Source organism: Kitasatospora sp. NPDC096204, from assembly GCF_044763205.1.
In the GTDB taxonomy this organism is placed as follows: Bacteria; Actinomycetota; Actinomycetes; order Streptomycetales; family Streptomycetaceae; genus Kitasatospora.
On sequence record NZ_JBIWFT010000025.1, the window covers coordinates 1 to 115,343 of the forward strand.

The following is a 115,343-nucleotide window of genomic DNA, read 5'->3' on the forward strand; positions in this document are numbered from 1 at the left end:
TCTCCGACGTGAAACGGTCACCGGTCAACTGCATACCGTCACCGGAATCACCGGCGAAACGAATGATCACCCGATCGAGTCTGCGGATCGGCTTGGGCCCGCTCGAAGCAGCGGCCGAGGCCTGCTGCACGGTGCCAGTCATGCTGTTCTCCAGACGTAGCGGATGGGGGTCGGACGGATCCGACGGGTGCCCCGGCCCGGCGGTCGGGCCTCGGGGCTGGTTCGACCGGCCCTGGACCGGTCGGGAGGCGCCCCGGGGGTGTAGGCGCCTCCCGACCGGGTCGGGGGCCGCGGGCCGCTCCGGAGCGGCCGCGCGGGGTCAGTTGGCCTTCGCCTGCTCGTCCTTGCGGCCGCTCAGCAGCAGCGCGATGAGCACGAGCAGCACCAGGCAGATGCCACCGAGCACCCACAGGACGGTGTGGAAGGCGCCGTCGTAGGCGTTGACCAGGAGGTCGGTGAAGCTGCCGCGCTGCGCCTCGGCCACCTGGCCGGCCGGACCGGAGATATTGCCGCTCGCGACGGTCCCGGCGACGGTGGTCGCGTCACCGGCGCCGGCGTAGCTGGCGATGCTGTCCTGGGTCTTGCCGCTGATGACGGTGGCGAGCAGCGAGCCGTAGATCGCCACGGCGATGGCCTCGCTGCCGAGGCGCATGGTGTTGAGGAAACCGGCGGCCATACCGGCGCGCTCCGGGGCGACGAGCTCCAGGGCCTTGCCGTCGACGAGGCCGGCGGCGAGGGCGTAGCCGGCGCCCACGATCAGCATCGGCAGGGCGACCAGGCCGAGGTTGACGTCGGGCTTGTAGAGCTCGAGGCCGACGGCGCCGACCACCAGGAAGACCAGGCTCAGGTAGATGACGCCCATCGCGGAGACGCCCTTGGCGACGAGCTTGGCGGCCACCAGCGGGAGGATCAGCATCGGGACGGTGAGCATCAGCATGATCGCACCGGCCGTGCCGCTGGAGTAGCCACCGGCGGCGGTGAGGTAGCTGGGCAGGTAGGTCAGCATGGTGACGAAGCCGAAGGAGCCGGCCACCGGCACCAGGCAGAGCGCCATGAAGCGGCGGTTGGTGACGATGCTCAGGTCGAGCATCGGGTGCGACTTGCGCTTCTCCACCGCGGCGAAGACCGCGAGGGCGACGATCGTGCCGGCGAACAGGCCGAGCACGCCCGGGCTGGCCCAGCCCCACTGCGAACCCTGCGCGATGCCGGTGGTGAGCAGCAGCATGGCGAGGATGAACAGGGCGGAGCCGACGACGTCGATGCGCGCACCCTCGGTGCGGGTCTCCGGGACGGCGCGGCTCATGGTCGGGACGGCGAGCAGGACCAGGGCCAGCACGATCACGTGCACGGCGAAGACCCAGCGCCAGCCGGCGTTCTCGATCAGCGCGCCGGACAGCGACGGGCCGAAGGAGACGCCGATGCCGGCGACGGTGCCGAAGAGCGCGAAGGCCCGGCCGCGGGCGGGGCCCTCGAAGACGGTGGAGAGCATCGCCGCACCGCAGGAGAAGATCGCGGCGCCGCCGATGCCGGCCAGGGCGCGGGCGGCGTCCAGCAGGATCACGTTGCCGGCGAAGACGCTGACCAGCGAGGCGACCGCGTAGATCGTGGCGCCGAGGGCGAAGGCGCGGACGCGGCCGATGATGTCGGCGATGGAACCCCAGGCGAGGGTGAAGCAGGCGAACGCCACGTTGAAGGCGTTGACGACCCACTGGAGGGGCACCAGGTTGGCGTCCAGGTCGGAGCCGATGTACGGCAGCGCCACACCGGTACCGGAGATGGACGTGGGGACGACGAAGACGGCCAGAAGGACGGCGACCAGGATCAGCGTCTGCCGCTGGCGCCCTGACGCCTGGGATCCGGCGTCTTCCCCGACGAGGGGGGATTCGGTCTGTGCAGCCATGGTTGGGGAAGCTCCCGTTCCGGAGGGCTCCGAACCTTAGGTTCGGTTCTTATAGAACCTAAGGCTTGCACGGAGCGGAGGTATGATGCAAGTCAAACCTGGCCTACGAGTTGAGGCCACGAGCGACAGGGAGGCGGAGGAGAATGGTCGACGCGGAGGGTCACCCGAGCCGGGACGAGATGGAGCTTCCGACAATCCTGAACGCTCTGTCAGATCCCTTGCGGTACAAGGTCGTCCAGGAGTTCGTGGGGTTGCCGGACGGCACCGAGCGAACCTGTCTGTCCTTCGACCTCGGGGTCTCGAAGTCCACGCTCAGTCACCACTTCCGGATCCTGCGCGAGTCCGGGCTGGTCCTGCAGATCAACCGGGGCAACAGCAGGAAGGCGCACCTGCGACGGGAGGACCTGGAGTCGCGATTCCCCGGGCTGCTGGACCTGATCAGCCAAAACCCGCCACCCGGGCCAGGTCCGGAGCACGACGCCGGCGACGACTCGGGCGCCGCAGCACCATCGCGGTCACGATCAGGCCGTCGCGGGCGAGCCAGCGGCCCGTCAGGAGGGTCGAGCGGGAGTCCCGACCGGTCGGCCCCGGAAGCCTGACCCGGGCCCGGAAGGTGCCGTCCCGGGGGTCGACCGTGATCAGCACGCCGTCGAAGCCCAGCGGCCCGACCAGCGGGAAGAACGCCTTGTAGACGGACTCCTTGGCGCTGAACAGCAGCCGGTCCCAGCTGACTTCGGGCCGCCGCTCGAACAGGGTGCCGACCCACGCCCGCTCCGCGGCGAGCGACAGCAGCGGCAGCGAGTCGCTGTTGCTCAGCCGCTGGTTCGGCTCCGCGTCGACGCCGATCCCCAGGATGTCCAGGGAGGGGGCGACGGCCGCGGCGTGGTAGCCGGGGGTGTGGGTCATGCTGCCGGTGAGCCCGCTCGGCCAGAGCGGCTCGCCGGAGCGGCCCCGCAGGATCGGGGCCGGCGGCAGCCCGAGCCGGACCATCGCCTGCCGGGCGCAGTCACGGCTCGTGGTGAACCCGGCCCGCCGGGCGGTGGCCATCGGGGCGGCCCACCTCTCCTCCTCGGGGAAGAGGGCCGCCTCCTGGGAGGTGTCGAACGATTCGGCGCCGACGACCGGCCCCGGCAGCAGTTCCTCGATCACGGGATGTCACGTCCTTCCTGGCCGGGTCTCATGCGACGCCTCGAAGGATCTCGGTGCGCAGCCGCTGGACGTCCCCGGAGGGTTCGACGCCCAGCTCGCGGTTGAGCAGGGTGCGCAGCGACTGGTAGGCCCCGAGCGCCTCGACCCGGCGGCCGGAGGCGTGCAGGGCGCGGATCAGCTGGGCGTGCCGCCACTCGTTGAACGGCTGGGCCGCGACCAGCAGCCGCAGCTCCTCGACGACGTCCCGGTGGCGTCCGCGGTCGAGGTCCGCCTCCAGCCGCTGCTCGATCGCCCGCTCGCGCAACCCGCCCAGTTCCGAGGCGAGTTGCTCGATCACGGCACCGTGCCGCACGTCGGCGAGCACCGGGCCGCGCCACAGCGCCAGCGCCTGGCCGAAGGTCTCGGCGGCCGCGTCCACCCGGCCGGCGTCCAGCATCTTGGACCCGTAGGCGCAGCGCAGCCGGAACTCCGTGGCGTCGACGTGCTCCTCGGATATCTCCAGCCGGTAGCCGTACGGCTGGCTGGCGATCTGCGGCTTGCATTCCTCCGCGACCGGGACGGCCGCGAACCACTTCCGCAGGTGGTAAATGTGGGTGCGGACGGTCATGACGGCGGTGGCGGGCTGATTCTCCCCCCACAGTTCATGCGCCATCACGTCGATGTTCACGTCCTCGTTCGCCCGCAGTGCGAGTAGGGCCAGTACTTTTCGCAGTTTGGGTCCCCGAAGTGCGAAGACCCGGTCGGTGAAACGGAATTCCAGTGTGCCCAGCACATCGACACGCATGACGTCCGACATGTATCCCCCGTGGTTCCCGCATGATGGCGGGATCTCGTCTGGCCCCCCGGCCGACGCTTCAAGAAAATATCGGTCCCGCACCGGGGGACTCAATGGATCTGCTCCTCAGGTGCCACCCCGGGTACGTCCAAAGGAACATGCCGGGTGACACACGTGACACACCCGGGCCCCGCCTGCCAGCAGACGGGGCCCGGGTGCGTCCTCGCGGGAGGGCTTCCCCGCGGCTACCAGCGCACCGGCAGCCCGATCGGACGGCGCAGCAGCGCGCCCTCGTCCCAGACCAGGTCGGCCGGGTCGCCGTCCAGCGTCATGGTCGGGAACTCGCGCACCACACGGCCGAGGATCTCGGCGATCTCCAGGCGGGCCAGCGCCGCGCCGAGGCAGTGGTGCATGCCGTAGCCGAACTGCAGGTGGCGCTTGCCCTTCCGGTCCGGGTCGATGACCAGCGGGTTCTCGAACACCTCGGGGTCGCGGTTGCCGAGGAAGGCGTCCGCGTAGACGAGGTCACCGGCGTGGATGGTTCCCTCGGAGGTCACCACCTCCCGGTGGGCGACCCGCGGGAAGGTGGACATCCGGCCCAGCGGGACCAGCCGGATGATCTCCTCGACCAGCTGCGGCATGACCTCGGGATCGGCGACGGCCCGCTGCCACAGGCTCGGCGCGCTGAGCAGCACGTGGGCGGCCTTGGCCAGGACCGAGAGCACGTTCTGGTCCACCGACACCACGGCGGTGAAGATGATGCCGACGAGCTCCCTGTCCTCCAGCGGCGGCTCGGTCTCGTCGCGGCCCTGGATGAACTTCTCGATCAGGCCGCCCGGGACGTAGGGGCGCTTGCCGGCGACCATGTCGGCGACGTAGTTGTACGCGGTGAAGAAGTCCTCCACCAGCTGCGGCACGTCGTCGTGCAGCGCCATCTGGATGGTGCGGGAGTGCGGGCGGAAGTACTCCACGTCCTCCACCGGGATGCCGAGGAAGTGGCAGGTCAGCTCGATCGGCACCCGGTCCAGGACGGCCGTGTACAGGTCGGGCCGCTCCTGGGCGCGCAGCTCGGCGAAGCTGCGGGTGATCGCCTCGTCCAGGTACGGGCGCAGCTTGGCGACCGCGTTGGCGCTGTAGTCCGCGGTGACGAACCGGCGCAGCCGGGAGTGGTCCTGGCCGTCCAGGTTGATCAGCATCTCGGGCGGCAGGGTGGTGGGGAAGAAGGTCGGGCCGCCCTCGACGTTGGTCTCGGTCCGGCCGTAGGTCGGGTCGGTCAGCGCCTTGTGCACGTCCGTGTAGCGGGTGAGGTGCACGGCCTTGTGGCCGCTGGGCAGCGCGATCTGCGGCAGGCCGCCGGCCGAGCGCTCGGGCACCTGCGTGTACAGCGGCGTCGGGTCCAGGCCCGGGATGTCCGCGACCGAGACGGACGCGTCGACTGAGGTGGTCATGGTGGTGGCTCCTCCGGGGTGTCCGGCCGGGCTGGCTCAGAGCAGGTCGGTCAGACCGGCGAGGCCGGTCGCGGCGTGCAGGTCGGCGAGGGTCTGCTCGTCGTTCTGGTAGAGCACCGTCTTCCAGCCCTGGGCGCGGGCGGCGGCGAGGTTCTCCTCGACGTCGTCGATGAGCAGGCACTCGACGGGGGACACGTCGGCGGTCTTGGCGGCGATCTCGAAGATCTCCGGGTCGGGCTTGCGGTGGCCGACCTCGGAGGAGTCGATCAGGACGTCGACCTCGCCGACCGGGGCGATGATCGCCTTCCAGTACGGGCCCCACTCGGTGACGTTGTTGGACAGGACGCCGACGCGCACGCCGTTGTCCTGGATGTACCGGTACGCCCGGACCATGACCGGATTGGCCTTGATGCCGTCGAACCACTGCCGGCCGAAGGTCTCCAGCTCGGCCCGGGACAGGTCGATGCCGGGGTTCTGCTCGGCCAGCACCCGGGCCAGCCGGCGGCCCCACTCGGGCTCGCTGATCACGCCGACCTCGACGGGCGCCATGGTGGGCAGGCCCATCTCGTCGGCGACGCCCTTGATCGCGGCCTTGAGCTGGCGGGGGCTGATGCCGGTCTTGACCTCGTACGCCTCGTAGATGCGCTCCAGCGGCGGGGACAGGACGCCGCCGAAGTCGAACCAGACCATGGACAGGTGGGACATGGTGATGCCTTCCGAAAGGAGGTGGTGTGAACGGGTCAGGCGAGCGTGACGGAGACGGATGCCACGGCCTGCTCGCCCTGCACCGCCCGCAACAGGTAGGAGGTGGCGCCGCGGTCCGGATCCGGCGCGGCGGTGAGCCGAACGGTCTGGTCCAGTTCGGCGAAGCGGTCGAACGAGCCGTCCAGTCGCAGCACCCGGCCGGCGCCCTCCGCGCCGTCGGCCAGGAGCAGCGCGCACTGGCGGGCGGCCTCGCTGAAGACCATCGCCGGGACGTGGTCGTACGGGTGGTCGTACATGCTGCGGTTGCGGAAGGTGCGCGGGCTGAGCACCGCGGCCAGCCCGCCGTCCTCGCGGCGGACGTCGTCGAGGACGGCGTTCACCGGGTCGAGGCGGCGCACCGCGGCCGGGTCGACCGGCTCGCCGATCGGGTCGGCGGACAGGCCGAAGGCGGTCGGCACCTCGCTGCCGCGCTGCATGTAGCGCAGGTTGTGGTACTGGTCGGTCGCGGTCGAGCGGACGTCCATGGTGAGGTGCCCGAGCGGCTTGCCGTCCAGGCTGAGGTCCATCGCGAACTCCAGCCGGCGCAGCCGGCCGCCGCGCTCGTGCCGGCCGGTGACGTCGCCGTCGATGGCCAGCTCGCCCGGGCGGGTTCCGCACGCCAGCGCGTCCGGGTCGGTGACCTCCAGGGTCCAGGCGGTCACCATGAAGGTGGTGGCGGCCGGGACGCCCTGGTGGAGGTGGGCCGCGGCGGTGACGGACTGCCGGCACGCCTCCAGCACGAGCAGCACGTCGTGGTGGTCGAGACGGCCCGGGTGGTCCCTGAAGTACCCGTGGGACAGCGGCAGTTGGGCGGCGGCCTGGAACCGCCGGTCGTCCACCGCACGCGATCCGGTCAGGAACACCTCGGAGAGCGACCAGCGGTGCACCAGGCTGCGGGGGACGGTCTGCTCGTACGCCAGCGGGGCCGGGGCCTCCTCGGTCCGGTCCGAGGGGGCGAGCAGAGACGTGCTTTCCATGAGAGTTCTCCAGATCGGTGCGGTGGACATGCGCGGACGGGAGTTCAGCGCGGGTCGGGCCGGGCGATCACCGCGGCGCCGACGGACCCGTCGGGGCCGACCGCGGTGAGCACGGCCGCCCGCTCCCCCGGTGCGGCCTGCCCCGCCTGCCAGCGACCCAGGACGGCCGCCAGCTGCAGGGCGACGGAGGCCCCGTACGTCTCGCCGAGCGCGGTGTCGGTGCGGACGGTCCGCTCCGCCGGGACGGCGCCGAGGGCCTCGCGCAGGGCGCGCCGCTCGACCGCGGACCAGCCGCGCCGGGCCGCCGCGCCGGGCGCCACGGCCACCGGCTCGTCGGCCGGCAGTCCGCTGCGCCGCAGCGCGCGGCGCACCACGGCGGCGAGCCGGGCGGCCACGCCGAGCGGGCCGTCGACGACCGGGTCGGCGTGGCCGCTCTCGCAGGCCAGCAGCTGCCCGAGAACGCTGCGGCCCTCGCCCCGCGTCCCCTCGCGCTCCAGCACGAAGACCCCGCAGCCCTCGCCGAGGGCCGACTCCGGGCGCAGCGCGCCGCTCTGCAGCCAGGACCAGGCGGCGGCCGTGGACAGCTCCTCGACGCCGCCCGCGAGCAGCCGGTCCGCGTGGCCGTTGACCAGCGCGGTCCGGGCGTAGCGCAGGGCGTGCAGGGCGGCCAGCGGGCCGCCGGAGACGGTCGCGTTGACCCCGGTGAACCCGAGCCGGATCGCGGTCTTGCCGGCCGCCGAGTTCATCAGCGTGCCGGGGAAGGCCGACGGGTTGACCAGGTACGGGCGCTCCTGCACGAAGGTGTCGCGGAAGAACACCTCCTGGGCGCCGGAGCTGCCCACGGTGGTGCCGAGCACGATGCCGGTACGGGCCGTCGACCCGGCGACGGTCCCGTCCGTGGCGAGCGTGCAGGCCGCCATGACCAGCTGGTCGGTGCGGGACAGCCGGGACAGCCCCTTGCGGCCGAGGACGGCCTGCGGGTCGAAGTCCACCACCGGCCGCACAGCCAGCTCCGGCCAGTCCTCCCCGGGCGCGCCGGCCGCCGGCTCCGGCCGGGCCAGCGCGGCGGCGATCGGGGCCGTCCCGTGGCCGGCGGCGCTGAACACGCCGTGGCCGAGGATGTCGATCGGCAGGACGGACGGCTCGGTGTGCTCCCGCTCGTCGGCCGGGCGGGCGGACGGCGCCGCTTCGAGCAGAGTGGTTCCGGTCATGCCTCGACCTTCCCTAGCAGGAGGACCGCGTTGTTGCCGCCGAAGGCGAAACCGTGGTTCTGCACGACGCGGGGGGCGGCGGCCCGGGCGGTGCCGGGGACGACGTCCACCTCGCCGAGTTCGGGGTCCACCGTGCGCAGCGTCGCGCTCGGCGGCAGGAACCCCTCGTGCAGGGCGGCGCAGGACACCAGCGCGCCGAAGGCCGCGGCCGCGCCCATGGTGTGCCCGAGCATCGACTTGACGGAGCTGATCGGGGGCAGGGCCTCCCCGAACACCTCGCGCACGGCGCTCACCTCGGTGACGTCGTTGGCCCGGGTTCCGGTGCCGTGCGCGCAGATGTAGTCGACGTCCCCCGGCTCGACCCCGGCGTTGGCGTGCGCGATCCGCACGCACTCGGCGATGGTCGCGGCGTTGGGGTTGGTCATGTGCTTGGCGTCGCAGGTCATGCCGTAGCCGAGCACCTCGGCGTAGATCCGCGCGCCGCGGCGCAGCGCCTCGTCGAGGGGCTCCAGGACGAGCGCCGCGCCGCCCTCGGCGGTGACGATGCCGTCGCGGTGCTCGTCGAAGGGACGTGGCACGGTCTCGGCGAGCGCGCCGAGCGCGTGGAAGCCCGCGTGGGTGGCCCGGTTGGAGGCGTCCGCGCCGCCGCAGACGGCGAAGTCGGCCTCGCCGGAGCGGATCAGGTCGTAGGCGTAGCCGATGGCGTAGTTGCCGGCGGCGCACGCCGTGCCGAAGGTGAGCGACTCGCCGGTGAGGCCCAGCTCGGCGGAGACCGCGCCGGCGATGTTGCCCGGCTCGGTGCGGGCGATCTGCTCCGGCCGCAGGGCGGCGGGCCCGTCGGCGACCCAGGCGGCCACCGCGTGCTCGACCGCCTGGGACTCGCCGTTGGTGGTGCCGAAGCAGCTGACGCCCCCGTCCGGGAGCCCGGCCGCGGTGTCCAGGCCGGCGTCCTCGACGGCCATCCTCCCTGCGGCGGCGGCGAGTTGGCCGCTGCGCCCCCAGCGCTCGGGGGCGGTGCGGTGCAGGTGCCGCGACGGGTCGAAGCCGCGGACCTCACCGGCCAGGGTGTGCTCGAAGCCGGTCGGGTCGAACTGCTCGATCGGCCCGATCCCACTGCGGCCGTGCCGGATGCCCTCGATCAGTTCCCCGGCCCCGAGCCCGAGGCCGCTGACGGCCCCGAGCCCGGTGACGACGACCCGCCGGGACGTCCTGCTACGCACCTACGGCCTCGGCCACGTAGTGCTTGGCGACGAGCTCGTAGGCCTCGGGCAGGGTGTCCAGCTCGGACAGGTCGTCCTTGGGGATCTTGATGTGCAGGTCACGCTCGAACCGCGAGATGATCTCGATCACCAGGAGCGAGTCGGCCTCGAGGTCGTCGACGAAGCTCTGCTCGTCGGTGAGGTCGGCAATGTCCGCTTCGAGCACCTCGGCGACGATTTCGCGGATCTTCTCCCGAATTTCGCCCGGAAGCTGGCTGCTGCCCATATTCCTCTTCCCCTCAATTGGTCACGTCCGACCCTCCGGAGATCTTTCCCGGCAGGTCGGCGAGTTCCCCGCAATTCGAATCCAGCAACCGGGGGGGCGGCAACCCGTCGATAGTTGCAGGCGGCCATGTGTCTAAGGTGGCATGACCCAAATCGACACATTCGGGCCGTTCGACCGGACGTCGGCACCGTTTTTTTAACCCGCTTCTATCTGCCCGCCGCAGACTCGGCCGGGAAGTACCCGCAGAGCGAATTCCGGAAGGAGGTCGGGGATGAGGCTGGCGGAACCGGTGACCATCACCGCCGCGGCACTGTGGCTCCCCGAGGAACGCGACCGCGTCGAGTGCGCGGTCCAGGAGGGCCGGCTGACGCCCCGGCACGCCCGGGACCTCGGTCACGAGGACGTCCCCGCCGCCGTCGAGGAGACGGCACCCGACATGGCGGTCGCCGCCGCCCGCAAGGCCATGGACGCGGTCGGTGTCGCGCCCAAGGAACTCGACCTGACCTTCCACGCGAGCATGTACTACCAGGGGCACGACCTGTGGTCGCCCGCCCACTACATCGCGCACCGGATCGGCGCCGACCGGGCCCTGCCCATCGGCATCCAGCAGGTGTGCAACGGTGGGAGCACCGCCATCCAGCTCGCGTCGACCTACCTGACCTCGGCCGGCGGCGGGGACACCCCCCGACGTGCCCTGGTCACCACCGCCGACCGCTTCACCGCGCCCGGCTTCGACCGCTGGGCCAGCGACTACGGTGTGGCCTACGGTGACGGCGGCACCGCGGTCGTGCTGAGCGGCCCCGGCGCGGAGGCCGACGACGGGCTGCTGCTGCGCTCCACGGCGAGCACCGCCGCCGCCGAGCTGGAGGCGATGCACCGGGGCGTCGACCCCTTCGCACCGGTCTCGCGCGGCGTGCGCGACCGGGTCGACATGCGGATCACCAAGCGCGCCTACCTGCGCGAACACGGCAACGAGCGGTTCGTCGAGGTCAACCGGCGCAGCATCCGCATGATCATCGCCGACGCCCTGGACGGCGCCGGCATGCACCCGGGCGACCCCCGGCTGCGCTACGCGGTCCTGCCCCGCTTCGGCCGCAAGACCCTCCAGGACTCCTGGCTCACCATCCTCGCCGAGGAGACCTCCGCCGAGCCGCTGGACTTCGGCCGCGCCACCGGCCACCTGGGCGCGGGCGACGCCGTGGCCGGCCTCGCGGACCTGCTGGAGGCGGACGTGCTCGCCCCCGGCGAGGCCGCCCTGGTGTTCAGCGCGGGCGCCGGCTTCACCTGGTCCTGCCTGCTGGTCCAGGCCCCGGAGCGCTGACCGCGCCAGTGCGCCGCACGCCCGCCGCCGGCTCGGCGGGCCGCACCGAACGACCACCTCACGAAAGGCGACCCACGAACCATGTCTCGATCAGTCTTCATCACCGGGGCCAACCGCGGCATCGGTCTGGCGGTGGCCCGCGCGATGGCGGCGGACGGCGACCGGGTCGCGGTCGGCCACCGGGGCGGCGACGTCCCGGAGGGCTTCCTCGGGGTGCGCTGCGAGGTCACCGACCAGACCTCGGTGGAGGAGGCGCTGGAGACCGTCGCCCGCGAGCAGGGCCCGGTCGAGGTGCTGGTCGCCAACGCCGGCATCACCCGGGACACCCTGCTGCTGCGGATGGACGACAAGGCCTTCGACGAGGTACTGGACGTCAACCTGCGGGGCGTGTTCCGCACGGTGCGGGCCGCGGCCTCGACCATGCTCGCCGAGCGGCGCGGCCGGATCGTGCTGCTCTCCTCCGCGCTCGGCTTCCTCGGCTCCCCCGGCCAGACCAACTACGCGGCCACCAAGACCGCGCTGCTGGGCTTCGCCCGGTCGCTGGCCTGGGAGTTGGGGTCGCGGGGCATCACCGTCAACCTGGTCGCCCCGGGCATCATCGAGACCGACATGACCAAGTCGCTGTCCGACCGCCGGATGCGCGACACCATGAAGATGACCCCGCTCGGCCGCCCCGGCACCGACCGCGAGGTGGCCGCCGCCGTGCGCTTCCTCGCCAGCGAGGAGGCCAGCTACATCACCGGCGCGGTCCTCCCGGTCGGCGGCGGCATCGGCATGGGCATCTGACGCCACGGCGTCGGCCCGCCCTCTCGTTCTCCCGGTCCGGGCACCGACCGGGTCAGGCACCCGCCTGCCCGGTGTCGATGCCCCCGCTCCGCCCGGACCGGGCAATTCTTCATGCGACCAGCCCCACCGGTCGGCTCCCTGGAACCGGCCGCCCCCACACGGCACAAGGGAGTCGGAACCGATGGACCAGCCGCCCGCCGCCGGACAAGCCCCCGACCAGGCGCCGGACGTCCCCGTCGCGGTGATCGGCCTGGCCTGCCGGCTCCCCGGGGCGTCCTCCCCCGAGGCGTACTGGCGGCTGCTGAGCGAGGGCCGCAGCGCCGTCGGCCCGACCCCGCCCGAGCGCTGGGACGCCGAGGCCTGGTACGGCGACGGCGACCTCGACGCCCCCGGGCGGGCGGACCTGCGGCACGGCGGCTTCCTGGACTGGCCCACCGTCACCGGCTTCGACGCGGAGTTCTTCGGCATCGGCCCGCGCGAGGCCGCCGCGACGGACCCGCAGCAGCGCCTGATGCTGGAACTCGGCTGGGAGGCGCTGGAGAACGCCCGGCTGCTGCCCGAGCGGCTGGCCGGCAGCGCGACCGGCGTCTTCGTCGGCGCGATCTGGGACGACTACGCGGCCCTGCTGCACCGCGACGGCGCCGGCGCCACCACCCGGCACTGGGCGGCGGGCCTGCAGCGCGGGGTGATCGCCAACCGGCTCTCCCACGCCCTGCGACTGGCCGGGCCGAGCCTGGTGGTGGACACCGCCCAGTCCTCCTCCCTGGTCGCCGTGCACCTGGCCTGCGAGAGCCTGCGCCGCGGCGAGAGCACGCTCGCCCTGGCCGGCGGGGTGAACCTGGACCTCGCGGTGGAGAACGCGGTCACCGCCGCCAAGCTCGGCGGCCTCTCCCCGGACGGCCGCTGCTTCACCTTCGACGCCCGCGCCAACGGCTACGTCCGCGGCGAGGGCGGCGGCCTGGTCGTGCTCCAGCGCCTCGACGACGCGCTCGCCCAGGGCTCGCCCGTCCTGTGCGTGATCCGGGGCAGCGCGGTGAACAACGACGGCGGCGGCTCCGGCAGCCTGACCGCGCCCGACGCGCGGGCCCAGGAGGCCGTGATCCGGCGGGCCTACCGCCGCTCCGGCATCGACCCGGCCGACGTCCAGTACGTGGAGCTGCACGGCACCGGCACCCGGGCGGGCGACCCGGTGGAGGCGGCCGCCCTGGGCGCCGTCGTGGGCCGCGCGCGCCGGGCGGCCCCCGACGGCGGGGCCCGCGGCCCGCTGCGGGTGGGGTCGGTCAAGACCAACCTCGGCCACCTCGAGGGCGCGGCCGGCATCGCCGGCTTCCTCAAGGTCGCCCTGAGCATCCGGCACGGACTCGTCCCGCCGAGCCTCAACTACCGCACGCCCAACCCGGACATCCCGCTGGACGAGCTGAACCTCGCGGTGCACACCGAGCTGTCGCCCTGGCCGCGGCAGGGCGGCCGACACGTCGCCGGGGTCAGCTCGTTCGGGCTCGGCGGCACCAACTGCCACGTGGTGGTGACCGGCCCGCCGGACGCCCTGACCGGAGGGGCCGACCAGCCGGACACCCGGACGGCCGGGTCCGACCGACCGCCGGCCGGACCCGCCGCCGTACCGTGGCCGCTGTCCGCCCGCGGCGGCGCCGCGCTGCGCGCCCAGGCCGCCCGCCTCGCCGACTTCCTGACGGAGCATCAGGACATCGAGCCGGCCGAGGTCGGCCTCGCCCTGGCCACCACCCGCTCGGTGTTCGAGCACCGCGCGGTGGTGGTCGGCACCGACCGCGCGGAGCTGCTCGCCGGTCTCACCGCCCTGGCCGAGGACCGGCCCGCCCGCAACACCGTGGCGCCCACCGCCCCGGCCGTGCACGGCCGCACCGTGCTGGTCTTCCCCGGCCAGGGCTCCCAGTGGGCGGCCATGGGAAGGGAGTTGCTCGCGGACAGCGAGGTCTTCGCCGAGCGGATCGCCGCCTGCGAGGAGGCGCTCGCCGAGTTCGTCGACTGGTCGCTCAGCGCGGTGCTGCGCGGCGAGCCCGGGGCGCCGTCACTGGAGCGGGTGGACGTCGTACAGCCCGCCCTGTGGGCGGTCATGGTCTCGCTCGCCGCGGTGTGGCGGGCCCACGGCGTGACGCCGGACGCCGTGGTCGGCCACTCGCAGGGCGAGATCGCCGCCGCCCACGTCGCCGGGGTGCTGTCGCTGCGGGACGCGGCCAAGGTCGTCGCCCTGCGGGCGCAGGCGCTCACCCGGCTCGCCGGGACCGGCGCGATGGCCTCCGTGCCGCTGCCCGTCGCCGAGGTCGCCGAGCGGATCGCGCCCTGGCGCGACCGGGTCTCGGTGGCCGCCGTCAACGGCCCCTCCGCCACCGTGCTCGCCGGCGACGGCGCCGTCCTCGACCAGCTGCTCGCCGCCTACCAGGCGGAGGACGTCCGGGCCCGGCGGATCGACGTCGACTACGCCTCGCACTCCCCCCGCGTCGAGGCCGTCCGGGACGACCTGCTCGCCGCGCTCGCCGACATCACCCCGCTCCCGGCCGCCGCGGACATCGCCTTCTACTCGACCGTCACGGCCGGCCCGGTCGCCGACACCACCGCGCTGGACGCCGACTACTGGTACCGGAACCTGCGCGGCACCGTCTGGTTCGAGGAGACCGTCCGCGCCCTGCTCGCCGACGGGCACCGCCTGTTCGTGGAGTCCAGCCCGCACCCCGTCCTCGCCGTCGGCGTCCAGGAGGCCGCCGAGGCGTGGACCACCCCGCAGGACCCGGCCGCCGTCGTCGGCACGCTCCGGCGTGAGGACGGCGGCCTGACCAGGCTGCTCGGCTCGCTCGCCCAGGCCCAGGTCGCCGGCGCCGCCGTGGACTGGACGCCGTTCTTCGGCGCCGCCCGGCCGGTCGAGCTGCCCACCTACGCCTTCCAGCGCACGCCGTACTGGCTTCCCGGGACCGCCGCTCCCGCCCCGTCGGCAACCGCCCCCGCCGCCGAGGCCCCCCGCCCCGGGGGCGCCCCGGCCGACCGGTCCGGGACGGCGCGGCCGCTGGCCGACCGGCTGGCCGCACTGCCGGAGTCCGAGCGGGAGGCCCCGCTGCTCGCCCTGGTGCGGGAGCAGGCCGCGGCCGTCCTCGGCCACGAGTCCGGCGGCTCGGTCGACCCGGTCCGGGCCTTCAAGGAGTCGGGCTTCGACTCGATCGCCGCCGTCGAACTGCGCAACCGGCTGAACGCGGCGACCGGGCTGCGGCTGCCGACCACCGCCGTCTTCGCCCACCCCACCCCCCGGGCGCTGGCCGCCCACCTGCTGACCGGGCTGCTCGGCACCCCCGCCGCCGGGCCGTCCGAGCCCGTCGCCCCGCCCGCCGCCGACACCGACGACCCGGTGGTGATCGTCGGCATGGCCTGCCGCTTCCCCGGCGGGGCGAACGCCCCGGAGGAACTGTGGCGGCTGGTCGCCGACGGACGGGACGCCGTCAGCGGCTTCCCCGACAACCGGGGCTGGGACCTCGACGCGCTCCACCATCCCGACCCGGGGCACTCCGGCACCTCCTACACCCGGCACGGCGGCTTCCTGTACGACGCCGACCGCTTCGACGCCGGGTTCTTCGGCCTGTCCCCGCGCGAGGCCCTGGCCACCGACCCGCAGCAGCGGCTGCTGCTGGAGGTCGCCTGGGAGGCCTTCGAGCGGGCCGGGATCGACCCGGCGCCGCTGCGCGGCAGCCGGACCGGCGTCTTCACCGGGCTGATGGCCTCCGACTACGGGCCGCGCCTCCACGAGGGCGAGGACGGCACCGACGGCTACCTGCTCACCGGCAGCGCGGGCAGTGTGGCCTCCGGCCGGCTCGCCTACGTGCTCGGGCTGGAGGGCCCGGCCGTCAGCGTCGACACCGCGTGTTCGTCCTCGCTGGTGGCGCTGCACCTGGCCGCCCAGTCGCTGCGCTCGGGCGAGAGCGACCTCGCCCTCGCCGGCGGCGTGACGGTGATGTCCACACCGGGCACCTTCGTCGAGTTCTCGCGCCAGCGCGGGCTGTCCGAGGACGGGCGCTGCAAGCCGTTCGCCGCGGCGGCGGACGGCACCGGCTGGGGCGAGGGCGCCGGCGTCCTGCTGCTGGAACGCCTCTCCGACGCACGGCGCAACGGGCACCGGGTGCTGGCCGTGGTGCGTGGCAGCGCCGTCAACCAGGACGGCGCCAGCAACGGCCTCACCGCCCCCAACGGCCCCGCCCAGGAACGCGTCCTGCGCCAGGCCCTCACCAACGCCGGACTCACCACCACCGACATCGACGCCATCGAAGCCCACGGCACCGGCACCACCCTCGGCGACCCGATCGAGGCCGAAGCCATCCACGCCGTCTACGGCCCCCACCGCACCCCCCGACAGCCGCTCCACCTCGGCTCCGTCAAGTCCAACCTCGGCCACACCCAGGCCGCCGCCGGCGTCGCCGGCGTCATCAAGATGGTCATGGCCATGCGCCACGGCACCCTGCCCCGCACCCTCCACATCGACCAACCCACCCCCCACGTCGACTGGTCCTCCGGCACCGTCGCCCTCCTCACCGAGAACACCCCCTGGCCCGCCGCCGGCCACCCCCGCCGAGCCGGCGTCTCCTCCTTCGGCATCAGCGGCACCAACGCCCACGTCATCCTGGAGGAGCCGGACGAGGCGCGGAACGAGGAGCCGGTCGAGAGGCCGGTCGAGGCGCCGTCCGCCGTACCGGCGCCCGCCGACGGCCCGCTGCCGCTGGTGCTGTCCGCGAAGACCCCCGAGGCACTGCGTGAGCAGGCCCTGCGGCTCACCCGGCACCTGAACGCCGACCCCGAGGCCCACCCGGCCGACGTGGCGTACACCCTGGCCACCACCCGCTCCGCCTTCGAGCACCGCGCGGTGGTCCTCGGTGCCGACCGGGCGGAGCTGCTCGCCGGGCTCGCCGCCGTGGCCGCGGGCCGCACCGGCGTGACGGCCCCCACCGAGGGCACCGCCGGCCTCGTGGCGGCCGCCGCCGAGGACTTCGTCCAGGGGCTGGCCGTGGACTGGGCGGTGCTGTTCGCGGACTCCGGCGCCCGGGTGGTCGAGCTGCCCACCTACCCGTTCCGCCGGGACCGGTACTGGTGGCAGCCCGCCGCACGCCCGGACTCCGGCGCCGCCCCCGACGAGGCGGAGCAGCGGTTCTGGGCCGCGGTGGAGCAGGGCGACGCCGAGGCCGTCGCCACCGAGCTCGACCTCGGTTCCGCGCCGGACGCCCCCGCCGCCGAGGCGCTGTCCGCGGCGCTGCCGGTGCTGTCCCGCTGGCACGGGCGCCGACGCGCGCGGGCCGCGCTGGACGCCCTGCGCTACCGGGTCCGCTGGCACCGGGCCGCCCCGGCCGCGGACGCCACCCCCGGCGGACGCTGGCTGCTGGCCGTCCCGGCGGGAGCCGGGCGGAGCGGTCCGTGGACGGAGGCGGCCGTACGGGCGCTGACCGTCCGGGGCGCCGAGGTCCGGCAGGTCGCCGTCGACCCGGCCGCGGACCGGACCGGCGTCGCCGAGCGGCTGCGCGCCGCACTGGACGGGTTCCGCCCGACCGGAGTGCTGTCCCTGCTCGCCCTGGCCGAAGGATCGCCGGCCGACCACCCGTCCGTACCCGCCGGTCTGGCCGCCTCGCTCGCGCTGACCCAGGCCCTCGGCGAGCTGGAGCAGGCCGCCCCGGTCTGGTACGCCACCAGCGGCGCCGTGGGCACCGGGGACGGGGACCGGGTGCGCGACCCGGAGCAGGCCCAACTGTGGGGCCTGGGGCGGATCGTCGCCCTGGAGCACCCCGAGCGCTGGGGCGGCCTGGTCGACCTGCCCGCCGAGGCCGACGACGCGTCCGCGGCCCACCTGGCCGAGCTGCTGACCGGCGACGGCGTGGAGGACCAGCTCGCGGTCCGGCCGCTCGGGGTGTTCACCCGCCGCCTCGAACGCTCCCCCGCCCCGCCGCACGCCCACCGCACCTGGCGCACCCGGGGCACCGCCCTGGTCACCGGCGGCACCGGGGCGCTCGGCGCGCTGGTCGCCCGGCGGCTGGCGCGGGCCGGCGCCGAACACCTGCTGCTGGTCAGCCGCCGCGGCGAACAGGCTCCCGGCGCCGAGGAGTTGCGGGCCGAACTGGTCGCGCTCGGTGCCCGCGTCACGTTCGCCGCCTGCGACGCGGCCGACCGGGACGCGCTCGCCGCCGTCCTCGCCGCGCTGCCGGACGACCTCCCGCTGACCACCGTGGTGCACGCCGCCGGACAGCTCGACGACGCCCTGATCGACGCCCTCACCCCCGAACGGCTGGACCGGGCGCTGCGCGCCAAGGCCACCGCCGCGCGGAACCTGGACGAGCTGACCCGGGGCGCCGACCTGTCCGCCTTCGTGCTCTTCTCCTCCGTGGCCGCCACCTGGGGCCTGCCCGGGCAGGGCGGCTACGCCCCCGGCAACGCCTTCCTCGACGCCCTCGCGGAGCACCGCCGCGCCCAGGGCCTGCCGGCCACCTCCATCGCCTGGGGGCCGTGGGCCGGTGCCGGGATGGCGACCGGCACCGCCGTCGCGGACCAGCTCCACCGCCTCGGCCTGCCCGGTCTCGCCCCCGAGCAGGGCCTCGCCGCGCTGGAGGGGGCGCTCGCCGCCGACGACGACTGCGTGACCGTGGCCCGGGTCGACTGGGACGCCCTCGTCCCCGCCGTCACGCTCACCCGTCCGCGCCCGCTGTTCGACACCGTCCCCGAGGCCCGCTCGGCGGCCGCCGGTTCGCCCGCCCCCGGCCCGGACGGCGAGGGGCCGGCCCGCCGGCTGGCCGGACTCGATCCGCTGCGGCGCGCGGAGGCGGTGTCGGAGGTCGTGCGCGGGGCCGTCGCGACCGTCCTCGGCTACGCCTCCGCCGAGCAGGTCAGGGAGCACCGGGTCTTCTCCGAGCTGGGGCTCACCTCGCTGACGGCCGTGGAACTGCGCAACCGGCTGAACGCCGCGACCGGACTGCGGCTGTCCCCCACCCTGGTGTACGACCACCCCACCCCGCGCGCGGTGGCCGAGGTCGTCCTCGCCGAACTCACCGGCGACGACGCCCGGCCGGCCCCCGCCCCCGCGGCGCGGGCCGCCGAGGACGACGAGCCGATCGCGATCGTCGGCATGGCCTGCCGCTACCCCGGCGGCGTGACCTCCCCCGACGGCCTGTGGGACCTCGTCCTCTCCGGCACCGACGCGATCGGCGACCTGCCCGACGACCGCGGCTGGGACGTCGGGCGGCTGTTCCACCCGGAGCCTGGACGGCCCGGCACCTCGTACAGCCGGCACGGCGGATTCCTCTACGACGCGGGCGAGTTCGACGCCGCGTTCTTCGGGATCAGCCCGCGCGAGGCACTCGCGATGGACCCGCAGCAGCGGCTGCTGCTGGAGACCGGCTGGGAGGCCGTCGAACGGGCCGGCATCGACCCGGCCACCCTGCGCGGCAGCGACACCGGGGTCTACGTCGGCGCCTCCAACGGCGAGTACGGCCCGCGTCTGGCGGAGCCGGCCGGCACCGCCGACGGCTACGTGCTGACCGGCAGCGCCGCGAGCGTGGTCTCCGGCCGGCTCGCCTACGCGCTGGGGCTGGAGGGCCCGGCCGTCAGCATCGACACCGCCTGCTCCACCTCCCTGGTGGCGCTGCACCTGGCCGCCCGGTCGCTGCGCTCGGGCGAGTGCTCGCTGGCGCTGGCCGGCGGGGTGACGGTGATGTCGAGCCCCGGCGTCTTCGTCGAGTTCTCCCGCCAGCGCGGGCTCGCCCCCGACGGCCGCTGCAAGCCCTTCGCCGCCTCGGCGGACGGCACCGGCTGGGGCGAGGGCGCCGGCGTCCTGGTCCTGGAGCGGCTCTCCGACGCCCGCGCCAACGGCCACCCCGTCCTCGCCGTGGTCCGCGGCAGCGCCGTCAACCAGGACGGTGCCAGCAACGGCCTCACCGCCCCCAACGGCCCCGCCCAGGAACGGGTGATCCGCCAGGCCCTCGCCAACGCCGGACTCACCCCCGCCGACGTCGACGCCATCGAGGCGCACGGCACCGGCACCACCCTCGGCGACCCGATCGAGGCCCGGGCCCTGCTGGCGACCTACGGGCGGCACCGCCCGGCGGACCGCCCGGTCCGGCTCGGTTCGGTGAAGTCCAACATCGGCCACCCGCAGGCCGCCGCCGGCGTCGCCGGGGTGATCAAGATGGTCATGGCGATGCGCCACGGCGTCCTGCCCCGCACCCTCCACGTGGACGAGCCGACCCCGCACGTCGACTGGTCCGCCGGCACGGTGACGCTGCTCACCGAGAACACCCCCTGGACCACCGGCGACGACCCGCGCCGGGCCGCCGTCTCCTCCTTCGGCATCAGCGGCACCAACGCCCACGTCATCCTGGAACAGCCCCGGCCCGAACCCGAACCCGCCCCGGCGGCCGCCGGCCGCCCCGAGGTCCTCCCGTGGGTGCTCTCCGGGCGGACGCCCGGCGCGCTGCGGGCCCGGGCCGAGCAGCTGCTCGCCCTGGCCGCCGGGCAGCCCGCACCCGACCCGGCGGCCGTGGCCCGCGCCCTGGCCACCACCCGGTCGGCCTTCGAGCACCGCGCCGTCGTGGTCGGCCGGGACCGCGAGGAGCTGCTCGCCGGGCTCGCCGCCGTCGCGGCCGGCAGCGAGGGCGTGGTGGCCCCCGGCGGGCAGGTCCCGGCCGCCGCCGAGGACTTCGCCCAGGGGCTCGACGTGGACTGGACGGCCGTCCTCGGCGCCGCCGACCGCCCCGCGGTCGAGCTGCCCACCTACCCCTTCCAGCGCACCCGGTACTGGCTGGACGCCCCCGCCGCCCCGGCCGGGGTCGCGTCGCACGCGACCGGTCAGCGGCCGGTGGACCATCCGCTGCTGTCCTCGGTGCTGCACCTCGCGGGAACCGACGAGTACGTCCTCACCGGCCGGCTGGCCGAGGGCGCACAGCCCTGGCTCGGGGACCACCGGGTGGCCGGCGCCGTCCTGCTGCCCGGCACCGCCTTCGTCGAACTCGCGCTCCGCGCCGGCGAGCAGGTCGGCTGCGCGTCGGTCGACGAACTCGGCCTCACCGCGCCGCTGCTGCCCCCGCCGGCCGGCGGCGTCGCCCTCCAGGTGGCGGTGGGCGCGGCCGACGAAGCGGGCCGCCGGAGCATCCGGATCTTCTCCCGCGCCGAACACGCCGGCGCGGGCCTGCCGTGGACGCGGCACGCCGCGGGGCTGCTCGCCCCGCATCCCGAGCGGCCCGCCGACCGGGCCGAGGAGTGGCCGCCGCCCGGCGCCACGGCGATCGACACCGCCGACCTGTACGAGCGACTGGCCGGCCGGGGCTACGGCTACGGCCCGGCGTTCCGGAACCTGGTCCGGGCCTGGCGCAGCGGCGAGGACGTCCTCGCCGAGGTGGCCCTGACCGGCGCCGAACAGGCCGAGGCCGAGCGGTACACGGTGCACCCGGCCCTGTTCGACGCGGCCCTGCACACCATCGGCCTGGTCGCGGACGCCGAGGCTCCGGCCGTGCTGCCGTTCGCCTGGCAACAGGTGTCGGCGCCGATCCGCGGCGCGGCCGCCCTGCGGGTGCGCCTCAGCCTCGCCGGGCCGGGCGAGGCCACGCTCACCGCCCACGACGCGGACGGGCGCCCGGTGGCCTCCGTCGGGGCCGTCGTGCTGCGCCCGGCACCGGCGGACCTGACGGCCGGGCGGCCGGAGGCCGGGGAGAGCGGGCTCTACCGGCTCGACTGGCCCGCCGCACCCGCCCCGGTGGCACCGGCCCCGACCGGACGGCCGGCGGTGCTCGGCGCGGACGACCTGCTGCCGGGTGAGCCGGCGCCGCGCTGGGCCGACCTCACCGCGCTGCGCGCCGCGCTCGACGCCGGCGAGCCGGTGCCGGACCTGGTGTTCACCGCCGTCCGCCCGGCGGACGCCGCCGACCCGGACTCCACCGCCGACCGGGCCCTGGCGACGACGGCGCGGGCGCTGGCCCTGGTCCAGGAGTGGCTGGCCGAGGAGCGGTTGGCCCCGGCACGGCTGGTCCTGGTGACCCGCTCCGCCGTGGCCGTGGCCGGCGGCGAGACGCCCGACCCCGCCGAGGCCGCCGTCTGGGGGCTGCTGCGCTCCGCGCAGACCGAGCACCCCGGTCGCCTGGTCCTCGCCGACCTCGACGACACCCCCGCCTCCGCCCGCGCGCTGTCGCTCGCGGCGGCCGGCGAGGAGCCCCAACTGGCCCTGCGCGCGGGCACCGTACGGCTGCCCCGGCTGGCCCGGGTGGACGTCCCCGCGCTGCGGTCGCCGCGTCCGCTCGACCCGGACGCCACGGTGCTGATCACCGGCGGGACCGGGCTGCTCGGCCGGCTCGTCGCCCGCCACCTGGTCTCCGAGCACGGCGCGCGGCACCTGCTGTTGGCCAGTCGCAGCGGTGAACAGTCCCCCGGTGTGCGGGAGTTGGCGGCCGAGCTGGCCGAGCTGGGGGCCCGGGCCACGGTGGCCGGCTGCGACCTCGCCGACCGCGCGCAGGTGGCGGCCCTGCTGGCGGGCGTACCCGCCGAGCACCCGCTGACGGCCGTGGTGCACGCCGCCGGAGTCCTGGACGACGGCGCGATCGGCTCGCTGACCGCCGAGCGGCTGGCGGGCGTCCTGCGCCCGAAGGCCCATGCCGCCTTCCACCTGCACGAGTTGACGCAGGGCCTGGACCTCTCGGCCTTCGTGCTGTTCTCCTCGGCCGCCGGGCTGCTCGGCTCGGCCGGCCAGGGCAACTACGCCGCCGCCAACGCCTTCCTGGACGCCCTCGCCGTCCACCGCCGGGGCCTCGGCCTGCCCGCGACCTCGCTGGCCTGGGGGCTGTGGGCGGAGCGCAGCGGGCTGACCGCCGGACTCGACGAGGCCGACCTGTCCCGCCTCGCCCGGGTGGGCGTACGGCCGTTGAGCACCGCGCACGGGCTGGCCCTGCTGGACGCCGCGCTGGCCGCCGACGAGCCGTTCCTCGCACCGGCGCGCCTCGACCCCGCCGCCCCGGCGGCAGGCGCCGGGGGCGCTCCCGGAACGGCCCCGCTCGCGCCGCTGCTGCGCGCCCTGGTCCGTCCGGAGCCGGTCCACCGCCCCGCCCCGGCGCCCGCCCCGGTGCCCGCCCCGGCGCCCGCCCCGGTGCCCGCCCCGACGGCCGGGCTGTCCGCCCGGGTGCGCACCCTGGACGAGACGGAGCGGCTGCGCGAACTGGCCGCCGCGGTACGGGCCGAGGCCGCGGCCGTCCTCGGGCTCGACGCCCTGGACGAGTCCCAGGACGGCCGGGCCTTCGCCCAGCTGGGCATGGACTCCCTGACCGCGCTCGAACTGCGCAACCGGCTGGGCGCGCTGACCGGTCTGACGCTCCCCGCCGGGCTGGTCTTCGACCGCCCCACCCCGCAGGAGCTGGCGGGCTACCTGGCGTCCCGGCTGCTGGGCGCCGAGGAGGCCGCGCCGGTCCCGGCGCGCGCGGCGGCGCCCACCGCCGAGGAGCCGATCGCGATCGTCGCGATGGCCTGCCGCTACCCCGGGGGCGTCACCACCCCCGAGGCCCTGTGGGCGCTGGTCGCGAACGGCGTCAACGCCGTCGGCGAGCTGCCCGGGGACCGCGGCTGGGACCTCGCCGGGCTGTACGACCCGGACCCGGGCAAGCCGGGCAAGAGCTACGCGCGCCACGGGGCGTTCCTGCGCGACGCCACCGCGTTCGACGCCGCGTTCTTCGGGATCAACCCGCGCGAGGCGCTCGCCATGGACCCGCAGCAGCGGCTGCTGCTGGAGACCGGCTGGGAGGCCGTCGAACGGGCCGGCATCGACCCGACCGGCCTGCGCGGCAGCCGGACCGGCGTCTTCGCGGGCGTGATGTACCACGACTACGGCTCGTGGGCGCGCCGGGTGCCCGCGGAGGTCGAGGGCTACCTCGGCTCCGGGACGGCCGGCAGTGTGGCCTCCGGCCGGGTGGCGTACGCGCTGGGGCTGGAGGGCCCGGCCGTCTCCGTCGACACCGCCTGCTCGTCCTCGCTGGTGGCGCTGCACCTGGCCGCCCAGTCGCTGCGCTCGGGCGAGAGCGACCTCGCCCTCGCCGGCGGGGTGACGGTGATGTCGACGCCCACGCCGTTCGTCGAGTTCTCCCGCCAGCGCGGGCTTGCCCCCGACGGGCGGTGCAAGCCGTTCGCCGCGGCGGCGGACGGCACCGGCTGGGGCGAGGGCGCCGGCGTCCTGCTGCTGGAACGCCTCTCCGACGCACGGCGCAACGGGCACCCCGTCCTCGCCCTGCTGCGCGGCAGCGCCGTCAACCAGGACGGCGCCAGCAACGGCCTCACCGCCCCCAACGGCCCCGCCCAGGAACGCGTCCTGCGCCAGGCCCTCACCAACGCCGGCCTCACCACCACCGACATCGACGCCATCGAGGCCCACGGCACCGGCACCACCCTCGGCGACCCGATCGAGGCCGAAGCCATCCACGCCGTCTACGGCCCCCACCGCACCCCCCGACAGCCGCTCCACCTCGGCTCCGTCAAGTCCAACCTCGGCCACACCCAGGCCGCCGCCGGCGTCGCCGGCGTCATCAAGATGGTCATGGCCATGCGCCACGGCACCCTGCCCCGCACCCTCCACATCGACCGACCCACCCCCCACGTCGACTGGTCCTCCGGCACCGTCGCCCTCCTCACCGAGAACACCCCCTGGCCCGCCGCCGGCCACCCCCGCCGAGCCGGCGTCTCCTCCTTCGGCATCAGCGGCACCAACGCCCACGTCATCCTGGAACAGGCCCCGGTGGAGCGGGCCGCGGCCCGGGCCGCCACGCCGCCGCGCCGCACCGACGGCGCGGCCGTGCCGTGGCTGCTGTCCGCCCGCAGCGCCGAGGGGCTGCGCGCCCAGGCCGTCCGGCTGCGCGAACGCCTCGACGAACGGCCGGACCTGCGCCCGATCGACCTCGGCTACTCGCTGGCCACCGGACGGACGGCCTTCGAGCACCGGGCCGCGCTGGTGTCCACGACCCGTACGGACTTCCTGGAGCGACTGGACGAACTGATCGCCGGCCCGGTGCCGCCCGGGCGGCCCACCGGCGGGCGGCTGGCCTTCCTGTTCGCCGGCCAGGGCAGCCAGCGGCTCGGCATGGGCCGCGGCCTCCACATGCGTCACCCGGTGTTCGCCGCGGCCTTCGACGAGGTCTGCGCCGAGCTGGACCGGCACCTGCCGCGCCCGCTGCGGGAGGTGCTCGACGCCGCGCCGGACTCCGAGGCGGCCGGGCTGCTGGACCGTACCGAGTACACCCAGCCCGCCCTGTTCGCGGTCGAGGTGGCGCTGTTCCGGCTGCTGGAGTCCTGGGGCGTACGGCCGGACGTGCTGGCCGGCCACTCCGTGGGGGAACTCGCCGCCGTACACGTCGCCGGAGTGCTGGACCTGGCCGACGCGGCCACGCTGGTGACCGCCCGGGCGCGGCTGATGCAGGCCCTTCCGCCGGGCGGGGCGATGGTGGCGGTGGCCGCCGCCGAGGCCGAGGTGTCGCCGCTGCTGACCGAGGGCGCGGCCCTCGCCGCCGTCAACGGGCCGTCCGCCGTGGTCCTCTCCGGCCGGACGGACGCGGTGCTGGCGATCGCCGAGCAGCTGGGCGGGCGCGGCCGGCGGACCACGAGGCTGCGGGTCAGCCACGCCTTCCACTCCCCCGCCATGGACCCGATGCTGGACGAACTCCGCGCGGTCGCCGCTTCACTGACGTATCGTCAGGCCGGGATCCCGATCGTCTCCACGGTGACCGGGCGCCCGGCTACGGCGCAGGAGCTCGGCTCGCCGGACTACTGGGCCGAGCAGGTCCGCCGGCCCGTCCGGTTCCACGACGCCGTACGGCAGCTGACCGAGGACGGCGTGACCACCCTGCTGGACGTCGGCCCGGACGGCTCGCTCGCCACCCTCGCCGCCGGTGACGAGGCCGGCCGGACGGTCGCCGCACTGCGCCGCGACCGGCCCGAACCGGACGCGCTGGCCGACGCGCTGGGCCGACTGCACGTACGCGGCACGGCCGTCGACTGGGCGGCGTACTTCGCCGGCTCCGGCGCGCGGCGGGTCGACCTGCCGACGTACGCCTTCCAGCCGGAGCACTACTGGCTGCCCGCCTCGCCCGACCCGGACCCGGACGGCCCCGGCCCGGCGAGCGCCGGCCTCGACACCTCCGGCCACCCGCTGCTCGGCGCGTTCGTCGAACTGCCCGACAGCGACGAGCTGCTGTGCACCGGACGGCTCTCCCGCGCCACCCACCCCTGGCTGGCCGACCACGCCGTACGCGGCGAGGTCCTGCTGCCCGGCGCCGCCTTCGTGGAACTCGCGCTGGAGGCGGGCGCCCACCTGGGCTGCGACCGACTGGCCGAACTCACCCTGCGCAGCCCGCTGGTGCTGCCCGAACGGGACCAGGACGGCGTGCGACTGCGCATCCGGATCGCCGAGCCCACCGCCGACGGGCGCCGCCCGCTGTCGGTGTACGCCCGCCCCGACCGGGCCGCCCGGGGCGCGCACTGGACCCTGCACGCCACCGGCGTCCTGGCCGAGGGGACACCCCCCGGAGCGTCCCTGGCCGAGTGGCCGCCGCCCGGCGCCGTCCCCGTCGAGGTCGACGGCCTGTACGAGCGGATGGCAGCCACCGGGGTGGGGTACGGCCCGGCCTTCCGGGGTCTGGGCGCGGCCTGGATCCACGACGGCCGGGTCCTCGCCGAGGTGGCGCTGCCCGAGCGGGCCGGCGCCGGGGCCGGCCGGTACGGCCTGCACCCCGCCCTGCTCGACGCCGCCCTGCACGCCGCCGCCCTCCTCGGCCCGGACGCGGACGCGGACGCGCCCGCCGCCGTACCGCGGCTGCCGTTCACCTGGTCCGAGGTGGCGCTGCACGCCACCGGCGCGGACCGGCTGCGGGTGCGGATCACCGTCGACGGCGACACCCTGGCGCTCGACCTCGCGGACGCCACCGGGGCGCCCGTCGCGACCGTCGGCTCGCTGCTGCTGCGCCCCGCCGGCCCCGGCGCCGCCGCCGACCGCCCGCTGTACGAGCTGCGCTGGCGCCCCGCGCCCGCCGACCCGGTGCCCGCCGAGGAGAGCTGGGCCGCGATCGGCCCGGACGCCCCGGCCGGGCCTCCCGGCACCAGGACCGTCCGGTACGCCGACGTCGACGCGCTGTTCGCCGCCGTCGAGCACGGCACCCCGGCGCCGGACGCGGTGTCCGTCCGGGCGGCCGCCGGCACCGGCGGCAGCGTTCCGGAGCGCACCCGGACGGCGGTCAACCACACCACCGCCCTGCTCCGCTGCTGGACCTCCGACCAGCGCCTGGACGCCACCCGGCTGGTCCTGGCGACCCGCGACGCGGTGGCCGCCACGCCCGAGGACCCGGCGGTCGATCCGGCCGCGGCCGCGGTGTGGGGCCTGGTGCGGTCCGTCCAGAGCGAGCACCCCGGCCGGGTCGTGCTGGTCGACACCCGCCTCGGCGCCGACGCGGCGCTGCCCGCGGCCGTCGGCTCCGGCGAGCCCCAGTTCGCGGTGCGCGCCGGCGCCGCCCTGGTGCCCCGGCTCACCGCGGCGCCCGGCCCGTCCGGCCCGCCCGCCGCGCCGGTGTTCGGGCCCGAGGGCACCGTGCTGGTCACCGGCGGCACCGGCGGCCTGGGCGCGCTGCTCGCCCGGCACCTGGTCACCGGGCACGGCGTCCGCTCCCTGCTGCTGGTCGGCCGGCGCGGCCCGGACACGCCCGGAGCCGACCGGCTGGCCGCCGAACTCGGCGAACTGGGCGCCCAGGTGCGGATCGCCGCCTGCGACGTGTCCGACCGCACCGCCCTCGCGCGGCTCCTCGACACCCTGCCCGCCGACCGGCCGCTCGCCGCCGTGGTGCACTGCGCCGGGGCGCTCGACGACGGCGTGCTCGAATCGCTCACGCCCGGGAGCCTCGACCGGGTGCTGCGCCCCAAGGCCGACGCGGCCTGGCACCTGCACGAGCTGACCAGGGAGCTGAAGCCCGCCGCGTTCGTGCTGTACTCCTCCGTCGCCGGCACGCTCGGTTCCGCCGGGCAGGGCAACTACGCGGCCGCCAACGCCTTCCTGGACGGCCTCGCCGAGCACCGCCGCGCCCTCGGACTGCCCGCCACCGCGCTCGCCTGGGGCTGGTGGGGTGGCGGGGCGGGCATGGCCGGCGCCTTCGACGAGGCCGACCGGGCCCGGCTGGCAAGGGCGGGCATCGCCGCCCTGGAACCGCCGGAGGCACTGGCCCTGTTCGACGCCGCGCTCGGCCTGGGCGCGGCGGCGCTCGCCCCGGTCCGGCTCGACCCCGCCGTGCTGCGGGCCCGCGCCGACCAGGGCGTGCTCTCCCCGGTCCTGAAGGAGCTGGCCGCCGGCGGCGCCCGCCCGGTCCACCACCGCCGCGCCGCCGCCCGCCCGGCGCCCGCCCCCGCGTGGCGGGAGCGGCTGCGGGACACGGCAGCGGGGCAGCGCGAGCACCTGCTGGGCGACCTGGTGCGCCGTGAGGTCGCCAAGGTCCTCGGCGGGCCCTCGCACGCCGCCGTGGCGGCCCACGACCGGCTGCTCGACCTGGGCTTCGACTCCCTCACGGCGGTGGAACTGCGCAACCGGATCGGCGAGTTGTGCGGCCTCCAGCTGCCGACCACGCTGGTCTTCGACCATCCCACCCCCGCACGCCTGGCCGCCCACCTGCTGGAGCGGCTCGACGACGGTCCGGCCGGGACCGCGGCCCCCGCTGCCCCGGCAGCCGAACAGGCGGCGGAACACCCGGCGGCGCCCGACCCCGCCCTCGCCGGTCTCGGCCGGGACGAACTGCTCGCCTTCATCGACGAGAACCTCAGAAGGCCCTGACCACCGCCCACGACCACCCCCGGGCCGGCACGCCCGACCCGTTTCCCGCGACATGACGACGAGTGAGGTTCCGATGGCCGACGACGAGAAGGACGAGAAGCTCGTCGACTACCTCCGATGGATGGCCGGCGACCTGCAGCAGACCCGCCGGCGCCTGGACGAGATCGAGGAGGCGGCCCACGAGCCGATCGCCGTCGTGGCGATGAGCTGCAGACTGCCGGGCGGCGTCCACTCGCCCGAGGAGCTGTGGCGGCTGGTGGCCGACGGCACCGACGCCGTCTCCGGCTTCCCCACCGACCGGGGCTGGGACCTCGACGCGCTCTACCACCCGGACCCGGACCACGCCGGTACCTCCACCACCCGGCACGGCGGATTCGTCGACGGCTACGCCGACTTCGACCCCGCCTTCTTCGGGATCAGCCCGCGCGAGGCCCTGGCCATGGACCCGCAGCAGCGCCTGCTGCTGGAGGTCGCCTGGGAGGCCTTCGAGCGGGCCGGGCTGCCCGCCGAGCGGCTGCGCGGCAGCCGGACCGGCGTCTTCGCCGGGGTGATGTACAACGACTACGGCAGCCGCGTGCGCCGGCCGGACGAGGACACCGAGGGGTACCTCGGCACCGGCAGCGCGGGCAGCGTCGCCTCCGGCCGGATCGCGTACACCTTCGGCCTGGAGGGCCCGGCGGTGACCGTCGACACCGCCTGCTCCTCCTCCCTGGTCGCCCTGCACCTGGCCGCCCAGGCGCTGCGCCAGGGCGACTGCGACCTCGCCCTGGCCGGCGGGGTGTCGCTGATGGCGACGCCGGCCACCTTCGTCGGCTTCAGCCGCCAGCGCGGCCTGGCACCGGACGGCCGCTGCAAGGCCTTCGGCGCGGACGCGGACGGTACCGGCTGGTCGGAGGGCGCCGCGCTGCTGCTGCTCGAACGGCTGTCCGTCGCCCGTGCCAACGGCCACCCCGTGCTCGCCCTGGTCCGCGGCAGCGCCGTCAACCAGGACGGCGCCAGCGGCGCGCTGACCGCGCCCAACGGGCCCGCCCAGCAGCGCGTCATCCGCCAGGCGCTGGACAACGCCCGGCTGCGGCCCGCCCAGATCGACGTCATCGAGGCGCACGGCACCGGCACCACCCTCGGCGACCCGATCGAGGCCCAGGCGCTGCAGGAGGTGTTCCGGGAGGGCCGGGCCGCCGACCGGCCGCTCTGGCTGGGCTCGCTCAAGTCCAACCTCGGCCACACCCAGGCCGCGGCGGGCGTCGCCGGGGTGATCAAGACGGTGATGGCGATGCGCCACGGCGTCCTGCCGCGCACCCTGCACGCCGACCGGCCGTCGCCGCACGTGGACTGGTCCGACGGCCCGCTGGAACTGCTCACCGAGGCCCGCCCGTGGACGGACACCGGCGAGCCGCGCCGGGCGGGCGTCTCCGCCTTCGGCATCAGCGGCACCAACGCGCACGTGCTGCTCGAACAGGCCCCGGACGTCCCGGCCGAGGAGGCCGACTCCGAGCGGCCGCCCGCACCGGCCGCCGAACCCTCCGGCCTCCCGCCGCTGTGGCTGCTGTCCGCCCGGAGCGCCGAGGCCCTGCCCGCCCAGGCCGAGCGGCTGGCCGCCCACCTGCGCGCCGAGCCGGGGCTGGACCCCGGCAGCGTCGGCTGGTCGCTGCTGCGCACCCGGACGGCCTTCCCCCACCGGGCCGCCGTGACCGGCCGGGACCGCGCCGAACTCCTCGCCGGACTGGACGCGTTGGCGACCGGCACGGCCCCGGGCGCGCCCGCCGCCAGGGTCGCCCGGTCGCTCGCCGGCTCCGGCCGGGCCGCCCTGGTCTTCCCCGGCGCCGGCAGCCAGTGGGCCGGCATGGCCGCCGAACTGCTCGACTCCTCCCCCGTGTTCGCCCGCCGCCTGGCGGAGTGCGCCGAGGCGCTTCGCCCGCACGTGGACTGGTCGCTGACCGACGTCCTGCGCGGCGCACCGGGCGCGCCGCGGCCGGAGCGCACCGACGTCGCCCAACCCGCGCTCTGGGCGGTGACGGTGTCGCTGGCCGCGCTCTGGGAGTCCTGCGGCGTCGAGGTGTCCGGGGTGCTGGGCCACTCCCAGGGCGAGATCGCGGCCGCCGCCGTCAGCGGCGCGCTGTCGCTGCCGGACGCGGCCCGGGTGGTGGCGCTGCGCGCCCGGGCCCTGGTGTCGCTCGGCCGGCTCGACGGCGGGATGCTCGCGGTGTCCGCCACGCCCGACCGGATCCGCGAGCAACTCGCCGAATGGCGGGGCGCGTTGACCGTCGCGGCGGTCAACGGCCCGCGCTCGGTGGTGGTCGCGGGACCGAACCGGGCGGTCGAGGAGCTGCGGGCACGCTGCGAGGCGGAGGGCGTCTGGGCCCGGCGGATCCCGTTGGACTACGCCTCGCACACCCCCCAGGTGGAGTCCGTCCGGGAGGAACTGACCTCCCTGCTCGGTACAGTGACGGCACGTCAGCCAAGGATCCCGATGTACTCGCCGGCCACCGGCGGGCTGCTCGAACCGTACGCCCAGGACGCCGGGTTCTGGTACCGCAGCCTGCGGCAGCCGGTGGAGTTCGAGCGGGCCACCCGCGCCATGCTGGCGGACGGCTTCGACCTGTTCATCGAGTGCGGTCCGCACCCCGTGCTCACCCAGGCTCTGCAGGAGACCGTCGAGGAGGCCGGCACCGAGGCCGTCGTCGTCGGCTCGCTGCACCGCGACCACGGAAACCCGGACCGGTTCGCCGACGCGGTCGCCGAGGCGGTCGCGGGCGGCGCCCGGCTGGACGCCGACCGCTACTTCGGCCCGGCCCGGAGCGTCGGCCTGCCCACCTACGCCTTCCGGCGCAGCCGCTACTGGCTGGCCGCCGACGAGCCCACCCCGGCCGCCGAGCCCACCCCGGCCGCCGAGCCGTCCGGTGCCCCGGCGCCCGGCGGGCCCGGGACGGCCTGGCGGCTCGCCGTCACCGAGCCCGGCGACCTCGCCACCCTCGCCCCGGTGCCGTCCCCCGAGGCGGACCGCCCGCTCGGACCGGGCGAGGTCAGGGTCGCCGTCCGCGCCGTCGGCCTGCACTTCGGGGACGTCCTGGTCGGCCTCGGCCTGGCCCTGCACGGCGACACCGGCGGCGGGCTGGGACTGGAGGCGGCGGGCGTGGTCCTGGAGGTCGGCGCCGAGGTCGGCGGGCTCGCCCCGGGCGACCGGGTGATGGGCCTGTTCCCGGACGGAGCGGCCGGCCCGGTCGCGGTCACCGACCACCGGCTGTCCTGCGCCCTCCCGGCCGGCTGGACCTTCGAGCAGGGCGCCGCCGCGCCGCTCGCCCACCTGACCGCGCACCACGCCCTGGTCGGTCTCGCCGGGCTCCGGTCCGGCGAGACCGTCCTGGTGCACGCCGCGAGCGGCGGCGCCGGGCTGGCCGCCGTCCACCTGGCCCGCCACCTGGGGGCGAACGTCCTCGCCACCGACCTTCCCGAGCACCGGGAGGCGCTGCTGGCGCTGGGCCTGCCCCAGGAGCTCCTGGCCTCGTCGGCCGATCCCGGCTTCGCGCCGGAGCTGCTCGCCGCCACCGGCGGACGCGGCGCCGACGTCGTGCTGAACTGCCTCGCCGGGGAGTCCACCGACGCCTCGCTGCGGCTGCTGCCGCACGGCGGCCGCTTCGTGGAGACCGGACGCACCGACCGGCGCGACGCCGGGCGGGTCGCCGCCGACCACCCGGGCGTGCGGTACCTGGTCGCCGACCTCGCGGACGCCGGTCCGGACCGCCTGCGGGCCGTCCTCGGCGAGCTGGCCGCGCTGTTCGCGGACGGCACGCTGCCCCCGCCGGCCGTCCCCGCCTGGGACGTCCGGCGCGCCGCCGAGGCGTTCGAACACCTGGGCCGGGCCCGGCACGCGGGCCAGGCGGTGCTGACGCTGCGGTCCTCCACGCGGCCCGACCGCCCCGGCCCCGCCCCGGCCCCCGGGACCGCGCTGGGGGCCCTGGAACCGGCCGCCCGCCGGGAGTTCCTGCTCGACCTCGTCCGCACCGAGATCGCCGCCGTGCTCGGCCACGCCGACGCCCGGGCGATCGGCACCGACCAGCGCTTCCAGGAGCTCGGGCTCGACTCGCTCACCGCCGTCCAGCTGCGCAACCGGCTCGGCGCGGCGACCGGCCTGCGGCTCACCGCGACCCTGGTGTTCGACCACCCCACCCCCCGGGCCGTCGTCGACCACGTCCTCGCCCTCACCGGCGCACGGGACGACGAGGACGCCGACACCCCGCGCAGGCCAGCCGACGACCCCGCCGAACCGCTCGCGATCGTCGCGATGGCCTGCCGCTTCCCCGGCGACGTCCGCTCCCCGGAACAGCTCTGGGAGGTCCTGGACACCGGGGCGGACGTCATCGGCGACTTCCCCACCGACCGCGGCTGGGACTTCACCGGCCTCTACCACCCCGACCCCGACCGGCCCGGCACCACCTACGCCCGCCAGGGCGGCTTCATCGACACCGTCGCCGACTTCGACGCGGCCTTCTTCGGGATCTCCCCGCGCGAGGCCCTCGCCATGGACCCGCAGCAGCGCCTGCTCCTTGAGACCTCCTGGGAGGCGTTCGAACGCGGCGGCATCGACCCGGTGGCGACGGCCGCCGAAGGCCCGGTCGGCGTCTTCGTCGGCACCAACGGCCAGGACTACCCCCGGGTGCTGGCCACCGGCAAGGACGACCTGGAGGGGTACATCGGGACGGGCAACACCGCCAGCGTGCTGTCCGGCCGGCTGGCGTACGCCTTCGGGTTCGGCGGGCCGGCGGTCACCGTCGACACCGCCTGCTCGTCCTCCCTGGTGGCACTGCACTGGGCCGGCCAGGCCCTGCGGCGCGGCGACTGCGACCTGGCGCTGGTGGGCGGCGTCACCCTGATGACCAGTCCGCTGCTGTTCACCGAGTTCAACCGGCAGCGGGTGCTCTCGCCGAGCGGCCGGTGCCGCTCCTTCTCCGCCGACGCGGACGGCACCAGCTGGAGCGAGGGCGTGGCCGTCCTGGTGGTGGAGCGGTTGTCCGACGCCCGGCGCAAGGGCCACCGGGTGCTCGCCGTGGTGCGCGGCTCCGCCATCAACTCCGACGGCGCCAGCAACGGCCTCACCGCGCCCAACGGCCCGGCCCAGGAGCGGGTGATCCGCCGCGCCCTCGCCGACGCCGGGCTGACCCCCGACGACGTGGACGCGGTGGAGGCGCACGGCACCGGCACCCGGCTCGGCGACCCGATCGAGGCCCAGGCGCTGCTCGCCACGTACGGCGCGCGGCGGGCCGCCGACCGGCCGCTGCTGCTGGGCTCGCTGAAGTCCAACCTCGGCCACACCCAGGCCGCTTCGGGCCTCGCGGGCATCATCAAGCTGGTCGAGGCGCTGCGGCACGAGCGGCTGCCGAAGACCCTGCACCTGACCGAGCCGACCCCGCACGTCGACTGGTCGAGCGGGGCGGTGCGGCTGCTCGACGAGGCCCGGGCGTGGCCGCGCACCGGGCGCCCCCGGCGCGGCGGGGTGTCCTCCTTCGGGATCAGCGGCACCAACGCGCACGTCGTCATCGAGGAGCCGCCGGCCGTCGAGCCGCAGACCCCGCCCGCCGCCCCGGACGACCGGGTGGTGCCCTGGACGCTGTCCGCCCGGAGCCCCGAGGCGCTGCGCGGCCAGGCGCTGCGGCTGGCCGAGCACCTGGCGGCCCACCCGGACGCCCGGCCGCTGGACGTGGCCTGGTCGCTCGCCACCACCCGCGCCGCCCTGCGTCACCGCGCCGTCGTCCTGGCCGAGGACGGTCCGCGGGCGCTGGCCGCGCTCACCGCGCTGCACGAGGGCCGGGACGCCGCCGGGGTGGTGCACGGGCAGGCCGGGGAGGGGCGCCGGACGGCGTTCCTGTTCTCCGGGCAGGGCAGCCAGGCCGCCGGCATGGGGCGCGAACTGCACCGCGGGTACCCGGTCTTCGCCGACGCCTTCGACGCCGCGTGCGCCGCCCTCGAACCGCACCTGGACGCCGGGGCCGAGCGCCCGCTGCGCGAGGTCGTCCTCGCCGGGCCCGGGGACGCGCGGGCCGAGGAGCTGATCGACCGGACGGAGTACGCCCAGCCGGCACTGTTCGCCTTCGAGGTGGCGCTGTTCCGGCTGCTGGAGTCCTGGGGCGTCGTCCCGGACCTGCTGGCCGGGCACTCGGTCGGGGAGCTCGCGGCCGCGCACGTGGCGGGCGTCCTCTCGCTCGCCGACGCGGCCGAACTGGTCGCCGCGCGGGGCCGGTTGATGCAGGCGCTGCCGGACGGCGGCGCGATGGCCGCGGTCGAGGCGGCGCCGGCCGAACTCGCCGACCTGCTCGCCGGCCGGGCGGGCGCGGTCGCGGTCGCGGCGGTCAACGGTCCGCGGGCGAGCGTCCTGTCCGGCGAGCGCGCGGCGGTGGCCGAGGTGGTCGACGAGCTGCGCGGACGCGGGCGCCGGGTGTCCTGGCTGCGGGTCAGCCACGCCTTCCACTCCCCGCTGATGGACCCGATGCTCGCCGGGTTCGAGCGGGTCGCGCGGAAGCTGACGTACCACGCCCCGCGCATCGCGCTGGTCTCCGCCCTCACCGGGCGACCGGTGACCGCCGAGGAACCGGCCGCGGCCGAGCACTGGGTCCGCCACGTCCGGGACGCGGTGCTCTTCCACGACGCCGTACGCGGCCTGGCCGGGGCGGGCGCCGAACTGTTCGTCGAGGTGGGGCCGCAGGGCGCGCTCAGCTCGATGGCCGCCGACAGCCTGGCCGGGCAGGGCGTCGTCGTCGCGGCGCAGCGCCGCAACCGGCCGCCGGAGGCCGCGCTGCTGCTCGCCGCCGCCGAACTGCACGTCCAGGGCGTCCCGGTGGACTGGCGGGCGGTGTTCGCCGGGCGCGGAGCGCGCGCCGTGGAGCTGCCCACCTACGCCTTCCAGCGCAGCCGCTACTGGCCGCAGCGCGGCTTCGCCTCCCGGCGCGGTCCGGGCGGCGGCGGGCACCCGGTGCTCGACGCCCTGGTGCCGCTGGGCGACAGCGACCGCCTGGTGGGCACCGGCCGGCTCTCCCCGGAGAGCGCGCCCTGGCTCGCCGAGCACCGGCTGTTCGACGCCACCGTCGTGCCCGGCACCCTGTACGTCGAGCTGGCCGCGCAGGCCGCCGAGGCCGCGGGCTGCGCCCAGGTGCGGGAGCTGACCCTGCACGCGCCGCTCGTCCTCGGGCCGGAGGAGGAGGCCGAACTCCAGCTGCTGGTCGAGGAGTCCGACCCCTCCGACAGCGCCGGCGGCCGCGCCCTGCGGCTCTACGCGCGCCCGCACGACACCACCGGCGCGGCGTCGTGGACCCTGCACGCGAGCGGCGTCCTGGCCGCCGACGACCCGGCCCCGGCGGGCCACGACCTGCGCGTCTGGCCGCCCGCCGGAGCCGAGCCCGTCCCGGTGGACGGCCTCTACCAGGCCTTCGCCGCCCAGGGGGTGGCGTACGGCCCGCTGTTCCGGGGCGTGCGCGCCGCCTGGCGCGACGGCGACACGCTGTTCGCCGAGGCGGCGCTGCCGGACGGCGCCGACCCGCAGGCCTTCGCCCTGCACCCCGCGCTGTGGGACGCCGCCCAGCACCCGGCCGCGATGGACGGCCTGGGCTCCGACGCGGGGGCGGCGGTGCCGTTCTCCTGGTCGGGCGTGCGGGTGCACTCCACCGGCGCCGGCCGGCTGCGGGTGCGGATCGCGCCGGCCGGGCCTGGGGCCGTCACCATGGCGATCGCCGACGACCGGGGCGAGCCGGTGGTGGACGTCGAACGGCTGGCCGCCCGGCGGGCGGACGCGCGGGACCTCGACGCCCGACAGGCCGAGGCGGCGGGGGCGCTGTACCGGATCGACTGGGTGCCGGGCGAATCCGGCGCGGCGGAGCCGGTCACGCTCCGCTGGCTCGGTGACGGCCCCGCGCCGGCGCCGCTCGCCGCGCTCCCCGTCACCGGGGACGCCGAGGTCACCCTCGTCCCGGTCACGGCCGACGCGGCCGCCGGCCCGGCCGCCACCCTGGCGGCGGTGGAGCGGGCGCTCGCCGTGGTCCGCTCCTGGCTGGCCGACGGCGGTTCCGCCCGGGGCCGGCTGGCCCTGCTCACCCGGAACGCCGCCGACTGCGTCCCGGCCGGGGCGCCGGCCGCACCGCCGCGGCCCGTCGATCCCGCGCAGTCCGCCGTCTGGGGTCTGGCCCGCGCCGCCCAGGCGGAGTACCCCGACCGGATCGTGCTGGCGGACCTCGACGGCGAGGACGCCTCCTGGCACGCCCTGCCCGCCGCCCTCGCCGGCGGCGAGTCCCAACTGGCCCTGCGGGACGGCACCTTGCTGCTTCCCCGGCTCGCCAGGACGGACGCCCACAGCGAGCCCGCCGGGCTGGATCCGGAGGGCACCGTGCTGATCACCGGCGGCACCGGCTCACTCGGCGCGCTCCTCGCCCGCCACCTGGTCACCACCCACGGCGTGCGCCACCTCCTGCTCACCAGCCGCAGCGGCCCCACCGCCCCCGGCGCCGAACAACTCGCCACCGACCTACGCGCCACCGGCGCCCACGTCACCATCACCGCCTGCGACACCGCCGACCGCGAAGCCCTCACCACCCTCCTCGACACCATCCCCACCGACCACCCCCTCACCGCCGTCATCCACGCCGCCGGCGTCCTCGACGACGCCACCCTCACCACCCTCACCCCCCGACACCTCCACCACACCCTCCGCCCCAAGGCCGACGGCGCCTGGCACCTCCACCAACTCACCAGGCACCACGACCTCACCGCCTTCGTCCTCTTCTCCTCCGCATCGGGGGTCCTCGGCTCCGCCGGACAGGGCGCCTACGCCGCCGCCAACGGCTTCCTGGACGGCCTCGCCCAGCACCGGGCCGCCACCGGACTGCCCGCCGTCTCCCTCGCCTGGGGACTGTGGGACCAGACCGACGACGGCATGGCGGGCGGCCTGACCGAGGCCGAACGCGCCCGCATCGTCCGCTCCGGGTTCGGGGCGATCGCCTCCGCCACCGGACTGGCACTGTTCGACGCCGCCCTCGGCCGGCCCGAACCCCTGCTCGTCCCGGCCCGGTTCGACCTGCCGCTGCTCCGGACCCGCGGCGGTGACCCGGACTTCCCGCCGGTCCTGCGCGGCCTGGTGCGCCCCACCCGCGCCCGGACCGCCCCCTCCGGCACCCCCGCCCGGCAGGACGCCGCCTCGCTCGCCGAGCGGCTGCTCCCGCTGGACGACGCCGAGCGGGAGAGCCTGCTGCTCGACCTCGTGCTCACCCAGACCGCGACGGTGCTCGGCCACAGCTCACCCCGCGCCGTCGCCCCGGACCGGCCGTTCACCGAGTCCGGGCTGGACTCGCTCGCCGCCGTGGAGATCCGCGGCCGGCTCGACGCCGCGACCGGCGTGCGCCTGCCCGCCACCGCGGTCTTCGACCATCCGACGCCCGCCGGGCTCGCCGCGCACCTCAGGGACGTCCTCGTCCCCGCCGCACCGAGCCCCGCCGACGCCGCCCTCGCGGACCTCGACCGGCTGCGCGAGTCCGTCCCGGACCTCGCCGGGGACCCGGAGAACGCCGAGCAGGTCCGGTTGCGGCTCAAGGCCCTGCTCACGGCCCTGGAGCAGGCCGCCGCCGACCGGGACGCCACCGAACCCGGCGGGGACCCGGACGGCGACGGGGACGACCTCGACGCCGCCGGCATCGACGAACTGCTCGCCATCATCGACGACGAACTGGGGGACGCCTGATGACGGGCACCGACGAGAAGGTCCTGGACTCGCTCAAGCGGCTCACCGCCGAGCTGCGGCAGACCCGCAGGCGGCTGCGCGAGAACGAGGAGGCGGCCCACGAGCCCATCGCCGTCATCGGCATGGCCTGCCGATACCCGGGCGGTGTCCGCACACCCGAGGAGCTCTGGCAGCTTGTCGCCGGGGGCCGGGACGGCGTCTCCGCCTTCCCCACCGACCGCGACTGGGACCTCGACGCCCTGCGCGGACCGGACGACGCGGCCGGCACCAGCACCGCGCACGCGGGCGGATTCCTCTACGACGTCGCCGACTTCGACCCCGCGCCGTTCGGCATCAGCCCGCGCGAGGCGACCGCGATGGACCCGCAGCAGCGGCTGCTGCTGGAGACCTCCTGGGAGGCCTTCGAGCGCGCCGGCATCGACCCGGTCACCCTGCGCGGCAGCCGCACCGGCGTCTACGCCGGGATCATGTACCACGACTACGCGGCGCGGCTCCGCGAGCTGCCCGAGGACGTCATGGGCTACCTCGGCACCGGCACCTCGGGCAGCATCGCCTCCGGCCGGATCGCGTACACCTTCGGCCTGGAGGGCCCGGCGGTCACCATCGACACCGCCTGCTCCTCCTCCCTGGTCGCCCTGCACCTGGCCACCCAGGCCCTGCGCGGCGGCGAGTGCACGCTCGCGCTGGCCGGCGGCGCCACCGTGATGGCCTCACCCCTGCCGTTCGTCGACTTCAGCCGCCAGGAGGGCCTGTCCTCGGACGGCCGCTGCAAGTCCTTCGCCGCCGCGGCCGACGGCACCGGCTGGGCCGAGGGCGTCGGCATGCTCCTGCTGGAGAAGCTCTCCGACGCCCGCCGCAACGGCCACCGCGTGCTCGCCGTGGTGCGCGGCACCGCCGTCAACCAGGACGGCGCCAGCAACGGCCTCACCGCCCCCAACGGCCCGTCCCAGCAGCGGGTGATCCGGCAGGCGCTCGCCGACGCCGGCCTCGCCCCCTCCGACGTCGACGCGGTCGAGGCGCACGGCACCGGCACCCGGCTCGGCGACCCGATCGAGGCCCAGGCCCTGCTCGCCGTCTACGGCCAGGGCCGTCCCGCCGACCGCCCGCTGCGGCTCGGCTCGCTCAAGTCCAACCTCGGCCACACCCAGGCCGCCGCCGGCGTCGGCGGGATCATGAAGATGGTCCTCGCCCTGCACCACGGCGAACTCCCCCGCACCCTGCACGTCGACGAACCCACCCCGCACGTCGACTGGTCCGCGGGCGCCGTGGAACTGCTCACCGAGCCGCAGCCGTGGCCCCGCCGGGAGACGCCGCGCCGCGCCGGGATCTCCTCCTTCGGGTTCAGCGGTACCAACGCGCACGCCGTCATCGAGGAGCCGCCCGCGCCCGCCGACGGCCTCCCCGTGGACGGCCTCCCCACCGCCGACGGCACCGCCGCCGACACCGCCGCCGACAGCACCGCGACCGCCACGCCCGCCGCGCTGTGGACGCTGAGCGCCGCCACCGAACCCGCGCTGCGCGCCCAGGCCGGCCGACTCGCCGCCCACCTGCGCCGCGGTCCCGCGCCGGACCCGGCCGACGTCGGCCACGCCCTGCTCACCACCCGCACCGCGCTGGAGCACCGTGCCGTCCTGGTCGGCCGCGACCGGGAGTCCCTGCTGCCCGAGCTGGACGCCTTCGCCGCCGGACGTCCCACCGCCGGCGTGCTGCACGAGCGCGCCGGCACCGGCGGCCTGGCCGTCATGTTCACCGGCGGAGGAAGCCAACGACCGGGCATGGGCCGGGAGTTGCACGCCGCCTTCCCGGCCTTCGCGGACGCCTTCGACGCCGTCTGCGCCGAGCTGGACCGGCACCTGCCGTCTCCCCTGCGCCCGGCGGTCTTCGGTTCCGCGGCCGGCGGCACCCCGCCGCTCACCGGCCAGGCGTACGCCCAGCCCGCCCTGTTCGCCGTCGAGGTGGCGCTGTTCCGGCTGTTCGCCTCCTGGGGTGTACGGCCCGACCACGTCCTCGGCCACTCGGGCGGCGAACTCGCGGCCGCCCACGTCGCGGGCGTCCTCGACCTGCCGGACGCGGCCGCCCTGGTCGCCGCCCGCGGCCGGCTCACCCAGGCGCTGGCCCTGGGCGGGGCGATGGTCGCGGTCGCCGCCGCCGAGGCGGAGGTCCGCCCGCTGCTGACCGCCGGCGCCGAGATCGCCGCGATCAACAGCCCGGACGCGGTGGTCCTCTCCGGCGACGAACAGCCCGTCCTCGCACTCGCCGCGCACTTCGCCGGCCTCGGCCGCAAGACCCGCAGGCTGAACGTCAGTTACGCCTCCCACTCGGCCCGGGTGGACCCGATGCTCGCCGAGTTCCGGCAGATCGCCGCCGGACTGGAGCTGCGGCCGCCCCGGATCAGCTTCGTCTCCACCGTCACGGGCGAACCCGCCGGGGACGAACTCGGGACCGCCGAGTACTGGGTGCGCAACGCGCGCCAGGCCGTCCGGTTCGCCGACGCCGTCCGGTACCTGGAGGCCCAGGGCACCCGCACCTTCCTCGAACTCGGCCCGGAGGCCGCCCTCACACCCATGGCCGAGGCCTGCTTCACCGGGGCCGGCTCCGCCGCCGTCGCCGCCCAGCGCGCGGACCGCGACCAGGCCGCCGAGGCCGCCACCGCCCTCGGCCGCCTGCACGCGCGCGGCACCGCCGTCGACCGGGCGGCCTACCATGCGAGCAGCGGCCACGGGAGCAGCGGCGCCCGCCGGGTCGAGCTGCCGACCTACGCCTTCCAGCGGGAGCGGCACTGGCTGGAGGCCCCGGCCGGGAGCCGGCTCGACGTCACCCCGGCCGGGCTCGGCTTCCCCGACCACCCGCTGCTCGGTGCCAGCATCGTCGTCGCCGACTCCGAGGAGTTCCTGTTCACCGGACGGCTGGACCTGCGGACCCAGCCGTGGCTGGCCGACCACCGCGTCGGCGACGCCGTCCTGCTGCCCGGCACCGCCTTCGTCGAACTCGCCCTGCGGGCCGGCGAACAGGCGGACTGCGACCACCTCGACGAACTCACCCTCACCGCGCCGCTGGTCGTCCCGGCGCAGGGCGCGGTGACCCTGCAGATCCGCCTCGGCGCGCCCGACGGCACCGGCCGCCGGGCGGTCGAGGTGTACGCCCGCGAGGAGGACGCCCTGCCCGGGCAGCCCTGGACCAGGCACGCCTCCGGGTCACTGTCGGCCGGCTCCCCGTCCGGCAGGCCCCCGCTCACCGCCTGGCCCCCGGCCGGCGCCGAAGCCCTCGACCCGGACGGCCTGTACGAGCGCCTCGCCGCCGAGGGCCTGCACTACGGCCCGGCCTTCCAGGGGCTGCGGGCCGCCTGGCGGGGCGCGGGGGAGCTGTTCGCCGAGGTCGCCCTGGACGCCGAACAGGACGGCGCGGCCGGCGCGTTCGGGCTGCACCCCGCCCTCCTCGACGCCGCGCTGCACGCCCTGGGCCTCGGCGCGCTCCCCGGCGCCCCCGAGAGCGCGAGCCTGCCGTTCGACTGGCACGGCGTCGCCCTGCACGGCGCCGGCGCCACCGCCCTGCGGGTCCGGATCGCCCCCGCCGGGCCGGGCGCGGTCGCCCTGGAGGCCACCGACACCGCCGGCCGCCCCGTCCTCACCGTGGAGTCGCTGCTGCTGCGGCCCGCCGGCCGGCTCGCCGGCACCGGCGGCGCCGCGCGCGAGCCGCTGCTCCACCTGGTCTGGACCGATCCGCGGGCTCCGCACGCCCTCGCGGCGCCGGGCCGCACCGGACTGCTCACCGACGCCCTCGGCTCCACCGCGCCGCCGCCCGACACCCTGGTGCTCCCGCTCCTCGACGCCCCGACCACGGCCCGGCCCGACCGCGCGGCCGCCGAGTCCACCGCCCGGACCCTCGGCCTCGTCCAGGCCTGGCTCGCCGACGACCGGTTCGCCGACACCCGTCTCGCCGTCATCACCAGTGGCGCCGTGGCCGTCGGTCCTGACGAGGACGTCCGCGACCTGCCGCGCGCCGCCGACCGGGGCCTGCTGCGCTCCGCCCAGTCGGAGCACCCGGGCCGGATCGTCCTCGTGGACACCGACGCACCGGACGACTGGCCCGCGGACCTCCCCCGGGCGCTCGGCCCGGAGGAGCCGAGCGTCGCCCTGCGCCGGGGCCGCCTGCTGATCCCCCGGCTGGCCCCCGCCCCCGCCGCCGACCGGCCCGCCCCCGGGCTGGATCCGGAGGGCACCGTGCTGATCACCGGCGGCACCGGCTCACTCGGCGCGCTCCTCGCCCGCCACCTGGTCACCACCCACGGCGTGCGCCACCTCCTGCTCACCAGCCGCAGCGGCCCCACCGCCCCCGGCGCCGAACAACTCGCCACCGACCTACGCGCCACCGGCGCCCACGTCACCATCACCGCCTGCGACACCGCCGACCGCGAAGCCCTCACCACCCTCCTCGACACCATCCCCACCGACCACCCCCTCACCGCCGTCATCCACGCCGCCGGCGTCCTCGACGACGCCACCCTCACCACCCTCACCCCCCGACACCTCCACCACACCCTCCGCCCCAAGGCCGACGGCGCCTGGCACCTCCACCAACTCACCAGGCACCACGACCTCACCGCCTTCGTCCTCTTCTCCTCCGCCGCCGGCCTCCTCGGCGCCCCCGGGCAGGCCAACTACGCCGCCGCCAACGGCTTCCTGGACGCCCTCGCCCAGCACCGGGCCGCCACCGGACTGCCCGCCGTCTCCCTCGCCTGGGGACTGTGGGAGGGCGACTCCGGCATGGCCACGGGCGTCGACGACGCCTCCCGGCGCCGGCTCGCCGCCCTCGGCATGCGGCCGATCCCCACCGCCGAGGGCCTGGCCCTGTTCGACGCCGCCCTCGCCGGCACCGAGCCGCTGGCCGCGCCGCTCCACCTCGACCCGCAGGGACTCGACGCCGACACGGCGCCGGCGCTGCTGCGCGCCCTGGCCCGGCCCCGGCGCCGGCGCCGGGCGGCCGCCACGGCGCGCCCCGTCCACACCGGCCTCGCCCAGCGGCTCGCCACCCTGCCCGCGGCCGAGCGGCTGCGCGAACTGACCGACCTGGTCCGCGCCGAGACCGCCGCCGTCCTCGGCTACCGGAACCCGCAGGACGTCCCCGGCGACCGCGCGTTCTCCGAACTCGGCTTCGACTCGCTCGCCGCCGTCGACCTGCGCAACCGCCTCGGCGCCGCCACCGACCTCCGGCTGCCGGCCACCACGGTGTTCGACCACCCCACCCCCGGCGCCCTCGCCGTACGGCTGCGGGACCTGCTCCTCGGCACCGCCGACCGGGCCGCCCCCGAGCCCGCCGCCGGCGCCGCCGCCCGGCACGACGACGAGCCGATCGCGATCGTCGGCATGGCCTGCCGCTACCCCGGCGCAGTAGCCTCCCCCGAGGAGCTGTGGGAACTCGTCCTGGCCGGCCGGGACGCCACCGGTGACATGCCCCGCGACCGCGGCTGGGACATCGACGGGCTCTACCACCCCGAGCCCGGCCGACGCGGCTCCTTCTACACCCGCCGCGGCGGCTTCCTGGCCGACGCCGCCGGGTTCGACGCCGGTTTCTTCGGCATCAGCCCGCGCGAGGCCCTCGCCATGGACCCGCAGCAGCGGCTGCTGCTCGAGGTCTCCTGGGAGGTCTTCGAGCGCGCCGGTCTGGACCCGCTGGCGATGCGCGGCAGCGACACCGGGGTCTTCACCGGCGTGATGTACCACGACTACGGCTCCTGGGCGCAGCGCACCCCCGAGGACGTCGAGGGCTACCTCGGCGCCGGGACGGCCGGCAGCGTCGCCTCCGGCCGGGTCGCCTACACGCTGGGCCTCGAGGGGCCCGCGGTGACCGTGGACACCGCCTGCTCCTCCTCCCTGGTCGCCCTGCACCTGGCCACCCAGGCCCTGCGCGGCGGCGAGTGCTCGCTCGCGCTGGCCGGCGGGGCCACCGTGATGGCGACCCCAGGACCGTTCGTCGAGTTCAGCCGCCAGCGCGGCCTCGCCCCGGACGGGCGGTGCAAGTCCTTCGCCGCCGGCGCCGACGGCACCGGCTGGGCCGAGGGCGTCGCCGTGCTGCTGGTCGAGCGGCTCTCCGACGCCCGCCGCAACGGCCACCCGGTGCTCGCCGTGGTGCGCGGCACCGCCGTCAACCAGGACGGCGCCAGCAACGGCCTCACCGCCCCCAGCGGCCCCGCCCAGCAGCGGGTGATCCGCCGGGCGCTCGCCGTCGCCGGGCTGACGGCGGGCCAGGTCGACGCGGTCGAGGCACACGGCACCGGCACCGTCCTTGGCGACCCGATCGAGGCCCAGGCGCTGCTCGACACCTACGGCCGCGAGCACACCGCCCAGCGGCCGCTGTGGCTCGGCTCGCTCAAGTCCAACCTCGGCCACACCCAGGCCGCGGCCGGGGTCGGCGGCGTGATCAAGATGGTCCAGGCGATGCGGCACGGCATCCTGCCCCGCACCCTGCACGTCGACGAACCCACCCCGCACGTCGACTGGTCCGACGGCGGGATGCGGCTGCTGACCGAACCGACCGCCTGGCCCGCCACCGGAGAGCCCCGCCGGGCCGGGGTCTCCTCCTTCGGCATCAGCGGCACCAACGCCCACGCCGTCCTGGAGCAGGCCCCGGACGACACCGCGGCCGCCGAGCCGGCCCCCGCGCCGGCCGCCGCCCCCGCGTCCGCGTCCGCGCCGTGGCTGCTGTCCGGCCGCACCCCGCAGGCCCTGCTCGGCCAGGCCGGGCGGCTGCTGGAGCACCTCCGTACGCACCCCGACATCCCCGACGCCGACCTCGCCCTCAGCCTGGCCACCACCCGGGCCGCCCTGCCGCACCGCGCGGCCGTCCTCGGCGCCGACCGGGACACCCGCCTGGCGGCCCTGGCGCGACTCGCCGACGACGGCGCCGCGCCCGGCACCCCGACCGGGCGGGCGGACGGCGGCCGGGTGGCCTTCCTGTTCAGCGGCCAGGGCAGCCAGCGCCCCGCCATGGGCCGTGAACTCGCCGCCGCCGACGCCGGGTTCGCCGCCATCCTGGACGAGGTCTGCGCGGTCTTCGACCCGCTGCTCGACCGGCCGCTGCGCGAGGTCCTCGCCGCCGAGCCCGGCACCGCGGCCGCCGGCCTCCTGGACCGGACGCAGTACACCCAGCCGGCCCTGTTCGCCGTCCAGGTGGCCCTGCTGCGCCGCCTCGCCGCCTGGGGCGTGCGGCCGGACGTGCTGTCCGGCCACTCCATCGGCGAACTCGCGGCCGCCCACGCGGCGGGCGTCCTCGACCTGCCGGACGCGGCCGCCCTGGTCGCGGCCCGCGGCCGGCTGATGCAGGCGCTGCCGGACGGCGGGGCGATGGCCGCGGTCGACGCCCCGGAGGAGGAGGTCCTGCCGCTGCTCACCGACCGGATCGCGCTCGCCGCCGTCAACGGCCCGTCCTCGGTGGTGCTGTCCGGCGACGCCGACGCGCTGGAGGAACTGCTCGCCCGGCTGGCCGCCGCCGGCCACCGCACCCGGCGACTGCGGGTGAGCCACGCCTTCCACTCCCCGCGGATGGACGGCACGCTCGACGGGTTCCGGCGGGTCGCCGAGGGGCTCACCTTCCGGGAGCCCGCGCTGCCCGTCGTCTCCACGGTGACCGGCCGGAGCGCCACCGCCGCCGAACTGTGCTCGCCCGGGTACTGGGTGCGCCAACTCCGGGAGCCGGTCCGGTTCCGGGACGCCGTCCGCCGTCTGGAGGCCGACGGTGTGACCACCTTCGTCGAACTCGGCCCCGGCGCCACGCTCACCGCCCTGGTCCGGGACTGCCTGACCGACCGGGAGCGCGCCTCCGTCCCGCTGCTGCGCCCCGGCACGCCGGAGCCGCGGGCGCTCACCACGGCCGTCGCCGAACTGCACGTACGGGGCGTCGCCGTCGACTGGGCGGCCTTCCACGCCGGTTCGGGCGCCCGCCCGGTGCCGCTGCCGACCTACGCCTTCCAGCGCCTGCGGTACTGGCTGCCGGCCGGCCCGGCGCAGGGCGACGACCGGCACCACCCGCTGCTCTCCGCCGCCATCGCCGCCCCCGGCCTCGACGGCACGGTGTTCACCGGCACGCTGGACGCCCGCGTCCTGCCGTGGCTGGCCGAGCACCGGATCGGCGGCACGGCGGTCCTGCCCGGCGCCGCCTTCGTCGAGCTGGCCCTGCACGCGGGCGGCGAACTCGGCTGCCCGGCCGTCGAGGAGCTGGTGGTCCAGGCCCCGCTTCCGGTGCCGGACCACGCCGCGGTGCCGCTGCGGCTCTCCGTCCGGCCGCCGGACGAGACCGGCCGACGCGCCTTCGGCCTCTTCGCCCGCACCGTCGACGACGCCGCCGACGACGACGGCGACGGCTACGGCTACGGCTACGGCGACGGGGCCACCGAGGACCGGTGGGTCCGGCACGCCACCGGCACCCTGGCCCCCGCCGGCCCGCCGGCCCCGGCCGACCGGGACGCCCCCTGGCCGCCCGCCGGCGCGGAGCCCGTCGACCTCGCCGACCTGTACCGGCGCCCCGCCGAGGCCGGCCTGTCGTACGGTCCGAGCTTCCAGGGCCTGCGCGCCGCCTGGCGCCGCGGCGAGGAGCTCTACGCCGAGGTCGCGCTGCCCGACGACGCCTCCGGCCCGTACGCCCTCCACCCGGCCCTGCACGACGCGGCCCTGCACGCCCTCGGCCTGCCCCGGGACGGCGCGGCCGCACCGGCCGTGCTGCCCTTCTCCTGGCGCGGCGTCCGGCTGCACCACACCGGCGCACGGTCGCTGCGGGTCCGGCTGACCCCGGACGGCGACACCGTGGCCGTGGAACTGGGCGACCCGACCGGCGCCCCGGTCGCCTCGGTCGAGGCCCTGACCCTCCGTCCGGTCTCCGTCCCGCGCGCCGCCCCCGACAGCGCTCTGCGGCGCCTCGTCTGGGAGCCGCTCACCGCCGTCCCCGGCGCCCCGGAGCCGAGCGCCTGGACGGTCCTCGGCTCGGCCGACACCCCGCCCGGGGCCTACCGGCGCGCCCCCGACCTGGACTCCGTGCCCGACGACGCCGAGGGCGTCGTGCTGGTCCCGTTCCTCGACGCGCACCGGCCCGACGACCCGGCCCCGGTGTCCCGGGCGCTGGATCTGGTCCGGGCCTGGCTGTCCGGCTCCCGGTGGAAGAACTCCCGGCTGGTCGTGCTCACCCGACGCGCCGTCGCCGCCGCTCCCGCCGAGGACGTCCCCGACCTCGCCCACGCCCCGCTCTGGGGCCTGCTGCGCTCGGCCGCCTCCGAACACCCGGGCCGCTTCGCCCTGGTGGACGTGGACGGCACCGAGGCGTCCTGGCAGGCGCTGCCGGCGGCCGTCGCCGCCGAGGCCGCCCAGGTGGCGATCCGGGACGGCGCGCCACGCACCCCCCGGCTCACGCCCCTCGACCCGCCCGCCGCCGTCGACGGCCCCGCCGACGCCGGCGCCCCGGGGTTCGCCCCCGACGGCACCGTGCTGATCACCGGGGCGGCCGGCGCCCTCGGCGGACTGGTCGCCCGGCACCTGGCCGCCGCCCACGGCGTACGGCACCTGCTGCTCCTCGGCCGCCGCGCCGACGACCCCCGGCTGGCCGCCCTCGCCACGGAGCTGGAGCGGACCGGCGCCTCGGTCACCGTCGCCGGCTGCGACGTCGGCGACCGCGCCGACCTGGCGCGCGCGCTCGCCGCCGTCCCGGCCGGGCACCCGCTCACCGCGGTCGTCCACTGCGCGGGCGTCCTGGACGACAGCGTGGTCACCTCCCTCACCCCGGACCGGCTCGTCCGCACCCTGCACGCCAAGGCCCGGTCCGCCTGGCACCTGCACGACCTGACGCTGGGCGACGACCTCGCCGCCTTCGTCCTGTTCTCCTCCGCCGCCGGCGTGCTCGGCGCCCCCGGCCAGGCCAACTACGCCGCCGCCAACACCTTCCTGGACGCCCTCGCCCACCACCGGCGCCACCTCGGGCTGCCCGCCCACTCCCTCGCCTGGGGCCCCTGGGACCAGGACGGCGGCATGGCGGGCGCCGGGGAACTGGAGCGCCTCAGCCGGGGCGGCGTCGAGGCCTTCACCCCCGCGCAGGGCCTCGCCCTGTTCGACACCGCCCTCACCGGCGCGGCCGCGGACCCGCTCCTCGTCCCGCTGCGCACCGACCCCGCGCACCGCCGCCCCGACACCGGCTCCGGACGCCCGCGGCACCCCCGCGGCGTCCCGGCCCCGGCGAGGGCGGCGGACCTGCCGACCATGGTGCGCACCGAGGTCGCGACCGTCCTGGGCTTCCCGTCCCCCGAGGTCGTCGACGAGCACAGCACGCTGCCCGAACTCGGCCTCGACTCGCTCACCGCCGTCGAACTGCGCAACCGCCTCGACGCGGCCACCGGCCTGCGCCTGGCCGCCACCGTGGCCTTCGACCATCCCACCCTCCCGGCCCTGGTCGAGCACCTGCGCGGCCGGCTGGCCACCCGTACCGCCGAGGCCCCCGCCCCGGCCGCCCCCGACGCCACCGCCGCCCTCGCCGCCCTCTTCCACCAGGCCCGCGGCGCCGGCCACACCCTGGAGGGGATCGGCCTCCTGCGCACGGCGTCCCGTTTCCTGCCCGCCTTCCGCACCCCCGCCGAGCTGCCCGTCCCACCCCGGCCCGTCCGGCTGGCGGCCGGCCAGGCCGGCCCCGCGCTGGTCTGCCTGCCCGCCGTCGTCGCCCACTCGGGGCCGCACCAGTTCGCCCGGTTCGCCGGGGCCCTGCGCGGCCTGCGCGAGGTGGTGGCGCTGCCGCAGCCCGGGTTCCTGCCCGGCGAACCGCTGCCGGCGGACCTCGACGCGCTCGTCGCCGCCCAGGCCGAGGCGGTCCTGCGGTACGCCGACGGCGCCCCGGTCGCGCTGCTCGGCTACTCCTCCGGCGGCTGGGTCGCCCACGCGGTGGCGGCCCGGCTCGAAGCGTCCGGCCACGGGCCGCGAGCCCTCGTCCTGCTCGACACCTATCTGCAGGGCGACACCGACGACGCCCTCGCCACCGCCTTCACCGACGGTCTGTTCGCCCGCCGTGAGGAGGCCGACCCGACCGCCGACCCGCACTCCCTGACCGCCATGGGCGCCTACTTCCGGGTGTTCGAGAACTGGACCCCCGGCCCCGTCGCCGCCCCCACCCTCTTCCTGCGCGCCACCGACGCCCTGCCCGGCACCACGCCCCCGGCGACCTCCTGGGCCGGCGCCGCCACCGTGCGGGAGACCCCCGGCGACCACTTCTCGCTCCTCGAGGAGCAGGCCGCCCCCACCGCCCGTGCCGTACACAGCTGGCTCACCCGCCCGCTGACCGACGAACAGGAGCCGACCCCATGACCGACGTGACCCCCGAGCTGGTCGAGAAGGCCTACCTCGCACTGATCTCCTGCGACCGCGCCGAGGCCGCCCAGTACTGGTCGGAGGACGTCCGCTTCTCCGTCCCCGGCCGCCACCTCCAGGCCGGCTGGCACGTCGGTCTGGACGCCCTCCTGTCCTTCCGCCGCGCCCTCACCGCGGCCGCCGGCGGCAACTTCGAGGTGGAGCTGGTCACTTCGATGATCAGCGGCAACGAGAACATGGACGTCGTCCGGGTCCACGCCGTCCGCCCCGGGGCCCCGGAGGGCAGCACCTCGCCCTACGACGTCCTCGACGCCCGCGGCGTCCAGGTCTTCCGCTGGGAGGACGGACTGATCGTCGAGGGCCACGCCGGCTTCTTCGGCGACGGCGCCACCAACTACGACCAGTGGTGGTCCCCCCTCGACGGCGCCGGCGAGCGCCGCTACGTCTGACCTGCCGTTCCGGCGTCCCACCGGCGACGGGCCCGGCCGCGACTCCCCCACGAGTGCGACCGGGCCCAGGCCGGCCATCGGGCCTGGGCGCGACTCCCCCCACGGAGCAGCGGCCGGGCCCTCGTTCCGCTCAACCAGCGACACGCAGCGTACATGCCATCTCTACCCAACGCTACATCGCCGTCGACTCTCCTCCCCGGCCGAGGTCGTCGACCGGGCCTCCGCGGGGTTCACCCCGCCCGCCGTGACGTCACGCGCCACGGCGCGGGCGGCGCTCACAGCGGCAGCGGCCGGTGACAGGCCGCGGTCCGTCCGGGCGCCACCTCGCGCAGCGGCGGCACCTCGCTCGCGCACCGGCCGTCGGCGAGCGGGCAGCGGGTGCGGAAGCGGCAGCCTGACGGCGGGTCGAGCGGGGACGGCGGATCGGCCGGGAGCAGCCCGGTGTCGCCGAGCGGGCGCCCGGGCTCGGGGACGGCGGCGAGCAGGGCGGCGGTGTAGGGGTGGGCGGGGGCGGCGAGCACGGCCTCGGTGGGGCCCTGTTCGCAGACCCGGCCGAGGTGGAGCACCGCGACGTCGTCGCTGACGGCGCGGACGACACCGAGGTCGTGCGAGATGAACAGGCTCGCCAGGCCGCGCTCCTCGGTGAGCCGGCGCAGCAGGTTGAGCACCGTGGCCTGGGCGGAGACGTCGAGGGCGGAGACGGCCTCGTCGGCGATCAGCACCCGCGGTCCGGCGGCGAGCGCGCGGGCGATGGCGACCCGCTGGGCCTGGCCGCCGGAGAGCTGGGCGGGCCGGCGGTCGCCGAACAGCGCGGTCGGCAGGCCGACGGCCTCCAGCTGCCGCTCGACCACCGCCGCGCGGTCGAGCGACGGGTCCGGGTGGGCGTCCAGCGGTTCGGCGACGAGGTCGCGCACCGTGCGGCGCGGGTTCAGCGAGGAGACCGGGTCCTGGAACACCATCTGCAGCCGGGGGCGCAGCGCCCGCAGCGCGCGCGGGGCGAGCGCGGCGAGGTCGGTGCCGTCGAAGGTGACGGTGCCGGTGGTGGGCGGGGGCAGCCGCAGCAGGGCCTTGGCGATGCTGCTCTTGCCGGAGCCGGACTCGCCGACCAGGGCGAGGGTGCGGCGCTCGCGCAGTTCCACGTTGACGCCGCTGACGGCGTGCAGCGGGCCGGAGCGGGTGCGGTGGACCACGGACAGCCCGGTGGCCCGCAGCACGACGGGGGCGTCCGGTTCGAGGGCGGCGGGGGTCATGCGGCGGTCTCCTCGGCCTTCGCCGGCAGCGCGGCCGACGGCGTGAGCGGGACGTGGCAGGCGGCCGTGTGCCCGGCCCCGGCCCGGTGGAGCGGCGGCGCGTCCGTCGAGCAGAGCGCCTCGGCGCGCTCGCAGCGCGGTGCGAACGGGCAGCCGGGGCTGGGCAGGGAGAGGTCCGGCGGGGAGCCGGCCACGGCGGGCAGGGTGCGGCGCAGCGGCCCGGTGACCCGCGGCACCGAGCGCAGCAGCGCGGCGGTGTACGGGTGGGCGGGGTGCTCGGTGACGGCCTCGGTGGGGCCGGTCTCGACGATCCGTCCGCCGTACATGACGGCGATGCGGCGGGCGCGGCCGTAGAGCAGGCCGATGTCGTGGGTGATCAGCAGGGTGGCGAGGCCGCGGGTCTCGCGGTGCCGGTCGAGCAGGTCGAGCACGGTGCGCTGGACGGTGACGTCGAGGGCGGTGGTGGGTTCGTCGGCGAGCAGCAGGGCGGGTTCGCCCGCCAGGGCGGCGGCGATGCCGACCCGCTGGCGCAGGCCGCCGGACAGCTCGTGCGGGTAGGCGCGGGCCCGCCGGGCGGGGTCGGGGACGTCGACGGCGGCGAGCAGCCCGGCGGCGGTGCGCAGCCGTTCCCGGCGGCGGAGCCGGCGCCGGTTGGTGATCGACTCGGTGACCTGGTCGGCGATCCGCACGACCGGGTTGAGCGAGGTCATCGGGTCCTGGTGGACCATGGCGACGCCGGTGCCGAGCAGTTCGGTGCGCCGGGCGGCGGTGGCGGTGAGCAGGTCCTCGCCGTTCAGCCGGACCTCGCCGGTGGCGGTGGCCCGGGTGGTGCGCGGGTGGACGCCGAGCACGGTGCGGGCGAGGACCGACTTGCCGGAGCCGGACTCACCGACGACGCCGAGGCACTCGCCCGCGTCGATGGTGAGGTCGATGCCGTGCAGCACGTGCAGGGTCCGGCCGTCGGGGGTGTGCAGGGTGGTGTCGAGCGAGCGGACCTACAGAACCGGGGTGGTCATCCTCGCCCTCCCTTCGAACGGAGCTTCTCGCCCAGGTAGTTGAGGGCGAGGACGGTCAGGCAGAGCACCGCCGCGGGGGCGAGCGAGATCCACGGGGCGCTGCCGAGGCTGGTGCGGCCCTCGGCGATGACGCCGCCCCAGGAGGGCTCCGGCGGGCGCAGCCCGAAGCCGAGGAAGCTGAGCGAGCCCTCGGCGACGATGGCGACGGTGGTGGCGGTGAACGCGAAGGTGAGCGCGGCCGGCGCGACGTGCGGGACCACCTCGCGGCGCAGGATGCGCGCCGGCGCGGTGCCGATCATGCGGGCGGCCTGGACGAAGCCGCGTTCGCCGAGCGACAGCACGACGGCGCGCACCACCCGGGTGAAGGCGGGCACGGTGAACAGGCCGATCAGCGCGCCGATCACCGGCAGACTCGGCCCGCGCAGCGAGACCGCGATCATCACCAGGATCAGGCTGGGCACGGACATCAGCAGGTCGGTGACGAAGCCGATCAGCTTGTCCACCGGCCCGCGGAACCAGCCGGCCGCGATGCCGAGCGCCCCGCCGCCGAACAGGCCGACGGTGACGGTCAGTGCGGCGACGGCGAAGGAGGCCCGGGCGCCGGCCACGGTCCGCTGGAGGACGTCGCGCCCGGCGGCGTCGGTGCCCAGCCAGTGCCCGGGGCCGGGGGCGGCGGAGGGGTGGGCGAAGTCGCCGTGCAGCGGGTCGAAGCCGGGCAGCAGGGGCAGCACCAGGGCGGCGAGCGCGACGGCGGCCAGCCAGCCGCCGGCCAGCACCCCGGCGGACGGGCGGCGGCGGCGCGCAGCCGCCCCGCGCGGCGCCGCCGAAGGCGCGGGATCGGGAGCGGTGGCAGGGGCGGGAGCAGTGGCGGTGGCGGGAGCAGTGGCGGTGGCGGGAGCAGTGGCGGTGGCGGTGGCGGGGGCGGTCTCAGCGGCGCTCATCGGCGATCCTCGGGTCGATCGTGCGGTACAGCAGGTCCACGACGAAGGTGGCCGCCACCACGCCGACGGCGCTGACCACCACCACCGCCTGCACCACGGGGAAGTCGCGGCCGTTGATCGCCCCGGCCGCGAGGCTGCCGACGCCGGGCACCGCGAACAGCGACTCGACGAGCACCGAGCCGCCGAGCGAGGTGCCGACGCCGATCCCGACCAGGGTGACCAGCGGCAGCGAGGACGGTCTGAGCGCCCGGCGCAGCAGCAGCCGTACGGTGCCCATGCCGCGGCCGCGGGCGGCGGCGACGTACGTCTGGTCGAGGGTGTCGAGCAGTTGGCCGCGCAGGGTGCGGGTGAAGACGGCGGCCTCGGTGAGCCCGAGGGTGAGCGCGGGCAGCACCAGGTGGCGCAGGTTCTCCAGCGGGTCCTCGGTGATCGGGGTCCAGCCGGTGGCGGGCAGGATCCGCAACTGGACGGCGGTGAGCCAGATCAGCAGCAGGCCGAGGACGAAGCCGGGCACGGCGAGCCAGACGAACGCGCCGGCGGTGGCGGCCCGGTCGAGGACGCCGCCCGGCCGCCAGGCCGACCGGAGCGCGACCGGCAGGGCCAGGCCGAGCGCCACCAGCTGGGCGGCGACGAAGAGTTCGAGGGTGACCGGGATCCGGTTCGCGAGTTCGGTGGTGACGGCGGCACCGGTGGAGAGCGAGTGGCCGAGGTCGCCGTGCAGGGCGTCGCCGAGCCGGCGCCAGGTGGCGGCGAGCACGTCCTCGTCCAGGCCGAGCCCGGCCTCGTACGCGGCGACCTGCTCCGGGGTGGCGGTGGGGCCGAGTGCGGCGACGGCCGGGGAGCCGGGCATCAGGTGGGGCAGGGCGAGCGCCGCGACGGTGACCAGCAGGAGTACGGCGGCCGCTCGTCCGAGCCGTCCGGCGAGGCGCAGTGGGCGGGCTGTCACTTCGTCACCCACATGTCGGAAGGTTCTTGGTGCGCTTCATGGTTCCTCGGGTTCCTCGGCTCGGGGGTGCGGGGTCGGCGATCGGCGGCGCCGGATCGCGACGGCCACACGATCTCGAAGTGGCAGTACTGCCAAAAGGCAGTCATGCAAACTCCTCGTGGCCGGCCGCCGAAGACTTGGCGCTCGCCCCCGACGACCCCGGCAACCGACACCCCGTCTCAAGGAATGAGATGAGCGGAGTTTTATACCCGTCGCGCATAATTCTTCACCGAAGCGCCATCGCGGCACCATGAACGGTGACTCGGCGTGCACGGCCCACTGGGGAACGACGCCGTATCCGCGAATGACGAACCCCCGGGATCAGCCCGAATAGGCACCACGGCCACCTCCCCCGTTCGCGTTTCGCACCGATATTCGCGGTTACGACTCCCGGCACTCACAGTGAGGCAACTGGAACCGATTCTTCCCATTCCACGGCGGGATGCCACACATTTCCGCCGGTGGCGCTATCGGCGCACCGGTCGACGAATTGTGGCAACGGTCACGTTTCGTCATCTCGACCGCATCAGGAAGCCGTCAGGGCCGCACCGGACAACGCACCCGAACCCGCCCTGAAATCACCAGGTCAGCATGCCGGGACGGCGCGCCGGGCGCCTCCTCGGCATTCCGTCGACACCCACCGGCCGACACGTTGTCGGGCAGCCGAGATCGTTGATGCGTGTGCAATGGACGCCCTGTAGCGTGGATCCGGATGAGGCGTCCACGAAGCGGAATACACCCGAGGACAGCCCGCGCCCGGCGGCAGATCGATGCCGGCGACCGGATGAACAGCAAGGGGGAAAAGATGATCGATCACGACCTCAGGAACCTGCCCCGGCCGAGACACCTCTCCGCAGCTCAGGCGGCCACCGCGACCGGGGCGAGGGCCGGGGTCCTGCGGGAGGGCCGCGACGTCTACGTACCGGGACGCTTCGACTCCGTCGAGAACGAACACATATCACCTCCCGAGCGGGGCCTCTCCTTACGCACCGTCGAACTGGCCAACCTGGGGATCAGGCGCGCCCTCGTCCACCAGCAGGTCGAGGCGGCCCTCGCGGCGGAGGAGGACCGCGGCGACCCGTACGGCATGTGGCCGGCGATCATGACGCTCCTCTACACCGGCGACATCGTCACCGCGCACGCCGAGTGCCGTCGACTGGCCGAGGACGCCCGCTGGTCCGGCTCACCGCGGCACCAGGAGGTACTGACCCTGCTGCGCGCACGGATCAGCCTGCTCCAGGGTCACGGCGTCGAGGCGGCCGGCCTGCTCACCGCGCAGCTGGCCCGCGGGCTCTCGCCGCACCTCGGCGCGCTCGCCGTCGCCTGGCTCATCGAGGCGCACGTCCTGTCCGGCGAACTGGGGCACGCGCACCAGGTGCTGCGGGCGCACGGCCTGGCCGGCCCGCTCGACACCAGCCGCCCTGACCTCGTCCACACCCTGGCCGCGCGCGGCGCACTGCAGCAGGCGGCCGGCCAGTTCCAGCACAGCCTGCGGGACTTCATGGCGTGCGGACGCCTGCTCGCCGAGCACCGGGTCGCCAACCCCGCTGTCATTCCCTGGCGTTCGAGGGCCTCGTCAGCCGCGCTCGCGACCCAGCAGCGCGACCTCGCGCTCGCGCTGGCCGAGGAGGAACTGGCCGTGGCCCGCACCTGGGGCTCGCCGCGCTGTATCGGCCTGGCGCTGCACGCCGTCGCCGTCGCCCGCCGGGACGACACCTCGGTGGCGCTCCTGGAAGAGGCCGTGGTACTGCTCCATCTCGCCTACGCCTGGGGTGAGTTGATCCAGGTCCTGGACGACCTCGGGACCCTGCAGATCGACCGCGAGAACCAGTCCGCGGGCCGCCGCCACCTGGAGGCCGCCCTCATGGTGGCCCGGGAGAGCGGCAACCGGCGCCGGCAGCGCAGCCTGCGGTCCGCCCTGGAGCGCCTGGACGCCCCCAGTCTCACCAGCCAGGAACTGCACATCGGCCAGCTGGCGAGCGCCGGTTACAGCAACCGGCAGATCGCCGAGACCCTCTTCCTGGCGATCCGCACCGTCGAGTTCCACCTGTCGAGCGTCTACCGCAAACTCGCCATTTCCGGCCGGAGCGAACTGCACTCCGCACTCCACACCCAGCGCCTTTCCTCCTTCCGCGCCGACCACTACTCCTCCGCCGTGTAACCCTTCCGTTCACACGCCGCTCACCCGTGGTTCGGGTGAGCGGCGTTTCGCGTTTCCGGGCTCCGCACTCCGGCCGCGGTTCGCTTCGCGGAACCCGGCGCCGCGCCCGCCGCCCCGGTGCGACGCCACCGCCGGCCCCGCCACGGCCGCGCCCGCCGAACCGCGCGGCCACCGCCGATCCGCGTGGCCACACCCGCCGGCGCGCCGGGAGAGCCGCATCTCGGGGGTTCCTACAAAGGGTCCTACGGGTGACCCGCAAGGGACCCTGTGGGTCGCCCGTAGGCTTGCCCGTGGAGCCTTGTAGCGCGGCAGCCGATCATGCGAATGTCGAGTGGTTGGACATTCAACCCGCGAGTCCGGACAGGCGGGTCGAGAATCCCTCCCCGCCGCCGAGGAAGTAGGCGCTTCATGCTCCAGCAGAACACCACCAAGCGCATCGGATACTGGCTTCTGCATTTGCACCGGCTCTTCGACGAAGCCACCGCGAAGGCCCTCGCCGGAGAGGATCTGAACCGGCGCCAGTGGCAGGTTCTGCACGCGATCAGTATCGGCGTGCGGACCGTAGCGGACATCGACGCGGCATTCTCCCCGTTCCTGGCCGTGGACCGTTCCGACTCCTACCGGCCGGTGGTCGACGGATTCGTGGACCGCGGCTGGGTGCTCCGTCAGGGCGACACGGTGACGCTCACCGAATCCGGCATCGCGGCGCACCAGCGGGCCGAGGTCCTGGTGAACGGCCACGCGGCCCGCTCGCTCGCCGGAATCTCCGAAGCCGAATTCCTCGCCGCCAATGACGTACTGGCTCGCATAGCCGCCAACATCGAGAACAAGTAGGGATTTTCCGACATCCGCCACCCCCGGGATCGGCTCCCCGGACGCTCTGGAGATTCACATGGACGCTTCAGTCATTGTCGTCGGCGCCGGGCCGGCCGGGCTCATGCTGGCCGGAGAACTGCGTCTGGCGGGCGTCGACACGATCGTGCTCGACCGGCTGCCGGAACGGACCGGCGAGTCACGCGGGATCGGCTTCACCATCCGCACGATGGAGGTGTTCGACCAGCGCGGCCTGCTGCCCCGGTTCGGCGGGATCCAGACGAGCGAGGAGGGGCACTTCGGCGGCCTCCCGCTCGACCTGGCGGCCCTGAACGCCGCCCACGCGTCGGCGCGCGCCGTCCCCCAGTCCGCCACCGAGTCCGTACTGGAGTCCTGGGCACGGGAGTTGGGCGCCGACATCCGGCGCGGCACGGAGGTCACCGGCCTCGCCGAGGACGGCGAGGGCGTGACCGTGATCCTCCGCGACTCGGCCCGTGCGCTGCGGGCCCGCTACGTGGTGGGCTGCGACGGCGGTCGCAGCACCGTCCGCAAGCTCGCCGGATTCGACTTCCCCGGCACGCCCGCGACCACCGAGCTGTTCCTCGCCGACCTCAAGGGCGTGGACCTGGAGCCCCGGATGACCGGGCAGCCCACCGACGGCGGCCTGGTGATGGTGGCCAAGCTGCCCGGCGGCATCCACCGGATCATCGTCGGAGAGCGCGGCACCCCTCCGCAACGCCGTTCGGGGCCGCCGGAGTTCGGCGAGGTCGCCGACGTGTGGAAGCGGCTCACCGGCATCGACCTCACCGGTGCCGAGCCGGTCTGGGTGAGCTCGTTCAGCGATGCCGCCCGGCAGGCCACCGAGTACCGGCGCGGCCGGGTGCTGCTCGCCGGGGACGCCGCGCACGTCCACCTCCCCGCGGGCGGCCAGGGCATGAACACCTCCGTCCAGGACTCGGTCAACCTGGGCTGGAAGCTCGCCGCGGTGGTGCGGGGCACGGCGCCCGAGGCGCTGCTCGACACCTACCACGAGGAGCGGCACGAGGTCGGCCGCCGGCTGCTGGCCAACACCCGGGCGCAGAGCCTGCTGATCCTCGGCGGCGAGGAGGTCTCGCCCGTACGGGAGATGCTCGGCGAACTCCTCGTCCACCCCGAGGTGGTCCGCCATCTCGCGGCGCGGGTCAGCGGCCTCGACATCCGCTACGACGTCGGGGGCGGGCGCAGTCCGCTGCTCGGCGCGCGTCTGCCGCACCTCGACCTGACCCGGGAGCGCGGGCGCACCACGAGCACCGCGCTCCTGCGCACCGGGCGGGGCCTGCTGCTGGACCTCGACGACAACGCGACGCTGCGCGGGCGGGCCGACGCCTGGCGGGACCGGATCGACATCGTGACGGCGACCCCGGTCGGCGTACCCGACGGCAGTGACCTGAAGGGGACTTCGGCGGTGCTCGTGCGCCCGGACGGACACGTCGCCTGGGCCGCTCCCGGCAGCCACCACGACCTACCGATGGCCCTGAACCGCTGGTTCGGGCCCGCTCGACAAGCAAGGGAGTAGGGAAAACCATGCACAGCACTCTGATCGTGGCCAGGATGGCCCCCTCCTCGGCCCAGGACGTCGCCCGGCTCTTCGGCGCCTTCGACCACACCGACATGCCCGACCGGATGGGCACCCGCCGCCGTCAGCTCTTCTCCTACCGGGGCCTGTACTTCCACCTCCAGGACTTCGACGACGACAACGGCGCGAGCCGCATCGAGGAGGCCAAGACCGATCCGCTGTTCACCACGATCAGCGACCGCCTCAAGCCGTACATCGAGGCGTACGACCCGGCGACCTGGCGTTCCCCCGCGGACGCCATGGCCCGCCGCTTCTACGAATGGAGCGCGTGATGGGCGACGTCCACGGCCGGCGGGTCGTGATCACCGGTGTCGGGGTGACCGCGCCGGGCGGTCAGGGCACCAAGGGCTTCTGGAAGCTGCTCACCGACGGTCGCACGGCGACGCGCCGCATCTCGTTCTTCGACCCGTCGCCGTTCCGTTCGCAGGTGGCCGCCGAGGTCGACTTCGACGCGGAGCTGTCCGGACTCACCCCCCAGGAGATCCGGCGCATGGACCGGGCCGCGCAGTTCGCGGTGGTCACGGCGCGCGAGGCGGTCGCCGACAGCGGCCTGGAGTTCGAGGCGCTCGCCCCGCACCGCACCGGAGTGACGATCGGCAGCGCGGTCGGCGCCACGATGGGCCTCGACCAGGAGTACCGGACCGTCAGCGACGGCGGCCGCCTCGAACTGGTCGACCAAGCCTACGCCGTACCGCACCTCTACAACTACATGGTGCCCAGCTCCTTCGCGACGGAGGTCGCCTGGGCGGTGGGCGCCGAGGGCCCGAGCACGGTCGTCTCCACCGGCTGCACCTCCGGTCTCGACGCGGTGGGATACGCCGCCGACGTCATCAGGGAGGGCTCCGCGGACGTGATGATCGCGGGCGCCGCCGACGCGCCCATCTCGCCCATCACGGTGGCCTGCTTCGACGCGATCAAGGCGACCACGCCGCGCAACGACGATCCGCGGCACGCCTCGCGCCCCTTCGACAACAGCCGCAACGGCTTCGTCCTGGGTGAGGGCTCGGCGGTCTTCGTCCTGGAGGAGTTGGAGAGCGCCCGCAGGCGCGGCGCGCGGATCTACGCCGAGGTCGCCGGCTTCGCGACCAGGTCGAACGCCTTCCACATGACAGGGCTGCGCCCCGACGGCAAGGAGATGGCCGAGGCGATCCGGGTCGCGCTCGACGAGGCGCGGCTCGCCCCGCAGGACATCGACTACATCAACGCGCACGGCTCCGGCACCAAGCAGAACGACCGGCACGAGACGGCCGCGTTCAAGCGCAGCCTCGGCGACCACGCCTACCGCACGCCGGTCAGCTCCATCAAGTCGATGGTGGGGCACTCGCTCGGCGCGATCGGCTCGATCGAGGTGGCCGCCTCGGTCCTCGCCATGGCCCACGACGTCGTGCCCCCGACCGCGAACCTCCACAACCCCGACCCGGAGTGCGACTTGGACTACGTACCGCTGACGGCCCGGGAGTGGAAGACCGACGCGGTGCTCTCCGTCGGCAGTGGGTTCGGCGGCTTCCAGAGCGCGATCGTGCTCGCCGCCCCCGACCGGGCGGGCGCCCGATGAGCTCGCGCACGGTGGTCACGGGACTCGGCGTCGTCGCGCCCACCGGCCTCGGCCTGGCGGACTACTGGGCGGCGACGCTCGCCGGACGGGGCGCGATCGGCCGGGTCACCCGGTTCGACCCGACGCCGTACGACTCCCGGCTCGCGGGCGAGATCCACGGCTTCGACGCCAGGGAACACCTTCCCGGCAGGCTGCTCCCCCAGACGGACCGGATGACGCGCCTCGCCCTGGTCGGCGCCGACTGGGCGTTCGCGGACGCGGGCGTCGTCCCGTCCGAGCTGCCCGACTACGACGTCGGCGTCATCACGGCGAGCCACTCCGGCGGCTTCGAGTTCGGGCAGAACGAGCTGCGCGCGCTGTGGAGCAAGGGCGGCCAGTACGTCAGCGCCTACCAGTCGTTCGCCTGGTTCTACGCGGTCAACAGCGGCCAGATCTCCATCCGCGGCGGACTGCGCGGCCCGAGCAGCGTGGTGGTCAGCGACCAGGCCGGTGGCCTCGACGCGGTGGCGCAGGCCCGCCGGCAGATCCGCAAGGGCACCCGCATGGTGATCTCCGGGGCGGTCGACGCCTCCATCTGCCCGTGGGGCTGGGTGGCCCAGCTGACCAGCGGGCGCCTGACCACCAGCGACGACCCGGACCGCGCCTACCTGCCCTTCGACGACCGGGCCTCGGGCCACGTGCCGGGCGAGGGCGGCGCCCTGCTCGTCCTGGAGAACGCCGAGCACGCCCTGGAACGCGGCGCCCCTCAGGTGTACGGGGAGATCGCCGGGCACGCCTCCACCGTCGACCCGCGGCCCGGCAGCGACCGCGCGCCGACCCTGCAGCGCGCCATGGAACTCGCCCTGGCCGACGCCGGCCTGGCGCCGGACGACATCGACGTGGTGTTCGCCGACGCGGCGGCCGTGCCCGACCTGGACCGGGCCGAGGCGGAGGCGATCACCAAGGTGTTCGGGGTGCGCGCCGTACCGGTGACCGCGCCGAAGACGATGACGGGCCGCCTGTACTCGGGCGCGGCACCGCTGGACCTGGCGGCCGCGTTCCTGTCGATGCGCGACGGCGTGATCCCGCCGACCACCGGCTCCACCCTCTCCCCGGACTACGACATCGACCTGGTCACCGGCGCCCCCCGCCCCCACGCGGTGCGCGCCGCCCTCGTCCTCGCCCGCGGCCAGGGCGGATTCAACTCCGCGATGGTCGTGCGGGCCGCCCACCTCTGACGGAAGGAACCCCCGTGTCCACCACCGATTTCACCCTCACCGAGCTCAAGCGGATCCTCCTGGAGGCCGCCGGCGCCGACGCGGAGGCCGACCTGGACGGGGACATCCTCGACACCGAGTTCGCCGACCTCGGCTACGAGTCGCTCGCCCTCCTGGAGACCGCCGGACGCATCGAGCGCGAGTACGGGATCAGCCTCGACGAGGACGCCTTCGGCGAGGCCCGCACCCCGCGCGCCCTGATCGACCTCGTCACCGCCCACCTGCCCGCCGCCCACGCCGCCTGACCGGGAGCCGAACATGACCGACACCACCGCACGCAGGGTCGCCCTGGTCACCGGCGCGACCAGCGGGATCGGCCTGGCCTCGGCCCGGCTGCTCGCCGAGCAGGGGCACCGGGTGTTCCTGTGCGCCCGCGACGAGAAGGCCGTCGCCGAGACCGTCGGGACCCTGCGGGAGGAGGGCCTCGACGTGGACGGCACCACCGGCGACGTGCGCTCCAAGGAGCAGGTGGCCGACGTGGTGCGGGCCGCGGTCGCCCGCTTCGGGCCGATCGACGTCCTGGTGAACAACGCGGGCCGCTCGGGCGGCGGGGTGACCGCCGACCTGGCCGACGAGCTGTGGGAGGACGTCATCGCGACCAACCTCACCAGCGTGTTCCTGGTGACCCGCGAGGTCCTCAACGCCGGCGGGATGCGCGCCAAGGAGCGCGGCCGCATCATCAACATCGCCTCCACCGCCGGCAAGCAGGGCGTGGTGCTCGGCGCCCCCTACTCGGCGTCCAAGCACGGCGTGGTCGGCTTCACCAAGGCCCTCGGCAACGAGCTCGCGCCGACCGGCGTCACGGTGAACGCGGTGTGCCCCGGCTACGTGGAGACCCCCATGGCGCAGCGGGTCCGCCAGGGTTACGCGGACGCGTACGGCACCACCGAGGACGCGATCCTGGAGAAGTTCCAGTCGAAGATCCCGCTCGGCCGGTACTCGACGCCCGAGGAGGTCGCGGGCCTGGTCGGCTACCTCGCCTCCGACCTGGCGGGTTCCATCACCGCCCAGGCGCTGAACGTGTGCGGCGGCCTCGGCAACTTCTGATCCCGCCCGACCCGACTGAGGAGCACCCATCATGACGACCCGTGAGGTCGAGCACGAGATCACCGTCGCGGCGACGGCGAAGGAGGTCTACCGGCTGCTCGCCGAGGTCGAGAACTGGCCGCGCCTGTTCCCGCCGAACGTGTACGTCGAGTACCTGGAGCGGGAGGGCGACCGGGAGCGGATACGGATCTGGGCCACCGCCAACGGCGAGGCCAAGAACTGGACCTCACGCCGCGACCTCGACCCGGAGGCACTGCGCATCACCTTCCGGCAGGAGGTGTCGTCCCCGCCGATCGCCGAGATGAGCGGCACCTGGGTCATCGAGCCGCTGGGCCCGGAGGAGACCCGGCTGCGGCTGCTGCACTCCTACCGGGCCGTCGACGACGACCCCGAGTCGCTCGCCTGGATCGACGAGGCGGTCGACAGCAACAGCCGCGCCGAGCTGCCCTCGCTCAAGGCCGGGCTCGAAGAGGCCGCGCGGACCGCGGAGTTGACGCTGTCGTTCACGGACTCGGTGCGGGTCGAGGGGTCCGCGAAGGACCTGTACGACTTCGTCAACGAGGCCGACCGGTGGGTCGAGCGCCTGCCGCACGTCGGCACCGTCAAGCTCACCGAGGACACCCCCGGCCTACAGGTCCTGCGGATGGACACCGTCGCCAAGGACGGCTCCACCCACACCACCGAGTCGGTGCGGGTGTGCTTCCCGCACCGGCGGATCGCGTACAAGCAGACCACGCTGCCCGCGCTCATGACGCTGCACACCGGGACCTGGCAGTTCGAGGAGGGCGACGACGGGGTCGTCACGGCCTCCTCGCAGCACACCGTGGTCGTCAACGCGGAGAACATCACCAGGATCCTGGGCCCGGACGCGGACGTCGAGCAGGCCAGGAAGTTCCTGCGCGACGCGCTCGGCACCAACAGCCGGGCCACCCTGGAGCACGCCAAGCGGTACGCGGAAGCGCGGCGCTGACCCATGCCGTCCACCTCGACTCCCCCGACGGACACCGATGTCGTGATCGTCGGCGCGGGGCCCGTCGGGCTGCTGCTCGCCGGGGACCTGCGCACGCACGGCGTGCGCACCACCGTCCTGGAACGGCTCGGCGCGCCGATGACCGAGTCGCGGGCGTCCACGCTGCACGCCCGCACCATGACGCTGTTCGAGGAGCGCGGCATCCTCGAACGGCTCGGTGAGCTGCCGGACGGCGGCCCCGGCCACTTCGGGGGCATGCGGCTCGACCTGACCGCCGCCGACCCCGGCCACCGGTACGCCGGCCAGTGGAAGTGCCCGCAGACCCGCATCGAGTCGGTCCTCCAGGAGCGTGCCGTGGAGCTCGGGGCGCGGCTGCGGCGCGGGCTGCGCGTGGTGTCCCTGGCCGACCGGGACGGGCACGTCCTGGTCGAGGCCGTCGGGGAGGACGGCGAGCGCGTCCGCGTCACCGGCGCGTTCGTGGTGGGGTGCGACGGAGGCGACAGCACGGTACGGCGGCTCGCCGGCTTCGAGTTCGCGGGCCACGCCGCGACCCGCGAGATGCTGCGGGCCGACGTGGCGGGCATCGACGTGCCGGCCCGGCGCTTCGAGCGGCACCCCAACGGCCTCGCCGTGGCGCACCGTTGGCCGGACGGCAGCACCCGGGTGATGGTCCACGTCTTCGGCACGGACCCGAAGGAGCGCACCGGGCCGCCCACGTTCGACGAGGTCGTCACCGCGTGGGCGGAGGTCACCGGTGAGGACATCGGCCACGGCACGCCCCGGTGGCTGAACGCGTTCGACAACACCAGCCGGCAGGCGACCCGGTACCGCAGGGGCCGGGTCCTGCTCGCGGGCGACGCCGCCCACGTGCAGATGCCCGTCGGCGGGCAGGCGCTCAACCTGGGCCTGCAGGACGCCGCCGAACTCGGCGGGCGCCTCGCGGAGCGGGTCGGGTCGGAGGACCGCGACGACCTGCTCGACGGCTACGACCTCGTGCGCAGGCCCGTCGGCACGCACACCCTCGACAACATCCGGGCGCAGTCCCTGCTGCTCCTCGGCGGGCCCGAAGTGGAGCACCTGCGGGACGTGTTCGGCGAACTCCTCGGCCTGGCCCGGGTCCGCCGCCACCTGGCCCGCATGATCAGCGGCCTCGGCCACCCCCACACCCCCACGGCACCGCACACCTCCCCCCTCGCGGGCGCCCCACACGCCCCGACCGCACCGACCGCATCGACCGACAGGAGTTCCACGATGGGCAGGCTCACCGACAAGACGGCGCTGGTCACCGGTTCCAGCCGGGGCATCGGCCGCGCCATCGCACAGCGCCTCGCCCGGGAGGGCGCCCTCGTCATCGTGCACTACGCCTCCGACCGGGCCTCCGCCGACGAGACCGTGGAGCTGATCGAGCGGGACGGCGGCCGCGCCTTCCCGGTCCGCGCGCCGCTCGGCGTCCCCGGCGACGTGCACGAGCTGTTCCTCGGCGTGGAGCGGGGCCTGAAGGAGCGGACCGGGGAGACCAGGCTCGACATCCTGGTCAACAACGCGGGCGCCACCACTCCGGCCGGGCTCGCCCCCGAGGACGTCACCGCCGAGGAGTTCGACCGGCTCTTCGCCGTGAACGCGAAGGCCCCGTTCTTCATCGTGCAGCGGGCGCTCCCGCTGCTCGCCGACGGCGGCCGCGTCATCAACATCTCGTCGGGGCTCACCCGTTTCGCCAGCCCCGACCAGGTGGCGTACGCCATGACGAAGGGCGCCGTCGAGCAGCTCTCGCTGCACTTCGCCCGGCACCTCGCCCCGCGCGGCATCACCGTGAACAGCGTGGCGCCCGGCATCACCAACAACGGCAGCGCGGTCTTCGACATCCCCGAGGCCGTGGAGCAGATGGCCCAGCTGTCCGCGTTCAAGCGGGTCGGCGAAGCGGGGGACGTCGCGGACGTCGTGACGTTCCTGGCCACCGACGAGGCCCGCTGGATCACCGGGTCCTTCGTCGACGCGAGCGGCGGCACCCTGCTCGGCTGACCCGACCGGAGCCGACCCGACCGGACCACCAGGAGCGACGATGACCACCGCGCAGGCACCCGTGACCACCGCCGGCGACCGGCTCGGCGAACTCAGGGAAATCAAGGAACTGGCGCGACTCGGAGCCGACCCGAAGGCCACCGAGCGCCAACACGCCAAGGGCAAGCTCACCGCGTACGAACGCATCGACCTGCTGCTCGACCCGGGCAGCTTCACCGAGGTGGAGCAGCTGCGGCGGCACCGGGCGACCGGCTTCGGCCTGGAGGCGAAGCGCCCCCACACCGACGGCGTGGTCACGGGCTGGGGCACCGTCGAGGGCCGGACGGTCTTCGTGTACGCGCACGACTTCCGGATCTTCGGCGGCGCGCTCGGCGAGGCGCACGCCCAGAAGATCCAGAAGATCATGGACATGGCCATCGCGGCCGGCGCCCCGCTGGTCTCGCTGAACGACGGAGCGGGCGCCCGCATCCAGGAGGGCGTCTCGGCGCTCGCCGGGTACGGCGGCATCTTCCAGCGCAACACCCGCGCCTCCGGGGTCATCCCGCAGATCAGCGTGATGCTCGGGCCCTGCGCCGGCGGCGCGGCCTACTCGCCCGCGCTCACCGACTTCGTGTTCGCGGTCCGCGGCATCTCGCAGATGTTCATCACGGGCCCGGACGTGGTGCGTTCGGTGACGGGCGAGCAGGTCACCCAGGACGGGCTCGGCGGCGCCGACGTGCACGGCGGCGTGTCGGGCGTCGCGCACTTCGTGCACGACGACGAGGAGAGCTGCCTCGCGGACGTACGCCTCCTGCTGTCGATGCTGCCGTCCAACAACCGGGAACTGCCGCCCGCGGCACCGAACGGCGACCCGGCCGACCGTCGCGTGGACCGCCTGCTCGACCTGGTGCCCGCCGACGGCAACCGGTCGTACGACATCCGCGACGTGATCACCGAGATCGTCGACGACGACGAGGTGCTGGAGGTGCACGCCCAGTGGGGCGCCAACCTCGTGTGCGCCCTGGCCCGGCTCGACGGCCAGGTGATCGGCGTCGTCGCGAGCCAGCCGTCCTCGCTGGCCGGCGTCCTGGACATCAAGGCCAGCGAGAAGGGCGCGCGGTTCGTGCAGTTCTGCGACGCCTTCAACATCCCGCTGCTCACCCTCGTCGACGTGCCGGGCTTCCTGCCCGGCGTCGACCAGGAGCACGAGGGCATCATCCGGCGCGGCGCGAAGCTCCTCTACGCCTACTGCAACGCGACCGTCCCCCGGGTCTCGGTGATCCTGCGCAAGGCCTACGGCGGCGCGTACATCGTGATGGACTCCCGCTCCATCGGCGCCGACCTGTCCTACGCCTGGCCCACCAACGAGATCGCGGTGATGGGCGCGGAGGCCGCAGCCGACGTCGTCTTCCGCCGCGAGATCGCCGCGGCCCAGGACCCGGCCGCCACCCGCGAACAGAAGATCAAGGAGTACCGGCGGGAACTCGTCCACCCCTACTACGCGGCCGAACGCGGCCTGGTCGACGACGTCATCCACCCCGGCGACACCCGCTCCGTCCTGATCCGCGCGTTCGCGATGCTGCGCCGCAAGGACGTCGACCTGCCGCAGCGCAAGCACGGCAACCCCCCGCAGTGAACGGCCCGCCGGCCGGCTCCGACGGGTCCTCGTTCCTGCGCGTGGAGCGGGGCGTCCCGGACCCGATCGAGCTGGGCGCCCTCGTCACCGTCCTGTACGCCCGGCTGGCCGCGGCTCAGGAGGAGCCGCAGGACTCCGGGCACCCGTCGGCGCGCTGGCGCCGCCTCGAACGCGCACCCGGCTTCCGGGGCCCGAGGACCTGGCGGCACGGCCCCAGTTGAGCACCGCACCCCCCAAGACACGGAGACCAGAGCATGGATGTCGGACTTCTCTTCGACCTGCGCAACCCCGACCAGTGGCACCGGCCCTGGGCCGACCACTACGCCCGCTCCCTCGAGTTCTGCGAGGAGGCCGACCGGCGCGGCGCGGACGGCCTCTGGTTCACCGAGCACCACCTCTTCGAGGACGGCTACCTGCCCTCGCCCCTGACGTTCGCCGCGGCCGCCGCCGCCCGCACCCGCAACGCCCGCATCGGCACCGCGGTCGTGCTCCCCAACCTCCACAAGCCCGCCCGGCTCGCCGAGGACGCCGCGGTCGTCGACCTGATCAGCGGCGGCCGGCTGGAGATCGGCTTCGGCGCCGGCTACCGGGTGCCCGAGTACGACCTGTTCGACGCCGACTTCAAGAGCCGCTTCACCCAGGTCGAACGCAACATCGCCGAGGTCAGGCGGCTCTGGGAGGAGGGCGGCATCACCCCGGGACCGCTCCAGTCGCCGGTCCCGCTGTGGGGCGGCTTCTACGGTCCGCGCGGCGCCCGCATCGCGGGCCGGCTCGGCATCGGCCTCCTGCACATCTCGCACGCGTCGTACGGGCACTACCGCGAGGGCCTGATCGAGGGCGGCCACGACCCCGAGCTCGCCCGGGTCTCCGACCTGCTCCCCGTGATGCTCGCCGACGACCCCGAAGCGGCCTGGCCCCGCGTCGCACCGCACCTCGCCCACCAGATGAACACCTACCGGCAGGGCTCGGTGGAGGGCACGGACCACCCCAGGCCGCCGCTGCTCGGCGCCGACGACTTCCCGGAGGCCCCGAAGGCCGACGGCTCCTGGTCGACCCTGGAGATCCTCACGCCCGAGGACGCCGCGGCCCGCATCCTCGAACGGACCAAGGGCCTCCCGGTGAAGCACCTGATCTTCTGGGCGAGCATCGCCGGGATGCCGGACGACCTCGTCGTGCGCAACATCGAGTTGGTCAGCGAGCGCCTGCCCGCGCTGCTCGCCGAGGCCGCCGGGGCCGACGCCGCCGGGGCCGCCGGGGCCGCCGCCGGATCCCGCCCGGGCGAGGTGCCCGCAGGTGACTGAGGCGCCCGCCGCGCAGACCCTCTCCGCGCCGGCCCGCCAGGGCGGCTGGCGGCTCCTGTTCATCCTGTCGGGCAACATGGTCCTCGACGCCATCGAGGTCTCCGTGGTCCTCGTCGCCCTGCCCTGGATCGGCGCCGACCGCGGCCTGTCGGTGTGGACGGTGCAGTGGCTGATGGGCGGCTTCGCCGCCGGATTCGCCGCGATGCTGCTCCTCGGCCCCCGCGCCACCGCCCGGTGGGGCCTGCGCCGCTGCTACCTCGTGGCGATGCTGGTGTTCGCCGCGGCCTCGGTGGCGGGCGGCCTGGCCGACTCGACCGCCCTCCTGATCGCCTCACGCGTCCTCAAGGGCGGCTGCGCCGCGCTCACCGCGCCCGCCGGGCTGGCCCTGATCACCACCACGGTCCCCGACGGCCCGCCACAGCGGCGGGCCGTGTCGGTGTACTCCCTGTTCGGCGCGGCCGGGTTCACCCTCGGCCTGCTGCTCTCCGGGGTGCTCACCGCGGCGAGCTGGCGCTGGACGTTCCTGTTCCCCGCGCCGCTCGCCCTCGTGCTCCTGGTGTGGGGCCTGCGGGTGATCCCGGACACCGGACGCCGGACGCCGCCGCGCCTGACGGCGGAACTCGCCCGCAACGGCTCGCTGGTCCGCGCGGCACTCGGCGCGGCCACCCTCAACGGCACCTACGCGGCCCTGCTCCTCCTGGTCACCTTCCAGGCGCACGACCGCTTCGGGTGGCAGCCCTGGCAGGTGGCGCTGGCGCTGCTCCCCGCCTGCGTGCCGCTCGCGGTGTCCGTGCCGTTCGCCGGCCGCCTGGTCGCCCGCTTCGGTACCCGGCGGCAGATCGCCGCCGGGGCGGCGGCCGCGTTCGCGGGCCAGCTGCTCCTGCTGCTGCGCCCCGAACCCGCCTCGTACGCCGGCGGTCTGCTGCCGACGCTCCTCCTCGTCGGCGCCGCCATGGCCCTGTCCTTCGCGTCCCTGAACATGCAGGCCACCCAGGACGTCGAACCGGGCCTGCGCGCGGCGGCGGTGCCGCTGTTCCAGACGGGCGTGCAGCTCGGCGGCGTCCTGATGCTGCCGCTGACCGCCGCCCTGCTCACCCACTTCGGCGGCCACCGGCCGGCGCTCCTGGCCGTCGCGCTCGCCGGTGCGGCCGGGGTCGGCATCGCGGTCTCCGGAACGCGCTCCGGCCTGCCGGGCGTCGACCGCGTCGGCCCCGGGCCGCGCACGGAGAGGAACTCGTCATGACCGCTTCCCTGGAGATCACCGTCGAGGAGGACAGCTGCGTGGCCTCAGGGCAGTGCGTGATGACCGTGCCGGAGGTCTTCGACCAGCGTGACGAGGACGGTGTCGTCGTCCTGCTCGACGCCCGGCCGCCCGCCGCGGCCCATGACGGGGTGCGCGCGGCGGCGGCCCTCTGCCCGGCCGCCGCCATCCGTGTGGCGCAGGGGCCGCGGCCGCGCGGCTGACCCCCGACCGCGCCGCCGCGAACAGCGGTGGGCCGCCCTCCGACCAGGAGGGCGGCTCACCGGCGTGTGGCCTTCCGCCCGGGGCGTCCCCGGGCGGAAGGCCACGCGGTCACCACTCGACGGGCAGGCTCTTGACCCCGTACACCAGCGACTCCGTGCGGTACTCGATCTTCTCGAACGGGACGGCGAGCCGCAGGCCGGGGAAGCGGCGGAACAGCGCGGGCAGCGCGATGCCGAGTTCGAGACGGGCGAGTTGCTGGCCGACGCACTGGTGCCGGCCGTAGCCGAAGGCCAGGTGCGGCACCGGCTTGCGGCGCAGGTCGAGCTCGTCCGCGGGCGAGGGCAGGTCGGCGCCGTGGTTGGCCATCAGCGTGGAGACGACGACGTACTCGCCGGCGCGTACCTCCTGGCCGTTGACCGACAGGTCGGTGCTCGCCCTCCTGACCAGCGGGGGCGCCACCGCGAGGAACCGCAGCAGCTCCTCGACGGCGCCACCGGACAGCTCGTCCTCGTCGCGCAGGACCGCCAACTGCTCCGGGTGCGACAACAGGGCGAGGACGCTGAGCCCGATCATGCCGGAGAGGGTCCCGTGTCCGGCCACGAGGACGTCCAGGCCCATGCCGATCAGTTCGTCGTTGCTGAGCTCCGCACCGTGCTTGCGCACCAGGTCCCCGAGGATGTTGTCGCCCGGATCCCACCGGTGTGCGGCGACCAGTTGGGCCATGTAGTCGATCATGGCCGCAAAGTTCTCCTGCTGGACCTCCAAGGTGGTGTCGACGCTGCTCGCGATCGAACTGCGCTCCAGGATGCCCGCCCGGTCCTCGAGCGGTGCCCCCAGCAGCTCGCAGATCACGATCAGCGGCAGCGGTTCGGCGAAGGTCCTGATCAGGTCGGCGCCAGGACCGGCCTCCTCCACCGCGTCGAGGTGCTTCTCCACGATCTGCCCGATCACGCCGCTGAGCGCCCGGATCCGCTTCATGGTGAAGGCACCGGCCTGCATCCGGCGGTACCGGGTGTGCTCGTCCCCGTCGTAGTTGAGCAGGACGCCCGGCTGGTTCATCACCGAGCGCGGGCCGGTCCAGTGCGGGTCGAAGGCGAACCCGACCTCGTGGCGGGCGTCGGACAGCACCGTACGGGCGTCGTCCTCCCGGGTGATGAGGACGGCTCCGACCTCGCCGAGCTGGGAGTTCGGCACCGGGACCCGGTGCAGCGACGGGTCCTGGTGCAGTTCCACCAGAGCGGGCCCGGGCCGGAACGGACACTCGGCCTGACGGTGGTTGTGGGGCATCGACACCGGTTCGGTCATGGCGTTCATTTCCTTCCTGACGGCACGAGGGCGGTTCAGCGCGGAGCGGCCACCGGCTGCGGGCGGTTCGTCACGAGGCGCTCGCCTTCTCGCGCAGGAGTTCACGGGTGATGCCGTCGAGCCGCGCCGCGGCGGCCTTGTCGAACGCCGGGCGCAGGAGGCTGAGGGGCGTGCCCTCCACGAAGGCGCTCAGCGGCTCCCGCGGCGGGGCGTCGATGATCTCCAGGATCGGCGGGACGGTGAACTCGACCGGCTGCGCGGCCCGCTTCATCTGGTCGATGTGCGCCGCGGTGGCGGCGTCGAACTCGCCCGCGAAGCCGGTGCGCGTCCCCCCGGGGAACAGCAGCACGTACCGGGCGCGGCGCGCGCTCCCGCCCTCGGCGAACGAGACGCCGAGGAGGTCGTTGAGCCGGCCGCCCTGGAACATGGCCGACCAGCCGTCGTAGCCCCGTTCGAAGCCGAGGTCGTTCCAGTGGACGCCCGGCGCCCCCACGCCGGGACCGGCGATGTTCATCACGACCGGCGTCTCGGCCTTGTTCATCAGGTCGGCCAGGCCGTACCCGAGCAGGTACCGGCTGAGGTAGTACAGCGCGAAGTTGTGCTCGATCCCCTCGGAGGTCACCATCCGGTGGCTGCGGAAGAACCGCGCGCACAGCACGAGGACGTCCACCACCTCGAACCGCTCCTCGATCTCCGCGATGACGCGCCGGTTCTCGCTGACGAGGCTGAGGTCGGCCTCGATGAAGAAGGCCCGGTCGGCCGCGCCCAGCTTCTGCGCCGTGTCGAGGTACTTCTTCCCCTTCACCGGGTCCGGAGCGATGACGACCACCTGGTCGCCCCGACCGAGATAGGTGTTCGCGAGCGCCTGCCCGATACCGGAAGTGCCCCCCGTGACAACAATGGTCTTCACCGTGATCCTCCTCGGAACACTGGGTCGTGAGATTCTGCGCAGCAGAAGAGCTCCCGCCCGCGGGCAGACTTCACCCCGGGACGGATTGCGAAAAGAGAGAAATCGAGAAAGAGAGAAATCGGGAAAAGGGGTCGGCGAAAGGAGATCAGCCGACCGCGGCGCCGGTCTCCGCCCGGACCACGTCACCGGCGAACTCGACGGCCGCCTCCGCGGCGCCGGTGGAACCCAGGGTCGACCCGTTCACGTAGACACCGTCGATGATCAGCATGATCCGGTCGCCGAGCCGCTCCGGGTTCGCGGCCGCGGTTCTGCGCGCGAGGTCCCGCAGTTGCTCGCGCACGCGCCGGAAGTGCTTCACGGAGACCTGGTGCGCCGGGTGGTCCGGGTCGGGGAACTCCGCCTGGGTGTTGCGCAGCGGACAGCCCCTGGCGTTCGGCGCCATGGACCGGACCGCCCGGACCAACTCGACAAGCCGCTCCTCCGGTGACTCCACCGCGGCGCACACACCGGTCACGAGCCGGTCCCAGTCCTCGGCCGACCGCTCGAGGTAGGCCACCACCAGCTGGTCCTTGCCGGAGAACTCCCGGTAGAGCAACTGCTTCCCGCAGCCGGCCTCGTCGATGATCTGCTGCATGCCGACCGCGTGCACGCCCCGCTGGTCGAAGAGCTGGGCAGCGGCGTCCAGGATGCGCTCGCGGGTACCGGCAGCAGGTTTCCGGGCCATGGGCCGAGGCTAGCAGACCATTCGGTCCCGTCCCGGCTGAACACCGGTCGTCACGACCGCACTTGCGGCGCACCGCGTCCGCCGTGCGCGGGCCCCGGGCCCCGGGCCGCGCCACCCGCGCGGCCCGGGACGACGGAGCCTCACCTGCGCCGCGCACGCACATGGGACATCGGTGTCAGCACCCGCCCGCGCTCGTCCACCCGGATCGCGTCCGGGCCCGGCCTGGCACCGGTGTCCGGGGCGTCCGCCGTGCCCAGCTTGGCCAGGATCTCGCGGGTGAAGGTGGTGGCGAAGACGGCTTCGGCGATGTCCTCGATCTCCCAGTGCGGGCCGAGGTTCGCGTGCAGGTTGGCCTCGCTGACCAGGGCCTCCTCCGTGATCGGCGTCCCCGACGGCATGGACTCCGCGAAGCAGAACAGGTGCAGCGTGGCACCCGGCCGGCACACCCGGTGGAGCGCGGCGGCGTACGCCGAGCGCTGCTCGTCGTTCAGGCAGTGGTAGAGGCCGCTGTCCAGCGCGGTGTCGAAGTCGCTTCCGACACCGTCCAGTTCGGTGGCGTCCGAGGTCAGGAACCGCACCCGCGCGCCATGGGCCGCGGCCCGCCGCGCCGCCTCCTCGATCGCGCTGGGCGAACCGTCCACGCCGGTCACCTCGTACCCCTGGTCCGCCAGCAGGATGGCGTTCTCGCCCAGTCCGCAGCCCACGTCGAGCACCCTGCCGCTGAAGCCTCCCGCGCGCGCCAGGTCCACCACGGCCCGCTGGGGCTCGCCGATGTCCCAGGGGATCAGCACCTCACCGGGGGCGACGCCGTCGAAGGACGCGCGCCCCGCGTACAACGCCTCGTATTCCTTGTCGTCCTGGGAGAAAGTCCGCTGCGTGGTCATGCCGGTCCCCTTGTCGCTCGCAAGCTCGTCAACCAACACTCGGTGGATCTGGTGCGCCCCGGACGGGGCGAGTCGCGTTCCTACTGGACGTTGTTCACTTCCTGCGCCGACGCGGCCACCGGGGCCGCCTCGGCCTTCGCTCCCGCCTCGTCCTTCGCTCCGGCCGCGGCCGCCGCCGTGGGGCGCATCCGGGACGCGACGACGAGCGTGAGGACGACGACCACGGCCATGGCCAGGAAGACGTCGGAGTAGGCCGAGCCGTGGTGGCCGGAGAAGAGGGGGTTGATGGCGTCGCTGCCGCTCTGCTGCCTCGCGGACACCAGCACACCGAACACGGCCGGGCCGGTACCGGCCCCGAGGAACTGGGCGCCCTGGAGGATCCCGAGGCCGACACCGACCTGCTCGGGCGGCAGTTCGCTCGCCGCGGCGCCGATGATGGTGGTCATCACGAACATGAAGCCGATGCTCAGCCCGAGGATCCCGATGCCGGCGAAGACCACCGAGGAGCCGCCGGTGAAGGACGAGAGGAACAGCGAGAACAGCCCGATGAGGCAGAGCCCGAAGACCACCAGGACCCGCGCGTTGACGCGGCCGGCCAGGCGGCCGATCCACGGCGAGAGGAGCGCGGTCACGACGCCGGCCGGAATCATGACCAACGCGCCCTTGCCCGGGGTGAGTTCGTTGACCTCCACGAGCAGCAGCGGGACGAACACCAGGCCGCCGAGGTTGACGACCATCGCCAGGAACGCGACGAGGATGCCGGTCCGGTAGACGCGGTTGGTGAACAGCGCCGGCGGGACGAACGGATGGTCGACCCGGACGGTGCGCACCCCGAAGACCACCAGCGCCACGACGGCGACCAGGAGGCTGCCCCAGGCCAGCGGGTCGGTGAAGCCGGAGACCTGCGCCCGGGTCATGCCGAACAGCACGAGACCGGCTCCGAGGCCGAGCAGGAGGCCGCCGGGGAGGTCGAGCCGGCCCGAGCCCTGCGGAGTCTCGTCCGGGAGCACCCGCAGGGCCGGGACGAGCAGCAGCAGCGAGACCCCGAGCATGATCCAGAACAGCGCGGGCCAGCCGAGCGCGTCCCCGATGCCGCCGCCCAGCGCCGGTCCGGCGGCGGTGCCGACACCCGCACCGGCGGAGACGACGCCGATCCCGACACTGCGCCGCTCCGGCGGCAGCAGCGTCGTGACGGCGATGATCGAGAGCACGGGGATCGCGGCCGCGCCGATGCCCGTCACGATCCGCCCGGCCACGAGCACGGCCAGGTTCGGGGAGAGCGCGCAGATCAGGCTGCCGAGGGCGTAGGTGAGCAGGGCGAACGCGAAGAGCCGGCGCAGGCTCACCCGGTCCGAGATGCGGCCGTACAGGGGGATCCCGACGGAGAACATCAGCAGGAAGCCGGTGACGACCCAGGCGAGTTCCGCCTCGGAGGCGCCGAACTCGGACCCGATCGTCGGAAGCATCAGGTTGACCATGTCGCTGGCCGTGACCGTGGCGAGGATCGCCGGCATCAGGACGGCGAGTAAGCCCATCCCCGAGCCGGTCCGCTCGGTCGTTGTCGACGTGGAAGTCATTCCAGGCCCTTCGGGTGACTTTCCGCCACCATGGTAGTTACAGTTAGGGCAAAAGGACGGCGGAGGCACTGCCTCCGCCATCGGTCAGCTGGTGACGCGTTGCGCGAGCTCCCGCTCACTGGCCAGCACTTGCCGGACGAGGTGGGCGATCGTCGTCCGCCCGAGCCGTTCCTTCATGGCCCGCTCCGCGTCCTGGAACTCCGCCTCGAGCAGCTTCTGCATGTTCCGCCCCACCTCGCACTCGGCGCTCGGCGGATGCGGGTGCCGCGAAAGGATCGGCCCCGCCTCCACCGCGGTGTACGCGTCGTAGAGCGTGATCTCGCGGGCGTGCTTGGCGAGCGACCAGCCGCCGTTGCGCCCCTCGGTGGACCAGACCAGGCCGGCGTCCCGCAGACTGCCGAGGATCCGCCGCACCAGGACCGGATTGCTGGCCAGGCTCTCCGCGATCTCCACGGAGGTCAGCGAGTGGTCCCAGCGTCCCAGCATGGTGAGTGCGTGGATCGCTACCGCGCTCCTGCTGCTGATGCTCACCGTGATGACCCCTTCGCGACGGTCGCCTCGCCGATCCAACTGCAACCACGCTAGTAGCGGTTTGATCCACGTGTCAATCCACCGCGCGCGTGCGACCTCACCAGGGCCAGCGCCACTCCTTGTTCTGCGGAACCACCCAGTAGTGCTCCAGTTCGACGCGCTCGAACAGCCATCGCCCGTCCTCGAACACATAGGTGTCGGAGAACCGGCCGACGCTCTGGTGCACCAGGTCCGCCTGGTCGAACCGGACGTGCTCCACGAAGAAGCAGGCGCCGGACGCCCGGTCGTCTCCCTCGACCTCCACCTGGTGGGCCTGGTTGAAGTTCCGCAGGGCCACCTCGGAGGCGCCCTGGAGCTCGACCATCTTCGGCAGCAGCGCGCTGTAGTACTCCTGGATCGCCGCACGCCCGCGGGCGTCGCCGAAGCTCCCGTAGGCCAGGTGCGCGTCCTTCGCGAACAGGGCGCCGAGGCCCTCCCAGTCCTGCGAGTTGAGGCAGTGGTGGAAGGCGTTGCGCAGCTTGGTGAGCTCACGGATCGCCTCCAGCTCCCGCACTCTGGCCGACAGTTCGTCGATCCGTGCCACCAGGTCAACCTCGTCCGCCATCGTGCATCCTCCCGAACGCCTCGGATCCCGTTCCGCCTCACGCCGGAACCGGACCGACAGTCGCAGCCACACCACACGGGTCACAAGGCCCGCACGCCTTTCCTGTGGTCGGCCCGCAATCCTCGAACTCCCCCGCGCGACTAGGGTCGAACTGCAGGAACGCCGGCGACACCCGACGGGAGACACCGTGAAGCAGTCGAAGCGCATAGCCCTGATCAGTGGCGCGGGCCGCAACATCGGCGCCGCGACGGCCAAGGAGCTGGCCGGCCGCGGCTACCACGTGATCGTGAACTACCGGAGCGACGCCGAGGCGGCGGCCGAGGTGGTCACGGAGATCGAGTCGCGCGGCGGCACGGCCGAGGCGGCGCAGGCCGACGTCTGCGACGCCGACCAGGTCGGCGCCCTCGTCGAGCGGGTACGGGCCGACCACGGGCGCATCGACCTGCTGATCTGCAACGCCAACACCGTGACACCGCCCTTCGCGTCCTTCGCCGAGCTGAGCTGGGACGCCTTCGCCGCGAAGGTCAACGGGGAGCTCGCCGGCTCCTTCTTCCTCACCCAGCACACCCTCGCCGTCATGCGCGAACAGCGGTCGGGCCGGATCGTCTACATCTCCAGCACGGCCTCGGACACCATCGGCATGGCCCTGCCCCACTCCGTCGCCAAGGCGGCGCTGAACACCTTCAGCCGCCACATCGCCGGCATCGCCGCCGAGCACGGGGTGACCGTGAACACCGTCTCCCTCGGCGCCGTGCACACCGACGCCACGGCGGAGTTCAGCGAGGAGTTCTGGAAGTACACGACCGACCGCTCGGTGGCGGCGCGCCCGGTGGAGCCGGCGGACGCCGCGCGCGCCGTGGCCCTCGTCGCCGACGACGGCTTCGCCTTCACCTCCGGCCAGGTGATCCGGGTCGACGGCGGCTTCGAGGTCCTCGACCAGCAGCTGCACCCGCTGGCGCACAGCTTCCGCTGACGGCGCCCCCGTAGGGCCGGGCGCCGGCGGCCGGCCCTACGGGACGCCCGGTGCGATGCGGGCGCCCGGCGCGACGCGAGCGCCCGCTGGTCTACTCGAAGTGCCGCACCATCGGGTTGAGTTGACGGTCCAGGACCTCGAAGCCGCCGTCCACCCGCAGCACCTGGCCCACCGACCCGCTGAAGTCCTCGTCGGCGAGCATCGCGATGCTGCGGGCCGCCTCGTCGGCCTCGAGCAGCCGGCCGGACGCCGACCGGCTCTCCATGAACGCGCGGAGCTCGCCCGTCATGACACCCGCGGTGGCGTCGGTCCGCACCGCGCCGAAGGCGACGGTGTTGACGACGACCCCGTACTGGGCGGCGACGCCCGCGACGTGCCGGCTGAAGGTGTTGAGCGCGGCCTTGGCCGTGGAGTGGGCCGCGACGGTGCCGATCGAGTCCGCCGCGGTGCTCGAGACGTAGACGATCCGACCCCTGCGCTCCTCCACCATGGCGCCCAGCACGGCCTGGGTGAGGAAGTACGCTCCCGCCAACTCCCCGGTCACCTTCCCGATGAAGTGGTCCCAGGAGAGCGTGAGCAGGGGCTCGAACGGCGGGTTCACCGTGTTGGCGTTGCAGACCAGGGCGTCGAGGCGGCCCCGGTCGGCGCGGATGCGGTCGAGCATCCCGGACACCTGCCCGGGGTCGCAGACATCGGCCTGCAGCGCCTGGGCCGATCCGCCCCCGACCTCGATCGAACGCACCACCTCCGCTGCGGCGTCGGCGTTCTGACGGTAGTTCACGACCACGTGGTAGCCGCGCCTTCCCATCTCCCGCGCGGTAGCCGCTCCGATCCCGCGGCTCGCACCGCTGATCAGCACCACCCGCTGTGACTGCTCCACGTTTCCTCCCTGGTCCTGGGCGTTAGGGGTCTGCCCGTCAGGCGACCTTGGCCCCGGACCGGCCGCACTGTCTCTACGGGTCTCCACCAGATTCCGCGGGGTTCGACGCCTTGCCGCTTGTTTACCTTTTGACAGAAGCTTCGTATCGTGACATCATCCCCAGAGCGGGACGTGGACCGATCGGTCCAGTATCAATAGAGATTCACCGCGCGGAGCTTTCAGAGCCGGGGGCCGCTCTCGGCGAGAGGGTTCACCCAAGGGCGGGGCGACGGCCTCGCGTCACTTTCCGACCGACCCCACCGTCAAATCCCCTGCCGGCACCGGGGGCACGGCCCAGGTCGTGACCCTCCCCGTTCCGCCGAGCAGTTCCCAGCCCGACCTCCACCGACGGCCATCAATGGCGATGCCGCAGATCCCGAGGTCAGCCGCGGGCGGCCGGCCCGACGCGCCCCAGTCCGCGTCATGTTGTGAAGTGGCACCATTCGTCAGCTATGGGGGTGGCAGAAAATTGGCCGGAGACGATAGGAATTGCCTCACCACAAAGATCGGCACCAGAACCGATGAGGCCCCCGAGTTCCCGACGGCCAGGAACGTGGCGAATACCTACGTACCGGGAATCCCCCTCACCGAGAACCGCGCACTCCTGCCGCCCGACGAGTTGAGTCTCGCCCTGAGCACCATCGAGTTCGCGAATCGCGGAGTCGACCGCGTGATGGTCAACGAGCAGGCCAAATGGCTGCTCGACACGGCGGAACCGCACCGGAACCCGCACCGCACCTGGCTCGCGATCCTGGCCCTGCTCTACGCCGGAGACCTCGAATCCGCCGACGCGCAGTGCAGGCGGCTCCGGGACGATCCCGCGTGGACGGGCTCGGCCCCGCGCCGCGAACTGCTCACGCTGCTGCGGGCACGGAGCAGCCTGCTCGCGGGGAAGGCCTGCCAGGCCGCGGACATGCTCCAGACCATGCTCGATCACGGCACGTCGACGCAGTCGGCCTGCCTCGCGATCGCCTGGCTGATCGAGGCGCTGGTCCACCTCGGCGAACTCGACCGGGCGCACCAGGTACTGCTCGACAGCAAGCTGGCCGGCCCGCTCGACCCCGACCTGCCGGACCGCGCCCACGTCCTGGCCGCCCGCGGGGCTCTCCACCTGGCCGGCGGGCAGTTCCGGCACGCCATCGACGACTACATGGCCTGCGGCTGGGTCCTCGACACCTGCTTCGTCGTCAACCCCGCGGTGATCCCCTGGCGTTCGAGGGCCGTGTTCGGGGCGCTGGGCATCCGCCGGTACGACCTGGCACTCGCCCTCGCCGAGGAGGAGCTCATCGCGGCGAGGAAGTGGGGATCGCCGCGCGGCATCGGCATCGCCCTGCACGCCGTGGGCGTGGCACGCCGGGACGACACCTCCGTCGCCGCGCTCGAGGAGGCCGTGGCACTGCTCGCCCAGGGCCACGCGCGCACCGAGTTCATGCAGGCCCTCTACGACCTCGGCATGATGCAGATCCGGCGCCAGGACGTGTCAGCGGGCCGCAGGCGGCTCGTCGAGGCGGCCATGGTCGCGTACGAGTGCCGCAACGCCTTCTGGCAGAAACGCATCCGCTTCGCCCTGGAACGCCTCCAGGCCCCCGCCAACACCTCGAAGCTCACCCGCCAGGAGGAGAAGATCGCCTACCTGGCCCGCGCCGGACACAGCAACCGGCACATCGCCCAGATGACCTGCCTGACCGTCCGAACCGTCGAGTTCCACCTCTCCAGCGTGTACCGCAAACTCTCCATCTCCGGCCGCCGGGAACTCGTCACCGCACTGATCTCCGTCCCGTCCTGACACCCCACCCCACCGATCGCCGCCCACCGCCCCGCCCCCCGGAGGGGCGGTGGGCCACGGCGTCCCGCCCGTCCGCGCCGCCGGGGAGAGCGCGAGGTCGGCCACGGGGACGGAACTACGACGCAATACGAACTCCGCACCCTCCACCGCCAGTTCGGCGTTTACGCTGAAGTACCCGTACCGCGGGGCCGTCTCGGTGACGGCCCCGCGGTCCAGGTGCTTCGCTTCGTCCCAGGTGCTCCACCACGACGACTCCGGCCCGGGGACGGAGAAGGAAAGGCTGATCACAGGGGCTCTCCTCCGCTGGTCCTGCGGAGAAGGGCCCCCCATCGCCGAGGAGGCCACATGCCCGACCCCCAGCGCAGCCGCTCCGCTCCCGCCGCCCGACGGCCCCGGATCCTCCGGGGCACCGTCGCGGCCGGCCTCGCCCTCACGGCCTGCCTGACCGCGACCGCCGCCGCGACCCCGCCCGCGGCAGCCACGGAAGGCCTCGCCCGGGGGCTCGACCGCTACTACGGGCAGCACCTCGACTGGCACGGCTGCGTCCTGGGCCCGGACGACCAGGACGGTGCCGCACTCGAACAGGCCGGCGCCCGCTGCACGGACGTCACCGTGCCGCTCGACTACGCGAACCCCGGCGGACGCACCGTCACGCTGGCGCTCTCCCGGATCAAGGCCACCGACACCCGCCACCGGATCGGCGCGCTGCTGCTCAACGACGGCGGCCCCGGCGGCCCGACGCTCGGCGCACCGCCCCGGGTGCACGCCGCCCTCAAGGAGACCGCCGACCGCTTCGACATCGTCGGGCTGGACCCGCGCTTCGTCGGCCGCAGCGCGCAGATCGACTGCGGCTGGCCGGTCGGCTTCAGCGTCCAGTCCTCCGGGACCGGCCGGGCGGGCTTCGAGCGCCAGGTCACCCTCCAGCGGGACCTCGCGGCCAAGTGCCGCTCGGCGGCCGGCGATCTGCTGCCGTACGCGAGCACCCGCGACACGGCCCGGGACCTGGACGTGGTCCGGGGCGCGCTCGGCGAGCGGAGGATCTCCTACCTCGGCCTGTCCTACGGCACGTACCTCGGCACGGTGTACACCCAGATGTTCCCCGGCCGCGTCGACCGGATGGTCCTGGACAGCGCGCTGGACCCGCGCAACGCCGGACCCGCACTGCTCCCGAGCCAACTGCCCGGGCTCGAGCACGCGTTCGCCGACTGGGCGGACTGGGCGGCGGCCCGCCACGGCACGTACGGGCTCGGCCGCACCCGCGAGGAGGTGACCGCCGGGATCCTGCACACCGTGGAGGCGGCCGCGAACCACCCGCTCGTCCTCGGCACCGGCGCCGACGCCTTCGAACTCGACGACTCCAAGGTGCCGATGCTGCTCTTCGCCGGGCTCCAGGGCGACTCCGCCCCGGAACGGGCCTCCCTCGCCGAGCAGGTGGCGATGCTCGCCGAGGCCGCGGCGGGCCGGCCGGTCACCCCGACACCGGACACCATCGGCCTGCTGCGATTCCTGTTCAGCCCGCAGGGGTCACCGGCCGGCAGCGCCATGCAGGCCATCGCGTGCGCGGACGGCCCCGCCTCCCACGACCCCGGACACTACTGGCGCGCGATCGAGCGCAGCCGCGCCGAGCACCCGCTCTTCGGCCCGCTGCTCGACAACATCAGCCCCTGCGCCTTCTGGGACCGCCCGCGCGAGCAGCCCACCCAGGTGCGCCGCGACGCCCCGGCGCTGATCCTCTCCGCCACCGGCGATCCCCGCGCCCCCTACCTCGGCGGCGTCGCCCTGCACGAGATGCTGCCCAGCTCGCGCCTGCTGACCCTCCAGGGCGCCGACCAGCACCAGCTGTACGGGATCTACGGCAACGCCTGCGTGGACGACACGGTCAACGCCTACCTGGCCGGCGGACGCCTGCCGGACACCGACCCGACCTGCACCCGCCAGTAGCCGCCAGTAGCCGACTGCCCCGGTGCGGGCCCGCGGACGCGGGGCGGCCGATGTCCTGTCATGGGAGAGGAGTGCGAGCACTCCTCTCCCGCCGGGGCCGATCGGCGCCCCCGACCAGGAGTACGGTCCTGGCCGGGGGCGCCCCCCGGAGTCTGGTCCCGGGTGCGGTTTCGTCCTGGGTGCGGACGAACTCCCCTGCCCCCGAATGGTCCTCTTGATCAAGGCCGGGAATCACCGGCGCCATGCATCGGAGGGGTCCTTTCGTGTACGAGCACGCACCGCACAGCCGCTTCCCGCTCTCCCGCCGGGGCCGCCGGCACCGGGCGATGGCGGTCGTGACCGCCGTGGCCGCCGGGGTCATGACGGCCGGGGCGCTGGCACCGACCGCGGCGTTCGCGGGCGGCAGGCCGGACACCGTCCAGTCGGGCCTGAACGCGCTGGTGAAGGACGACGGCATGCCCGCCGCGCTGGCCTCCGTCAAGGGCCGCGACGGCCGCACCCGCAACTACACCGCCGGCGTCGGCGACCTCGCCACCCGGGCCAAGGTCCCCGTGGACGGGCAGATCCGGATCGGCAGCAACACCAAGCCCTTCACCGCCGTCGTGGTGCTCCAGCTCGTCGCCGAAGGAAAGGTGGGCCTGGACTCCCCCGTCGAGACCTACCTGCCGGGTCTGCTGCGCGGCGACGGCATCGACGGGCGCGACATCACCGTCCGTCAGCTGCTCCAGCACACCAGCGGCCTGCCCGAATACGTGAACAAGGACTCGATCCTCGCCGATCCGAAGCGGTACTACGAACCGCGTGAACTGCTCGACCTGGCCCTCGCCCAGAAGGCTCACTTCGCCCCGGGCACCCGCTGGGAGTACAACAACACCAACTACCTGCTGGCGGGCCTGATCATCCAGAAGGTCACCGGGCGGCCGCTCGGCGAGGAGATCAACCGGCGCATCGTCGACCGCATCGGCCTGCGCCACACCTACTTCCCCACCCCGGGGGACACGAGCGTCCACGAGGCCCACCCCAAGGGTTACAACCAGGACGCCGACGGCTCGCTCCGCGACTTCACCGAACTGGACCCGTCCTGGGGCTGGGCGGCGGGCGCCGTCGTCTCCACCAACAGCGATCTCAACTCGTTCTTCGCCGCGCTGCTCGGCGGTCGCCTCCTCCCGGCGGCCCAGCTCGCCGAGATGCGCACCACCGTCCCCGCCGACGGGGTGGGTCCGGGCATCCGCTACGGACTGGGCCTGATGAGCCTGCCGCTTTCGTGCGGTGGCGTGTACTGGGGCCACGGCGGGACCATTCCGGGCTACGAGACCGCCGGGGGCGCCACCGATGACGGCCGCGCCGTCAGCATCGCGGTGACCATGATCCCGGGTGAGGTGGCCAAGCAGCACGTGGGGGCCACGGTGGACTCCGCCCTGTGCCGCTGATCCTCCCCGATCCGGCCTGAGCGTCCGCACCGGTACGACCGGCGGGTTCTGCGCGCGCCTGCGCGCAGAACCCGCACACCCCGCCAATTCCCCACTCCAGCAGAGGAGTTCCTCCGTGAACGAGCACGTCCAGCACAACCGGGCCGACCGACTCCGCCGTGGCCGGCGCGGGCTGGCGGTGGCCGTGGCCTCCGTGGCCGCCGGCATCGTCGCGGCCTCGGCGCTGGCTCCGACCGCGGCGTTCGCGGGCGGCAGGCCGGACACCGTCCAGTCGAGCCTGAACGCACTGGTGAAGGACGACGGCCTGCCCGCCGCGCTGGCCTCCGTCAAGGGCCGCGACGGCCGCACCCGCAACTACACCGCCGGCGTCGGCGACCTCGCCACCGGGGCCAAGGTCCCCGTGGACGGGCAGATACGCGCGGGCAGCAACACCAAGACCTTCACCGCCGTCGTCGTCCTCCAGCTCGTCGCCGAAGGAAAGGTGGGCCTGGACTCCCCCGTCGAGACCTACCTCCCCGGCCTGCTGCGCGGCGACGGCATCGACGGGCGCGACATCACCGTCCGTCAGCTGCTCCAGCACACCAGCGGCCTGCCCGACTACATGGAAACCCCCGCACTCCCGGACTTCCCCACGATCCAGTACCGCTACTTCGAGCCCCGCGACCTCCTCGACAGCGCCCTCGCCCAGAAGGCCCGCTTCCCCGCGGGTACCAGCTGGGAGTACAGCAACACCAACTACATCGTCGCCGGACTCCTCGTCCAGAAGGTCACCGGGCGGCCCGTCGGCGAGGAGATCACCAAGCGCGTCATCGACCGCATCGGCCTGCGCCACACCTACTTCCCCACCCCCGGGGACATGGGCATCCACGAGGCCCACCCGCACGGCTACTACCGCAGCTCGCCGGACGCGCCTCCGACCGACTACACCGAGATGGACTCCTCGCCGGCCTGGGCGGCGGGGGCGATCGTCTCCACCAACACCGACCTCAACTCGTTCTACGCCGCGCTCCTCGGCGGCCGGCTCCTGCCCGCGGCGCAGCTCGCCGAGATGCGCACCACCGTTCCCGCCGAGCTCCTGGGCCCGGGGGTCCGCTACGGGCTGGGCCTGCAGAGCAAGCCGCTCTCCTGTGGCGGCCTCTCCTGGGGCCACGGCGGGACCACCGCGGGATACCGCTCCCGCAACGGGGTCACCGACGACGGTCGCGCCGCCGCCATCACGGTCACCGCCATCCCGAACGGGGTCGGCGCGCAGCACATGGCGGACGCCCTGGACGCGGCCCTCTGCCGCTGACCCACCCTCGGCGCGTACAGGGCGCCGGACACCGGACGGACGGCCTCGCGGCTTCCCTGGACGGGAGCCGCGGGGCCGTCCGCGAGGTACCGCTGCCCGACCCGGCCCGCTTCAGCCCGCCGGGTTCGCGCTCCGGGCCTCCACCAGGCCCGACTCGTAAGCCGCGATCACCGCCTGGGCGCGGTCGCGGACACTCAGCTTGGCGAAGATGCTGGTGATGTGGTTCTTGACCGTGGAGACGCTGATGCCCATCGCCGACGCGATCTCGGCGTTGTCGAGGCCGGTGGCGAGCAGGTGCCACACCTCGATCTCACGGGGTGTCAGTTCGCCCAGGTCGGACACCGGCACCGGCGATGGCGACCGCCGCGGGCGGGGCGCGGTGACGTACGTGGAGATCAACCGGGTGAGCAGGCGCGGCGCCACCGCCGCCTCCCCGGTGTGCACGGTGCGCACGGCCGCCGAGAGCTCCTCCGGGGAGACGTCCTTGGGCAGGAACCCGGAGGCGCCGGCGCGCAGGGCAGCCACCACGTACTCGTCCATGTCGAAGGTGCTCAGCGCCAGGACCCGGCATGCGGGCAGCTCCCGCGCGATCCGCTCGGTCGCCTGGACCCCGTCGAGAACCGGCATCCGGATGTCCATCACCACGACGTGCGGCCGGTGCCGGTGCGCGAGGTCGACCGCCTGCTGCCCGTCGTCCGCCTCGGCCACCACCTCGAACGCCGGGTCCGGTGCCAGGATCAGCGCCAGGCCCCGCCGCACCAGCGGCTGGTCGTCCGCGATCAGCACCCTGATCCGCTCCGGGGTTCCCGTCATCCGAGCCGTTCCTCTCCGTCGGCCGGCGCCACCGGCAGGCTGGCCACCACCCGGAAGCCACCACCGTCGACGCCGCCGGCCACCATGCTGCCGCCCTGCAGCGCGACGCGTTCGCGCATGCCGATCAGACCGTACCCGGTGCGGCCCGCCCTCGGCCCGGCCGCACCGCCCGCCCCCGCCGGGGCTCCCACCAGGGTGTCGGCCGGCGCGGCGGCACCGTTGTCGGACACCTCGACGGTGACCCGGTCCGGGTGGTACGTCAGCCGGACCCGCGCCTGGGCCCGGCCGGCGTGCTTGCGGGTGTTGGTGAGGGACTCCTGGACGATCCGGAAGACCGCCAGGCCGGTGCTCGGCGGCAGCGGACGCTCCTCCCCCAGGACGGCGAACTCCGTGGGCAGACCGGCCCTGCGGGACTCCTCGACGAGCCCTCCGAGGTCCCCGACACCGGGCTGCGGCGCGGACGGCACCCCGTCTGCCTCCTCCAGCGCGTCGCCGGCCCGGAGCACGTCGAGCAGTTGGCGCATCTCGCGCAGCGCCATCCGCCCGGAGCCCTCCAGCGTGACCAGGGCGTCGCGCACCACCTCGGTGTCACCCCCGAGGTTCGCTCTGGCGCCGCCGGCCATCAGCTGCATGGTGGTGATGTGGTGGGCCACGATGTCGTGCAACTCCCGTGCGATGCGCCGCCGTTCCTGCGCCACCGCGCGGTCGGCCAGCAGCCTGCGCCTGACCTCCACCTCGTGCTGCCAACGCTTCAGCACCTCGGCCGCGACGATGAGCAGCGCCGCGGAGAACACGTTGGTCGCCACGTCCCCCACCGGAGGGGGCAGCGGGTACCCCCGGCCCAGCAGTGGCACGGCGGCCGCCACCAGGGCGGCCGGCACCGCCACCGCGATGCCGCAGGAGCTGGCCACGGTGAACAGCGCGACGCACAGCGTGCCGTTGAAGTGGTGCGGCACCGGCCCGCTCAGGTTCAGTGCCAGGCCGAGGACCAGCACACCCGCCAGTGACGTCAGCGGGTAGCGGCGCCTGGTGAGCAGCGGCACGGCCGCCAGGACGAGCAGGACCAGCGCGGGCAGGGCGATCGGCCGGCTTCCGTCCGGACCGCCGAGCCCGTAGCCGAGGAGGTCCAGGGCGGCCGCCCCGACGGCCAGCAGCGCGTCACTGGCCGTCCAGGGCAGGCCGTCGGCTCTCGGCGACGGCGGCAGGGGCCGGTGCTGCGTCGACATGCTGGTGCTGGTCCTCTCTGTGGCCGGTCTGTGGCCGGTCGGCGCCGGTTCACCGACCGTCGTTCGTGCGCCGTACGTCGTCGTCCGTGCGCCGCGAGCCGTCGTCCGTGAGCCATGTGCCGTTCCCGCAACGGCCTGCGGCCCCCGGGGGAAAGCGTCCGGGGCCCATTCTCGCAGCGGCTCCCGGCCCCGGGCAGGCACCCCGGACCGATCCCCGACCAGGCCCCTGGTCCTGGTCAGGGCCGGGTACCGGGCCCAGGTCCTGACGGCGTTCTCCTCCCCCGCTCGGACGAGAACGCCCGGTACGCCGTGATGGTCTGGAGACGTGCCGGAACCCCCCGGCGACAGCACCGCAGCCGGAGGAAAACGTGATCCGCGCCCTGACCGGATTCTCCACCAGGAATCCGTGGAAGGTGATCGCCGTATGGGCGGTCCTGGGAATACTCCTGACCATCCTGAGCCAGACCTTGATCTACCGGGTGACCCAGACGCAGACGGCCGACTTCCTGCCGAAGAGCTACGACTCGGCCGCCGCCATGCAGATCGCCCACGACCGCTTCGGGACGAAGCCCGACGCCAACCCGGTGACCGTCCTGGTCGCGCGGACCGACGGCCGGGCGCTGACCCCCGCGGACCACGAGCAGATCGACGCCGGGGCGAAGCGGCTGGGCCGCTTGAAGGTCACCATGCCCAAGCCCAAGGACGCGGCGCCCCTCCAGCGGGACTACTCGCAGGTCCCCGAGGTCGGTCCGGCCATGACGGCACCCGACGGAACCTTCCGGCTGCTCTCCGCCAACCTCACCGGCAACCCCGCCGACCCGGGCCTGGAGAACACCTTCCGGGCGTTCCGGGACAACGCCCGGGCGGAGTTCGCCGCCCAGGGCCTGCGAACCGGCTTCACCGGCGCACTCGCCGAGCAGGTCGACTCCGCCGACGACGGTAAGACCCTCGCGACCATCGCCTCCGCCTGCGCCGTCGCCCTGATCGTGCTGCTCCACGTCCTCGTGTTCCGCAGCGTCCTGGCCGCCCTGCTGCCGCTGGTCGCGGTGGCCCTCGTCAGCGGCGTGGCCGGCGGCGCGGTCGTGGGCACCGCGCTGCTCACCGGCATCAAGCTCGACCCCTCCGTACCGAGCCTCATCGGCGTGGTGCTCCTGGGCATCGGCATCGACTACTTCCTGTTCCTGATGTTCCGCTTCCGCGAGCAGCTGCGGGCCCGACCCGATCGTCACCACCGCTCCACCGCCGCCGAGGTCGGTCAGAAGGTCGGCACCGCGGTCACCTCGGCCGCGCTGACCATCGTCGCCGCCTTCGCCACCCTCGGGGTCGCCGGCTTCGGCCAGTTCCGGGTGCTCGGCCCGGCCGTCGCGGTCTCGGTCCTGGTCATGCTGCTGGCCAGCCTCACCCTGATGCCGGCCGTGCTCGCGGCCTGCGGACGCAAGCTCTTCTGGCCCTCACGCGCCCTCGACGCCGAACCCCGCGACGGCACCGCAGGCCGGTTCGCCGACCTGGTGGCCCGCCGGCCGCTGGCCATGGTCATCGCCTCGATCGCCCTCCTGGGCGCCCTGGGCGGCGGGCTGGCCGGGATCAGGATGGACTACGGCCTGGGCGGCGGCCCGCGCACCGCGTCCCAGAGCACCGCCCTCGAAATCTCCCGCGCCCTGCCCGCCGGCGTGGCGGACCCGACCAGCGTCTACGTCGAGACCAAGAACGCCGGCCCGCTCTCCCCCGGCGCACTCGACGGCCTGGCCCAGCAGCTCACCGGGGTCGCCGGCGTCGGCCAGGTGGCCAAGCCGGTCCTGAACGAGAGCCGGCAGGCCGCGCGGATCGACCTGTTCCTCACCGAGGACCCGCAGTCCCGGCAGGCCCGCGACCTCGTCTCCGGCCCGATCCGCGCAGCCGTCGCCCGGAGCACACCCGCCGACCTGACCGCGCACGTCGGCGGCACCCCGGCCGTCTTCGCCGACGTCTCCACCGCCGTCGACCGCGACCTTCGACTGGTCTTCCCGGTCGCGGCGGCACTGATCGGGGTGATCCTCCTCCTGCTGCTGCGCAGCCTGCTCGCGCCGGTGGTCCTGATGCTCTCCGTCGGCCTCGGCTTTGCGGCCACCCTCGGCGCGGCCGCCCTGCTGTTCCAGCACGCGATGGACAAGCCGGGCGTCAACTTCACGCTGCCCCTGGTCCTGTTCCTGTTCGTGGTCGCGCTCGGCACCGACTACAACATCCTGATCAGCGACCGGATCCGGGAGGAGATGGAACGCCCCGGGCCGCCCCGGGCCGCAGTCGCCCGCGCCCTCCGGCACACCGCCCCGGCCATCGCGACGGCGGGCGTCGTCCTGGCCGGCTCCTTCGCCTCCCTCGCGGTGAGCCCGCAACCCTCCACCCAGCAGATCGGCTTCGCCACCGGGCTCGGCATCCTGCTCTCCGCGTTCCTGCTGTCCATCGTGCTGGTGCCCGCCCTGGCCGCGCTCCTCGGCCGCGGCCTGTGGTGGCCCCTGCGCCCCGGACGCACGACCACCCGACCCACCCCCCAGCACCGCACGCACACACCGCACTCGTCCCACTGGCCCACGCCGCCGTACCAGGACACCCACCCGTACCCGTACCCGCCACAGGAGGAACAGGACACAGACTCCTCCTGGGCCCGACGGAGCCATCACTCCTAGGGACTGTGTGATGTTGTGATCAGTCGGTCATCCGTAGGAGGTCGTCGATCCAGATCATCGCGGCACGGAGGTGGAGGCCGGCGAGGTAGCTGTCAGGTGTCTTGTCGCAGCGGGTGGCGATGCCTCTCCATGCCTTCAGCTTGTCGATCAGGCGTCCGACGGTCTCGCCAAGCGCTTCGCTGAGCCGCTGCTCGAAGCGACGGACCTGGGCGGCGGGGCACGCCGCGCGGGCGTCGCCGGTCGCGAGGTCGGCCTTGAGGAAGGCGCGGCTGACGGCCGGACCGTGGCCGCCGGGGGTGGTGGCCGGCTCAGCGCCTTGTGGATCTGGGCGAGGAGGTCGCGGTAGCGGCAGAGGAAGGCGCGGGTCGCCGCCCGCGCGGCGGGCGATGGCGGGGACGCCGATCTCGGTGCCGTTCTTCGCGGCGTCGGCGAGGGCGGCCAGAACGCGCCGGCGGCGTCGGCCGGTGCGGTCACGGGCGTTGCGGGCGTTGCGGGCGGCCAGGAACAGCTTCACGAACTCGGGTCGACGGCTCTCCGCTCCCCGGCCCTTCGCCGGGGATGACTCGTAGCCATGCGGAGGTCCGGTCCATCCCCCACTCTGGAACGGAGGGGGTGACGGAGGGAGTCATGGGATGCAGATCGTTGTGGACCTCACACGCTGCCAGGGCTATGCGCAGTGCGTGTTCCTCGCGCCGGAGGTGTTCCAGCTGCACGGGGAGGAGGGTCTGCTGTACGCCCCGGCCGTTCCCGACGACCAGCTGGAGCGCGTGCGCCAGGCCGCGGCGGCGTGCCCGGTCCAGGCCATCGTCCTCGGCAAGGAGGTGAGCCCCGATGGCCGCTGACCTTCGAAAAGGCCGGATCGTCATCGTCGGCGCGTCGCTGGCCGGGTTGCGGGCCGCCGAGGCGCTGCGCGAGGAGGGCTTCACCGGCTCGCTGACCGTGGTCGGGGACGAGCCCCATCCGCCCTACGACCGGCCGCCGCTGTCCAAGCAGGTCCTGCTCGGCAAGGTCGCGGCGGACTCCACCGCTCTGCCGATGCGCCGGGACCCGGACGCCGACTGGCGGCTCGGGGTCCGTGCCACCGGCCTGGACCCTCTCGGGAAGCGGGTGGTGCTGGCCGACGGCGATTCGCTGCCGTTCGACCGGCTGCTGATCGCCACCGGCACCCGGGCCAGGCCCTGGCCCAACGCGGCGGAGGCCGCCCTGGACGGAGTGTTCACGCTGCGTACCCGCGAGGACGCCGCCGGGCTGGCCGAGCGGCTGGCCGCGGGCCCGCGGCGGGTGCTGGTGATCGGCGGGGGCTTCACCGGTTCGGAGATCGCCTCGGCCTGCCGGGAACGTGGTCTCGACGTCACGGTCACCGAACGTGGCCCCGCCCCCCTGGTGGGCGCGCTCGGCGGCACCTTGTCCAAGCTCGCGGCCGCCATGCAGCGCAACCACGGGGTGGACCTGCGCTGCGGGGTGACCGTCACCGCCCTGCGGGGCGACGGGAACGGCCGGTTCACCGGTGCGGACCTGTCCGACGGCAGCCGCGTGGAGGCGGACGTGTGCGTGGCGGCCCTGGGGGCGGTCCGCAACGTCGAATGGCTGGCGGACTCCGGACTGGCGGCGGGCCCGCGCGGGATCGCCTGCGACGCCGGGTGCCGGGCCTTCGACATGTACGGCATCGTCACCGACGACGTCTTCGTGGCCGGTGACGTCTCCCGCTTCCCCCACCCACTGTTCGGCTACCAGATGCTCTCCCTGGAACACTGGGGCAACGCGGTCGCGCAGGCCGAAGTCGCCGCCCACAACATGGTCAATCCCGGCCCTCTGCGCCGCCCGCACCTTGCCCTCCCTACGTTCTGGTCGAGCCAGTTCGGGCTCAACATCAAGTCCGTGGGCGTGCCCACCTTCTCCGACCACGTGGTCATCGCCCAGGGCACGCTGGAGGAGCGTCGCCTGGCGATGGTCTACGGCTACCAGGGCCGGGTCACCGCCGCGGTCACCGTCGACATGGCCAAGTCACTCGACTACTACACGCACCTGATCGAGACCGCCGCCCCCTTCCCACCCGCGCCCGGCGCGTCCGACCGCCCGCTCGCGGCCGAGATCCCGCTCCCCTCCGACGTGCCGGATCCGAAGGGGCTCTCCCACGGCCCAACCGTCGCGCTCACCGGCCACCTGCCCGCCCGCCGACTGACCGTGGTCCAGCCCAGCTGACCCACACCCCGCCCAAGCACGAGGAGCCCCACCCCATGGCCGCCGCCGACACCCTCCTGGAACGGATCACCGACTACGCCAACCGCCCCGACCCCTACCCGCTCTACACGGAACTGCGCGAAGCCGGTCCCGTCGTGCGGCAGGCGGACGGCAGCTACCTGGTCGGCACCTACCACGAGATCACCGCGCTCCTCCACGACCCACGCATCAGCGCCGATCCCCGCAGCCTCGCCACCCCGCCCGAGGGGGCGCCGAAGCCCCCGTTCCTACGACTCGACGACCCCGAGCACCACAGACTGCGCAGCCTGGCCATGCGGCCGTTCGGCCCGCCGCACAGCGCCGGCCGCATCGACGCCATGCGCGGCCAGATCACCGAAATCACCGAAGAGCTGCTCCGGAACCTCCAGGACCACACCGCGATCGACATCGTCGACGACTTCGCCTACCCGCTGCCCGTCACCGTCATCTGCCGACTGCTCGGCGTCCCCCAGGAAGACGAACCACAGTTCCGGCAATGGTCCGACGCGATCGTCGCCTCCGCCGACCTCAGACCCGACGAGGAGTCCTCCGCCGAGCGGGACCGGGCCGGTGAGCAGGCGCTGATCGAGCTGGGCCAGTACCTGGTGAACCTCGCCGAACAACGCCGCAACGATCCCACCGGCGACATGCTCTCCACCTACATCAACGAACCCGACCCGGCCATGCGGCTCACCCGCGAGGAACTCGCGCAAACCGCCGTCCTGCTCCTCATCGCCGGACACGAAACCACCGTCAACCTCATCACCAACGGAGTCCTCACCCTGCTGCGCCACCCCGACCAACTGGACCGGCTGCGCCGCGAACCCGAACTGCTACCGGCCGCGGTGGAGGAGCTGCTGCGCTACGAGCCCCCGGTGCACATGCGGCAACGCATCCCCCTCGCCGACGTGGACATCGCCGGCACCACCCTCCCCAAGGGCACCTCCGTCGTGCTCGCGCTGGCCTCCGGCAACCGCGACCCCCAGCAGTTCCACGATCCCGACCGGTTCGACCCCACCCGCCCGGACAACCAGCACCTCGGCTTCGGCGGCGGCGTCCACCTGTGCTACGGCGCACCACTCGCCCGTATCGAAGCCCAGGCCGCGCTCGGCGCACTGATCCCCCGCCTCACCAGCGCAACCCTGCTCCAGGACCCGCCCCCCTACCGGCACGCCGCCATGCTCCGCGGCCCCCGCCACCTCCCCATCCGACTCTGACCGTGACGTTGCCTGCGACCTGCTCCGGCCCGCGCAAAGTCTCCCCAACACTGCGGGCGCCGGAGAAATTCGGGCAGAATATTTGACCTGCCACCTTTTGGACGCGAACACGCCAAGCAGGAGGCGTCTCACCCAGGGCGGCGGCCGAGGACCTCAGACCCAAGCGTGTCGTGGGCACGGTGCCGCACGGCCGCTGTTCGAACCGGGAGTCCCACCGGGTCGTAGCCGTTGAACCATGCCCACAGCTTCCACCTGGCCTACGCCGGCGCGACCACGACCACAGCCACGGCCACGGCCTCATGGCTGACCGCGAGGCGGCTGCGTCGGCGTCGTGGCCGGAGGAGATCGAGCGTCGGCAGCAACCCGGCAGCTTCAACGCCGACCACATCCGGTGCCCGGCGAGCAGGCCGCCCCAACCGGCCGCGACCGCCCGTCGGGTGATGTTGCGGGCCATCGCGCCGAAGACGATCGCGTGGAACGGAGCCACGGCGCGCCGGCGGCAGAGCGTTTCGCCGGCGCCGTCAGGGGCCACGGAGAGCTCCAGCCAGGCCCCGTGCGGGGCGCAGAATACCTCCCCGACCGACACAGAAAAATCTGTGCTCGCTGGAGTAGACATTGCCGCGCACCGTGGTTAGTGTTTCTCTCGTAGACAAGGTCAAGCGATACCCGCCAGACACGAACTGGCGGGCAGCAGGACAGAAGTTCGCAGGTCGGCACGGTTGCAGGGTCCTGAAGCCAGGGATGGTGCAGTAGGCGACAGGGCCGGTGGCCGGGCCAGGTGGCCCGCAGGCATCAGGGGCCGCCACCGAGTGGTACCGGCAGTCGCAGTACGCGGTATCCCAGTGAAGGCGCCAGGCTGCCGGCGCGCGTGCTGGGAGTCCGGCAGTGGGGTTCCAGGCCGAGCGGTTGAGCAGGACGGGCAACGGGGCTGGCTGCCGGAACCGGCGGACCTCAAGGACCGCCACAGCAGTACCGGGTAGTCGTTGCTACCACGCAGTTCGCAGTAATCGGTCAGTACAGAGGATGGACGGAGGGGACAGAGCGCCATCAGGATCGCCCGGCCCGTGAAGCATCACCCGGGCGGATTCCGCAGACCCCAAGGCAAGGACGGTGGTTTCCGGTCACGCATACGCGATCCCCGCACGCCCCCTCCCCCGGGGCGAGGCGGACACAAGGAAGCCGGCCACAGAGCCGGCAGATGGTGTAAAACCCTTCGGGGCCCCGGGAGCCGCAACGGCCCCGGGGCCCCTCAGCGCGTCCACCGACGCAATCAAACCGACACAATCAAGAAGAGGTGCAGTGACCACGGCAACCATCCGACCGCACACCCCCGACTCCCTCGACGACGACGACTACCCCGCCTACACCATGGGCCGCGCCGCCGAGATGACCGGCACCACCCCCGGCTTCCTGCGCTCCCTCGGCGATCAGGGCCTCATCACACCATTGCGCTCGGCGGGCGGACACCGCCGCTACTCCCGCTACCAGCTACGGATCGCCATGCGCGCCCGCGACCTCGTCGACCAGGGCACCGCCATCGACGCCGCCTGCCGCATCATCATCCTCGAAGACCAACTCGAAGAAGCCCTGCGCATCAACGAACAACTGCGCCACTCCCAGGCCGGCCAGGAACCCCCCGCCGACACCTGACCCGCCCACCAGGGCAACGAGACCGGCCCCGCGGCGGGCGACAGCCGCGCACCGCCGACCGCCCCCGAGACGAATCCCCCGCTCCGGTGCACCGGCCGACCGTTCTCCACCGCCCCGGCCGCCCGGTACCCGCCCCACCGGTCAGGGCCCCGCTGCACCGCTCGGCGTCGACCGGGTGCTGCGTGTGAGTTCCACCCTTGCGGAAGCCGGTTCCGGGCAGCGGGATTCCAGGGTCGTGTAAGGCCGCACCAACCTGCGCATCCACCGCCCGGAGGGCCTCCCCGGCGGGACATGGAGCCGAAAGCACCTGTGAGGGGTGCTGCGAGCGGAGCGGGCGATGGTCCGCGTCGGCACCGACGGGACGGTCCTAGAAGCTGAGCAGGCCGATGGCGTGGCCGTCATGGTCCACCACCGGCCACGCGTCCAGGTGCCGGGCGCGCATGGCGGCGGCCGCCGCGTCTGCGGGCATGTCAGCGGTGGCATACGGGGCGCGGTCGAGGACGATGTCGCGCACCGGGGTCCGCTCGGTGTACCAGGAGCGGGCCTGGAACGGCGCGAGGTGCAGGCGTGTCAGCAGCCCCGCACAGCGGCCGTCGTCGTCGCGGACCAGGAGGTGGTCGGCGCCGGAACTCTGCAGGATGTCCATCGCCATGTCGACCATGACGTCGTCGCTGACCTGCAGCTCAGGGCATTTCATGAGGTCGCCGACCGTGGCGGCGGTCTCGGTACGTTCGAGGATGATGGTCATGGGCAGACTCCTTCGCGTATCCACCGCCGGGACCGGCGGTAGGCAGAACGCTGATGGTGGGACGGCCGGCGAGTGCGCCGGAGCGGGCCGAGGCCGCTTGCCGCTTGGTGAGTGGTGGGGCCGGGACTGCGGATCAGTCCCGGCCCCACATACGTGCTAAGCGGCGAGGGCGACGCGCCGCGGTGCCCGGCGGCGGCCGGAGGAGCCCTTGTCGTCCCGGCTCGTGGCGGTTGCGCGGGTGTCGACTCCCGCGTGGGCGGGGCGGCCGCGGCGGCCGCGGCTCGTGGACGCGCTGCGGCGGGGGCGTTCGATGACGGGGTCGGGTACCACGGTGGGGATGCCGGTGGGCACGCGGGCGCCGGTGATACGGGCCAGGTCGTCGTCGCCGGCGCTGACGCGGGTGGTGACGGGGGTGATGGCGGCCGTTGTCATCATGCGGGTCATCGCGCGGCGCTGGTTGGGCAGCACCAGGGTGACGACGGTTCCGGACTCGCCGGCCCGGGCGGTGCGGCCGCCCCGGTGGAGGTAGTCCTTGTGGTCGCCCGGCGGGTCGAGGTTGACGACCAGGTCGAGGCCGTCGACGTGGATGCCCCGGGCGGCGACGTTGGTCGCGATCAACGCGGTCACCTGGCCGGTGCGGAACTGCTCCAGGGTGCGGGTGCGCTGCGGCTGGGACTTGCCGCCGTGCAGGGCCGCGGCCTTCACCCCGTTCGCCAGCAGCTCCTCCACCAAGCGGTCCGCGCCGTGCTTGGTGTCGATGAACATGATCACCCTGCCGTCGCGGGAAGCGATGTGCGCGATCGTGGCGGCCTTGTCGTAGTTCTGCACGTGCAGCACGTGGTGTTCCATGGTGCTGACCGCCCCGGCGGACGGGTCCACCGAGTGGGTGACCGGGTCCTTGAGGAACCGCCGCACCAGGCGGTCGACGTTGCGGTCCAGGGTGGCGGAGAACAGCATGGTCTGGCCGCCTTCGGCGACCTGCTCGAGCAGCTCGGTGACCTGCGGCAGGAAGCCCATGTCGGCCATCTGGTCGGCCTCGTCGAGGACCGTGATGCCGACCCGGTCCAGCTGGCAGTCACCGCGCTGGATCAGGTCTTTCAGCCGGCCGGGGGTGGCCACCACGACCTCCGCCCCGCGGTTCAGCAGCCATGCCTGGCGGCTCATCGACGTCCCGCCGACCACGGTCGCCATCCGCAGCTGTACGGCGCGGGCGTAGGGGGTGAGGGCCTCGGTTACCTGCTGCGCGAGCTCGCGGGTGGGAACCAGCACCAGCGCCAGCGGACGGCGCGGCTCGGCCTTCTGTCCGGCGGTGCGGGCCAGCACGGCGAGGCCGAACGCGATGGTCTTGCCGGAGCCCGTGCGCCCGCGGCCCAGCACGTCACGGCCGGCCAGCGAGTTCGGCAAGGTGGCGGCCTGGATCGGGAACGGAGAGGTGACGCCCTGGCGGGTCAGGGTGGCGAGCAGCGCCTTCGGCATGTCCAGCGCGTCGAAGGACTCGACGGCCGGCAGCGCCGGGGTGGTGCTCACCGGCATCGCGAACTCGCCCTGTGCGGAGGAGCCCTGCCGGGCACTGCGACCGGCGGAGCTCCGGCCACCGGCAGGCCGGTCGCCGTAGAAGGAGCTGCCGCCGGAGCGGGACCCGTAGGCGCCGGAGCGGGAGCCTGCGGCGGAACGGGAGCTGGAGCTCTGGTAGGAGGAGCGACTGGAGCGGTTCATGCGGGAAACCTTCCTCGGGGCGGCACGTCACGAGGAAGGCTCCGCAGCGCGGGGGCGCCGGGCGGAGCTCGCAAGGAACGGGCCAGAAGTGTGACGGGCGGGGCGTGGACGGTAGAACCGTGCGGCACGTCACCTGCGGTCGGCGCTCACCGCGAAGGGGCGGGAGCACGAACCTCGAACCGTGAAGTCTCACGGCAGGGCGCCGATCCGGACGCGGCGCTGGGCGTCTCGCGTGGGGATGGCCGCCGGTGGCGGAGCCAGGGGCCTGAACGGCCGGAGATATGCGTCGTGACGCAAGGCCGAGGGGCCCGCACCGAGCGTGTACGCGGTGCGGGCCCCTCGCTGCCAGGCGGGGTGCCGTGGCAGAAAAACTACAGCGGGCGAATGTTCTCGGCCTGCGGGCCCTTCTGGCCCTGCGTGACGTCGAACTCGACCTTCTGGCCCTCGAGCAGCTCACGGAAGCCGTTGGCGTTGATGTTCGAGTAGTGGGCGAAGACGTCGGGGCCGCCACCCTCCTGCTCGATGAAGCCGAAGCCCTTTTCCGCGTTGAACCACTTCACAGTGCCATTAGCCATAAAGAAATCTCCTTCAAGGGGCTGTCCAAAGCCCGCACTGTGCGGGCTTCGAGTGCCGCGATGATGACCCACCCGGGGAAGAGCCGGGAAACAAAAACACGCCTGCGAAACACCAGCAGGCGCACACAAAGTTCATGGGAACCACTACTGCAACTAAGAGCGACTCTAGCAGGCCGCGGCCTTCCGCGGTGGATCATTTCCCCCCGACTTCGCGGGCGCCTCCCCTCGGATCCACCGCCTTCGGAGCCACTGATGGCGTCAACGCGCCGCACTGTCAGGCACGTTGAAGGCGCAGCCGTAGGCCATGCCCGCTCGGCAGCTCCGATGGCAGACACGGCGAGAACGGGACCGGAGTAGCTGTCGAACGGGCTCCCCCACGGCGGCCCCGGCCGCCGGCCAGCCCACGTGTCAACCGCATCCGGCACCGGCGCGGACGGCGAACGACACCCTTCGAATTCCTACCCGCCCGAATTTGAGTCCGCCGGTCGGGCGCGCTCCAACGGTTTTCGGCGCATACTGCAAGGAATGACGAAATCAGCAGCAGTCCGCCGGCACCTGCCCACCAGCCCCTTCAAAGCCCGGGTCCAGGCACCGCTCAAGCGGTTCGCCGTGGGCGACCGAGTCACCCACGACCGCTACGGCCTCGGCCGGGTCATCGGCGTCGAAGGCGACATCGCCGTACTCGTCGACTTCGGATCACGGCAGGAACGCCTCACCCAGCCGTACGCCGAGATGTTCAAACTCTGACCCCGCACAGCGCCAGGGCCACTCTGCCCCCGGCACCGCACCATTCGCAGGTGGACCCACGGCTGCCGTGAACCACGGCAGCCGGACTCCGCACACCGCCCGGTGGCGCGGTGCGTGGCGACATCACCGGCTGACTGAGGGCCGGTGCGGGGTGGTCACAGCCCTGCACCGGCCCGGCAGGACGCCCCGGGTAGCGGGCGCCCTCCGGTCAGCGGATGCACCTGCCGGCCGCCGCCGGTGTGACGGGGGTGAAGGCGGCGAGTCCCAGTAGGAGAGTCGCGGACCGCAGGGGCCACGGCGACTGGTGCAATCCGGCCTGCCGGCCTGCCCTCGGTTTGCTCCGCCGCGAGGGGCCCGGTGGCCGTGTCATATTCTTGGGTCCATGTCGAACCCTGACGGGCTGCTCGTCGACATCGCCGCGATGGTCGAGTCCGAGAACAGCAATCAGATGTCCCTGACCGTGGTAGTCCCCGGGGCGGTGATCACCGGCAGGCTTGCGCCGGTGACGCTGTGGTGGGAACGGGTGGCGGAGGTACTCCAGGCTTCGGAGCACCTGAAGCCGTTCGCCGCTCTCTTCGCGTCGCCCCCCGAAGGCCCGACAACGCCGCCCACTCACCTGCATTTCCACCGGGCGAAGATCCTGCAGGGAGACTTCGGATTGCCTCACACCGGCGGCATGTACCGCATCGCCATTGATGACGTCAGCAGTTGGACGGTCGGAGACCTCAGCTACTCCGACTCCTGACCACCGCGTCCGGCACGCTGTCGCCTGACCCCGGCCGGTGAGAGCAGGACGGGCGGGTCGAACTCGGCCCGGACGGCCACTCGGGACTCCTCACGGTCCCTGCTCTCCTGCGCTCGGCAGGCCGCGTGCGGTGAGCGTCTGGCGCTCACCGCAGGCCTGTCTCATGAGGCGGGAGGGTCGTGGGGTCAGGTGTCGGCGGGGGGTTTCTGGCCGGCCTGGGAGTGGCGCAGTTGTTCGTTGATGCGCAGGGCTTCTTCGAGTTGGTCTTCGAGGATGATGATGCGGCAGGCGGCGTCGATGGCGGTGCCCTGGTCGACGAGGTCGCGGGCGCGCATGGCGATCCGTAGCTGGTAGCGGGAGTAGCGGCGGTGTCCGCCCGCCGAGCGCAATGGTGTGATGAGGCCCTGCTCGCCGAGGGAGCGCAGGAAGCCGGGGGTGGTGCCGGTCATCTCGGCGGCGCGGCCCATGGTGTAGGCGGGGTAGTCGTCGTCGTCGAAGGAGCTGACGGTGTCGGGGGTGTGGGGCCTGTCGGTCGTCGTAGTCACTGCACCTCTCTTGGTTCCTGGGGAACGCGTCGAGGGGCCCCGGCGCCATAGCGGCTCCGGGGCCCCGAAGGGGAAACAACACCATCTACCGGCCAGGGCCGGGTTCCTTGTTCCGCAACTCCCCAGGACTGGGGCGATGCAGGGATCGCGTATGCGTGACCGGAAACCACCGTCCTCGTACTCAAAAGGGGGTCTGCGGTGTCCGCCCGGGTGAAGACCTCACGGGCCGGGCGATCCTGATGGCGCTCTGTCCCTCCGTTCATCCTCTTCATGGACTGGTTACTGCCAACTGCGGGTACTACGAATCTTCTCGGTACCGCTGAACTGCCACTTGCCTGTACTGCCACGGCCCTGACGGGCCACGTGGCCCGGCCGCCAGTCCTGTCGCCTACTGCACCAACCCTGGCTTCAGGACCCCACAGCCGTGCCGACCTGCAGACTTCTTCAACTCTACCCGCCAGTTCGCATGTCTGGCGGTCACCTCTTCACTGCGCCTACGAGAGAAACACTAACCACACGGCGGGGCAATGTCTACTCCAGTCAGCACAGATTTTTCGGTGTCCGAGAGGGAGGTAGTCTGCGCCCGGCAGGACGTGAGGTGAGGCCCGCAGCAGCCTGGTCGGGACCACGAGCGGCAGCACGGACGAGAGGGTGACCGGTGGAAGAGCCACAGACCGCGGGTCGGGGGCCCGCACCCGACCCGCACGGGCGCACGTCACTGGTGGCCGCCCTTGCCGAGGCGGTCCGCGACCGGGACGAGCGGGGCCTGCGCCGTCTGCTGGCCCGTTTCGCCGAACAGGTCACCTTCGCCGACCTGCACGCCCTGCGCGACGCGCTCACCCCCGGGCGGCACCGCGGCCGACGGCCAGGCCCCCGGTAGGCGGCACTGCGCCACAGCGCACGCCCCGGCCGCCGAGCAGTCGGCCCCGCCGCACCCGCAGCCGACCCGGGATTGACAGCTGAGCTCATGGACCAGCTCGAACGCCTCGCGGCCCTCAAGACCCAGGGCCTGCTCGGCAATGCCGAGTTCGCCGCAGCGAAGCAGCCCTGACCGACGTCCCATTCGCCGACCCCGACCACCTGGTACGGACGGTCAGACGAGGGTTACGGACGATCCGGCACCGCCCCACTCCCCGCCGCAACCACTGGCGGACCCGGCCAACCCATCTCCCCAACCAGCGCGCCCGCCGGGATCACGGAACCCACCCGTGGCCCCGGCGGGCGCCGCCGCCTCCCGTGTGCACACATCGACCCGGGGCTCGGCGCTCCCCCGTCGGCACGCCTTGGGAGAGGGTCGGCGCAACTATCACGGAATGCACTGTTCCGCTTGTGAATAGACGGAAACGGTCATGATCCGCCATTCTATGAACCGTCAAATTCCGTGAGCATGCCGCAATTTGACACCGCCTGGCCGGGGGGCCGGGCGGTCCTGACCCGCGGATAGGCGGAGCACATGGCACTGGTCCCCGACAGAGGGGCGACTCGTTCGGGCCGCTGGCGAAGGCTGCGGCGCGGAACGGCGGCGGCCGTGACAGCCACGGTGCTGGGCACCCTGGGCGCGGTCGTCCCGGCCACGACCGGGCACGCGGCACCCCCGGCGAAGTTGCTCTACATCGCCAACGCCGGCGCCACCTCGGTCACCGTCTACGATCCGGTGGCCAAGTCGGCGGTCGCCACCGTCCCGGTCGGCAGCCGCCCGCAGAACATCGCCATGTCGCCGGACGGCTCGGAGGTGTACGTCCCCAACGCCGGTAGCAATACCGTCTCGATGATCGACACCACGACCAACACCGTCGCCGCCACGATCCAGGTCGACGTGACCCCCTTCGCGGTGGCCTTCGCGCCGGACGGCGGGCACGCCTACGTGGCCAACTACGGAACCCTTCCCAGGGTGGATGTGATCGACACCGAAACCCGGGCGGTTGTCGCCCAGATCCCGGTCGGCCGCCAGTCGTCCGCGCTCGCGGTGACCCCGGACGGCGGTCGGGTCTACGTCGCGCACTTCGGGGCGGACACGGTGTCGGTGATCGACACGGCCAGTAACACGCTCCTCGCCACCATCGCCCAGCCCAGTGGCGCGAGCAAGCCGACCGGACTGGCGATCACCCCCGACGGCAAGCGCGTGCTCGTCCCCAACGGAAACACCGGCAACGTCACGGTCATCGACACCGCCAGCAACACGGCCGTGGCGACCGTCGCGGTCGGCGTCATGCCACTGGACGTGGCCGTCTCACCGGACGGCAAGTACGGGTACGTCGTCAACGGCGCGGCCGGCTCGGTGTCGATCCTGGACATCGCGACCCTCGCCGTCGTCGCCACCGTGCCTGTCGGGTCCCGGCCGATCGCGGTCACGGCCGACGCGGACGGTTCCCGGGTCTACACCGCCGACTTCGACTCGAACGCCGTGTCGGTGATCGACACCGCGACCAACACGGTCACCGAGACCATCCCCGCCGACCGCGGCCCGTACGGCGTGGCGGTCGGCAAGATCGCCCAGCCGACGGTCACCGGCGTCAGCCCCGCCCACGGACCGGTCGCCGGCGGCACCACCGTCACCCTCACCGGCAAGTACCTGGCCGGCACCACCGCGGTCACCATCGGCGGCGTCCCGGCGACCGACATGACCGTGGTCAACCGCAGCACCGTCACCGCGACCGTCCCCGCGCACGCCGCCGGCGCCGTCGACGTCACCGCGACCGTCGCGGGCCGCGACCTCGCCGCAGGGAAGTACACCTACGACGCACCGGCGCCCGTCGTGAGCGGCATCGCGCCGGACCACGGCCCGCTGGCGGGCGGCACCACCGTCACCCTCACCGGCACCAACCTGACCGGCGCCACCGCGGTGACCTTCGGCTCCAAGACAGCCACCGCGTTCACCGTCGACAGCGACACCCGGATCACCGCCACCGTCCCCGCCGGCGCCGTCCCCGGGAAGGTCGACGTCACCGTGACCACCCCCGCCGGCACCGGCGCGGCCGGGAAGTACACCTACGAGGAAGGCTCCTACGTCTTCTCCAAGACCGCCGACCCCGCCCCGGGTTCGACGGTCAAGACGGGCGACAAGGTCACCTACACCGTCACCGTCGCCCAGAAGGGCACGGGCGAGGTCAAGGGCGCGACCCTGACCGACGACCTGTCGAAGATCCTGGACGACGCCGTCTACAACGGTGACGTCAAGGCCACCACCGGCACCGCCGAGGTCAAGGACGGCAAGCTCACCTGGACCGGCGACCTGCCCCAGGACGCCACCGCGACCATCACCTACTCCGTCACCGTCACCGTCACCGCCAACGGCGACAAGCAGCTCCACAACACCGTCACCACCACCGACGACAAGCGCGGCACCTGCGACACCACCAAGACCTGCACGACCGACCACACCGCCACGCTCACCGCCACCCCGACGCCGACGTCCACGCCGACCGATGCCGGCCAGACGCCCGGCACCAGCGCGTCGACCACGGCTCCGGCGGCCCCGGAGGGCTCGTCGGCCACGCAGGCGTCGGGAGCCCTCGCCAGCACCGGCACCACCGTGCTCACCACGGCGACGGTCAGCGCCACCCTGCTGATCCTCGGCGGCCTCGCCCTTGCCATCGGCCGCCGTCGGCGCCGCCTCGGCTGACCGGACCGACCCGACCGACGGGGTGGCCGTGGCATCCAGCCACCGCCACCCCGTCGGCTGTCAGGCCCCGGCAAAGCGGGTGAAGGCGGCGGCCGCGGCGGTGTCCTCCCCCGAGGCCCAGATCCGGCGGAGCTCCGCGCTCTCGACGGAGAGCTCGGTGATCAGTGCGACCAGCCCGGCATCGTCCGGCCAGGCGCCCCCGCCCCCCAGAGCCGACCGATGGCCTCGGCGGCGCGGTCCGCCCAGTCTGGGTGAACCGTGCGGGAGGCGGCGTCCCGGAAGAGGAAGCGGGCCTGGTGGCGGTCGCGGCGGGCCTCGTCCCCGACACCGCCGATGAGCCCGGCGCCCAGCGGGTTCCCGGCCCCCACGTCGAGCGGTGGCAGGTGACGAACGCGGGCAGGCCCACACCCAGTGCGTCCACCTCCGCCGCAGCACGGCGTCCGGCATGGCGGCGCTGAAGCCGTTCGACCACGGCGGCCGTCACCGGCTTCCGACCACCCCACATCGTCGATCATGGAGGCAACACCCAGGCGAGCGCTGTTCGGTGCTCCCGTCTGCGTGGTGTTCGGGGGTGCCCGGTCGACGAAACGCCGGCCCGGAAGCTGACCGAGCTGCTGCGTACGGCGATCGAGGACGTCCCGGCCGCCGTCCTCTGGCCCACCGGGTCCGCGCCGCTCACCAGGGCCGGGTGTGGAACGCGCTCGACTACTCGATCCGGGCCTACGCGCGGGATCGGCCGCAAGCCTGCCCCGGGCCGGTGGCCTCGGCCTAGGGATGGCGGTCGCCGAAACGAAGGCCTGGCCTGGAAGCGCTCCCGCCGGCGGGTCGGACCCGCCGCGTCAGGCGACGGCGGCCAGGTCCGCGCGGCCGAACAGCAGGGCGTAGCCGCGAGGTAGGTGGGCGAGGAGGCGGTCGGTGAGGTTGTAGTCGGTGAAGGTGGTAAGGGCGGCCAGGACGGAGGAGGCGTCCCAGCGGGCGGCGGTGAGGCTGGTGCCCAGGGTGTGGGCGAGGCTTTCGACGAAGGCGGGGGCGGTGACGGGCGACGGGAGGGGGATCTGGGCGGCGAGGACGGCGCGGGCCCGTTCGGGCAGGGCTGCGGCGAGGTCGCAGCGTTCGTCGCCGGTGAGTTGGGAGCCGAGGAGGGCCAGGACAGCGTCGAGGACGCGTTCGGCTTCCTCGTCAGTGGTGTATCGGCCGAGGTTGCGGACCTGCTGAAGGAGGTGGCGGTAGCGGGTCATGACCGTGGGGCCTTCCTGGGGCTGGCCGCCGGTGGGCAGCGGCAGGGCGAGGGGGGTGGTCAAGGTCGTTCGCCTGCGGTCGGGCGGCCGAACAGCAGGTCGTAGCCGGGCGGCAGCTGGAGCAGGACGCGCTCGGTGAGGTCGTCGCCGGCGGCGTCGGCCACCGTGGACAGGACGGCGCCGATGTCCCACACGGCCGTGGCTTCGGTGGCGCCCTCGATCCAGGCCGCGGTCGCGCGCACGAACCGTTCCGGGCTGAGCGGCTCGGCTGCCTGCAAGGGGTTGAGCAGGATCAGGGCCATGGTCTCCGGCAAGCGGGCGGCCAGTTCCGCGCGCACGTCGCCGACCAGGTGGGCGCCGATCAGGGCCAGGACGACCCGGGCGGCCCGCTCGGCCTCCTGCGGGGTGCCGTACTCACCGCGCTCCCGGACCTCGTCCAGGAACGCCTCCCATCGAAGAGTCACCGCGGTTCTCCCTCCGTTCCAAGGTCCGGCGCGACCGTGCCCGGTCGGGGCTCGACGGCCAGGCGCCGGTGCAGACCACTGAGCTCGAGCAGCCGGGCGACGCAGCGGCTGGTTCCGCGCAGGATCAGGCGCCTGCCACTGCGGTCGGCCTGGTTGCGGGCCCGGACCAGGGCGCCCAGGCCCGCGCAGTCCATGAACGTCACCTCCGACAGATCCAGCACCACCTCCCGGTGTGACTCGAGCGCGGTAACCAGAGCACGGCGCAGCGAGGGTGCGGCGTCGAGGTCGATCTCGCCGTGGGCTCGCACGATGAAGGGCTGGTTGCTCTGGCCGTTCATGACGGTTCCGCGTCGCTGCGGGTAGGCCGGTCCGGGCGAGGCCAGCCCGGCGGTCGGGGGGGGGTTCCGGCCGCCCCTTTCGATCGAGGGGGAGAGATCCGGGGCGGCCGGAACGGCATCGGGGCCGGTCAGGCCTGGATCTGCTTGCGGCTGCCGCTGTGGCTGATCTCGATCTTGCGGGGCTTGGCCTTCTCGGCGACCGGGATCTTCAGGGTCAGCACGCCGGCGTCGTAGTCGGCGGTGATCCCGGCGGGGTCGAGGGTGTCGGAGAGCATGACCTGGCGGGAGAACACGCCGAGCGGGCGCTCGGACAGCTCCCACTTGATGCCCTCGCCTTCCTGGCGCGGGCGGCGTTCGGCCTTGACGGTCACCATGTTCCGCTCGACGTCGATGTCGATCGCCTCCGGGTCAACCCCCGGCAGGTCGAAGCAGATCACGTACTCGTCGCCGGCCCGGTAGGCGTCCAGCGGCATCGGCGTCGGACGCGACCAGGTGCCGGTCGTGTTGAGGAACTGCTGGGTCAGCCGGTCCAGCTCGCGGAACGGGTCAGTGCGCAGCAGCATTGCGAAACACCTCCACTGATCGAATGGGTGCCAGTGCGCTTCACCTGACTCCTTTCTAGCGCGTCATCCATCCGATGACAAGCTGCCATGTCGCCTATAGAGTGACTACATGAGCGAGAAGTCCCGCAGAGCCGCCCCCGACGCCTCCCCGCCGGTCGAGCCCGCCTCGTTCCTGGCAGCCGCGGCGGCGCTGGCCGCCATCGACGACGCCGTCCGCACCGCCCAGAACCCCGCGTCCCAGCCCCCGACCACCCCTGCCGAGCCCAGTGGCCCCGAGCAGGCCCTGGCCGCACTCGTGCTGCTGCGCGAGCTGCGCGGCCAGCTCGCCGGCTGGGAAGCCGGCCTGGTGGAGAGCGCCCGGGAGGCTGGCGCCACCTGGGCCGACCTCGCCCGGCCCATGGGCGTCGCCAGCCGCCAGGCCGCCGAGAACCGCTACCTGCGCCTCAAGCCCGCCGGTGGGGGCAGGACGCAGGCCGCCACCGGCGCGGAACGCGTCAAGGCCGTCCGCGACCGGCGGGCCGCCGACCGGACGGTCACCGCCTGGGCCCGCGACAACGCCGCCGAGCTGCGGGTCCTCGCCGCCCAGATCACCACGACCGCACTCGCCCCCGGCGCCCGCCCCGCCCAGGCCGCGCTGACCGCCGCCCTCGGCGCCACCGACCCCGCCGACCTCATAGAGCCCCTCGCCGCCGTCCGCCCCCACCTCGGCACCGGCCAGGGCGACCTCGCCACCCGCCTCGACACCCTCATCCACCACACCACCCAGCTCCGCAATGACAGCGACCGACGCCGCATCTGACCCTCTCGCCGCCTCCACCGCCGCCGCCGAAAGGCGCTGGCAGGACCTCCTGGACCGGGTCCACGACCTCGAAGCACGAGTAGCCGCCACCACGAGCACCGCCACCGCCGCCCTCGACCACCACCTCGCCCGGCTCGACGCCCTGCGCCGCCGGCTCGCCCACCCCGACTGGCCGTTGCCCGCCCCCGATCCGGGCAGCCCCCGGACCACACGGGCGGACAACCGGCCGACCTGACCGGGCCGGAAGCCACCGCAGACGTCCGGCCCGGCACCCGTGCCCCACCGGCGCGCCCGGGGGCCGGTCGGCGCTGGTGGTCTCCGGCGGCGTACCGGCTCCGGGCGGCCCCGATGTCCGTCACAGCCTGCCGGATCCGGGGCGATGCCCACTTGACGTTCGCCCGGTCGCATTCCTCCTCCTCGCGAGGAGGTCGAAGAGCAGGGTGGCCAGGCCCGCCCGGTTCAGGGCGCTCGCCACAAAGCGGTTGCGCGGGCTGTGCCGGCTGCTGCCACTGCCGTGGGCGAAGAGCACGGTCCCCGCAGCTCCCTCGGGCAGGGCCAGTTGCCCGCCGAGCCGGATCCCGCGCGCCTCCACGACCACCTCCGGATCGGCGACCGGCGGCGAACCGCCCGGACCACCCCGCCTACACCATGGGCCGCGCCGCCGAGATGACCGGCACCACCCCCGGCTTCCCGCGCTCCCTCGGCGAGCAGGGCCTCATCACACCATTGCGCTCGGCGGGCGGACACCGCCGCTACTCCCGCTACCAACTACGGATCGCCATGCGCGCCCGCGACCTCGTCGACCAGGGCACCGCCATCGACGCCGCCTGCCGCATCATCATCCTCGAAGACCAACTCGAAGAAGCCCTGCGCATCAACGAACAACTGCGCCACTCCCAGGCCGGCCAGGAACCCCCCGCCGACACCTGACCCGCCCACCAGGGCAACGAGACCGACCCGCGGCAGGCGACAGCCGCGCACCGCCGGCCACCCCCGAGACGAATCCCCCGCTCCGGCGCACCGGCCGACCGTTGCCCGCCGGGGTCAGAGCCGCAGGGCCCGGTCGACCAGTGGCTCCGCGGCTCCGAGGTAGTCCTCTGGGCGGCACAGCGCTGCCAGTGCCTCCGGAGTGAACACGTCCTTCAGTTCGGGAAGTTCGGCGAGTACCTCGGCGAGTTCACGGCCCGTGGTCGCGGCGGTCGCGGCGGCCCTGGAGGACAGGGATCGGGCGGCCGCACGACCGAGCAGGGGGGCGAGGACGGCGGAGACGCGTTCGGAGACGATCTGACTGCTGGTCAGTGCGAGGTTCGCCGCCATCCGTTCGGGCCGTACCTGCAGTCCCTCGGCGAGTTCCACCGCGGTGTGCGCGGCGCCGCCGGTCAGCCGGAGTGCCTCTCGCAGCAGCTGCCACTCGGCGTGCCAGACGCCGCCGGAGCGTTCGTCCTCGGTGATCAGGCACTGCGTCAGACCGGTGGCGATGACCGGGACCTGGAGTGCGGCACTGCGGATCAGGGTGGAGTGCACCGGGTTCTGCTTGTGCGGCATGGCGGAGGAGGCTCCGCGTCCGGCCACCGGCCGCTCGCCGACCTCGCCGATCTCGGTCCGCGTCAGGACCTGCACGTCGACCGCCATCTTCCCGAGTGCCCCGGCCGTGAACGCGAGCGCGGCGGCCAGGTCGGCGATGGGGGTCCGCAGCGCGTGCCAGGGCAGGACCGGCCGGGCCAGCCCGGTCTCGGCGGCGAAGGCGTCGACCAGGCGGTCGAGGTAGCCGGCCGGGTCGTCGTCGGTGGCGGGGTCGGCGGCGCGGGCGTTCTCCAGGTATCCGGCCAGTGTGCCGGCCGCGCCGCCCAACGAGACCGGCAGGCCGGTCCGCTCGACCAGCGCCAGCCGGTGGTCGGCGTCCAGCACCGACTGCCGCCATCCGGCGGCTTTCAGGCCGAAGGTGGTGGGCACGGCCTGGAGGGCGAGGGTGCGCCCGGCCATCGGGGTGGACCGGTGGGCCTCGGCCAGTGCGGCGAGCGCTTCGGCCACCCGGTCCAGGTCCGCCCGGATGATCCGCAGGGCGCGGGCCGCGACCAGCATCGCCCCGGTGTCCAGGATGTCCTGGCTGGTCGAGCCGGAGTGGACGTACTCCGCCGCCTCGGGGTACCGGGCTGCCACCAACTCGGTCAGGGCCCGGACCAGGCCGACCACGGGGTTGGCGGTCTCCCGGGAGGCCAGTGCGAGCGCACGTACGTCGAAGTTCTCGACCCGGGCGAGAGCGGTGATGGCCCCGGCCGCCGATGCCGGCACCACTCCGAGTCCGGCCTGTGTCCGCGCCAGCGCCGCTTCGGCGTCCAGCATCGCCTGGAGCCAGGCCCGGTCGCCGACCGCGCCTTCGATCGGGGTGCCGGCCCGGACCGGCGAGAGCAGACCGGTGTCCGCCTCCGCCTCGGATGGCACGGTCTCAAGCATCACGCGCTGGCTCCTGTCCTGTTGGCTTCCTGGTGCCCCACGGGCCGGAGCGAAAGTATGGCGCGTGCGATCGCATCCGAGTCGCCCAGGGTCACGGAGTCCACCCCGGGACGGATGCCGGCCGCCGTGACCCAGTGGACGCCTTCGGTGGGAACCCCGTAGGCGAACCGGCGCGGGTGCGCGTTCCCTTCGGCGTCGACCACCCGGTACGGGCGGGCGGTCACGTGCAGTCCCCCTGTCTCATGCCCTCCGGTCTCGTCACCGCCGGCGCCCGGCGTCCGGTAGGGGGCGATCCGGCCGCAGTCCAGCAGGTGCCGCAGCAGCGGGTCGGCGGTCCGGCGCACGTCCGGTTCGGGGAGCCTGGCCTCGATCAGCACCGTGGCCAGGACCGGCGGCCCCGGCACCCGGCCGGAACGGGCGACGAAGGCGCGGCGGTCGGCGTCGACGCTCACCGTGGTTCCGGGGCCGGTGAGTTCGAGCACGCCCGCCTCGATCAGCGCGATCATCTGCTCGATCCGGGCGGCCGGCGGACCGATCGACAGAAACGCGTTGAGCGGGGTGTACCAGCGCTCCAGGTCCTCGCGGTGCGAGTCGCCGGCCAGGCCGCCGTGGTCCACCGCGAGCCGGATCTCGTTGCGCAGGTCGCGCAGGACGTCCAGCGCGGCCTTCAGCGGGCCCCGGAGGTTGCCGGCGCGGGCCTCCCGCAGGTCCTGTGACAGGTACTCCAGCAGCCAGGACCGGAACTCCGCCCGGTCGCCGAACTCCCGGCCCACACACGGTTGGGCCAGGCGTTCCCAGTCCCAGTGGTCCGCCCGGTCGATGCCGTACGCATGCAGAAGTTCGGCCCGCCGCTCCGGCCGTTCGGCAGCCAGGTAGAGCTCGGTGAACGGCACCCGGTCGGCCTGGCGGTCTCGGACGTCCAGCAGCGCGCCGTAGTACACGCTCTCGACCTCGCGGGCGATCAGCGGCCACAGGTCGCGACGGAAGTCGAGCGGGGTGCCCTGACGGCGAAGGGCGCTGACGAACTCGACCGAGAGCAGTCTCGGGACGTACCGCCCGTAGGCGCCCTTCTGGTTCTCGCCACGAGCCTGGTACGGCACACCGCGCCGCGAACTCGCGTACAGCACAGGCTCCTTGCCGGAGGCCCGGTACACCAGCCGGCCGTCGCGGGGGGTGAACGTGCCGCCCCGGCCCTCGGTCAGCAGCGCCAGGTGGTCGAAGAAGTTCAGCCCGAGGCCGCGCAGCAGAACACGTTCTCCCGGCCGGATGGCACTCAGGTCGGCGTCGGCAGGATTGCCCGGCGGCAGGTAGCGGAGCCCCGATGCCGCCGCGGTGTCGGCGAGTTGCTGTTCCCCAGGGCCCAGTAAGGCCGGCAGGTGCCCCGTGGCCAGCACCACGGCGTCCAGTGCGTCGACCGTGCTGCCGTCCGCCAGCCGGACCTGCTGTGACCCCTCTCCGGTGAGGGCGACGGCCCGGGAGCGGTGCACCCGGACCGTGACATGCTGCGGCGCTCGCTCGACCAGGCGCTGGAACACAGCCCGCAGGTACGCGCCGTAGAACGCACGGGTGGGGTAGGAGTCGGGGCCCAGCGCGGCCGCCTCGGCCAGCACATCGACCTCGGCCCCGTACGGCGAACGGGCCCACTCGTACAGGCTCGGCCCGGGCTCGACCGGGCCGTCGATCCGTACGCTGCCGTCGGTGAACACGGTGACTTGGGACGCCACGGTGTTCATCAGCAGGTGCCGCGACTGGTCGGTGCGCCAGACCCTGCCCGCCCCGGGCGGGTCGGGGTCGATCAGGTGCACGGTCAGGGGACGCGGGGAGGGGTTGACCCGCTCGTTGGCACAGAGCCGTTCCAGTACGGACAGACTGCGGGGGCCCGCGCCTATCAGGGCCACTCGCATGCGGGTCTCCGTCATGACCGGCGCCACCACGCCCGGCCGGGCAGTACGGCATGGCCCGCCCTGGGGGCGGTGCGGCGAGCGCCCCCGGCCCCCGCCCCACCCCGGTGTTCCCACCAGGTGACGAGCATCCCGTCCGCGCGGCCGGTGCGGTGCGCTCCGAGACCTACCGACCGGCTTGGGCGCACTTCCGGCTCCATCGGAGCCGTGCGGATGTTCCCCACCGGGCTCCCTCCTGTCCTTGTGCATCTTCTGCGGAAACGTGCAGGGTGCGGGTGGGGAATGTACTTTCGACTACATCCGGCCTGGATGATCGGCATCATGCCCAGCGTTCGGCGCCAGAGTCAACGCACCGTGAACTTCCTGGCGCAAAAGGGTATTTGACGTGCACGGACGATACGGGGCCGTCGAGCGGCGGCCGACGGGAGTGAAGTCGGCACGCCGGATGCGGCGACGCGGCGGATGCGGTGCCTCCGTGCGTGCGCAAGGCGGCCGCGGCGAGGGCGGTCCCGGCACTGGTGTCCGTCGGCCCGCACGGACTCGTCGCCGCGCCGGCACGGGAACCGGGCATCGCCCTGTACCGGGGCACCCGGCTGGAAGTCGCAGCCGGTCGGCGTCACGTTGGACGCGGTCACCGCCGAAGGCGCCGATCTCGGCGCGCACCCAGCGCAGCGCCGCCTGTTGGTCGGTCAGTCCGAAGGTTCCGGAACCGGGTAGGCGGCGTTCCACGATCGCCTGTCGCCAGCCCCGTCGCGTCCGCACGTGGACGGACTTTCATTGGGCGACAAATCCACAACTGATCGGATTTGATCGTAACCGCTCCCACAGGGCAGGCTCGGTGTCGCACAGTGGCGGATCCGCCACGGTCCGGCACGGAGGGAGCCGCATGTCCGGAACCGAGAACAGCAAACCGACTGCACATGTCGTTGTCGGGCACACCCCGCAGGACGGTTTCGTCGCCGTCCAACTCAATCCGCCCCCAGCGGAATACGTGTGGCACGACCAGCGGGCCGAGCACCACCGGGAACGGTTCGGGCCGGGTAACGGCTACCAGCAGTGGCTCGCCGTCGACGCCGCCACCGGTGCCGTTTGGTTCGGGGACACCGACTGGCGAACCCAGGACGAGGGCACCGCCCCCTGGCTTCCGGGGCACCGCCGGGCCACGGCCGGCGATGGCGCTCTGCCTTCCCCGGCCGTGTTCGCGCTCCTGCTCACCCACCGCACTGTCGACGAGCAGGGCGCCGATACCTGGCGCTTCTTCAGCACGGAGGAGCTCTACACACTGGTCCGACGGATCCTGCCCATGGTCCAGCGGGTGATCGACTCGCTGCATCGTGTGGGCCCGGCCGGGGATCTGGAGTGGTCCGCCGAGGCTGCCACGGCCTGGACCGACCTCGAACAGGCCTGCCTCTACACGCTCGATGCGACGGGCACGGTGGCCTGGTCCGAACCCCGCATGAGCCCGGTTCCCGGATGGCGGATAGAAGTGGCGGACTTCCTCGCCCGGAATCCGGAGCTGTGCGATCCGGATTGGGCGACGGCTACCGACGCCGAGCTGGACGCCTACGCCACTTACGAACCCGATTCCGGTTACGGCGGCGTTCCGGGACGCATGTGCGCTCCGGCGGGCGTCCGGATCGAGGAGGGCTACACCTTCTACGGTCACCGTGCGGCTCTGTACGCCTACCGCGCGGCCGCTTGCGGCGACCGCGCCCCGGTCGAAGCCGGGCTCTGGCTGCGGACCAGCGATGCCGGACGGAGCAGTTGGGAGGGCGCGAAGGTCGTGGGAGCGAGTCTCGCCGACGCCCCTGACTGCGTGTTGGACCACCTCGTCGAGACGTTTCGCAGCGCTGCGGCCGACGACGGTGTGGTCCTCACCGGCCTGGCGGCCTACCTGCGGCAACAGCGGGCCGAGGAAAGGGCGGCGGTCGATGACACCCTTGCCGCCACCGGGGAGGAGCTGAAGCGCTTGGAGGAGTTGCTCAAGGAGGTCCGCCTGGTCCGGAACACCGTCCTGACCCGGGTCCTCAGCTGGACCGACGGGCGGGAGGACGAGGTGATCGCCCGTCTCGCGGCGATGTCCCCCGTCGCCGTGGCCGAGTGGCGGGAGCGGCTCACCGCCGACCGGAGTGTCCGAGCGGAGGCGTGAGAGGTTGCCCGGAGGGCTCCGCAGGCGGGCCGGCCCTCCGGGGCCGAAGTCGTCGAGGCGTTGCCCCGCCTCATGAGAGGGCGGCCAGTGCCTGCGCGGCGAGCATCCGTTCCAGGGCCAGGAGGGCGCGCGGGGCGTGCCTGGTGTCGATGCGGACCGTGTAGATGAAGCGCGTCAGCTCCGGATCGGCGAGGGGGCGCGCGACGACCTGGGTGCTACCCGGGGGGAGGGCCAGGCGCGGCATGACGGCGACGCACAGGCCGGCGGCCACGAAGCCGAGCACGGTGTTGAAGTCGTCGCCGTCGTATTCCAGGCGGGCCTGGAAGCCCGGGGTCTTGGCCATCTGAGCGAGCAGTTCCAGGCGCAACGCGGCCTCCGGAGCCGCGATCCACGTCTCGGACGCGAGGCCGGCCAGGTCGATGACGTCCCGGTCGGCGAGGTGGTGGTCGGCCGGGACCACCGCCACGACCGGGTCCCGTGCGACCAGCGTTCGGCGCAGCGCCCGGGGCGGCGGCATCGGGATGAAGTCGTAGTCGTAACTGAGGGCCAGATCCATGTCTCCCCGCTTGAGCCGGTTGTAGCCGGCCTCGGGCTCCACTTGGGAGAGGCTGACCTCCACATCGGGATAGGTCGCGTGAAGCTCTGCCAGCGCCTGCGGGACGATGCCGGCGGCGGCGGAGGCGAAGGCGCCGAGCCTGATCCGTCCGGCAGTGCCCGCACGCATGGCGTCCAGTTCCACGGACGCCGCCGCCAGTGCGCTTCGGACACGCTGTTCGGCGTCGAGGAGGACCATGCCGGCCGGGGTGGCGCGTACGGGGCGGCGCTCGATCAGGATGAGACCGGCGCGGCGTTCGAGTTCGGCGATCTGTTGCGAGACGGCGGGCGCGCTGTAGCCCAACTCGCGTGCGGCGGCGTTGAAGGAGCGGTGGCGGACCACGGCTTCGAGGGTGGCGAGCAACCGGGGGTCGAGTCTCTGCACGGAGTTAAGGCCCACTTATCTGTCGCGAAGATGTCTTTTCTTGTGCTTAAGCATGAACGGCAGCAGGATTCTTGCTCGCGGCCTGAATGCGCAAGACCCCGCCCCCGGGTCCGCGACCCACCACCTCCCTCGTCGGGCGCGTTCGTGCGCCCGCGGCGCCGTGCACCCCCTCTTCCGCAGCACTCCTGACCCGCGTCCGTCGGGCGGGTGGGCTGCGGAGGAGACGGCCGTCGGCGATCGACTCCCGCCCCTGAAAGGAAGTGGTATGCCCAGGCCACTCATCGGACTGACCACCTACCTCGCCGACGCCCAGTGGGGGGAGTGGAAGCTGCCCGCCGCGCTGCTGCCCGCGGCGTACGTCAGCTGTCTCCAGGCGGCGGGCGGCCGCGTGGTCCTGCTGCCGCCGGACGCGCCGGAAGCCGCGGCCGATGTCGTCGCGCGCCTGGACGCGATCGTCCTGACCAGCGGCGAGGACGTGGATCCCGCACTGTACGGGGCGCAGCCGCATCCGTGCACGGGACCGCCGGCCCGCGAGCGCGACCAGTGGGAGTGGGCTGTGCTGGCCGAGGCTCTCGCGCGTGACGTACCGGTGCTCGGAGTGTGCCGGGGAATGCAGTTGATGAACGTGCATGCCGGCGGCACCCTGATCCAGCACCTCCCCGAAACGGTGGGTCACCACGGGCACAACCTGCACGGCGGCCACTTCTCCCCCCATGCCGTCACCACGGTGCCGGGGACGCGGATCGGCGCACTCATTCCGGGGACCCGCCAGGTCGCCACGCACCACCATCAGGCGGTGGACTCCCTCGGGGCCGGCTTGATCGTGGGCGCCCGCACGGCGGACGGCACCGTCGAGGCGATCGAGAGCACCCGGCACCGCTTCGCGGTCGGCGTGCAGTGGCACCCCGAAGTGGCTTTCGATTCGGCCGTGGTGCACGCCCTGGTGGCCGCCGCCAGGTCGGCCCCGAACCCCGCTCCGGG

75 protein-coding genes and 3 pseudogenes (1 of these 78 running past the window's edge) are annotated in these 115,343 nt (G+C 74.2%); 41 read left to right on the top strand and 37 right to left on the bottom strand.

Going from position 1 to position 115,343, the window contains the following annotated elements; genetic code table 11:
- Window positions 1-319: 319 nt before the first annotated feature.
- Window positions 320-1,900, bottom strand: a complete 1,581-nt coding sequence (locus ACIQ87_RS25330) for an MFS transporter (protein WP_402410358.1) — start codon at window positions 1,898-1,900, stop codon at window positions 320-322.
- A gap of 179 nt (window positions 1,901-2,079) precedes the next feature.
- Here ACIQ87_RS25330 and ACIQ87_RS25335 point away from each other — a divergent pair.
- Window positions 2,080-2,244: pseudogene (locus ACIQ87_RS25335) on the top strand (ArsR/SmtB family transcription factor); the annotation flags it as partial.
- A 94-nt stretch (window positions 2,245-2,338) separates the two neighbouring features.
- On the opposite strand, the gene ACIQ87_RS25340 reads toward ACIQ87_RS25335, so the two are convergent.
- From ACIQ87_RS25340 to ACIQ87_RS25375, 8 genes are all read right to left on the bottom strand, one after another.
- A complete protein-coding gene (locus ACIQ87_RS25340; RefSeq protein WP_402410359.1) occupies window positions 2,339-3,049 on the bottom strand; it encodes a 4'-phosphopantetheinyl transferase in 711 nt (236 codons plus the stop codon).
- Window positions 3,050-3,077: 28 nt separating this feature from the next.
- Window positions 3,078-3,701, bottom strand: coding sequence for a BTAD domain-containing putative transcriptional regulator (locus ACIQ87_RS25345; RefSeq protein ID WP_402410360.1), 624 nt, complete (start codon window positions 3,699-3,701; stop codon window positions 3,078-3,080).
- 368 nt (window positions 3,702-4,069) lie between these two features.
- Window positions 4,070-5,272 (bottom strand): cytochrome P450, encoded by a 1,203-nt coding sequence (locus ACIQ87_RS25350; protein WP_402410362.1) that lies wholly within the window; start codon window positions 5,270-5,272, stop codon window positions 4,070-4,072.
- Between the two features lie 36 nt (window positions 5,273-5,308).
- On the bottom strand, window positions 5,309-5,977 hold the full coding sequence (locus ACIQ87_RS25355; RefSeq protein WP_402410363.1) for an HAD family hydrolase: 669 nt from the start codon (window positions 5,975-5,977) through the stop codon (window positions 5,309-5,311).
- Window positions 5,978-6,012: 35 nt separating this feature from the next.
- Window positions 6,013-6,993 (bottom strand): AfsA-related hotdog domain-containing protein, encoded by a 981-nt coding sequence (locus ACIQ87_RS25360; RefSeq protein WP_402410365.1) that lies wholly within the window; start codon window positions 6,991-6,993, stop codon window positions 6,013-6,015.
- Between the two features lie 44 nt (window positions 6,994-7,037).
- Window positions 7,038-8,204 carry a beta-ketoacyl synthase N-terminal-like domain-containing protein gene (locus tag ACIQ87_RS25365; protein WP_402410366.1) on the bottom strand — a complete coding sequence of 389 codons (1,167 nt, stop codon included), beginning with the start codon at window positions 8,202-8,204 and terminating at the stop codon, window positions 7,038-7,040.
- Window positions 8,201-9,424, bottom strand: coding sequence for a beta-ketoacyl-[acyl-carrier-protein] synthase family protein (locus ACIQ87_RS25370; protein ID WP_402410368.1), 1,224 nt, complete (start codon window positions 9,422-9,424; stop codon window positions 8,201-8,203). The genes ACIQ87_RS25365 and ACIQ87_RS25370 overlap by 4 nt, the downstream gene beginning before the upstream one ends.
- The gene (locus ACIQ87_RS25375) at window positions 9,417-9,689 is read right to left on the bottom strand and encodes an acyl carrier protein (RefSeq protein ID WP_402410370.1); all 273 of its coding nucleotides are present in this window, start codon (window positions 9,687-9,689) and stop codon (window positions 9,417-9,419) included. Before ACIQ87_RS25375 ends, ACIQ87_RS25370 begins: the two co-directional genes overlap by 8 nt.
- Before the next feature lie 271 nt (window positions 9,690-9,960).
- Between ACIQ87_RS25375 and ACIQ87_RS25380 the strand changes: the two genes are divergently transcribed.
- From ACIQ87_RS25380 to ACIQ87_RS25405, 6 genes and pseudogenes are all read left to right on the top strand, one after another.
- Window positions 9,961-11,010 (top strand): ketoacyl-ACP synthase III family protein, encoded by a 1,050-nt coding sequence (locus tag ACIQ87_RS25380; protein WP_402410372.1) that lies wholly within the window; start codon window positions 9,961-9,963, stop codon window positions 11,008-11,010.
- 81 nt (window positions 11,011-11,091) lie between these two features.
- Window positions 11,092-11,796, top strand: a complete 705-nt coding sequence (locus ACIQ87_RS25385; protein ID WP_402410373.1) for an SDR family oxidoreductase — start codon at window positions 11,092-11,094, stop codon at window positions 11,794-11,796.
- Between the two features lie 181 nt (window positions 11,797-11,977).
- On the top strand, window positions 11,978-28,612 hold the full coding sequence (locus ACIQ87_RS25390; protein ID WP_402410375.1) for an SDR family NAD(P)-dependent oxidoreductase: 16,635 nt from the start codon (window positions 11,978-11,980) through the stop codon (window positions 28,610-28,612).
- 124 nt (window positions 28,613-28,736) lie between these two features.
- Window positions 28,737-38,063: pseudogene (locus ACIQ87_RS25395) on the top strand (type I polyketide synthase); the annotation flags it as partial.
- Between the two features lie 371 nt (window positions 38,064-38,434).
- Window positions 38,435-49,654 carry an SDR family NAD(P)-dependent oxidoreductase gene (locus ACIQ87_RS25400; RefSeq protein ID WP_402410509.1) on the top strand — a complete coding sequence of 3,740 codons (11,220 nt, stop codon included), beginning with the start codon at window positions 38,435-38,437 and terminating at the stop codon, window positions 49,652-49,654.
- Window positions 49,651-50,106, top strand: a complete 456-nt coding sequence (locus tag ACIQ87_RS25405; protein WP_402410377.1) for a nuclear transport factor 2 family protein — start codon at window positions 49,651-49,653, stop codon at window positions 50,104-50,106. The genes ACIQ87_RS25400 and ACIQ87_RS25405 overlap by 4 nt, the downstream gene beginning before the upstream one ends.
- Before the next feature lie 275 nt (window positions 50,107-50,381).
- Here ACIQ87_RS25405 and ACIQ87_RS25410 read toward each other — a convergent pair whose 3' ends face one another.
- The 4 genes from ACIQ87_RS25410 to ACIQ87_RS25425 all read right to left on the bottom strand — a co-directional run bounded on the left by ACIQ87_RS25410 (window position 50,382) and on the right by ACIQ87_RS25425 (window position 54,259).
- The gene (locus tag ACIQ87_RS25410; protein ID WP_402410379.1) at window positions 50,382-51,356 is read right to left on the bottom strand and encodes an ABC transporter ATP-binding protein; all 975 of its coding nucleotides are present in this window, start codon (window positions 51,354-51,356) and stop codon (window positions 50,382-50,384) included.
- Complete coding sequence (locus tag ACIQ87_RS25415) at window positions 51,353-52,300, bottom strand: ABC transporter ATP-binding protein (protein ID WP_402410381.1); 948 nt, start codon at window positions 52,298-52,300, stop codon at window positions 51,353-51,355. The genes ACIQ87_RS25410 and ACIQ87_RS25415 overlap by 4 nt, the downstream gene beginning before the upstream one ends.
- A 68-nt stretch (window positions 52,301-52,368) precedes the next feature.
- A complete protein-coding gene (locus tag ACIQ87_RS25420; protein WP_402410383.1) occupies window positions 52,369-53,313 on the bottom strand; it encodes an ABC transporter permease in 945 nt (314 codons plus the stop codon).
- Window positions 53,300-54,259: an ABC transporter permease gene (locus ACIQ87_RS25425; RefSeq protein WP_402410385.1), complete on the bottom strand. Its 960-nt coding sequence runs from the start codon at window positions 54,257-54,259 to the stop codon at window positions 53,300-53,302. The genes ACIQ87_RS25420 and ACIQ87_RS25425 overlap by 14 nt, the downstream gene beginning before the upstream one ends.
- An 844-nt stretch (window positions 54,260-55,103) precedes the next feature.
- Between ACIQ87_RS25425 and ACIQ87_RS25430 the strand changes: the two genes are divergently transcribed.
- The 15 genes from ACIQ87_RS25430 (at window position 55,104) to ACIQ87_RS25500 (ending at window position 70,114) form a co-directional block, all read left to right on the top strand.
- Window positions 55,104-56,459, top strand: a complete 1,356-nt coding sequence (locus ACIQ87_RS25430) for a LuxR C-terminal-related transcriptional regulator (RefSeq protein WP_402410386.1) — start codon at window positions 55,104-55,106, stop codon at window positions 56,457-56,459.
- Window positions 56,460-56,867: 408 nt separating this feature from the next.
- Window positions 56,868-57,293, top strand: a complete 426-nt coding sequence (locus ACIQ87_RS25435; RefSeq protein ID WP_402410388.1) for a MarR family winged helix-turn-helix transcriptional regulator — start codon at window positions 56,868-56,870, stop codon at window positions 57,291-57,293.
- Window positions 57,294-57,351: 58 nt separating this feature from the next.
- On the top strand, window positions 57,352-58,827 hold the full coding sequence (locus tag ACIQ87_RS25440; protein WP_402410390.1) for an FAD-dependent monooxygenase: 1,476 nt from the start codon (window positions 57,352-57,354) through the stop codon (window positions 58,825-58,827).
- A gap of 8 nt (window positions 58,828-58,835) precedes the next feature.
- Window positions 58,836-59,159 carry a TcmI family type II polyketide cyclase gene (locus tag ACIQ87_RS25445; protein ID WP_402410391.1) on the top strand — a complete coding sequence of 108 codons (324 nt, stop codon included), beginning with the start codon at window positions 58,836-58,838 and terminating at the stop codon, window positions 59,157-59,159.
- Window positions 59,159-60,442: a beta-ketoacyl-[acyl-carrier-protein] synthase family protein gene (locus ACIQ87_RS25450; RefSeq protein ID WP_402410392.1), complete on the top strand. Its 1,284-nt coding sequence runs from the start codon at window positions 59,159-59,161 to the stop codon at window positions 60,440-60,442. The genes ACIQ87_RS25445 and ACIQ87_RS25450 overlap by 1 nt, the downstream gene beginning before the upstream one ends.
- A complete protein-coding gene (locus ACIQ87_RS25455; protein ID WP_402410394.1) occupies window positions 60,439-61,659 on the top strand; it encodes a ketosynthase chain-length factor in 1,221 nt (406 codons plus the stop codon). Before ACIQ87_RS25450 ends, ACIQ87_RS25455 begins: the two co-directional genes overlap by 4 nt.
- 14 nt (window positions 61,660-61,673) lie before the next feature.
- A complete protein-coding gene (locus ACIQ87_RS25460; protein ID WP_392882932.1) occupies window positions 61,674-61,943 on the top strand; it encodes an acyl carrier protein in 270 nt (89 codons plus the stop codon).
- Window positions 61,944-61,956: 13 nt separating this feature from the next.
- Window positions 61,957-62,745 carry a 3-oxoacyl-ACP reductase FabG gene (gene fabG / locus ACIQ87_RS25465; protein ID WP_402410396.1) on the top strand — a complete coding sequence of 263 codons (789 nt, stop codon included), beginning with the start codon at window positions 61,957-61,959 and terminating at the stop codon, window positions 62,743-62,745.
- 31 nt (window positions 62,746-62,776) lie between these two features.
- Complete coding sequence (locus ACIQ87_RS25470; RefSeq protein WP_402410398.1) at window positions 62,777-63,715, top strand: aromatase/cyclase; 939 nt, start codon at window positions 62,777-62,779, stop codon at window positions 63,713-63,715.
- Between the two features lie 3 nt (window positions 63,716-63,718).
- Window positions 63,719-65,734 carry an SDR family oxidoreductase gene (locus ACIQ87_RS25475; protein ID WP_402410400.1) on the top strand — a complete coding sequence of 672 codons (2,016 nt, stop codon included), beginning with the start codon at window positions 63,719-63,721 and terminating at the stop codon, window positions 65,732-65,734.
- Window positions 65,735-65,774: 40 nt separating this feature from the next.
- Window positions 65,775-67,349, top strand: coding sequence for an acyl-CoA carboxylase subunit beta (locus ACIQ87_RS25480; protein WP_402410402.1), 1,575 nt, complete (start codon window positions 65,775-65,777; stop codon window positions 67,347-67,349).
- Window positions 67,346-67,570, top strand: coding sequence for an acyl-CoA carboxylase subunit epsilon (locus ACIQ87_RS25485; RefSeq protein ID WP_402410403.1), 225 nt, complete (start codon window positions 67,346-67,348; stop codon window positions 67,568-67,570). The genes ACIQ87_RS25480 and ACIQ87_RS25485 overlap by 4 nt, the downstream gene beginning before the upstream one ends.
- A gap of 33 nt (window positions 67,571-67,603) precedes the next feature.
- Window positions 67,604-68,650: an LLM class flavin-dependent oxidoreductase gene (locus ACIQ87_RS25490; RefSeq protein WP_402410405.1), complete on the top strand. Its 1,047-nt coding sequence runs from the start codon at window positions 67,604-67,606 to the stop codon at window positions 68,648-68,650.
- Window positions 68,643-69,893: an MFS transporter gene (locus tag ACIQ87_RS25495; protein ID WP_402410407.1), complete on the top strand. Its 1,251-nt coding sequence runs from the start codon at window positions 68,643-68,645 to the stop codon at window positions 69,891-69,893. The genes ACIQ87_RS25490 and ACIQ87_RS25495 overlap by 8 nt, the downstream gene beginning before the upstream one ends.
- A gap of 8 nt (window positions 69,894-69,901) precedes the next feature.
- Window positions 69,902-70,114, top strand: coding sequence for a ferredoxin (locus tag ACIQ87_RS25500; protein WP_402410511.1), 213 nt, complete (start codon window positions 69,902-69,904; stop codon window positions 70,112-70,114).
- A gap of 109 nt (window positions 70,115-70,223) precedes the next feature.
- Here ACIQ87_RS25500 and ACIQ87_RS25505 read toward each other — a convergent pair whose 3' ends face one another.
- The 7 genes from ACIQ87_RS25505 to ACIQ87_RS25535 form a co-directional block, all read right to left on the bottom strand.
- The gene (locus tag ACIQ87_RS25505; protein ID WP_402410409.1) at window positions 70,224-71,420 is read right to left on the bottom strand and encodes a cytochrome P450; all 1,197 of its coding nucleotides are present in this window, start codon (window positions 71,418-71,420) and stop codon (window positions 70,224-70,226) included.
- Between the two features lie 70 nt (window positions 71,421-71,490).
- Entirely contained in the window at window positions 71,491-72,330 is an 840-nt protein-coding gene (locus ACIQ87_RS25510) for an SDR family NAD(P)-dependent oxidoreductase (protein WP_402410411.1), read from the bottom strand.
- Window positions 72,331-72,475: 145 nt separating this feature from the next.
- The gene (locus tag ACIQ87_RS25515; RefSeq protein ID WP_402410412.1) at window positions 72,476-73,054 is read right to left on the bottom strand and encodes a TetR/AcrR family transcriptional regulator; all 579 of its coding nucleotides are present in this window, start codon (window positions 73,052-73,054) and stop codon (window positions 72,476-72,478) included.
- Between the two features lie 140 nt (window positions 73,055-73,194).
- Window positions 73,195-73,938: a class I SAM-dependent methyltransferase gene (locus tag ACIQ87_RS25520; protein WP_402410413.1), complete on the bottom strand. Its 744-nt coding sequence runs from the start codon at window positions 73,936-73,938 to the stop codon at window positions 73,195-73,197.
- Window positions 73,939-74,018: 80 nt separating this feature from the next.
- The gene (locus ACIQ87_RS25525; protein ID WP_402410415.1) at window positions 74,019-75,515 is read right to left on the bottom strand and encodes an MFS transporter; all 1,497 of its coding nucleotides are present in this window, start codon (window positions 75,513-75,515) and stop codon (window positions 74,019-74,021) included.
- Window positions 75,516-75,599: 84 nt separating this feature from the next.
- Window positions 75,600-76,046, bottom strand: coding sequence for an RrF2 family transcriptional regulator (locus tag ACIQ87_RS25530; protein ID WP_402410417.1), 447 nt, complete (start codon window positions 76,044-76,046; stop codon window positions 75,600-75,602).
- Window positions 76,047-76,143: 97 nt separating this feature from the next.
- Complete coding sequence (locus ACIQ87_RS25535; RefSeq protein ID WP_402410418.1) at window positions 76,144-76,650, bottom strand: nuclear transport factor 2 family protein; 507 nt, start codon at window positions 76,648-76,650, stop codon at window positions 76,144-76,146.
- Between the two features lie 187 nt (window positions 76,651-76,837).
- Here ACIQ87_RS25535 and ACIQ87_RS25540 point away from each other — a divergent pair, with 187 nt between their 5' ends.
- Window positions 76,838-77,623 (top strand): SDR family oxidoreductase, encoded by a 786-nt coding sequence (locus ACIQ87_RS25540; protein WP_402410420.1) that lies wholly within the window; start codon window positions 76,838-76,840, stop codon window positions 77,621-77,623.
- A 91-nt stretch (window positions 77,624-77,714) separates the two neighbouring features.
- Here the strand turns inward: ACIQ87_RS25540 and ACIQ87_RS25545 are convergent, their stop codons facing one another.
- Window positions 77,715-78,503, bottom strand: coding sequence for an SDR family oxidoreductase (locus ACIQ87_RS25545; RefSeq protein ID WP_402410421.1), 789 nt, complete (start codon window positions 78,501-78,503; stop codon window positions 77,715-77,717).
- 592 nt (window positions 78,504-79,095) lie between these two features.
- On the opposite strand from ACIQ87_RS25545, the gene ACIQ87_RS25550 reads away from it, so the two are divergent.
- From ACIQ87_RS25550 to ACIQ87_RS25565, 4 genes are all read left to right on the top strand, one after another.
- Complete coding sequence (locus tag ACIQ87_RS25550; protein ID WP_402410423.1) at window positions 79,096-80,328, top strand: LuxR C-terminal-related transcriptional regulator; 1,233 nt, start codon at window positions 79,096-79,098, stop codon at window positions 80,326-80,328.
- Window positions 80,329-80,673: 345 nt separating this feature from the next.
- Entirely contained in the window at window positions 80,674-82,269 is a 1,596-nt protein-coding gene (locus ACIQ87_RS25555; protein ID WP_402410425.1) for an alpha/beta hydrolase, read from the top strand.
- A 326-nt stretch (window positions 82,270-82,595) separates the two neighbouring features.
- Window positions 82,596-83,699: a serine hydrolase domain-containing protein gene (locus tag ACIQ87_RS25560; RefSeq protein WP_402410513.1), complete on the top strand. Its 1,104-nt coding sequence runs from the start codon at window positions 82,596-82,598 to the stop codon at window positions 83,697-83,699.
- Between the two features lie 115 nt (window positions 83,700-83,814).
- Window positions 83,815-84,990, top strand: a complete 1,176-nt coding sequence (locus tag ACIQ87_RS25565) for a serine hydrolase domain-containing protein (protein ID WP_402410426.1) — start codon at window positions 83,815-83,817, stop codon at window positions 84,988-84,990.
- A 111-nt stretch (window positions 84,991-85,101) separates the two neighbouring features.
- On the opposite strand, the gene ACIQ87_RS25570 is transcribed toward ACIQ87_RS25565, so the two are convergent.
- Window positions 85,102-85,803 (bottom strand): response regulator, encoded by a 702-nt coding sequence (locus tag ACIQ87_RS25570; protein ID WP_402410428.1) that lies wholly within the window; start codon window positions 85,801-85,803, stop codon window positions 85,102-85,104.
- Window positions 85,800-87,029: a sensor histidine kinase gene (locus ACIQ87_RS25575; RefSeq protein WP_402410430.1), complete on the bottom strand. Its 1,230-nt coding sequence runs from the start codon at window positions 87,027-87,029 to the stop codon at window positions 85,800-85,802. The genes ACIQ87_RS25570 and ACIQ87_RS25575 overlap by 4 nt, the downstream gene beginning before the upstream one ends.
- Window positions 87,030-87,397: 368 nt before the next feature.
- Between ACIQ87_RS25575 and ACIQ87_RS25580 the strand changes: the two genes are divergently transcribed.
- Window positions 87,398-89,692, top strand: coding sequence for an MMPL family transporter (locus ACIQ87_RS25580; RefSeq protein WP_402410432.1), 2,295 nt, complete (start codon window positions 87,398-87,400; stop codon window positions 89,690-89,692).
- A 19-nt stretch (window positions 89,693-89,711) separates the two neighbouring features.
- Here the strand turns inward: ACIQ87_RS25580 and ACIQ87_RS25585 are convergent, their stop codons facing one another.
- A complete protein-coding gene (locus ACIQ87_RS25585; RefSeq protein ID WP_402410521.1) occupies window positions 89,712-90,206 on the bottom strand; it encodes a hypothetical protein in 495 nt (164 codons plus the stop codon).
- A gap of 118 nt (window positions 90,207-90,324) precedes the next feature.
- Here ACIQ87_RS25585 and ACIQ87_RS25590 point away from each other — a divergent pair, with 118 nt between their 5' ends.
- The 4 genes from ACIQ87_RS25590 (at window position 90,325) to ACIQ87_RS25605 (ending at window position 94,779) form a co-directional block, all read left to right on the top strand.
- Window positions 90,325-90,534 (top strand): ferredoxin, encoded by a 210-nt coding sequence (locus ACIQ87_RS25590; RefSeq protein ID WP_396251442.1) that lies wholly within the window; start codon window positions 90,325-90,327, stop codon window positions 90,532-90,534.
- On the top strand, window positions 90,524-91,894 hold the full coding sequence (locus tag ACIQ87_RS25595) for an NAD(P)/FAD-dependent oxidoreductase (RefSeq protein WP_402410434.1): 1,371 nt from the start codon (window positions 90,524-90,526) through the stop codon (window positions 91,892-91,894). The genes ACIQ87_RS25590 and ACIQ87_RS25595 overlap by 11 nt, the downstream gene beginning before the upstream one ends.
- Before the next feature lie 35 nt (window positions 91,895-91,929).
- Entirely contained in the window at window positions 91,930-93,129 is a 1,200-nt protein-coding gene (locus ACIQ87_RS25600; protein WP_402410436.1) for a cytochrome P450, read from the top strand.
- Window positions 93,130-94,497: 1,368 nt separating this feature from the next.
- Window positions 94,498-94,779, top strand: a complete 282-nt coding sequence (locus tag ACIQ87_RS25605) for a MerR family transcriptional regulator (RefSeq protein ID WP_402410515.1) — start codon at window positions 94,498-94,500, stop codon at window positions 94,777-94,779.
- A 367-nt stretch (window positions 94,780-95,146) separates the two neighbouring features.
- On the opposite strand, the gene ACIQ87_RS25610 is transcribed toward ACIQ87_RS25605, so the two are convergent.
- The 3 genes from ACIQ87_RS25610 to ACIQ87_RS25620 all read right to left on the bottom strand — a co-directional run bounded on the left by ACIQ87_RS25610 (window position 95,147) and on the right by ACIQ87_RS25620 (window position 97,818).
- Complete coding sequence (locus tag ACIQ87_RS25610) at window positions 95,147-95,527, bottom strand: CBS domain-containing protein (protein ID WP_402410438.1); 381 nt, start codon at window positions 95,525-95,527, stop codon at window positions 95,147-95,149.
- 156 nt (window positions 95,528-95,683) lie between these two features.
- On the bottom strand, window positions 95,684-97,243 hold the full coding sequence (locus ACIQ87_RS25615) for a DEAD/DEAH box helicase (RefSeq protein ID WP_402410440.1): 1,560 nt from the start codon (window positions 97,241-97,243) through the stop codon (window positions 95,684-95,686).
- A gap of 371 nt (window positions 97,244-97,614) precedes the next feature.
- Window positions 97,615-97,818 (bottom strand): cold-shock protein, encoded by a 204-nt coding sequence (locus ACIQ87_RS25620; RefSeq protein WP_030918248.1) that lies wholly within the window; start codon window positions 97,816-97,818, stop codon window positions 97,615-97,617.
- 525 nt (window positions 97,819-98,343) lie between these two features.
- Between ACIQ87_RS25620 and ACIQ87_RS25625 the strand changes: the two genes are divergently transcribed.
- Both ACIQ87_RS25625 and ACIQ87_RS25630 read left to right on the top strand, forming a co-directional pair.
- Window positions 98,344-98,565 (top strand): hypothetical protein, encoded by a 222-nt coding sequence (locus ACIQ87_RS25625; protein WP_402410442.1) that lies wholly within the window; start codon window positions 98,344-98,346, stop codon window positions 98,563-98,565.
- 382 nt (window positions 98,566-98,947) lie between these two features.
- A complete protein-coding gene (locus ACIQ87_RS25630; protein WP_402410444.1) occupies window positions 98,948-99,310 on the top strand; it encodes a hypothetical protein in 363 nt (120 codons plus the stop codon).
- Window positions 99,311-99,495: 185 nt separating this feature from the next.
- Here the strand turns inward: ACIQ87_RS25630 and ACIQ87_RS25635 are convergent, their stop codons facing one another.
- A complete protein-coding gene (locus ACIQ87_RS25635) occupies window positions 99,496-99,855 on the bottom strand; it encodes a MerR family transcriptional regulator (RefSeq protein ID WP_402410445.1) in 360 nt (119 codons plus the stop codon).
- A gap of 658 nt (window positions 99,856-100,513) precedes the next feature.
- On the opposite strand from ACIQ87_RS25635, the gene ACIQ87_RS25640 reads away from it, so the two are divergent.
- Together ACIQ87_RS25640 and ACIQ87_RS25645 are read left to right on the top strand one after the other, a co-directional pair.
- Window positions 100,514-100,735, top strand: a complete 222-nt coding sequence (locus ACIQ87_RS25640) for a hypothetical protein (RefSeq protein WP_402410447.1) — start codon at window positions 100,514-100,516, stop codon at window positions 100,733-100,735.
- Window positions 100,736-101,383: 648 nt separating this feature from the next.
- Complete coding sequence (locus tag ACIQ87_RS25645) at window positions 101,384-103,477, top strand: IPT/TIG domain-containing protein (RefSeq protein WP_402410449.1); 2,094 nt, start codon at window positions 101,384-101,386, stop codon at window positions 103,475-103,477.
- A 161-nt stretch (window positions 103,478-103,638) separates the two neighbouring features.
- On the opposite strand, the gene ACIQ87_RS25650 is transcribed toward ACIQ87_RS25645, so the two are convergent.
- From ACIQ87_RS25650 to ACIQ87_RS25670, 5 genes are all read right to left on the bottom strand, one after another.
- Window positions 103,639-103,992 carry a hypothetical protein gene (locus tag ACIQ87_RS25650; protein WP_402410451.1) on the bottom strand — a complete coding sequence of 118 codons (354 nt, stop codon included), beginning with the start codon at window positions 103,990-103,992 and terminating at the stop codon, window positions 103,639-103,641.
- Between the two features lie 324 nt (window positions 103,993-104,316).
- Entirely contained in the window at window positions 104,317-104,778 is a 462-nt protein-coding gene (locus tag ACIQ87_RS25655; protein ID WP_402410453.1) for a DUF2267 domain-containing protein, read from the bottom strand.
- The gene (locus tag ACIQ87_RS25660; protein ID WP_402410455.1) at window positions 104,775-105,179 is read right to left on the bottom strand and encodes a DUF2267 domain-containing protein; all 405 of its coding nucleotides are present in this window, start codon (window positions 105,177-105,179) and stop codon (window positions 104,775-104,777) included. The genes ACIQ87_RS25655 and ACIQ87_RS25660 overlap by 4 nt, the downstream gene beginning before the upstream one ends.
- A complete protein-coding gene (locus ACIQ87_RS25665) occupies window positions 105,176-105,517 on the bottom strand; it encodes an STAS domain-containing protein (RefSeq protein ID WP_402410457.1) in 342 nt (113 codons plus the stop codon). Before ACIQ87_RS25665 ends, ACIQ87_RS25660 begins: the two co-directional genes overlap by 4 nt.
- A gap of 128 nt (window positions 105,518-105,645) precedes the next feature.
- Window positions 105,646-106,080, bottom strand: coding sequence for an Hsp20/alpha crystallin family protein (locus tag ACIQ87_RS25670; protein ID WP_049649656.1), 435 nt, complete (start codon window positions 106,078-106,080; stop codon window positions 105,646-105,648).
- A 109-nt stretch (window positions 106,081-106,189) separates the two neighbouring features.
- On the opposite strand from ACIQ87_RS25670, the gene ACIQ87_RS25675 reads away from it, so the two are divergent.
- The 3 genes from ACIQ87_RS25675 to ACIQ87_RS25685 all read left to right on the top strand — a co-directional run bounded on the left by ACIQ87_RS25675 (window position 106,190) and on the right by ACIQ87_RS25685 (window position 107,809).
- Entirely contained in the window at window positions 106,190-106,879 is a 690-nt protein-coding gene (locus ACIQ87_RS25675) for a hypothetical protein (protein ID WP_402410458.1), read from the top strand.
- Window positions 106,854-107,114: a hypothetical protein gene (locus tag ACIQ87_RS25680; protein WP_402410460.1), complete on the top strand. Its 261-nt coding sequence runs from the start codon at window positions 106,854-106,856 to the stop codon at window positions 107,112-107,114. The genes ACIQ87_RS25675 and ACIQ87_RS25680 overlap by 26 nt, the downstream gene beginning before the upstream one ends.
- A gap of 413 nt (window positions 107,115-107,527) precedes the next feature.
- On the top strand, window positions 107,528-107,809 hold the full coding sequence (locus ACIQ87_RS25685) for a MerR family transcriptional regulator (RefSeq protein WP_402410462.1): 282 nt from the start codon (window positions 107,528-107,530) through the stop codon (window positions 107,807-107,809).
- Between the two features lie 114 nt (window positions 107,810-107,923).
- On the opposite strand, the gene pcaB is transcribed toward ACIQ87_RS25685, so the two are convergent.
- The 3 genes and pseudogenes from pcaB to ACIQ87_RS25700 all read right to left on the bottom strand — a co-directional run.
- Window positions 107,924-109,333: a 3-carboxy-cis,cis-muconate cycloisomerase gene (gene pcaB / locus ACIQ87_RS25690; RefSeq protein WP_402410464.1), complete on the bottom strand. Its 1,410-nt coding sequence runs from the start codon at window positions 109,331-109,333 to the stop codon at window positions 107,924-107,926.
- The gene (locus tag ACIQ87_RS25695) at window positions 109,333-111,252 is read right to left on the bottom strand and encodes an FAD/NAD(P)-binding protein (protein ID WP_402410465.1); all 1,920 of its coding nucleotides are present in this window, start codon (window positions 111,250-111,252) and stop codon (window positions 109,333-109,335) included. Before ACIQ87_RS25695 ends, pcaB begins: the two co-directional genes overlap by 1 nt.
- A gap of 612 nt (window positions 111,253-111,864) precedes the next feature.
- Window positions 111,865-111,951, bottom strand: a pseudogene (locus tag ACIQ87_RS25700) (carboxylesterase family protein); the annotation flags it as partial.
- Between the two features lie 169 nt (window positions 111,952-112,120).
- On the opposite strand from ACIQ87_RS25700, the gene ACIQ87_RS25705 reads away from it, so the two are divergent.
- Complete coding sequence (locus ACIQ87_RS25705) at window positions 112,121-113,383, top strand: hypothetical protein (RefSeq protein WP_402410467.1); 1,263 nt, start codon at window positions 112,121-112,123, stop codon at window positions 113,381-113,383.
- A 70-nt stretch (window positions 113,384-113,453) separates the two neighbouring features.
- Here ACIQ87_RS25705 and ACIQ87_RS25710 read toward each other — a convergent pair whose 3' ends face one another.
- Window positions 113,454-114,362 carry a LysR substrate-binding domain-containing protein gene (locus tag ACIQ87_RS25710; RefSeq protein WP_402410469.1) on the bottom strand — a complete coding sequence of 303 codons (909 nt, stop codon included), beginning with the start codon at window positions 114,360-114,362 and terminating at the stop codon, window positions 113,454-113,456.
- A gap of 265 nt (window positions 114,363-114,627) precedes the next feature.
- On the opposite strand from ACIQ87_RS25710, the gene ACIQ87_RS25715 reads away from it, so the two are divergent.
- A protein-coding gene (locus ACIQ87_RS25715) for a gamma-glutamyl-gamma-aminobutyrate hydrolase family protein (RefSeq protein ID WP_402410471.1) crosses the window boundary here: on the top strand, window positions 114,628-115,343 show its 5' portion. 73 nt of this gene lie beyond the right edge of the window; 716 of the gene's 789 nt are visible here — the first part of the coding sequence; the start codon lies at window positions 114,628-114,630; its stop codon lies beyond the right edge, outside the window.

Bases quoted from the DNA above. Each gene is read 5' to 3' on its own strand.
- ACIQ87_RS25350 (WP_402410362.1), bottom strand. From the start codon at position 5,272: ATGACCACCTCAGTCGACGCGTCCGTCTCGGTCGCGGACATCCCGGGC.
- ACIQ87_RS25610 (WP_402410438.1), bottom strand. From the start codon at position 95,527: ATGACCATCATCCTCGAACGTACCGAGACCGCCGCCACGGTCGGCGAC.
- ACIQ87_RS25590 (WP_396251442.1), top strand. From the start codon at position 90,325: ATGCAGATCGTTGTGGACCTCACACGCTGCCAGGGCTATGCGCAGTGC.
- ACIQ87_RS25680 (WP_402410460.1), top strand. From the start codon at position 106,854: ATGACAGCGACCGACGCCGCATCTGACCCTCTCGCCGCCTCCACCGCC.
- ACIQ87_RS25620 (WP_030918248.1), bottom strand. From the start codon at position 97,818: ATGGCTAATGGCACTGTGAAGTGGTTCAACGCGGAAAAGGGCTTCGGC.
- fabG (WP_402410396.1), top strand. From the start codon at position 61,957: ATGACCGACACCACCGCACGCAGGGTCGCCCTGGTCACCGGCGCGACC.
- ACIQ87_RS25450 (WP_402410392.1), top strand. From the start codon at position 59,159: ATGGGCGACGTCCACGGCCGGCGGGTCGTGATCACCGGTGTCGGGGTG.
- ACIQ87_RS25480 (WP_402410402.1), top strand. From the start codon at position 65,775: ATGACCACCGCGCAGGCACCCGTGACCACCGCCGGCGACCGGCTCGGC.
- ACIQ87_RS25705 (WP_402410467.1), top strand. From the start codon at position 112,121: ATGTCCGGAACCGAGAACAGCAAACCGACTGCACATGTCGTTGTCGGG.
- ACIQ87_RS25670 (WP_049649656.1), bottom strand. From the start codon at position 106,080: ATGCTGCTGCGCACTGACCCGTTCCGCGAGCTGGACCGGCTGACCCAG.
- ACIQ87_RS25355 (WP_402410363.1), bottom strand. From the start codon at position 5,977: ATGTCCCACCTGTCCATGGTCTGGTTCGACTTCGGCGGCGTCCTGTCC.
- ACIQ87_RS25515 (WP_402410412.1), bottom strand. From the start codon at position 73,054: ATGGCCCGGAAACCTGCTGCCGGTACCCGCGAGCGCATCCTGGACGCC.
- ACIQ87_RS25430 (WP_402410386.1), top strand. From the start codon at position 55,104: ATGATCGATCACGACCTCAGGAACCTGCCCCGGCCGAGACACCTCTCC.
- ACIQ87_RS25560 (WP_402410513.1), top strand. From the start codon at position 82,596: ATGGCGGTCGTGACCGCCGTGGCCGCCGGGGTCATGACGGCCGGGGCG.
- ACIQ87_RS25675 (WP_402410458.1), top strand. From the start codon at position 106,190: ATGAGCGAGAAGTCCCGCAGAGCCGCCCCCGACGCCTCCCCGCCGGTC.
- ACIQ87_RS25615 (WP_402410440.1), bottom strand. From the start codon at position 97,243: ATGAACCGCTCCAGTCGCTCCTCCTACCAGAGCTCCAGCTCCCGTTCC.
- ACIQ87_RS25625 (WP_402410442.1), top strand. From the start codon at position 98,344: ATGACGAAATCAGCAGCAGTCCGCCGGCACCTGCCCACCAGCCCCTTC.
- ACIQ87_RS25600 (WP_402410436.1), top strand. From the start codon at position 91,930: ATGGCCGCCGCCGACACCCTCCTGGAACGGATCACCGACTACGCCAAC.
- ACIQ87_RS25365 (WP_402410366.1), bottom strand. From the start codon at position 8,204: ATGACCGGAACCACTCTGCTCGAAGCGGCGCCGTCCGCCCGCCCGGCC.
- ACIQ87_RS25375 (WP_402410370.1), bottom strand. From the start codon at position 9,689: ATGGGCAGCAGCCAGCTTCCGGGCGAAATTCGGGAGAAGATCCGCGAA.
- ACIQ87_RS25330 (WP_402410358.1), bottom strand. From the start codon at position 1,900: ATGGCTGCACAGACCGAATCCCCCCTCGTCGGGGAAGACGCCGGATCC.
- ACIQ87_RS25630 (WP_402410444.1), top strand. From the start codon at position 98,948: ATGTCGAACCCTGACGGGCTGCTCGTCGACATCGCCGCGATGGTCGAG.
- ACIQ87_RS25605 (WP_402410515.1), top strand. From the start codon at position 94,498: ATGGGCCGCGCCGCCGAGATGACCGGCACCACCCCCGGCTTCCTGCGC.
- ACIQ87_RS25345 (WP_402410360.1), bottom strand. From the start codon at position 3,701: ATGGCGCATGAACTGTGGGGGGAGAATCAGCCCGCCACCGCCGTCATG.
- ACIQ87_RS25410 (WP_402410379.1), bottom strand. From the start codon at position 51,356: ATGACCCCCGCCGCCCTCGAACCGGACGCCCCCGTCGTGCTGCGGGCC.
- ACIQ87_RS25385 (WP_402410373.1), top strand. From the start codon at position 11,092: ATGTCTCGATCAGTCTTCATCACCGGGGCCAACCGCGGCATCGGTCTG.
- ACIQ87_RS25575 (WP_402410430.1), bottom strand. From the start codon at position 87,029: ATGTCGACGCAGCACCGGCCCCTGCCGCCGTCGCCGAGAGCCGACGGC.
- ACIQ87_RS25535 (WP_402410418.1), bottom strand. From the start codon at position 76,650: ATGGCGGACGAGGTTGACCTGGTGGCACGGATCGACGAACTGTCGGCC.
- ACIQ87_RS25570 (WP_402410428.1), bottom strand. From the start codon at position 85,803: ATGACGGGAACCCCGGAGCGGATCAGGGTGCTGATCGCGGACGACCAG.
- ACIQ87_RS25380 (WP_402410372.1), top strand. From the start codon at position 9,961: ATGAGGCTGGCGGAACCGGTGACCATCACCGCCGCGGCACTGTGGCTC.
- ACIQ87_RS25520 (WP_402410413.1), bottom strand. From the start codon at position 73,938: ATGACCACGCAGCGGACTTTCTCCCAGGACGACAAGGAATACGAGGCG.
- ACIQ87_RS25475 (WP_402410400.1), top strand. From the start codon at position 63,719: ATGCCGTCCACCTCGACTCCCCCGACGGACACCGATGTCGTGATCGTC.
- ACIQ87_RS25490 (WP_402410405.1), top strand. From the start codon at position 67,604: ATGGATGTCGGACTTCTCTTCGACCTGCGCAACCCCGACCAGTGGCAC.
- ACIQ87_RS25555 (WP_402410425.1), top strand. From the start codon at position 80,674: ATGCCCGACCCCCAGCGCAGCCGCTCCGCTCCCGCCGCCCGACGGCCC.
- ACIQ87_RS25505 (WP_402410409.1), bottom strand. From the start codon at position 71,420: ATGACCGAACCGGTGTCGATGCCCCACAACCACCGTCAGGCCGAGTGT.
- pcaB (WP_402410464.1), bottom strand. From the start codon at position 109,333: ATGCTTGAGACCGTGCCATCCGAGGCGGAGGCGGACACCGGTCTGCTC.
- ACIQ87_RS25435 (WP_402410388.1), top strand. From the start codon at position 56,868: ATGCTCCAGCAGAACACCACCAAGCGCATCGGATACTGGCTTCTGCAT.
- ACIQ87_RS25470 (WP_402410398.1), top strand. From the start codon at position 62,777: ATGACGACCCGTGAGGTCGAGCACGAGATCACCGTCGCGGCGACGGCG.
- ACIQ87_RS25445 (WP_402410391.1), top strand. From the start codon at position 58,836: ATGCACAGCACTCTGATCGTGGCCAGGATGGCCCCCTCCTCGGCCCAG.
- ACIQ87_RS25695 (WP_402410465.1), bottom strand. From the start codon at position 111,252: ATGACGGAGACCCGCATGCGAGTGGCCCTGATAGGCGCGGGCCCCCGC.
- ACIQ87_RS25665 (WP_402410457.1), bottom strand. From the start codon at position 105,517: ATGAACGGCCAGAGCAACCAGCCCTTCATCGTGCGAGCCCACGGCGAG.
- ACIQ87_RS25390 (WP_402410375.1), top strand. From the start codon at position 11,978: ATGGACCAGCCGCCCGCCGCCGGACAAGCCCCCGACCAGGCGCCGGAC.
- ACIQ87_RS25440 (WP_402410390.1), top strand. From the start codon at position 57,352: ATGGACGCTTCAGTCATTGTCGTCGGCGCCGGGCCGGCCGGGCTCATG.
- ACIQ87_RS25360 (WP_402410365.1), bottom strand. From the start codon at position 6,993: ATGGAAAGCACGTCTCTGCTCGCCCCCTCGGACCGGACCGAGGAGGCC.
- ACIQ87_RS25525 (WP_402410415.1), bottom strand. From the start codon at position 75,515: ATGACTTCCACGTCGACAACGACCGAGCGGACCGGCTCGGGGATGGGC.
- ACIQ87_RS25455 (WP_402410394.1), top strand. From the start codon at position 60,439: ATGAGCTCGCGCACGGTGGTCACGGGACTCGGCGTCGTCGCGCCCACC.
- ACIQ87_RS25685 (WP_402410462.1), top strand. From the start codon at position 107,528: ATGGGCCGCGCCGCCGAGATGACCGGCACCACCCCCGGCTTCCCGCGC.
- ACIQ87_RS25650 (WP_402410451.1), bottom strand. From the start codon at position 103,992: ATGATCGACGATGTGGGGTGGTCGGAAGCCGGTGACGGCCGCCGTGGT.
- ACIQ87_RS25420 (WP_402410383.1), bottom strand. From the start codon at position 53,313: ATGAGCGCCGCTGAGACCGCCCCCGCCACCGCCACCGCCACTGCTCCC.
- ACIQ87_RS25405 (WP_402410377.1), top strand. From the start codon at position 49,651: ATGACCGACGTGACCCCCGAGCTGGTCGAGAAGGCCTACCTCGCACTG.
- ACIQ87_RS25595 (WP_402410434.1), top strand. From the start codon at position 90,524: ATGGCCGCTGACCTTCGAAAAGGCCGGATCGTCATCGTCGGCGCGTCG.